Origin of the sequence: Variovorax paradoxus (genome assembly GCA_016806145.1) — a bacterium.
Lineage (GTDB): Bacteria > Pseudomonadota > Gammaproteobacteria > Burkholderiales > Burkholderiaceae_C > Variovorax.
In genome coordinates, this window is record CP063166.1 from 5020959 (window position 1) to 5133931 (window position 112973).

103 protein-coding genes and 1 pseudogene (2 of these 104 cut by a window edge) are annotated in these 112973 nt (G+C 70.1%); 41 read left to right on the forward strand and 63 right to left on the reverse strand.

What is annotated here, in order from left to right; genetic code table 11:
• The 3 genes from INQ48_23370 to INQ48_23380 form a co-directional block, all read right to left on the reverse strand.
• On the reverse strand, positions 1-77 hold the beginning of the coding sequence (locus INQ48_23370; GenBank protein QRF56275.1) for a dimethyl sulfoxide reductase anchor subunit. It extends 856 nt beyond the left edge of the window; the window shows 77 of its 933 coding nt (coding positions 1-77); its start codon is at positions 75-77; its stop codon lies beyond the left edge, outside the window.
• Between the two features lie 5 nt (positions 78-82).
• Positions 83-754, reverse strand: coding sequence for a 4Fe-4S dicluster domain-containing protein (locus INQ48_23375; protein ID QRF56276.1), 672 nt, complete (start codon positions 752-754; stop codon positions 83-85).
• A 103-nt stretch (positions 755-857) separates the two neighbouring features.
• On the reverse strand, positions 858-3770 hold the full coding sequence (locus tag INQ48_23380) for a molybdopterin oxidoreductase family protein (GenBank protein QRF60858.1): 2913 nt from the start codon (positions 3768-3770) through the stop codon (positions 858-860).
• Between the two features lie 108 nt (positions 3771-3878).
• On the opposite strand from INQ48_23380, the gene INQ48_23385 reads away from it, so the two are divergent.
• Positions 3879-4820 carry a LysR family transcriptional regulator gene (locus INQ48_23385; GenBank protein QRF56277.1) on the forward strand — a complete coding sequence of 314 codons (942 nt, stop codon included), beginning with the start codon at positions 3879-3881 and terminating at the stop codon, positions 4818-4820.
• On the opposite strand, the gene INQ48_23390 is transcribed toward INQ48_23385, so the two are convergent.
• Both INQ48_23390 and xsc read right to left on the reverse strand, forming a co-directional pair.
• A complete protein-coding gene (locus INQ48_23390) occupies positions 4817-6007 on the reverse strand; it encodes an acetate/propionate family kinase (protein ID QRF56278.1) in 1191 nt (396 codons plus the stop codon). The two genes, INQ48_23385 and INQ48_23390, sit on opposite strands and share 4 nt — an antisense overlap.
• Positions 6008-6023: 16 nt before the next feature.
• Positions 6024-7835, reverse strand: a complete 1812-nt coding sequence (gene xsc, locus INQ48_23395; GenBank protein ID QRF56279.1) for a sulfoacetaldehyde acetyltransferase — start codon at positions 7833-7835, stop codon at positions 6024-6026.
• A 183-nt stretch (positions 7836-8018) separates the two neighbouring features.
• Between xsc and INQ48_23400 the strand changes: the two genes are divergently transcribed.
• The 8 genes from INQ48_23400 (at position 8019) to INQ48_23435 (ending at position 17582) form a co-directional block, all read left to right on the forward strand.
• Positions 8019-8840: an IclR family transcriptional regulator gene (locus INQ48_23400; protein ID QRF56280.1), complete on the forward strand. Its 822-nt coding sequence runs from the start codon at positions 8019-8021 to the stop codon at positions 8838-8840.
• 174 nt (positions 8841-9014) lie between these two features.
• A complete protein-coding gene (locus INQ48_23405) occupies positions 9015-9989 on the forward strand; it encodes an AAA family ATPase (GenBank protein ID QRF56281.1) in 975 nt (324 codons plus the stop codon).
• A gap of 12 nt (positions 9990-10001) precedes the next feature.
• Positions 10002-11729 (forward strand): cobalt chelatase, encoded by a 1728-nt coding sequence (locus INQ48_23410; GenBank protein ID QRF56282.1) that lies wholly within the window; start codon positions 10002-10004, stop codon positions 11727-11729.
• A gap of 275 nt (positions 11730-12004) precedes the next feature.
• Positions 12005-12796: an IclR family transcriptional regulator gene (locus tag INQ48_23415; protein ID QRF56283.1), complete on the forward strand. Its 792-nt coding sequence runs from the start codon at positions 12005-12007 to the stop codon at positions 12794-12796.
• Positions 12793-13785, forward strand: a complete 993-nt coding sequence (locus INQ48_23420; GenBank protein ID QRF56284.1) for a tripartite tricarboxylate transporter substrate binding protein — start codon at positions 12793-12795, stop codon at positions 13783-13785. The genes INQ48_23415 and INQ48_23420 overlap by 4 nt, the downstream gene beginning before the upstream one ends.
• Positions 13786-13804: 19 nt before the next feature.
• Positions 13805-15253 carry an aldehyde dehydrogenase family protein gene (locus INQ48_23425; protein ID QRF56285.1) on the forward strand — a complete coding sequence of 483 codons (1449 nt, stop codon included), beginning with the start codon at positions 13805-13807 and terminating at the stop codon, positions 15251-15253.
• 2 nt (positions 15254-15255) lie between these two features.
• Positions 15256-16782, forward strand: a complete 1527-nt coding sequence (locus INQ48_23430) for an AMP-binding protein (protein ID QRF56286.1) — start codon at positions 15256-15258, stop codon at positions 16780-16782.
• Complete coding sequence (locus INQ48_23435; GenBank protein ID QRF56287.1) at positions 16779-17582, forward strand: sulfite exporter TauE/SafE family protein; 804 nt, start codon at positions 16779-16781, stop codon at positions 17580-17582. Before INQ48_23430 ends, INQ48_23435 begins: the two co-directional genes overlap by 4 nt.
• On the opposite strand, the gene INQ48_23440 is transcribed toward INQ48_23435, so the two are convergent.
• Complete coding sequence (locus INQ48_23440; GenBank protein ID QRF56288.1) at positions 17536-18783, reverse strand: DUF2252 domain-containing protein; 1248 nt, start codon at positions 18781-18783, stop codon at positions 17536-17538. The two genes, INQ48_23435 and INQ48_23440, sit on opposite strands and share 47 nt — an antisense overlap.
• Positions 18784-18856: 73 nt before the next feature.
• Complete coding sequence (locus tag INQ48_23445) at positions 18857-20104, reverse strand: acyl-CoA dehydrogenase family protein (GenBank protein QRF56289.1); 1248 nt, start codon at positions 20102-20104, stop codon at positions 18857-18859.
• A gap of 172 nt (positions 20105-20276) precedes the next feature.
• Here INQ48_23445 and INQ48_23450 point away from each other — a divergent pair, with 172 nt between their 5' ends.
• Entirely contained in the window at positions 20277-21278 is a 1002-nt protein-coding gene (locus INQ48_23450) for a helix-turn-helix domain-containing protein (GenBank protein ID QRF56290.1), read from the forward strand.
• A 6-nt stretch (positions 21279-21284) separates the two neighbouring features.
• Here the strand turns inward: INQ48_23450 and INQ48_23455 are convergent, their stop codons facing one another.
• Positions 21285-21875, reverse strand: coding sequence for an NAD(P)H-dependent oxidoreductase (locus tag INQ48_23455; protein ID QRF56291.1), 591 nt, complete (start codon positions 21873-21875; stop codon positions 21285-21287).
• A gap of 250 nt (positions 21876-22125) precedes the next feature.
• Here INQ48_23455 and INQ48_23460 point away from each other — a divergent pair, with 250 nt between their 5' ends.
• Complete coding sequence (locus tag INQ48_23460; protein QRF60859.1) at positions 22126-22992, forward strand: DUF2272 domain-containing protein; 867 nt, start codon at positions 22126-22128, stop codon at positions 22990-22992.
• Between the two features lie 10 nt (positions 22993-23002).
• Here INQ48_23460 and INQ48_23465 read toward each other — a convergent pair whose 3' ends face one another.
• Together INQ48_23465 and INQ48_23470 are read right to left on the reverse strand one after the other, a co-directional pair.
• On the reverse strand, positions 23003-23494 hold the full coding sequence (locus INQ48_23465; GenBank protein QRF56292.1) for a DUF4124 domain-containing protein: 492 nt from the start codon (positions 23492-23494) through the stop codon (positions 23003-23005).
• 108 nt (positions 23495-23602) lie between these two features.
• The gene (locus INQ48_23470; protein ID QRF56293.1) at positions 23603-24415 is read right to left on the reverse strand and encodes an IclR family transcriptional regulator; all 813 of its coding nucleotides are present in this window, start codon (positions 24413-24415) and stop codon (positions 23603-23605) included.
• 95 nt (positions 24416-24510) lie between these two features.
• Between INQ48_23470 and INQ48_23475 the strand changes: the two genes are divergently transcribed.
• Together INQ48_23475 and INQ48_23480 are read left to right on the forward strand one after the other, a co-directional pair.
• Positions 24511-26160: a choline dehydrogenase gene (locus INQ48_23475; protein ID QRF56294.1), complete on the forward strand. Its 1650-nt coding sequence runs from the start codon at positions 24511-24513 to the stop codon at positions 26158-26160.
• Positions 26161-26236: 76 nt separating this feature from the next.
• Positions 26237-27556 (forward strand): MHS family MFS transporter, encoded by a 1320-nt coding sequence (locus INQ48_23480; protein QRF56295.1) that lies wholly within the window; start codon positions 26237-26239, stop codon positions 27554-27556.
• A gap of 16 nt (positions 27557-27572) precedes the next feature.
• On the opposite strand, the gene INQ48_23485 is transcribed toward INQ48_23480, so the two are convergent.
• Both INQ48_23485 and INQ48_23490 read right to left on the reverse strand, forming a co-directional pair.
• Positions 27573-28475, reverse strand: coding sequence for a transporter substrate-binding domain-containing protein (locus tag INQ48_23485; GenBank protein ID QRF56296.1), 903 nt, complete (start codon positions 28473-28475; stop codon positions 27573-27575).
• A 16-nt stretch (positions 28476-28491) separates the two neighbouring features.
• Positions 28492-29826: an aspartate aminotransferase family protein gene (locus INQ48_23490; protein QRF56297.1), complete on the reverse strand. Its 1335-nt coding sequence runs from the start codon at positions 29824-29826 to the stop codon at positions 28492-28494.
• Between the two features lie 175 nt (positions 29827-30001).
• On the opposite strand from INQ48_23490, the gene INQ48_23495 reads away from it, so the two are divergent.
• Positions 30002-30901: a LysR family transcriptional regulator gene (locus INQ48_23495; protein QRF56298.1), complete on the forward strand. Its 900-nt coding sequence runs from the start codon at positions 30002-30004 to the stop codon at positions 30899-30901.
• On the opposite strand, the gene INQ48_23500 is transcribed toward INQ48_23495, so the two are convergent.
• Entirely contained in the window at positions 30898-31236 is a 339-nt protein-coding gene (locus INQ48_23500) for a hypothetical protein (protein QRF56299.1), read from the reverse strand. The genes INQ48_23495 and INQ48_23500 overlap by 4 nt on opposite strands.
• A gap of 103 nt (positions 31237-31339) precedes the next feature.
• Here INQ48_23500 and INQ48_23505 point away from each other — a divergent pair, with 103 nt between their 5' ends.
• Complete coding sequence (locus tag INQ48_23505; GenBank protein ID QRF56300.1) at positions 31340-31783, forward strand: hypothetical protein; 444 nt, start codon at positions 31340-31342, stop codon at positions 31781-31783.
• Here INQ48_23505 and INQ48_23510 read toward each other — a convergent pair.
• From INQ48_23510 to INQ48_23520, 3 genes are read right to left on the reverse strand one after another with little or no spacing between them, the layout of a single operon-like run.
• Entirely contained in the window at positions 31764-32399 is a 636-nt protein-coding gene (locus tag INQ48_23510; protein ID QRF60860.1) for a hypothetical protein, read from the reverse strand. The genes INQ48_23505 and INQ48_23510 overlap by 20 nt on opposite strands.
• Positions 32400-32422: 23 nt before the next feature.
• A complete protein-coding gene (locus INQ48_23515; GenBank protein ID QRF56301.1) occupies positions 32423-33229 on the reverse strand; it encodes a DUF1295 domain-containing protein in 807 nt (268 codons plus the stop codon).
• Positions 33230-33239: 10 nt separating this feature from the next.
• Positions 33240-34283 (reverse strand): class I SAM-dependent methyltransferase, encoded by a 1044-nt coding sequence (locus INQ48_23520; GenBank protein ID QRF56302.1) that lies wholly within the window; start codon positions 34281-34283, stop codon positions 33240-33242.
• 173 nt (positions 34284-34456) lie between these two features.
• Here INQ48_23520 and INQ48_23525 point away from each other — a divergent pair, with 173 nt between their 5' ends.
• A complete protein-coding gene (locus INQ48_23525; GenBank protein QRF56303.1) occupies positions 34457-35482 on the forward strand; it encodes a LysR family transcriptional regulator in 1026 nt (341 codons plus the stop codon).
• Here the strand turns inward: INQ48_23525 and INQ48_23530 are convergent.
• The 8 genes from INQ48_23530 to INQ48_23565 all read right to left on the reverse strand — a co-directional run bounded on the left by INQ48_23530 (position 35400) and on the right by INQ48_23565 (position 44658).
• Complete coding sequence (locus INQ48_23530; protein ID QRF56304.1) at positions 35400-36278, reverse strand: ABC transporter permease subunit; 879 nt, start codon at positions 36276-36278, stop codon at positions 35400-35402. The genes INQ48_23525 and INQ48_23530 overlap by 83 nt on opposite strands.
• Complete coding sequence (locus tag INQ48_23535) at positions 36271-37059, reverse strand: ATP-binding cassette domain-containing protein (GenBank protein ID QRF56305.1); 789 nt, start codon at positions 37057-37059, stop codon at positions 36271-36273. The genes INQ48_23530 and INQ48_23535 overlap by 8 nt, the downstream gene beginning before the upstream one ends.
• 27 nt (positions 37060-37086) lie before the next feature.
• Complete coding sequence (gene tauA, locus INQ48_23540) at positions 37087-38103, reverse strand: taurine ABC transporter substrate-binding protein (GenBank protein ID QRF56306.1); 1017 nt, start codon at positions 38101-38103, stop codon at positions 37087-37089.
• Between the two features lie 860 nt (positions 38104-38963).
• Entirely contained in the window at positions 38964-40034 is a 1071-nt protein-coding gene (locus INQ48_23545; GenBank protein ID QRF56307.1) for an IS30 family transposase, read from the reverse strand.
• Between the two features lie 136 nt (positions 40035-40170).
• Entirely contained in the window at positions 40171-41820 is a 1650-nt protein-coding gene (locus tag INQ48_23550) for a rhodanese-related sulfurtransferase (GenBank protein QRF56308.1), read from the reverse strand.
• Positions 41817-42449 (reverse strand): cysteine dioxygenase, encoded by a 633-nt coding sequence (locus INQ48_23555; protein ID QRF56309.1) that lies wholly within the window; start codon positions 42447-42449, stop codon positions 41817-41819. Before INQ48_23555 ends, INQ48_23550 begins: the two co-directional genes overlap by 4 nt.
• Positions 42446-43426 (reverse strand): ABC transporter substrate-binding protein, encoded by a 981-nt coding sequence (locus tag INQ48_23560; protein QRF56310.1) that lies wholly within the window; start codon positions 43424-43426, stop codon positions 42446-42448. Before INQ48_23560 ends, INQ48_23555 begins: the two co-directional genes overlap by 4 nt.
• A complete protein-coding gene (locus INQ48_23565; GenBank protein QRF56311.1) occupies positions 43423-44658 on the reverse strand; it encodes an acyl-CoA/acyl-ACP dehydrogenase in 1236 nt (411 codons plus the stop codon). Before INQ48_23565 ends, INQ48_23560 begins: the two co-directional genes overlap by 4 nt.
• Positions 44659-44837: 179 nt before the next feature.
• Here INQ48_23565 and INQ48_23570 point away from each other — a divergent pair, with 179 nt between their 5' ends.
• The 4 genes from INQ48_23570 to INQ48_23585 all read left to right on the forward strand — a co-directional run bounded on the left by INQ48_23570 (position 44838) and on the right by INQ48_23585 (position 49046).
• Positions 44838-45962, forward strand: coding sequence for an LLM class flavin-dependent oxidoreductase (locus INQ48_23570; protein QRF56312.1), 1125 nt, complete (start codon positions 44838-44840; stop codon positions 45960-45962).
• Between the two features lie 150 nt (positions 45963-46112).
• The gene (locus INQ48_23575) at positions 46113-46934 is read left to right on the forward strand and encodes a class II aldolase/adducin family protein (GenBank protein QRF56313.1); all 822 of its coding nucleotides are present in this window, start codon (positions 46113-46115) and stop codon (positions 46932-46934) included.
• Between the two features lie 116 nt (positions 46935-47050).
• Entirely contained in the window at positions 47051-48052 is a 1002-nt protein-coding gene (locus INQ48_23580; GenBank protein QRF56314.1) for an ABC transporter substrate-binding protein, read from the forward strand.
• 25 nt (positions 48053-48077) lie between these two features.
• Positions 48078-49046 carry an ABC transporter substrate-binding protein gene (locus INQ48_23585; GenBank protein ID QRF60861.1) on the forward strand — a complete coding sequence of 323 codons (969 nt, stop codon included), beginning with the start codon at positions 48078-48080 and terminating at the stop codon, positions 49044-49046.
• On the opposite strand, the pseudogene INQ48_23590 reads toward INQ48_23585, so the two are convergent.
• Positions 49047-50545: pseudogene (locus INQ48_23590) on the reverse strand (PLP-dependent aminotransferase family protein).
• 103 nt (positions 50546-50648) lie between these two features.
• On the opposite strand from INQ48_23590, the gene INQ48_23595 reads away from it, so the two are divergent.
• Positions 50649-51386: a GNAT family N-acetyltransferase gene (locus INQ48_23595; protein QRF60975.1), complete on the forward strand. Its 738-nt coding sequence runs from the start codon at positions 50649-50651 to the stop codon at positions 51384-51386.
• Between the two features lie 6 nt (positions 51387-51392).
• On the opposite strand, the gene INQ48_23600 is transcribed toward INQ48_23595, so the two are convergent.
• Entirely contained in the window at positions 51393-52310 is a 918-nt protein-coding gene (locus INQ48_23600) for a LysR family transcriptional regulator (GenBank protein QRF56315.1), read from the reverse strand.
• 142 nt (positions 52311-52452) lie between these two features.
• Between INQ48_23600 and INQ48_23605 the strand changes: the two genes are divergently transcribed.
• Positions 52453-54015 (forward strand): M20/M25/M40 family metallo-hydrolase, encoded by a 1563-nt coding sequence (locus tag INQ48_23605; protein ID QRF56316.1) that lies wholly within the window; start codon positions 52453-52455, stop codon positions 54013-54015.
• A 13-nt stretch (positions 54016-54028) separates the two neighbouring features.
• Here the strand turns inward: INQ48_23605 and INQ48_23610 are convergent, their stop codons facing one another.
• Complete coding sequence (locus tag INQ48_23610) at positions 54029-54892, reverse strand: symmetrical bis(5'-nucleosyl)-tetraphosphatase (GenBank protein QRF56317.1); 864 nt, start codon at positions 54890-54892, stop codon at positions 54029-54031.
• Positions 54893-54915: 23 nt separating this feature from the next.
• Between INQ48_23610 and INQ48_23615 the strand changes: the two genes are divergently transcribed.
• The 10 genes from INQ48_23615 (at position 54916) to INQ48_23660 (ending at position 64420) form a co-directional block, all read left to right on the forward strand.
• Entirely contained in the window at positions 54916-56232 is a 1317-nt protein-coding gene (locus tag INQ48_23615; protein QRF56318.1) for an HlyC/CorC family transporter, read from the forward strand.
• Positions 56233-56250: 18 nt separating this feature from the next.
• Positions 56251-57222, forward strand: a complete 972-nt coding sequence (locus tag INQ48_23620; GenBank protein ID QRF56319.1) for a protein kinase family protein — start codon at positions 56251-56253, stop codon at positions 57220-57222.
• A 39-nt stretch (positions 57223-57261) separates the two neighbouring features.
• Entirely contained in the window at positions 57262-58239 is a 978-nt protein-coding gene (locus tag INQ48_23625) for a VWA domain-containing protein (protein QRF56320.1), read from the forward strand.
• The gene (locus INQ48_23630; protein ID QRF60862.1) at positions 58142-59581 is read left to right on the forward strand and encodes an adenylosuccinate synthetase; all 1440 of its coding nucleotides are present in this window, start codon (positions 58142-58144) and stop codon (positions 59579-59581) included. The genes INQ48_23625 and INQ48_23630 overlap by 98 nt, the downstream gene beginning before the upstream one ends.
• A gap of 111 nt (positions 59582-59692) precedes the next feature.
• Positions 59693-60694, forward strand: coding sequence for a TRAP transporter substrate-binding protein DctP (gene dctP / locus INQ48_23635; GenBank protein ID QRF56321.1), 1002 nt, complete (start codon positions 59693-59695; stop codon positions 60692-60694).
• An 85-nt stretch (positions 60695-60779) separates the two neighbouring features.
• Positions 60780-61562 carry a TerC family protein gene (locus INQ48_23640; GenBank protein QRF56322.1) on the forward strand — a complete coding sequence of 261 codons (783 nt, stop codon included), beginning with the start codon at positions 60780-60782 and terminating at the stop codon, positions 61560-61562.
• Between the two features lie 76 nt (positions 61563-61638).
• Positions 61639-62199: a carbonate dehydratase gene (locus INQ48_23645; protein QRF56323.1), complete on the forward strand. Its 561-nt coding sequence runs from the start codon at positions 61639-61641 to the stop codon at positions 62197-62199.
• A gap of 168 nt (positions 62200-62367) precedes the next feature.
• Complete coding sequence (locus INQ48_23650; protein ID QRF56324.1) at positions 62368-62784, forward strand: sel1 repeat family protein; 417 nt, start codon at positions 62368-62370, stop codon at positions 62782-62784.
• The gene (locus tag INQ48_23655; GenBank protein ID QRF56325.1) at positions 62768-62974 is read left to right on the forward strand and encodes a hypothetical protein; all 207 of its coding nucleotides are present in this window, start codon (positions 62768-62770) and stop codon (positions 62972-62974) included. Before INQ48_23650 ends, INQ48_23655 begins: the two co-directional genes overlap by 17 nt.
• A gap of 57 nt (positions 62975-63031) precedes the next feature.
• The gene (locus INQ48_23660) at positions 63032-64420 is read left to right on the forward strand and encodes a hypothetical protein (protein QRF56326.1); all 1389 of its coding nucleotides are present in this window, start codon (positions 63032-63034) and stop codon (positions 64418-64420) included.
• A gap of 4 nt (positions 64421-64424) precedes the next feature.
• Here the strand turns inward: INQ48_23660 and INQ48_23665 are convergent, their stop codons facing one another.
• The 10 genes from INQ48_23665 to INQ48_23710 all read right to left on the reverse strand — a co-directional run bounded on the left by INQ48_23665 (position 64425) and on the right by INQ48_23710 (position 75532).
• Positions 64425-64886: a GNAT family N-acetyltransferase gene (locus INQ48_23665; protein ID QRF56327.1), complete on the reverse strand. Its 462-nt coding sequence runs from the start codon at positions 64884-64886 to the stop codon at positions 64425-64427.
• Between the two features lie 70 nt (positions 64887-64956).
• Positions 64957-65946, reverse strand: a complete 990-nt coding sequence (locus INQ48_23670; GenBank protein QRF56328.1) for a GTP-binding protein — start codon at positions 65944-65946, stop codon at positions 64957-64959.
• 7 nt (positions 65947-65953) lie between these two features.
• Positions 65954-67615 carry an amidohydrolase gene (locus tag INQ48_23675; protein ID QRF56329.1) on the reverse strand — a complete coding sequence of 554 codons (1662 nt, stop codon included), beginning with the start codon at positions 67613-67615 and terminating at the stop codon, positions 65954-65956.
• Between the two features lie 49 nt (positions 67616-67664).
• Positions 67665-68699, reverse strand: coding sequence for an ATP-binding cassette domain-containing protein (locus INQ48_23680; protein ID QRF56330.1), 1035 nt, complete (start codon positions 68697-68699; stop codon positions 67665-67667).
• Entirely contained in the window at positions 68696-69727 is a 1032-nt protein-coding gene (locus INQ48_23685; GenBank protein ID QRF56331.1) for an ABC transporter ATP-binding protein, read from the reverse strand. Before INQ48_23685 ends, INQ48_23680 begins: the two co-directional genes overlap by 4 nt.
• 201 nt (positions 69728-69928) lie before the next feature.
• Positions 69929-70849: an ABC transporter permease gene (locus INQ48_23690; protein QRF56332.1), complete on the reverse strand. Its 921-nt coding sequence runs from the start codon at positions 70847-70849 to the stop codon at positions 69929-69931.
• Between the two features lie 28 nt (positions 70850-70877).
• Positions 70878-71852, reverse strand: coding sequence for an ABC transporter permease (locus tag INQ48_23695; GenBank protein QRF56333.1), 975 nt, complete (start codon positions 71850-71852; stop codon positions 70878-70880).
• A gap of 8 nt (positions 71853-71860) precedes the next feature.
• Positions 71861-73462 (reverse strand): ABC transporter substrate-binding protein, encoded by a 1602-nt coding sequence (locus tag INQ48_23700; GenBank protein QRF56334.1) that lies wholly within the window; start codon positions 73460-73462, stop codon positions 71861-71863.
• 211 nt (positions 73463-73673) lie between these two features.
• The gene (locus INQ48_23705; protein ID QRF56335.1) at positions 73674-75122 is read right to left on the reverse strand and encodes an FAD-dependent oxidoreductase; all 1449 of its coding nucleotides are present in this window, start codon (positions 75120-75122) and stop codon (positions 73674-73676) included.
• Positions 75123-75130: 8 nt separating this feature from the next.
• Positions 75131-75532, reverse strand: coding sequence for a nuclear transport factor 2 family protein (locus INQ48_23710; protein ID QRF56336.1), 402 nt, complete (start codon positions 75530-75532; stop codon positions 75131-75133).
• Positions 75533-75680: 148 nt separating this feature from the next.
• On the opposite strand from INQ48_23710, the gene INQ48_23715 reads away from it, so the two are divergent.
• On the forward strand, positions 75681-77219 hold the full coding sequence (locus INQ48_23715; GenBank protein QRF56337.1) for a PLP-dependent aminotransferase family protein: 1539 nt from the start codon (positions 75681-75683) through the stop codon (positions 77217-77219).
• Between the two features lie 63 nt (positions 77220-77282).
• Here the strand turns inward: INQ48_23715 and INQ48_23720 are convergent, their stop codons facing one another.
• The 7 genes from INQ48_23720 to INQ48_23750 all read right to left on the reverse strand — a co-directional run bounded on the left by INQ48_23720 (position 77283) and on the right by INQ48_23750 (position 84393).
• Positions 77283-78752 carry a DEAD/DEAH box helicase gene (locus INQ48_23720; protein QRF56338.1) on the reverse strand — a complete coding sequence of 490 codons (1470 nt, stop codon included), beginning with the start codon at positions 78750-78752 and terminating at the stop codon, positions 77283-77285.
• A 153-nt stretch (positions 78753-78905) separates the two neighbouring features.
• Positions 78906-79790, reverse strand: coding sequence for a neutral zinc metallopeptidase (locus INQ48_23725; protein QRF56339.1), 885 nt, complete (start codon positions 79788-79790; stop codon positions 78906-78908).
• A gap of 135 nt (positions 79791-79925) precedes the next feature.
• On the reverse strand, positions 79926-80492 hold the full coding sequence (locus INQ48_23730; GenBank protein QRF56340.1) for a dCTP deaminase: 567 nt from the start codon (positions 80490-80492) through the stop codon (positions 79926-79928).
• A gap of 72 nt (positions 80493-80564) precedes the next feature.
• Positions 80565-81851: a guanine deaminase gene (gene guaD / locus INQ48_23735; GenBank protein QRF56341.1), complete on the reverse strand. Its 1287-nt coding sequence runs from the start codon at positions 81849-81851 to the stop codon at positions 80565-80567.
• Positions 81852-82016: 165 nt separating this feature from the next.
• Entirely contained in the window at positions 82017-82553 is a 537-nt protein-coding gene (locus INQ48_23740; protein QRF56342.1) for an Rrf2 family transcriptional regulator, read from the reverse strand.
• Positions 82554-82816: 263 nt separating this feature from the next.
• Positions 82817-83926 carry a BMP family ABC transporter substrate-binding protein gene (locus INQ48_23745; GenBank protein ID QRF56343.1) on the reverse strand — a complete coding sequence of 370 codons (1110 nt, stop codon included), beginning with the start codon at positions 83924-83926 and terminating at the stop codon, positions 82817-82819.
• Positions 83927-84000: 74 nt separating this feature from the next.
• Positions 84001-84393, reverse strand: a complete 393-nt coding sequence (locus INQ48_23750; protein QRF56344.1) for a carboxymuconolactone decarboxylase family protein — start codon at positions 84391-84393, stop codon at positions 84001-84003.
• Positions 84394-84627: 234 nt separating this feature from the next.
• Between INQ48_23750 and INQ48_23755 the strand changes: the two genes are divergently transcribed.
• Entirely contained in the window at positions 84628-85776 is a 1149-nt protein-coding gene (locus INQ48_23755; protein QRF60863.1) for an MFS transporter, read from the forward strand.
• Between the two features lie 157 nt (positions 85777-85933).
• On the opposite strand, the gene INQ48_23760 is transcribed toward INQ48_23755, so the two are convergent.
• The 3 genes from INQ48_23760 to INQ48_23770 form a co-directional block, all read right to left on the reverse strand.
• A complete protein-coding gene (locus INQ48_23760; protein ID QRF56345.1) occupies positions 85934-88483 on the reverse strand; it encodes a penicillin acylase family protein in 2550 nt (849 codons plus the stop codon).
• Positions 88484-88623: 140 nt separating this feature from the next.
• The gene (locus INQ48_23765; GenBank protein ID QRF56346.1) at positions 88624-89439 is read right to left on the reverse strand and encodes a helix-turn-helix domain-containing protein; all 816 of its coding nucleotides are present in this window, start codon (positions 89437-89439) and stop codon (positions 88624-88626) included.
• 104 nt (positions 89440-89543) lie between these two features.
• Positions 89544-90494 (reverse strand): LysR family transcriptional regulator, encoded by a 951-nt coding sequence (locus tag INQ48_23770; GenBank protein ID QRF56347.1) that lies wholly within the window; start codon positions 90492-90494, stop codon positions 89544-89546.
• Between the two features lie 83 nt (positions 90495-90577).
• Here INQ48_23770 and INQ48_23775 point away from each other — a divergent pair, with 83 nt between their 5' ends.
• Positions 90578-91897: an MFS transporter gene (locus INQ48_23775; protein QRF56348.1), complete on the forward strand. Its 1320-nt coding sequence runs from the start codon at positions 90578-90580 to the stop codon at positions 91895-91897.
• Here the strand turns inward: INQ48_23775 and INQ48_23780 are convergent.
• The gene (locus tag INQ48_23780; protein QRF56349.1) at positions 91852-92922 is read right to left on the reverse strand and encodes an adenosine deaminase; all 1071 of its coding nucleotides are present in this window, start codon (positions 92920-92922) and stop codon (positions 91852-91854) included. The genes INQ48_23775 and INQ48_23780 overlap by 46 nt on opposite strands.
• 95 nt (positions 92923-93017) lie before the next feature.
• The gene (locus tag INQ48_23785) at positions 93018-93842 is read right to left on the reverse strand and encodes an IclR family transcriptional regulator (protein QRF56350.1); all 825 of its coding nucleotides are present in this window, start codon (positions 93840-93842) and stop codon (positions 93018-93020) included.
• Between the two features lie 170 nt (positions 93843-94012).
• On the opposite strand from INQ48_23785, the gene INQ48_23790 reads away from it, so the two are divergent.
• From INQ48_23790 to INQ48_23815, 6 genes are all read left to right on the forward strand, one after another.
• Positions 94013-94792, forward strand: a complete 780-nt coding sequence (locus tag INQ48_23790) for an amino acid ABC transporter substrate-binding protein (GenBank protein ID QRF56351.1) — start codon at positions 94013-94015, stop codon at positions 94790-94792.
• 14 nt (positions 94793-94806) lie between these two features.
• The gene (gene ehuD / locus INQ48_23795; protein ID QRF56352.1) at positions 94807-95475 is read left to right on the forward strand and encodes an ectoine/hydroxyectoine ABC transporter permease subunit EhuD; all 669 of its coding nucleotides are present in this window, start codon (positions 94807-94809) and stop codon (positions 95473-95475) included.
• Complete coding sequence (locus tag INQ48_23800; protein QRF56353.1) at positions 95472-96218, forward strand: amino acid ABC transporter ATP-binding protein; 747 nt, start codon at positions 95472-95474, stop codon at positions 96216-96218. The genes ehuD and INQ48_23800 overlap by 4 nt, the downstream gene beginning before the upstream one ends.
• 2 nt (positions 96219-96220) lie before the next feature.
• The gene (locus INQ48_23805) at positions 96221-97501 is read left to right on the forward strand and encodes an FAD-binding oxidoreductase (protein QRF60864.1); all 1281 of its coding nucleotides are present in this window, start codon (positions 96221-96223) and stop codon (positions 97499-97501) included.
• Between the two features lie 13 nt (positions 97502-97514).
• Positions 97515-97856 carry a hypothetical protein gene (locus INQ48_23810; GenBank protein QRF56354.1) on the forward strand — a complete coding sequence of 114 codons (342 nt, stop codon included), beginning with the start codon at positions 97515-97517 and terminating at the stop codon, positions 97854-97856.
• A 65-nt stretch (positions 97857-97921) separates the two neighbouring features.
• Positions 97922-98323: a nuclear transport factor 2 family protein gene (locus INQ48_23815; protein QRF56355.1), complete on the forward strand. Its 402-nt coding sequence runs from the start codon at positions 97922-97924 to the stop codon at positions 98321-98323.
• A 4-nt stretch (positions 98324-98327) separates the two neighbouring features.
• Here INQ48_23815 and INQ48_23820 read toward each other — a convergent pair whose 3' ends face one another.
• The 14 genes from INQ48_23820 to xdhB all read right to left on the reverse strand — a co-directional run.
• Positions 98328-99245, reverse strand: a complete 918-nt coding sequence (locus tag INQ48_23820; GenBank protein ID QRF56356.1) for a DUF3883 domain-containing protein — start codon at positions 99243-99245, stop codon at positions 98328-98330.
• Positions 99246-99333: 88 nt separating this feature from the next.
• A complete protein-coding gene (locus tag INQ48_23825; protein ID QRF56357.1) occupies positions 99334-100524 on the reverse strand; it encodes a glycoside hydrolase in 1191 nt (396 codons plus the stop codon).
• A gap of 37 nt (positions 100525-100561) precedes the next feature.
• Positions 100562-101083 carry an SMI1/KNR4 family protein gene (locus tag INQ48_23830; protein ID QRF56358.1) on the reverse strand — a complete coding sequence of 174 codons (522 nt, stop codon included), beginning with the start codon at positions 101081-101083 and terminating at the stop codon, positions 100562-100564.
• Positions 101084-101130: 47 nt separating this feature from the next.
• Positions 101131-101883, reverse strand: a complete 753-nt coding sequence (locus INQ48_23835) for a hypothetical protein (GenBank protein ID QRF56359.1) — start codon at positions 101881-101883, stop codon at positions 101131-101133.
• A 147-nt stretch (positions 101884-102030) separates the two neighbouring features.
• Positions 102031-102363 (reverse strand): hypothetical protein, encoded by a 333-nt coding sequence (locus INQ48_23840; protein QRF56360.1) that lies wholly within the window; start codon positions 102361-102363, stop codon positions 102031-102033.
• Between the two features lie 352 nt (positions 102364-102715).
• Positions 102716-103336, reverse strand: coding sequence for a DUF4145 domain-containing protein (locus INQ48_23845; GenBank protein QRF56361.1), 621 nt, complete (start codon positions 103334-103336; stop codon positions 102716-102718).
• 127 nt (positions 103337-103463) lie between these two features.
• Positions 103464-103856 carry a hypothetical protein gene (locus INQ48_23850; protein ID QRF56362.1) on the reverse strand — a complete coding sequence of 131 codons (393 nt, stop codon included), beginning with the start codon at positions 103854-103856 and terminating at the stop codon, positions 103464-103466.
• Positions 103857-103932: 76 nt separating this feature from the next.
• Positions 103933-105105, reverse strand: a complete 1173-nt coding sequence (locus tag INQ48_23855) for a BMP family ABC transporter substrate-binding protein (GenBank protein ID QRF56363.1) — start codon at positions 105103-105105, stop codon at positions 103933-103935.
• 50 nt (positions 105106-105155) lie between these two features.
• Positions 105156-106076 carry an ABC transporter permease gene (locus INQ48_23860; protein QRF56364.1) on the reverse strand — a complete coding sequence of 307 codons (921 nt, stop codon included), beginning with the start codon at positions 106074-106076 and terminating at the stop codon, positions 105156-105158.
• Positions 106077-106411: 335 nt separating this feature from the next.
• The gene (locus tag INQ48_23865) at positions 106412-107557 is read right to left on the reverse strand and encodes an ABC transporter permease (protein QRF56365.1); all 1146 of its coding nucleotides are present in this window, start codon (positions 107555-107557) and stop codon (positions 106412-106414) included.
• Entirely contained in the window at positions 107550-109091 is a 1542-nt protein-coding gene (locus INQ48_23870; protein ID QRF56366.1) for an ABC transporter ATP-binding protein, read from the reverse strand. The genes INQ48_23865 and INQ48_23870 overlap by 8 nt, the downstream gene beginning before the upstream one ends.
• Before the next feature lie 149 nt (positions 109092-109240).
• Positions 109241-110542 (reverse strand): NCS2 family permease, encoded by a 1302-nt coding sequence (locus INQ48_23875; GenBank protein ID QRF56367.1) that lies wholly within the window; start codon positions 110540-110542, stop codon positions 109241-109243.
• A 141-nt stretch (positions 110543-110683) separates the two neighbouring features.
• Positions 110684-111661, reverse strand: coding sequence for a LysR family transcriptional regulator (locus tag INQ48_23880; protein ID QRF56368.1), 978 nt, complete (start codon positions 111659-111661; stop codon positions 110684-110686).
• A 193-nt stretch (positions 111662-111854) separates the two neighbouring features.
• On the reverse strand, positions 111855-112973 hold the end of the coding sequence (gene xdhB / locus INQ48_23885) for a xanthine dehydrogenase molybdopterin binding subunit (protein ID QRF56369.1). Its footprint extends 1341 nt past the window's final position; the window shows 1119 of its 2460 coding nt (coding positions 1342-2460); its start codon lies off the right edge, out of view — the gene reads right to left on this strand; it ends in the stop codon at positions 111855-111857.

A 112973-nucleotide genomic window follows, 5' to 3' on the forward strand; every position in this document is an offset into this window, starting at 1 on the left:
AGCGCGAGCGCGGCCACCAGGCCCTGCGCGGCGCCGGCCAGCGTGGTGAAGAAGAGGATCGAGAAGGCGGGATGCATGCGCGCTACTCCGGCGTGCCCTGCGCGGGCGCGGCCATGTTGCGGCGCGGCAGGTAGCGGTTGGCGGGGTTGGTCTCCCACTCGGGCATCAGCGCATAGCCGCCGCGCTCGCGGATCGCGCGCGAGACCTCGGAGTCGGGGTCCTTCACGTCGCCGAACAGGCGCGCGCCGGTGGGGCAGGCCTTCACGCAGGCGGGCTTGCGGTCTTCCTTGGGCAACTGCTCGTCGTAGATGCGGTCGACGCACAGCGTGCACTTGGTCATGACCTGGCGTTCCTCGTCGAGCTCGCGCGCGCCGTAGGGACAGGCCCAGGCGCAGTACTTGCAGCCGATGCACTTGTCGTAGTCGACCAGCACGATGCCGTCCTCCTTGCGCTTGTAGCTCGCGCCGGTCGGACAGACGGGCACGCAGGGCGGGTCCTCGCAGTGCAGGCAGCTCTTGGGGAAGTGCACGGTGTCGGTATTCGGGAACGAACCGGCCTCGTAGGTCTGCACGCGATTGAAGAAGGTGCCCGTGGGGTTGGCGCCATAGGGCTCGAAATCCGCGAGCGGGCCCGCGCTGCCCGAGGTGTTCCACTGCTTGCACGAGGTCACGCAGGCATGGCAGCCGACGCAGACGTTGAGGTCGATGACGAGGGCGAGCTGCTTGGCGAGGGTTTCGCCGGGCTCGGCGCGCACGGTATGTCCCCCTCCCCCAGAGGGGGAGGGAGAAAGGCACCGGCAGCTTCCGCCACGGGCTGGGGCTGCGATGCGCTCGCCAGCAAGTCCTTCAACCACTGCATCATTTCCGCCCCCTCCCCGCAAAGTACGTCAACACCTGCGCCGCCTTGCCCAGCACCCCGGGCGCGCTCGGCATGCTCGCGAACTGCGGATAGCTCTCCTCGGGTTCGCCGGGCTCCGCCGGCCGGATGCGCACGCGCACGTCGTACCAGCCGGCCTGCCCCGTGATCGGATCCGAATTGCTGATGCGCCCGCTGGCCGTGCCCGCGCACGGCAGCTCCTCGCTGATCAGGTGGTTGAGCAGGAAGCCCTTGCGCGCCTCGTCGGCGCCCGGCGCGAGCTGCCATGCGCCATCGGCCTTGCCGATCGCATTCCAGGTCCACACGGTGCCGGGCTCGACCGCCTCGCTGTAGCGCAGCATGCAGCGCACCTTGCCCCACTGGCTCTCGACCCAGCACCAGCCGCCATCGGCAATGCCCGCCGCTTCGGCCGTCACGGGATTCACGTGCAGGTAGTTGTGGCTGTGGATCTGCCGCAGCCACGCGTTCTGCGAATCCCACGAGTGGTACATCGCCATCGGCCGCTGCGTGAGCGCATTGAGCGGATAGGCCGCGGTGTCGGTCGCGGCCTCCTCGAGCGGCGCATACCAGAAGGGCAGCGGATCGAAGTAGGTGGCGATGCGCTCGCGCAGGCCCTCGGGCGGCTGGCGGCCCGCGCTCTTGCCCTGCGCGGCGAGGCGGAAGCTCTGCAGCGTGTCGGAGTACAGCGCGAGCTGCACCGGGTCGTTGCGCTGGCGCCAGCCCTTGTCCTTCGCGAAGTCGAGGTACTCGCGATTCCAGTTGCGCATGTAGTGCATGGTCTCGGGCATGTGGTACTGGAACACGCAGTTGTTCTGCGCATAGGCCTCCCACTGCTTGGGATTGGGCTCGCCGCGCAGGTGCTCGGTGCCGTCCTTGCCGCGCCAGCCCATCAGAAAGCCGATGCCCGGCTGCGGCTGGAAGTTGACGACGAAGTCGGGATAGTCGGCGTACTTGCGGCCACCCTCGGCCGTGGTGAAGGCCGGAAACTTCAGCCGCGAGGCCAGCTCGATCAGCACCTCCTGGAAGGGCTTGCATTGCCCCGTGGGCGGCACCACCGGGATGCGCACCGAATCGACCGGCCCGTCGAACTCCGAGATCGGCCGGTCGAGCATGCTCATCGCATCGTGGCGCTCGAGGTAGGTGGTGTCGGGCAGCACCAGGTCGGCGAAGGCCACGGTCTCGCTCTGGAAGGCATCGCACACCACCAGGAACGGGATCATGTACTCGCCCTGCTCGTCCTTGCGATTGAGCATCTCGCGCACGGCCATCGTGTTCATGCTCGAGTTCCACGCCATGTTGGCCATGAAGATCAGCAAGGTGTCGATGCGGTAGGGATCGCCCTTCACCGCGTTGGTGATGACGTTGTGCATCAGCCCGTGGGCCGACAGCGGATGCTCCCACGAGAAGGCATGGTCGATGCGGATCGGCGAGCCGTCGGGGTTGATCGCGAGCTCGTCGGGGCTGGCCGGGAAGCCCAGCGGCGCCGCATTGAGCGGCGTGTTGGGCTGGATCATGCCGGGGTCGTTGAAGGCCCGGTAGTTGGGCACGATGTGGCGCGGATACGGCGCCTTGTGGCGAAAGCCACCGGGCGCGTCGATGGTGCCGAGCACGCTCATCAGGATCGCGAGCGCGCGCACGGTCTGGAAGCCGTTCGAATGCGCGGCCAGCCCGCGCATCGCATGAAAGGCCACGGGCCGCGCCTGTGTCGTCTCGTGCCGCTTGCCCCAGGCATCGGTCCAGGCGATCGGCAGTTCGAAGGCCTGGCGCAGCGCGGTCTCGCCCATCTCGCGCGCCAGTTGGCGGATGCGCGCGGCATCGATGCCGGTGATGGCCTGCGCCCATTCGGGTGTGCAGCTGGCCACGCGCTCGCGCAGCAGCTGGAACGAGGGCGCGACGCGCGTGCCGTCGGCCAGCGTGTAGTGGCCCTCGAGCGCGGGATCGCAGCCATCGGCGATGCCTTCGGGATACGCGGGCTTCACCGTGCCGCTGGCCTTGTCCCACACCAGCTTGTTGTGCGGGTGGCGGCCATCGCCCGGCGGACCGCGCTCGGGGTCGAAGGCGAACAGGCCCTCGCGCTCGCCCTCGTCGAGCACCACCAGCTGCGGCGCGTTGGTGAAGCGCTGGAGGAAGGCATGGTCGATCAGCTCGCTCGCGATCAGCTCGTGCAGCAGCGCCATCAGCAGCGCGCCGTCGGTGCCGGGCTTGATCGGGATCCATTCGTCGGCGATCGCCGAATAGCCGGTGCGCACCGGGTTGATCGAGATGAAGCGCCCGCCATCGCGCTTGAACTTGCTGATGGCGATCTTCATCGGGTTGCTGTGGTGGTCCTCGGCGGTGCCGATCATCACGAACAGCTTGGCGCGCTCGAGGTCGGGGCCGCCGAACTCCCAGAAGCTGCCGCCGATGGTGTAGATCATGCCCGCGGCCATGTTGACCGAGCAGAAGCCACCATGCGCCGCGTAGTTGGGCGTGCCGAACTGGCGCGCGAACAGGCCGGTGAGCGCCTGCATCTGGTCGCGGCCGGTGAACAGCGCGAACTTCTTCGGATCGGTGGCGCGGATCTTCGCGAGCCGCTCGGTCAGGATCTCGAAGGCGCGGTCCCAGCCGATCGGCTCGAACTCGCCGGCGCCGCGTTCGCTGCCGGGCTTGCGCAGCAGCGGCTGCGTGAGCCGCGCGGGCGACACCTGCTTCATGATCCCCGAGGAACCCTTGGCGCAGATCACGCCCTTGTTGAGCGGGTGGTCGGGGTTGCCGTCGATGTAGCGCACCTCGGGCCCGTGCTCGCCCTCGCGCAGGTGCACGCGGATGCCGCAGCGGCAGGCGCACATGTAGCAGGTGGTGGTCTTGACCTCGGTCCGGTCGGTGGGCGTGGGCGCCGCCAGCGGATCGTGCACGGGCTCGCGGGACAGGAAACTGAACACTGGCGGTCCTTTGTTTTCAAGCGTGGCCGGCCGATGGTAGGCAGCATCGATCGAACGGAAAAGCGCAGAATATTGCTCACGATGACCGGAAAATCAGATCAGCAGAATTCGACCCGCCTGCGCCTCAACCTGCGCCAGCTCGAGGTCTTCGTGGCCACCGCGCGCGGCGGCAGCACGCGTGCCGCGGCCGACCGCATCGCGCGTTCGCAGTCGGCCGCCAGCAGCGCGCTGGCCGACCTCGAGGGCTCGGTCGGCGCGCTGCTGTTCGACCGCATCGGCCGCCGGCTGGTGCTCAACGAGAACGGCCGCGCGCTGCTGCCCAAGGCCCAGGCGCTGCTCGACCAGGCCGCGGAGGTGCAGGCCCTGTTCAGCGGCGAGCATGCGGCGCCGCTGCGCGTGGCAGCCAGCTTCACCATCGGCGAATACCTGCTGCCCGAGCGCGTGTCGGCCTGGACCGCGCTGCATCCGCAGAGCCAGGTGCACCTGCACATCGCCAACACGCGCGACGTGATCGACGCGGTGGCGGGCTTCGACGTCGACGTCGGCTTCATCGAGGGCCCGCAGACACACCCCGACCTCGTGGTGCGCGCCTGGCGCACCGACGAACTCGTGATCGTGGCCGCGCCCGGCCATGCGCTGGCCGACCGGGTCGCCACGCACCGGCAGCTGTCGCAGGCCACCTGGGTGCTGCGCGAGCATGGCTCGGGCACGCGCCAGGTCACCGACGCCTGGCTGATCCAGAACCTCGAGCAGGTGCAGGTGGGTTTCGAGCTCGGCAGCACCGAGGCCATCAAGCGCGTGGTGGCCTCGGGCACGGGGCTGGCGTGCCTTTCGCGCTACACGGTGGCGCAGGCGCTGGAAGACGGGCACCTGATCGAGCTGCGCACGAAGCTGCCCGCGGGCACGCGGCGGCTCGCGACCGTGATGCACCGCGACAAGCTGCTGGGCCGCGCGACCGCGGACTTCCTGCGCCATTGCGGCGCGAGCGTGCCGCGCGGGGCGGTGGCGCCGCTGCCGGGTTAGGCGAGCACGCGCGCCGTGTGGCGCGCGATCACCGCTTCCTCGTCGGTGCGCAGCACCCACGCACTGATGCGACTGCTGCCGGTCGAGATCCGCGCCTGCCCACCGCCATTGGCAGCGGCATCGAGTTCCACGCCCATCCACGCGCAGTCCTCGAGCACCCGCGCGCGCAGGCCGGCACCGTTCTCGCCGATGCCGCCCGTGAACACGATCGCATCGACGCCGCGCAGGGCCGCAGCGAGGCTGCCCATGTGCTGCACCACCTGCTCGACGAAATGGTCGATGGCCTCGGCGGCCGCGGGTTCGTCCGATGCTTCGAGCGCGCGCATGTCGCTCGACACGCCCGAAAGCCCGAGCAGCCCCGATTCGCGGAACAACAGCTTCTCGACCGCATCGGCCGACATGCCGCGCGAGCGCATCAGGTAGAGCACCACGGCCGCATCGAGCCGGCCGCAGCGCGTGCCCATCGTGAGGCCGTCGAGCGGCGAGAAGCTCATGGTGGTGGCGACCGAGCGCCCCTGCGCGATGGCGCACATGGAGGCGCCGTTGCCCAGGTGCGCGACGATCACGCGGCCGTTCGCGACCTCGGGCGCCTGCCGCGCGAGCTGGTGCGCGATCGATTCGTACGAGAGCCCGTGGAAGCCGTAGCGTCGCACGCCCGCGTCGTGCAGGTCGCGCGGCAGCGCGAAGCGGCGGTTGAGTTCGGGCTGCACCGCGTGGAAGGCGGTGTCGAAGCAGGCCACCTGCGGCACGCCGGCGAAGGCCTGCATCGCGGCGCGTACGCCCGCGAGGTTGTGCGACTGGTGCAGCGGCGCGAGCGGCTCGAGCGCGGCCAGGTCATGGAGCACGGCGTCGTCGATGCGCACCGGCGCCACGAAGTCCATGCCGCCATGCACGATGCGGTGGCCCACGCCCGCGATGCGGCCGGCGCCACCCTGTTGCGCATGCCAGTCGAGCAGCGCGGCCAGCGCGCCGCGGTGCGAGCGCGCATCGCCCTCGAGCTTCGCGTCGTGCAGGGTGCGGCCCTGCGCATCGCGGATGCGCAGCCGTGCATCGAGGCCCGCGCCCAGGCCATCGGCCTGGCCCGACCAGTGCGCGGCGGGCAGGTCGCCGTCGGCACCGGCCGCGTCGAACAACGCGACCTTGATCGACGACGAGCCCGCGTTGAGCGTGAGCAGCTGGTCGGTCATGCGCGGCGCCGTCCGATCAGACGTAGTCCTTGTACTTGTCGAGGAAGCGCACGGGCTTCGCGAGCGCATCGCGGCGGAACGGATCGCCGAGTTCGCGCGTGCACATGATCTCGATCACGCAGGTCTTGCGCTGGTTCATCTGCAGGTCGATGGCCTTCTTGAGCGCCGGGCCCACGTCCTCGAGCCGGTCGACCACGATGCCCTCGGCGCCCATGGCCTTGGCGATGCCCGCGAAGCTCTCGCTCTCGAGCTCGCCGGCAACGAAGCGGCGGTTGTAGAAGTCGACCTGGTTCTTCTTCTCGGCGCCCCACTGGCGGTTGTGGAACACGACCGCGGTCACGGGAATGTCGTGCCGCACGGCGGTCATGATCTCGACCATGCTCATGCCCCAGGCGCCGTCGCCCGCATAGGCCACGGCCGGACGGTCGGGCGCGGCGCACTTGGCGCCGATCATGGTGGGCAGCGAGTAGCCGCAGTTGCCGAAGCTCATCGGCGCGAAGAAGGAGCGCGGCTCCTCGAAACGCAGGTAGCTGTTCGACACGGCATTGATGTTGCCGATGTCGGTCGAGACCATCACGCGCGGCGGCATCGCCTTCTCGAGTTCGCGCAGCACCTGGCGCGGATGCAGGTAGGTGCCGCCGGTGGGCGTCTTCTCGCCCTTGGCTTCCTCGATCACGTCGAGGCTGAACTGGTCGCGCTCGTGGGTCCAGGCGTCGAGCTCCTTCTCCCAGGCTTCCTTCTCGGCCTTGATCTTCGCGGCGCGCTCGGCCTTGGTGGCGTCGCAGGCCAGGGTCTTGGCCGCGAGGCGCTCGAGCAGAGCCTTGGCCGTGGCCTTGGCATCGCCGTGGATGCCGACGGTGATCTTCTTCACCAGGCCCAGGTTGGTGTGGTCGGCCTCGACCTGGATGATCTTCGCGTCCTTGGGCCAGTAGTCCATGCCGTGCTGCGGCAGGGTGCCGAAGGGGCCCATGCGCGAGCCGAGCGCGAGCACCACGTCGGCCTGCGCGATCAGCTTCATCGCGGCCTTGCTGCCCTGGTAGCCCAGCGGGCCGGCCCACAGCGGATGGCTCGCGGGGAAGGAGTCGTTGCGCAGGTAGCCGTTGGCCACCGGCGCGCCCAGGCGCTCGGCGAGCGCCTTGCACTCTTCCACGGCATCGCCCATGACCACCCCGCCGCCCGAGAGGATGACGGGAAATTTCGCGGTGGCCAGCAGCTCGACCGCGGCATTGAGGCTGTTCTCGCCGCCGGCGCCGCGCTCCACGCGCATCGGCTTCGGGATCTCGGTCGTGATCTCGCCGTAGAAGTAGTCGCGCGGGATGTTGAGCTGGGTCGGGCCCATCTCGGAGATGGCGCGGTCGAAGCAGCGCGCGGTGTACTCGGCCATGCGCTTGGGGTTGTTCACGTGGCCCTGGTACTTGGTGAACTCCTGGAACATCGGCAGCTGGTTGGCTTCCTGGAAGCCGCCCAGGCCCATGCCCATGGTGCCGGTCTCGGGCGTGATCATCACGACCGGGCTGTGCGCCCAGTAGGCGGCCGCGATGGCGGTCACGCAGTTGCTGATGCCGGGGCCGTTCTGGCCGATCACCACGCCGTGGCGGCCCGACACGCGGGCATAGCCGTCGGCCATGTGGGCCGCGCCCTGCTCGTGCACCACGGGCACGAGGCGGATGCCGGCGGGCGCGAAGATGTCCATCGCGTCCATGAAGGCCGAGCCCATGATGCCGAAGATGTCGGTCACGCCATTGGCGACCATGGTCTCGACGAAGGCCTCGGAGGGCGTCATCTTCTGCACGCCGGTGACGGCTTCGCGGGTGGGTTGCTTGCTCATGGGTCGGTGTCTCCTGCGGATGAAGGGCTGGACGGCGGACTGCAAAAGACGGAACGGGAAGTTCCGTATTTCGGGGTTGGCGAATCGGGCGGACTATAGGACGGGTGCAGTGCCGCGTCAAACAAATTCCAAAAAACGGTACGGAATGTTCTATTTTTTGCAAAAGGACTATGATCCGCCGCCATGAAGATCGTCCAGTCGCTCCCGCCTTCCGCCGAGGCCCCGGGCGCCGACACCCCGGCGATGCGGCTGTTCGCGCTGCTCGAGGTGATCGCTGCCAAGGACCAGCGCTACTCGCTGCAGGGCCTGGTGGAGGAGACCGGCCTGCCCAAGCCCACGCTGCACCGCATGCTGCAGCAGATGGAGGGCGCGGGCCTGCTGCAGCGCGAGGGCGACGGACGCCACTACGGCATGGGCACGCGGCTGCGCCGGCTGGCCGAGAACCTGCTGTTCAACGACAGCCTGCACGGCGCGCGCCACACGGTGCTGCGCCAGCTGGTCGAGGAGATCGGCGAGAGCTGCAACCTCACGGCCCTCTCGGGCAGCGAGGTGGTCTACCTCGACCGCGTGGAGACCGCCGCGCCGCTGCGCTTCTACCTGCACCCAGGCTCGCGCGTGCCGGTGCACTGCTCGGCCAGCGGCAAGATGTTCCTCGCGCAGATGGGCCAGGCGCAGCGCCGCCGGCTGCTGGCGAATGCCTCGCTCGAGGCGTATACGGCGAGCACGCTGACCGATGCCGCGGCGCTCGAGGCCGAGATCCAGCGCGTGCGAAAGAACGGCTTCGCGATCGACAACGAGGAGTTCCTGCCCGGCCTGCTGTGCATCGCTGCGCTGGTGCCGGCCACGGGCGACAGTCCGTCCAACCTCTGCATCGCGGTGCAGGCGCCCGTGATGCGGCTCGACATCGCGAAGGCCAAGACGCTGCTGCCCGCGCTGCAGCGCGCGGCGCTCGCGCTGAGCCGCATCGATGCCGATGCGGGGCCGGCGCGCCGTGCACAGGCCTAGGATGAAACACGAACAGCCGTACGCAGAGGACGCGAAGATTTCGCGAAGAACGCGAAAGGGAAGTACCAAATTTTTCTTGGATTCCTTTTGCGTCTTTCGCGCAACCTTCGCGTCCTCTGCGTATGGAAGCCCGCATTCTTCTTCGCATCCACGCGGAGCCACCGCCACCACCCCATGAACGACATCGCCGCCCTCCACCCCACGCGCCTCGTCGGCGTGCGCGAGACCTTCGGCATCGACGCCGACCTGCAGGTGCCGGCCTTCGCCGAGCGCGACGCGCACGTACCCGAGATCGACGCGGTCTACCGCTTCAATCCCGACGTGACGCTCGCGATCCTCGCGGGCTTCATGCGCGACCGGCGCGTGATGGTGCAGGGGCTGCACGGCACCGGCAAATCGACCCACATCGAGCAGGTGGCGGCGCGGCTGAACTGGCCCTGCGTGCGGCTCAACCTCGACGGCCACATCAGCCGGCTCGACCTGGTCGGCAAGGACGCGGTGGTGCTGCGCGACGGCAAGCAGGTCACCGAGTTCCAGGAAGGCATGGTGCCCTGGGCGCTGCAGCGGCCGGTGGCGCTGATCTTCGACGAGTACGACGCGGGCCGGCCCGACGTGATGTTCGTGATCCAGCGCATCCTCGAGCGCGACGGCCAGTTCACGCTGCTCGACCAGAACAAGGTGCTGCGCCCGCACCCCTTCTTCCGGCTGTTCGCCACCGCCAACACGGTCGGCCTGGGCAACCTCAACGGCCTGTATCACGGCGCGCAGCGGCTCAACCATGCGCAGATCGACCGCTGGAACATCGTCGCCTCGCTCGACTACTTGCCCACGGCCGAGGAGATCGCGATCGTGCAGGCGCGCGTGCCCTCGCTGGCCGACGCGGCGGGCCGCGCCACGGTCGCGGCGATGGTGGCGGTGGCCGACCTCACGCGCAAGGGCTTCGCGGCCGGCGACCTGTCGACGCTGATGTCGCCGCGCACCGTGATCACCTGGGCCGAGAACCTCGAGATCTTCCAGGACGTGGCGCTGGCCTTCCGCCTCTCGTTCGTCAACAAGTGCGACGAGGCCGAGCGGCCGCTGGTGGCCGAGTACTTCCAGCGCTGCTTCGACCGCGAGCTCGCGGAGTCGCACCGCCTCGCCAACGGCTGAGCGCGGCGCGCCATGACGCAGCAGGACATCCGCAAGGTTCGGCAGGAGGAGCGCGTCGCCGAGCTCTGCGCGGGCGTGGTGCGCGCCTTCAGCGGCGAGCGCGACCTGCACTTCTGCGGCCGGCGCCTGCACCGCGGCCGCGTGCCGCTGCCGTGGTTCGCGCCGCACCTGCATCCCTCGCCCGAGACCGACGACTTCGAATCGTTTCGCGGCGTGGCCGATGGCCTCGCGCTGCGCATCGCCGGCTCCGACGCCGCGCTGCACCGCACGGTGCAGCCCGAGGAACCGGTGGAGCGCATGCTGTTCGAGATGCTCGAGCAGTTCCGCGCCGAGGCGCTGGTGCCCGAGGCCATGGCCGGCATGCGGCGCAACCTGCGCCATCGCCACGAACAGTGGTCGCTGGCCTTCCACCACTCGGGCCTGACCGAGACCGCGCGCGGCCTGCTGCTGTACGCGGTGGCGCAGATCTGCCGTGCGCGCGTGAGCGGCGAGCAGGTGGTCGAGGAAACCGAGGACATGCTCGAGGCCACGCGCTTCGCGCTCGCGCCGCGCATCGGCCATGCGCTGGGCGGGCTGCGGCGCGATCGCTTCGACCAGGCCGCGTATGCCGTGCATGCGCTGGCGATCGCGCGCACGGTCGCCACGATGCTGCACGAGGCCGGCGGCGATGACGAGGCGCCCGACACGCGCCAGAACGACACCGACGACAAGCGCAGCGTGTTCAGCCTGGTCGCCGAGATGGACCGCGAGATCGTCGAGCAGCACGTCAGCGCGCAGTCCGGACGCAGCCGGCTGCTCGAGGAGGCCGGCGCCGCCTACCGCGTGTTCACCACCGAGCACGACCGCGAGCACGAGGCCGCCACGCTGGTGCGCCGCGAGCTGCTGGCCGAACTGCGCGAGCGGCTCGACCGCCGCATCGCGGCGCAGGGCGTGAACCTGGCGCGGCTCGCGCGCGAGCTGCGCGCGCTGCTGGCCGTGCCCGAGCGCGACGGCTGGGACGGCGGCCAGGAGGAAGGCCGCATCGACGGCCGCCGGCTCGCCCAGCTCGTGGCCTCGCCGGCCGAGCGGCGGCTGTTCCGCATCGAGCGCGAGGAGCCGCTGGCCGATTGCGTGGTCAGCTTCCTCATCGATTGCTCGGGCTCGATGAAGGAGCATGCCGAATCGGTCACGATGCTGGTCGACGTGCTCGCGCGCGCCCTCGAGCAGGCCGGCGTGGCCAGCGAGGTGCTGGGCTTCACCACCGGCGCCTGGAACGGCGGCCGCGCGCAGCGCGACTGGCTGCGCGCGGGCCGGCCCGCGCACCCGGGCCGGCTCAACGAGCGCTGCCACCTGGTGTTCAAGGCCGCGGGCACGCCGTGGCGCCGCGCGCGCGCGCCGATGGCCGCGCTGCTGCGGCCCGAGCTGTTCCGCGAAGGCATCGACGGCGAGGCCGTGGACTGGGCCTGCACGCGGCTGCGCGCGCGCAGCGAGGAACGCAAGCTGCTGCTGGTGATCTCCGACGGCTCGCCGATGGACAGCGCGACCCATCTCGCCAACGATCCGCACTACCTCGACCACCACCTGCGCGAGGTGCTGGCGCGCCAGGAGCAGCAGCGCGACATCGCGATCGCGGGCATAGGCGTGGGGCTGGACCTGAGCCCCTACTACAGCCACAGCCACGTGCTGGACCTCGCGGCCTCGACGGGCAACGCGATCTTCCGCGAGGTGATCGGGTTGATGGCGGGGCGGCACCGGCACTGAATGCGGGAGCGGACTTCCGCACGCAGAGGACGCGAAGGTTTCGCAAAGGACGCGAAAGGGAAAACCAAATTTCTTCTTGAGTTCCTTTTGCGTCTTTCGCGAAACCTTTGCGTCCTCTGCGTCCGGCTACCCGCATTCGACAGCCTCCCAGAGCCCATGTCAGCCGAAAGTGTCGCGTTGACAAGCGCAGGCCGCGTTTGTACATTGAGTTTCAATTATCCGAACGCTGTTCCAATATTTGGAATTCATCGAAAGCGTCGGAACAACGGAGACGCATGGATTCCACGCTCGCCAAAGGCCTCGCCGTCATGGAATGGATGGCACGCCAGGCACGCGCCTGCCGCGTGATCGACGTCGCCAATGCCTTCGGCATGGCGCGCAGCAATGCCCATCGCACGCTGCAGACGCTGGTGGAATGCGGCTGGGCGGTGCAGGACGCCGACACCAGCGCCTACCGGCCGAGCCTGCGGCTGTTCGAGCTCGGCGCCATGGTCTCCGAGGCGGCCGACATGGGCGCGCTGCTGCGCCCGCATCTCGCGGCACTGGCGCGGGCCAGCGGCGAGACCATCCACCTCGCGGTGCTCGAAGGCGCCGAGATCGTCTACCTCGACAAGTTCGACAGCCCGCTGCCCGTGGCCGCCTATTCGCGCATCGGCGGCCGCGCGCCGGCCTGCTGCGTGGCCTCGGGCAAGGCGATGCTGGCGGCCGCGCGGCTCGACGCCGCCGCGCTGCGTGCGCTGTTCGGCACGCTGCAACCCCACACGCCGCACAGCATCGTCGACTTCGATGCGCTGCAGGCCGAGCTCGAGCGCAGCCGCGCGCGCGGCTATGCCGAGAACCGCGAGGAATGGCGCCTGGGCGTCTGCGGACTCGGCGTGCCGGTGTTCGATGCGCGCGGCACGGCCGTGGCCGCCGTCGGCATGAGCGTGCCCTCCATCCGCTTCGCGCGCACCCAGGCGCGCGAACTCTCCGAACGCATCATGGCCTGCGCGCGCGACGCCAGCGCCACGCTGGGCTACCGCCCCGCCACCGCCCCCGCCACCACAACGAGAAGGAGACCCGTATGAGACTGTCCTTGTCCGCCCCCTGGTTGCGCGCGGGGCTGCTGGCCGCCGCGGCACTGGCATCGCCGCTGGCCGCGTTCGCACAGACCGGGAGCGACTACCCCAGCAAGCCGATCAAGCTGATCGTGCCCTACCCGCCCGGCGGCGGCACCGACGTGATCGCGCGCATCGTGCAGGAACGCTTCCAGACGCTGCTGGGCCAGCCGGTCGTCATCGACAACCGCGGCGGCGCGGCCGGCTCGATCGGCACCGAACTCGTCGCCAAGTCGGCGGCCGACGGCTACACGGTACTGTTCACGCTGTCCTCGCACACCATCAACCCCGCCATCTACACCAAGCTCTCGTTCGACACCGCGAAGGACTTCGCGCCCGTGGGCCTGGTGGCTTCGCTGCCGCAGCTCCTGGTGGCGAACCCGCAGTTCCCGGCCAGCACGGTGGCCGAACTGGTCGCGATGGCCAAGGCCAAGCCCGACAGCATCTCCTTCGCCTCGGTGGGCAACGGCTCGCCCGGCCACCTCGCGGGCGAACTGCTGAAGCTGCGCACCGGCACGCAGATGACGCACGTGCCCTACCGCGGCGGCGGCCCGGCGGTCACCGACGTGATGGGCGGGCAGGTGCCGCTGCTGTGGGTGTCGATTCCCGCCGCCGCACAGTTCGTGAAGGCCGGCAAGCTCAAGGCGCTGGCCGTGTCGACCACCAAGCGCAGCGCCGCCTTCCCCGAGGTGCCGACGATGCAGGAGGCCGGCATCCCCGACTTCGACGTCGACTCCTGGTACGCGGTGTTCGTGCCCGCGAAGACGCCGCAACCCGCGATCGACCGGCTCAACCGCGTGATCAACACGGTCGTGAAGGAACCCGACATCCGCGACAAGCTGCTGGCCCAGGGCAGCGAAGGCGTGGGCGGCACGCCCGAGCAGCTCGGCAAGGTGGTCTCCACCGAACTCGTGCGCTGGAGCAAGCTCGCCAAGGAAGCGAACATCCACGTCGACTAGTTTTTTCTCTCTTCATGCCATGAATCCCTCCGCATCCTCCTCTGAAGCCCACGGCCCCATCGCCGACCTCGTGGCACGCGCGCGCGCGGCGCAGCGCATCTACGAGACCTGGTCGCAGGCCCAGGTCGACATGGCGGTCACGGCCGCCGGCTGGGCCATCATCGAACCCGCGCGCAACCGCGAGCTGGCCGAACTGGCGGTGGCCGACACGGGCGTGGGCAACGTCGAGGACAAGGTGCGCAAGAACCACCGCAAGACCTTCGGCCTGCTGCGCGACCTGCAGGGCGCGCGCTCGGTCGGCGTGATCGCCGAGGACCCGGCGCGCGGCATCGTCGAGATCGCGCGGCCGGTCGGCGTGGTGTGCGCGATCACGCCCTCGACCAACCCGGGCGCGACGCCGGCCAACAAGATCATCAACGCGCTCAAGGGCCGCAACGCGGTGATCGTCGCGCCCTCGCCCAAGGGCTGGAGCACGGCGGCGCGGCTGATCGAATTCATCCACCAGCAGTTCGACCGCATCGGCGCGCCGCGCGACCTGGTGCAGTTGCTGCCCGCGCCGGTCAACAAGCAGTCGACGGCCGAACTGATGCGGCTGTGCGACCTGGTGGTGGCCACCGGCTCGCAGGCCAACGTGCGCGCCGCCTATGCGAGCGGCACGCCGGCCTTCGGCGTGGGCGCCGGCAATGTCGCGGGCATCGTCGACGAGACGGCCGACACCGAGGCCGCGGCCGATCGCATCGTGCGCTCGAAGACCTTCGACAACGCGACCAGCTGCTCGTCGGAGAACAGCCTGGTGGTGGTCGACGCGGTGCGCGCGCGCCTGCTCGCCGCGCTCAAGGACCGCGGCGCCGTGATGCTCGGCGAGGCGCAGAAGGCCACCCTGCAGCAGCTGATGTGGCCCGGGGGCAAGCTCTCGCCCGCGGTCATCGGCCAGTCGGCGCGCGCCATCGCCGAGCGCGCGGCGGAGGTCGATGGCGCCAACCGCGCGGCCTGGCAGGCGATCGCCGAGGCCGACCCGCGCATCCTGATGGTGGCCGAGGACGGCGTGGGCCACGACCATCCGTTCTCGGGCGAGAAGCTCAGCCCGGTGCTCGCGGTCTATGCGGCGCGCGACTTCGCGCAGGCGGCCTCGATCGTCGAGCGCATCTACGGCTACGAGGGCGCGGGCCATTCGGTGGGGCTGCATTCCGCCGTGCCAGAGCGCGCGCTCGAGCTCGGCCTGTCGCTGCCGGTGTCGCGCGTGATCGTCGACCAGGCGCACTGCATCGCCACCGGCGGCAGCTTCGACAACGGCCTGCCGTTCTCGCTCTCGATGGGCTGCGGCACCTGGGGCCGCAACAACTTCTCCGACAACATGAACTACCGGCACTACCTGAACATCACGCGCGTGTCGCGGCCGATCGCCGAGCAGGTGCCGAGCGAGGAACAGATCTTCGGCGCCTTCTTCGCGCGGCATGGAGCGCACTGAGCATGGCGGCGGGCGACGGCGACACCGTCCATGGCCTGATCGAGCAGGTGGCCGCGCGCCAGCCGGGCGCCGTGTATGCGCTGTCCACCGAGGGCGAGGCGCGCATCGACTGCGCCGCGCTCGTGCAGGGCTGCCGCCGCGTGGCCGGTGCGCTGCAGGCGGCCGGCGCGCGGCCCGGCGACACGGTCTCGGTCGTGATGCCCAACGGCCTGCAGACGCTGCGGTTGCTGCTGGGCGCGATGCATGCGGGCATGGTCGTGAACCCGGTCAACCTGCTGTCGCAGCCCGAGCAGATGCGCTACGTGCTCGCGCACTCCGACTGCCGCGTGGTCTGCGTGGCGCCCGAGTGGGAAGAGCGCGTGCGCGCGATGCTGGCGGACATCGGCCGGCCGGTGTCGGTGCTGGTGGCCGATCCCGACGGGCTCGCGCTGCCGGGGGAAGGCGAAGCGAACGCGCTTCGCGCGCTTCCCGCACCTTCGCCCGACGCGGTCGCGCTGCTGATGTACACCTCGGGCACCACGGGCCAGCCCAAGGGCGTGATGCTCACGCAGCGCAACCTCGCGGCCAACGCGCAGGCGATCAGCGCCGAGCATGAACTGGGAAGCGCCGACCGCGTGCTCGCGGTGCTGCCGCTCTATCACATCAACGCCTTCTGCGTGACCATGCTGGCGCCGCTCGCGCATGGCGGCAGCCTCGCGATGCCGCCGAAGTTCTCGGCCGGCCGCTTCTGGGAGCAGGCGGCGCAGACGGGTTGCAGCTGGATCAACGTGGTGCCGACCATGATCTCGTACCTGCTCGAGGGCGAGGCGCCGGCGCGCGAACGCACGGCCGCGATCCACTTCTGCCGCTCGGCCTCGGCCGCGCTGCCGCCCGAGCACCACCGCGCCTTCGAGCGCCTGTTCGGCATCGGCATCGTCGAGACCATGGGCCTCACCGAGACCGCCGCGCCCTCGTTCTCGAACCCGCTCGATCCGGCGCGGCGCAAGCTGGGCTCGGTCGGCCGCGCCTCGGGCTGCGAGGCGCGCGTGATCGACGCGGCCCTCGCCGAAGTGCCCGACGGCAGCACCGGCGAACTCGCGATCCGCGGGCCCAACGTGATGCGCGGCTACTACAAGAACGAGGAGGCCACGCGCGCCAGCTTCACGCCCGACGGCTGGCTGCGCACCGGCGACCTCGGCCACCGCGATGCCGACGGCTTCTTCTTCGTCACCGGCCGCATCAAGGAATTGATCATCAAGGGCGGCGAGAACATCGCGCCGCGCGAGATCGACGAGGCCCTGCTGCGGCATCCCGCCGTGCTCGAGGCCGCGGCCGTCGGCGTGCCCGACCGCCACTACGGCCAGGAGGTCGGCGTGTGCATCGTGCTGCGCGAGGGCTGTGCGTGCGGCGAGGACGAGCTGCGCGCCTTCAGTGCCGAGGCGCTCGGGCGCTACAAGGCGCCGGGCCACTATCGCTTCGTGACCGACCTGCCGCGCGGGCCCTCGGGCAAGGTGCAGCGGCTCAAGCTGCTGCCGCTGTTCGCGGCATGAACCCGGCCGACCTGCTGACGCCGCCGCTGGCGCCGCTGCTGCTCGCCTACAGCCTCTGCGTGGTGTTCGCGGCCGGCGTGGTGCGCGGCTTCGCGGGCTTCGGCTTCTCGGCCATCACCGTGGCCGGCATGTCGCTCGTGGTCTCGCCCGCGCTGGTGGTGCCCGCGATCTTCATGCTCGAGATCCTCGCGAGCCTGAGCCAGTTGCGCGGCATCGCGCGCGATGTCGACATGCCCTGGCTGGGATGGCTGATGCTCGGCAACCTGCTGTTCATTCCGCTCGGCGTGGCGCTGCTGGCCTGGCTGCCCGAGACGCCGCTGCGCCTCCTGATCGGCGCGCTGCTGATGGCCGCCGCGCTGCTGCTGCGCAGCGGCGCGCGCGCCACGCTGGTGCCCACGCGCGCGGTGCGCTTCGGCGCCGGCCTGGCCTCGGGCTTCATCAATGGCGTGGCGGCCATCGGCGGCATCGCCATCGCCGTGCTGCTGAGCACCACCGCGATGGCACCGGCCGCGCTGCGCGCCACGCTGATCGCACTGCTGCTGTTCAGCGACGTGGTGTCGCTCGCGAGCGCCGCGCTGATGCCGGCCGCGCACGCCACCGGCAAGCTGCTCGGGCCCGACACCTTCAAGTGGGCGCTGTGGCTCGCGCCCGCGATGCTGGCCGGCATCTGGTGGGGGCAGCGCTCGTTCAAGGGGGTGTCGCCCGAGCAGTTCAGGCGGCATGTGCTGAACCTGCTGATCGTGCTGGCGGCGGTCAGCGTGCTGCGCTCGGCGGTCGGGCTGATCGGGCTGGCCGGGTGACCATCGCGCCCGCGTCGTAGGCCTCGCAGTACGCTGCCCAGTCCTGCGCCACCTGCGCGGCGCACTGGTGCGCGGCGTCGAGCAGGTCCCCCCGCCACGACTTCACCGAAGCGCCGAAGTCGACCAGCGCGTCCGCGATGGCCGAGCCCTGCCGGCCTGCGCTGCGCAACTGCGCCCAGGCCATGAGCTGCCCCATGTCGGAAAGCACGGCTCGGATGTCGGCGGGCCGCGTGCGGTGCACGTCGAGGCTCACGCGATCCTCGCTGGGCTGCAGGCCGCGCAGCACATACGAGCGCTTGCGCGTCACGATCGGATGCAGGAAGGCCATCGACACGGCCTGCATGCGGCGCTGCAGCGCGACCACGCGGTGCGCCTCCGATTCCCAGGCGGGCTGCGCCGTCTTCTTCAGGTGCGGCGCGAGCGAGGACGGCAGCGCCTGCTTGAGATCGAGCAGGTAGTTGGCATCGGGCGAGCCCTTGCCCTCGACCAGCACGATGTAGCGCTCCACGCCGAGGCTGCCGGTGCCGGCGATGCGCCGCGCCACGTCGAGCACCTCGAAGAAGCCCGGGTCGGGCTGCGAGGCCGCGAAGCGGTCGACCAGCTTGACGACGCGCTCGCGCTGCGCCTCGCTCGCCGGCAGCGCATGCTTGCCGTCGCAGCGGATCAGGCGCCGGCGGCCCTTGCGCTCGGTGCGCCGGTCGAGGAAGGCGGGGCGGCTGCGCGCCTTGAGGGTGTCGAGCAGTTCGCGCACCAGGCCGGTCGCGGTGTCGCGCTCGACCCAGCGGGCCTTGCCGAGCGCGAGCGCGCCCGCGTAGGCGTCGAGGAAGACCCTGCACAGCGCGGCGAACTCGGCGGCGCCGCGGCTCGGGCCATCGCCGGCGACGAGGACGCTCGTGAGGAAGCGCACCAGTTCCCAGGTCACGGGCGCGAGCGCGGCCTCGTCGAAATCGTTGAGGTCGAAATAGACCAGCCGGTTGTCGCCCTTGTAGCTGCCGAAGTTCTCGAGGTGCGCGTCGCCGCACAGCCACGCCAGCGGCGCCTTGGCGAACAGCGCGCCCGACGGCAGGCGGTCGTGGAACAGGTGGCAGGTGCCGCGCAGGAAGACGAAGGGGCTCGAACGCAGGTTGGCGTATTTCATCGCCAGGCGTTCGGGGTCGCGGTCGGCGTTGAAGGCGCGGATGGTCTTGACGGCATTGGGCATGGTGCTTTTGCTTCCCGCTTTCTGGGTGGCGGGATTCTGCGGCTCGGCACCCAGCCGAAGCTGACCAGCGTGCTCAGGCGATGCCGGCGGCCGTGAGCGGGTCGTAGTCGGCCGCGCGCAGCAGCGCATGCAATTGCCGCCGGCGCACGCCCATGTTGCCGCCGTCGAACAGCGGCAGCGCGATCGCGTCCTGCAGCAGGCCCGCGAGCGGCAGCTCGTGGTCATAGCTCTCGATGCCCACCACGCGCATCAGCTCGGTGATGACGCGCACGGCGGCTTCGGAGCCGAAGATCTTCGACTGCAGCGCGAGTTCGAGCGCGCCGGGCAGTTGCCGATCGATCGCATCGCAGGCCTTCCAGCCGAGGTAGCGCGCGGCCTCGATGGTGGTCTTGGCGTCGGCCAGCGCATAGCCCACGGCCTGGTGCTCGATGATCGGCAGCGCGCCGCCGCGGCATTCGGTCTTCGCGAAGCGCAGCGCCACGTCGAAGGCCGCGCGCATCAGGCCCACGCCCATGATGCCGACCAGCGCCGCCGTGCCCGAGAAGCTGGCCTCGACGATGTCGCGCGCGCCGCCCACCGGGCCGACCACGTCGGCATCGGGCACGGCCACGCCCTCGAGCCGGAAGCGCGGCACGAGGTGCGCGCGGTGGCCCATGGCATCGATGTCGTGCAGCGGCACCAGGCCCGGCGCGCCGCGCCGCACCACGAGGATCGAGAGCGCGGCCTCGGGCGGTGCCTCGGGGTCGGTGCGGCAGACCACGCTGAGCAGGTCGGCGCCCTCGCCGTCCCAGCCGGTGGCGGCCGACACCCACTGCTTGGTGCCGTGGATGCGCCAGCCGCCCTCGCTTCGTTCGGCCGTGGTGCGCACGCCCTCGCCGGGCCGCGGCGCGGCGAAGTTCGCGCTGCCGCCGGGCTCGCTGTTGGCCAGCGCGGCCAGCGGCGCGCCCTCGCAGGCGAGGAAGGGCGCGAGCAGACGCCGGTGCTGCTCGGGCGTGCCCGCGATGAACAGCGGCGCCAGGCCCAGCAGGTTGGCGAACAGCGTCAGCGAGACATTGCAGTCGACCGCATGGAACTCCTCGGCCACGATCGCGAGGTCGACCATGCCCGTGCCCTCGCCGCCGAAGGGCTGCGGCATGAGCCGGCGCAGGAAGCCGCGGCGGATGATCTCCTCGTACATCGGCCGCGTGGCGCGAAAGCGCTCGCCGGGCGTGTGCAGCGCGTGCGTGGCGGCTCGCACCTGCGAGAGCACTTCGCTGGCGGCACGCCGCGCATCGAGCTGGAGGGCGTGGCGCGCGGGGTCGAGGGTGAAGTCGATGGTCATGGGAAATCCGGTCGAGTGATGGGTGGCCGCAGTCTGGCCGCGCCACCCCCGGTCGGCCTTGTCGTTTCGTGCACGGCGCCTTGCCGGATCGCGCAGCACGGGCGCGCGGCTTGCAAGGCCCGCGTGCCGTCGCGATGATGCGTATCCCAACCGCCCGCCCACAGGTGCGCACATGAAGTCCTGGTCCACCGAAGCCGTCGCCGCGCCCGAGCAGTTCGCCTACTGGCGCGAGGTGGTGTGCGAGGCCTTCGCGGCGCTCGATCCGCGCTCGGCCGAGCGCGGCGCGGGCTTCGCGAGCCGCGTCGACATGGAAGGCATTGGCGCCATCAACGTGGCGCGCATCCGTGCCGAGGCCCACACCGTGGTGCGCGACTTCTCGCAGATCCGGCGCGATCCGCAGGACCGGCTGTTCGTCAACCTGCAGGTCGCGGGCCAGGGCATCGTGCGCCAGGGCCACCGCGAGACGCGCGTGACGCCCGGCGCCTTCAGCATCGTCGACACGGCGCGGCCCTACACGCTGCATTTCGAGCAGCGCTTCGAAGTGCTGTCGCTGCGCGTGCCGCGCGAGCTGCTGCTGCCGCGCGTCAGCGAGCCACGCGCCCTGTTCGCGCGCGCGCTCGGCGGGCCGGCCGGCATCGGGCGCGCGGCCTCGGGCTTCATGCAGTCGCTGATGGAGGGCGGCGGGCTGCCCGCGGGGCCGGCGGCCGAGCGGCTGGCGGTGCTGCTGTGCGAGCTGGTGGCCGAGTCGGCGCGCGCGGCGGATGCCGGCGTGGCGCCCTCGCCGCCGATGCGCGATGCGCACCGGCAGCTGCTGGTGCGCCGGGTCAAGGCCCACGTGCTCGAGGCGCTCGATTCACCCGAACTCGACGTGCCCTCGATCGCGCGGCACTTCGGTGTCTCGGTGCGCTACCTGCACCTGGCCTTCGCGCACGAGGGCAGCACGCCGGCCGCGTGGATCCGCGCGCAGCGCATGACGCGTTGCGCGCAGGACCTCGCGAATCCCGCGGACCGGCGGCCGGTCTCGGCCATCGCGCTGCGCTGGGGCTTCCAGGACATTCCGCATTTCACGCGCGCATTCGGCGCGGCCTTCGGCTGCACGCCCTCGGCCTATCGCCTGCGGCACGGGGGCAGCGGGCCCGGCGACGAAAGCACACGCCGAAGCCGGTCTGCTTGAAGGAGATCAATAGGGCGGCGCCTTGCGCGCGCGCTGTTCGCGCGCGGCTTCGGTCCACCACGCGAGGTCGTCGGCGAAGCGGCCGAAGGCGCGGTCGAGCGAGGCGCCGGCCGTGCCGGTGGGCTGGCCCTGCGCATCGAGCGTCTGCGAGATCGGGCCGACCGACAGCGTGCTCGACACCACGATCATGCCCATCTCGGAGAGGATCGAATGCCACACCGTGCCCGAGCGCACGCCCGAGAAGCGGCCGGCCGAGTAGCTCGCGATCGCCGCGGGCCGCCAGAACCACTCCTCGAGGAAATGGTCGGTGAGGTTCTTGAGGCCGGGCTGCGGGCCCCAGTTGTATTCGCCGGTCACGAAGACGAAGGCATCGGCCGCGCGGATCTTGCGCGCCAGCGTCTCCATCGCCTCGGGCGCCGTGCCCGCCGGGTACTCCTTGTACATGCGGTCGAGCATCGGCAGGTCGACCGCCTTGGCATCGATCAGCTCCACCTCGGCGCCGCGCGCGGCCAGCCGCTCGACCAGATAGTCCGCGAGCCGCACGCCCATGCGGTCGGCACGGTAGGAACCGTAGAACACCAGGATCTTGTCTGCCATCGTCGCTCCGTTTCGCAGGGCCGCCGGGGTGCGGCCCTTGCGCGAAGGGTAACGCGCCCGCGCGGCACCCCGCTGCTTCGCCCATCCGCATGCCGGGCTATGCTTGCCCGGCATGCCGCTGCTTCGCCGCCCTTCTCCTTCGATGCGCTCCTGGCTCATGGCCGCGTGCCTTTTCATCGGCACGCCCGCCTTCGCCGCGACGTCCTGCCTGGCCACGGCCGAGGCCCCTTCGCCGCCACGCGCCCTCGCGATGGCCGCCGCCGCGCAGCGCGAGCACGAAGCCTTCGGCGCGCAGACCCTCGATGCCGAAGGCCGCATGGTCGATGCGGGCAGTTCCGAGGCCGAGGACGGACGCGTCTCGCGCTTCGCGCCCGCGCCGTGGCAGCGCGTGCTCGGCTACTGGGACGCGGTCGACCAGCCGCGCGTGAAGCTGCCTTCGCTGGTGCGCTTCGGTGCCTTGCGCCCGGCCGATCGCACGCTGCTGCTGGAGGCGCTGAACCAGGCCAGCGCTTCGCGCCTGATGGGGCTGGGCGTCGGACCCGACCAGGGCCTCGACGCGGCCGAGCTGCATGCGATGGCGACCGCGGTGAACCGCGTCGCGGTGATCGACACGCCGTGGTCGGCCGCCTTCATCAGCTGGCTCGCGCGGCAGGCGGGCCTGGGCGCGGACGAGTTCGTGTTCTCCGAGGCGCACGTGGACTACGCGGGCGCGGCCTGGAAGGCCGGCGTCGACGAAGCGGCGGGCCGTGCCACGCGCTTCGCGCTGCGGGCCTGCGATCTCGCGCTCACGCCGCCGCGCGTGGGCGACCTCGTGTGCCAGACGCGCGGCGCGCGTTCGGCGCTCGACAGCTTCGCGAAGATCGGCACGGTGCTCGCGACGCGGCCCACGGGCGGCGCGGCGCTGCCGATGCATTGCGACGTGGTGACGGCCGTCGACGCACGCGGCTTCGACGCGGTCGGCGGCAATGTGCTGCAGTCGGTCACCTTGCGCCGGCTGGACTTCGCGCCGGGCACGCGGACGCTCGACCCGAGCTACCTGCCCGAAGGCTGCGCGACGGGATGCATCGACCGGCACATGAGCCGGCAGCCCTGGTCGCTGCTGCTGCAGTGGCGTTGAAGCGGTCGCTTCAGCAGTTGTTGCGCCGCAGCCCCGCCATGTGGGCGCAGGGCCGGCGGCCCGGACCGGGGTCGTGCACATGCGGCGGCGGGGGCTGCACGCGACGCCGCGGCGGTGGCGGATAGGCGTAGGGATCGGGCCCCCAGAGATAGACCGGCTCGGGATCGGCCTGCGCCGCGCGCCCTTCGTCGGGATAGCGCGGAATGATCGACAGCCCCGGGTTCGAGGGCGGCGCCGGCGCGGCGGCAGCGGGCGGCGGCGCGTAGTCGGGCGCACGCGCGGGCGGGGCCGGCTGCAGGGCCGAAGGCGGCGGCGGCTCGGCGATCTGCACCGGGCGCGACGAACGCGTGCCGCTCGGGCAGGCGCCGTCGGTGTAGACGGTGGCGCCATTGGCATCGAGGCAGCGCACCACCTCGGCCGAGCTCACCGATGCGCCCAGCACGAAGACCGCCGAGACGATCAGCGTGCGCAACGAGGTGGCGGTGAGCAGAGGGGTTGGCATGAAGATGAGAAGAGGGCCGTGCCGGAACGACGCACGGGCAGCTTCATTCTGTGCGCTTTGTCACGACCCGCCAAGCACCGCGGGCCCGCGGCGCGCACCGTCCGTCGCTCACAGCAGCCCGCCCATGCGCAGCGCCGCGGCCTTCAACGCATCGATGCGCCGCTCGGCATCGGCCATCGACATGCGCGCGGTCGGCGCATGCACCGCGAGCGCGGCGCGCACCTCGCCGGACGCGTCGCGCACCGGCACCGCCACGGCCACCAGGCCGGCCATGAACTCCTCGCGGTCGCGCGAGAAGCCGTCCTGCGCGATCGCGTCGCACTCGGCGCGCAGCGCGGCGGGGTCGGTGAGGGTGCTGGCCGTCATGCGCGGCAGCGGCAGGCCGTCGATCATCGCGTCGCGCGCCTTCTTCGGCATTTGCGCGAGAAAGAGCTTGCCGCTCGCGGTGCAGTGCAGCGGCACGTGGGAGCCCACGTCGAGCGTGAGGCGCAACGGCCACTGGGCCTCGACGCGGTCGAGGTAGAGCACGCGCGCGCCGTCGAGCGTGGTGAGGTTGCAGGTCTCGCCGACCTCCTGCACCAGCGCCGCCAGCACCTCGTGGCGCAGGCCGCGCACGCTGCCGTGGTTCAGCGTGTCGAAGGCGAGCTGGCGCAGCGCGGGGCCGACGACGAACGAGCGCTCGTCGAGGTCGCGCGCGAGAAAACCGGTGGCCAGCAGCTGGGTGCAGATGCGGTGCGCGGTGCCCTTGGGCAGGCCCAGCTGCGCCGCGAGATCGGCCAGCGACAGCGCGCGGCCCTCGTGCGCCAGCAGCGCGAGCAGGCGCAGGCTGCGCTCGGCCGAGGAACCGGAAACGGGCTCCTCGACAGGGGCAACCACGGGTGCGGCAACAGGGGCGGCAGCGGAGCGCGCGGGACGGGGCATGCGGGTAAACCTCTAAAGTGGAACATTGCGTTCCGAAAATCAATAACCTAGGATGCAGCGGATCGAGGCCATTGTTCCATCGCCGGACCGCACGCATGCCTGACTCTCTCAGTGAAGAAGCCTTCGACTACATCGTGGTGGGCGCCGGCTCGGCCGGCTGCGTGCTGGCGGCGCGCCTGAGCGAGGACCCGGCCACGCGCGTGCTGCTGCTCGAGGCCGGGCCGCGCGACAGCTCGCCGTGGATCCACCTGCCGATCGGCTACGGCAAGACCATGTGGAGCCCGGTCTACAACTGGCGCTTCGAGACCGATCCCGACCCCAACATGAACGGCCGCCGCATCTACTGGCCGCGCGGCAAGACGCTGGGCGGCTCGAGTTCGATCAACGGTCTGATCTACATCCGCGGCCAGCGCGAGGACTACGACCACTGGGCCGCGCTCGGCAACCCCGGTTGGGGCTACGAAGAAGTGCTGCCCTACTTCGTGCGCTCCGAGGGCAACCAGCGCGGCGCGAGCCAGTTCCACGGCGGCGACGGGCCGCTCAAGGTGTCGGACATCGGCGCGCGCCACGAGCTGATCGAGGCCTTCATCGAAGGCGCGCGCCAGACCGGCGTGCCGCGCACCGAGGACTTCAACGGCGCCGTGCAGGAAGGCGCGGGCTACTACCAGCTCACCACGCACCGCGGCCTGCGCTGCAGCACCGCCAAGGCCTACCTCGCGCCGGCGCGCCATCGCCCCAACCTTCGCATCGAGACCGAGGCGCTGGCCACCGGCCTCGTGTTCGAGGGCCGGCGCGCGGCCGGCGTGCGCTATCGGCAAGGTGGCGTGGAGAAGACCGCGCGCTGCCGCGCCGAAGTGCTGCTTTCGGCCGGCTCGATCCAGTCGCCGCAGCTGCTGCAGCTCTCGGGCGTGGGCCCGCGCGCGCTGCTCGATCGCTTCGGCATCGCGCCGGTGCACGAACTGCCGGGCGTGGGCGAGAACCTGCAGGACCACCTGCAGATCCGCCTCGGCTACGAGTGCACCAAACCGATCACCACCAACGACCAGCTCAACTCCTGGGCCGGCCAGCTCGGCCTGGGCCTCGAATGGCTGCTGCATCGCAGCGGCGCGCTCGCGATCGGCATCAACCAGGGCGGCTGCTTCATGCGTGCGCTCAAGGACGACGCGGGCCGCCCCGTGGCCGCCACGCCCGACATCCAGTTCCACGTGGCCACGCTCTCGGCCGACATGGCCGGCGGCAAGGTGCATCCCTACTCGGGCTTCACCTTCTCGGTGTGCCAGCTGCGGCCCGAGTCGCGCGGCCACATCCGCATCCGCTCCACCGACGCGGCCGAGCCGCCCGAGATGCAGCCCAACTACCTCGCGACCGAACTCGACCGCGCGACCGCGGTGGCCGGCGTGAAGGCCGCGCGCGCCATCGCCGAGGCGCCCGCGATGCGGCCCTACGTCAAGCGCGAGGTGAAGCCCGGCGCGCAGGCCGCGAGCGATGCCGAGCTGCTCGAGTTCTGCCGCAACAACGGCGCCACCATCTTCCATCCCACCGGCACCTGCCGCATGGGGCACGACCCGCTCGCGGTGGTCGATGCGCGGCTGCGCGTGCACGGCATCGGCGGCCTGCGCGTGGTCGACTGCTCGGCCATGCCCACGCTGGTGTCGGGCAACACCAACGCCCCCGCGGTGATGATGGCCGAGAAGGCCGTCGACATGATCAGAGAGGACCACAGGGCGGCTTCGGCCGCGCACTAGCAGCAACGCATCCCGCACGGCCCGCCGAGAGCGAAGACCAAGAGGCCGCCACGACAACACTCATCGGAGACAACACATGAGCAGTGCACGCGACGACGAGAAAACGATTCGCAGGGTGGTGATTTCGGCGCTGGTGGGCGCCACCATCGAGTGGTACGACTTCTTCCTCTACGGGGTGGTGGCCGGCATCGTGTTCAACAAGCTCTACTTCCCGGGCAGCGACCCGGTGGTGGCGACCTTGCTGGCCTACACCACCTTCGCCGTGGGCTTCGTCACGCGGCCGCTGGGCGGCGTGATCTTCGGCCACTTCGGCGACAAGATCGGGCGCAAGAGCATGCTGATCATCACGCTGATGATCATGGGCGTGGCCACCTTCCTGATCGGCCTGGTGCCCACCTACGCGCAGATCGGCATCGCGGCACCGCTGCTGCTGCTGGTGCTGCGCGTGGCGCAGGGCATCGGCCTGGGCGGCGAATGGGGTGGCGCGGTGCTCATGGCCTACGAGTACGCGCCGAAGGAGAAGCGCGGCTTCTATGCCTCGCTGCCGCAGATCGGGCTGGCCATCGGCCTGTGCCTGGCCTCGGGCGTGGTCGCGCTGCTGTCATGGCTCCTGACGGACGAGCAGTTCATGGCCTGGGGCTGGCGCATCGCCTTCCTGATCTCGGGGCTGATGGTGGCGGTGGGCATGTACATCCGGCTGCACGTGAAGGAGACGCCCGAGTTCGCCGCGGTGAAGGCGCGCAACGCCGAGCTGCGCATCCCGTTCATGGACATGCTGCGCCGCTATCCGGGCAACGTGTTGAAGGGCATGGGCGCGCGCTACATCGACGGCGTGTTCTTCAACATCTTCGGCGTGTTCTCCATCGCCTACCTCACGGGCACGCTCAAGCTCAGCCGCACCGACGCGCTGCTGGGCGTGATGGCCGCGGCCATCGTGATGTGCTTCGCCATCCCCTTCTTCGGCCGGCTGTCGGACCGGATGGGCCGGCCCCGGGTCTACATGTGGGGCTCGCTGATCACCGCGGTGTCGGCCTTCCCGGGCTTCTGGCTGATGACGCACAGCGGCGGCAACGTGCTGCTGGTGTGGCTGTCGATCGTGATCCCGTTCGGCATCCTCTATGCCTCGGTCTACGGTCCCGAGGCCGCGCTGTTCTGCGACCTGTTCGACGCCAAGGTGCGCTACACCGGCATCTCCTTCGTCTACCAGTTCTCGGGCATCTTCGCCTCGGGCATCACGCCGATCATCGCCACCGCGCTGCTCAAGTCGGGCGGCGGCGAGCCGTGGCAGATCTGCCTGTACGTGCTGTTCGCGGGCGTGGTGTCGGCGTTGTGTGCCTGGCTGATCGGGCGCAGCCCCTCGCCGGCCGACGCGCCGGTGGTGGCACCGGCGCGCTGAGGCGGCCGCGCACGTCTCAGGGCAGCCGCTCCTCGTAGGCCTCGGCCGGCCGGTCGTTGGGCGACTGGAAGGCCGCCTTGAGCGAATCGCTCAGCGGAATGTTGATGACGGCGTTGCGCGGCGGGATCGGCGCCATGAACCAGCGCGCATAGAGCTTCTCGAGCGCGCCCGAGGCCATCGCGGTCGCGAGGTAGCCGTCGACCGCGCGCTTGAAGGCCGGGTCGTCCTTGCGGATCATGATCGCGATCGGCTCGATGCCCAGCGGCTTGCCGACGATGCGGAAGTCCGCCGGGTTGCGTGCGTTCGAGATGTTTCCTGCGAGCGTGTTGTCGTCCATCGCGAAGGCATCGGCGCGGCCGCTCTCGAGCAGCAGGAAGCTCTCGGCATGGTCCTTGGCCAGCACGATGTTCAGCGCCATGCCCTTGTTGTCCTGCTCGAGCCTGCGCAGCCGCTGCACGAGCGTGGTGCCCACGGTCGTGACCACGGTCTTGCCCTTGAGCTGCTCCGCCGACTCGATGCCGCTGGCCGCGCGCACCGCGAAGCGCGCCTCGGTGATGTAGGTGGTGCTGCCGAAGGCCACCTGCTGCTGGCGCGCGGCATTGTTGGTGGTCGAGCCGCACTCGATGTCGACGGTGCCGTTCTGCAGCAGCGGCACGCGGTTCTGCGAGGTCACGACCATCGGCCGCACCGCCACGCCGGGCAGCAGCTTCGCGAGCATCTGCTCGCACAGCTCGACGTGGTAGCCGACGTAGCCGCCGCCCACCGCGTACGACAGCGGCGGCGAGGCCTCGCGCACGCCCATCACGAGGGTGCCGGCGGCCTTGGCCTTGGCGAGCGTGCCGCCGGGTTCCTGCGCGAAAGCGGCCACAGCGACAGCCGCGAGCAGCGCGCCCGCGAGCATTCGATTCGGGGTCTTCATGGCGTCCTCCGGCGCGTCAGGCCGCGAGCGCCACCGGCGCGGGATGGGCGATCTCGTCCAGGCTCTCGCGCAGCGCGCGGTCGAGGATCTCGATGGCGCGGTCGATCTGCTCGTGCGCCACGTTGAGCGGCGGCGCGATGCGCCACACCGAGCCGCGCTCGGGCCGGCGCCGGATGTTCATGCTCAGGCCGAGCTCGAAGCACTTCTTCGTGGTGCGCGCGCCGAGCTCGTGATGAGGCAGCCGCGACTCGCGGTCCTGCACCAGCTCCACGCCCAGCAGCAGGCCCTCGCCGCGCACGTCGCCGATCGCCTCGTAACGCCGCTGCAGCTCGAGCAGTTGCCCGCGCAGGTAGGCGCCGGTGGTGCGCGCGCGCTCGATCAGGCCTTCGCTGCGGATGGTGTCGAGCACCGCGAGGCCGACGGTGGCGGGCAGCGGGTCGGAGACATGGCTGGTGTAGAAGGTGAAGCCCTTCTCGTGCACGTCCTGCTCGATGCGCGGGCTGGTCGCCACGGCCGCCAGCGGCAGGCCGCCGCCCATGGTCTTCGACACCGACATGATGTCGGGCACCACGCCGTAGAAGTCGGAAGCCGTGCGGTGGCCGATGCGGCCGAACGCGGTCTGGGCCTCGTCGAAGATCAAGAGCATGCCGCGCTCGTCGGCGGCGCGGCGCAGCGCCTGCATGTACGACCGGGGCGGCACCAGCACGCCGCCCGCGCTGATGATCGGCTCGATGATGATCGCGGCGCGCCGGCCGGTCGAGGCCATGTCGTACATCTTGAGGCCGAGCTCGAGGCAGGCCAGCGCCGATTCCTCGCCCGACATGCCGCGGATGTAGGGCCGGTAGGCGTTGGGCTCGGGCATCAGGTAGACGCCGGGCACGTGCACGCCGTAGCCCTTGCGGTCGCTCGCGAACGACACCGCGCTGGTGCCGCCGGTCACGCCGTGCCAGGAGCCGCCCACGGCCAGGATCTCGAAGCCGCCGGTGTACATCTTCGCCATGCGCAGCGCGACCTCGTTGCTCTCGGAACCGGTGTTCACGAACAGCGACTTGCTCAGCGGCGCGGGCATCCAGTCGGTGGCCATCTTCTGCGCCAGCTCGGCCACCACCTCGGGGATCATGCCGCTGAACAGGTGGAAGGCCTTCTCGCCGGCCTCGTGCACCGCGCGCACGATCGCCGGATGGTTGTGGCCGATGGTGGCGCACATCTGGCCCGAGGTGAAGTCGAGGATCTCGCGGCCCGTGTCGTCGACCACCACCGCGCCGCGGGCGCTGCGGAACAGGTTGGGGAAGGTGTCGCCGCCGTAGCGCACCATGTATTCCTTCGCGGCCGCGCGCAGTTGTTCGCTCATGTCCGAATCCTTTGCTGAAGTGGTGAGTGGATTCGCCAATGGTCGCGAGGCCCGCGCACGCGGTCCAATGTCGAGTTTGCATCCGGGCGCGATGCGCGGCACGCATCGCCCATGCACGCAAGCGATGGGCACGCGGCTTGCAGAATGCGCCGCACGCAAAGCAACAGAGGTCGCGATGGACACACGCTGGTTTCAGGATTTCGTCACCTTGGCCGAGGTGCAGAACTTCACGCGCGCGGCCGAGATGCGCAACGTCTCGCAGGCCGCGTTCAGCCGCCGCATCCAGGCGCTCGAGCAATGGCTGGGCGCCAAACTGATCGATCGCGCGGCCTATCCCACGCGGCTCACGCCCGCGGGCGAGCGCTTCCGCAAGGTGGCCGCGGGCCTGCTCGACCAGATCGCCGACGCGCGCGCCGAGATCGGCGACGCGCCCGCGCGCAACCACGTGCGCATCGCCTCGACCTATGCGCTCGCGAGCACGCGGCTGCCGGGCTGGTGGGCGCGCTGGTCGGGCGCGGGCGACCTCAGCTGCAGCCTCGAGGTCGGCAACGTGCACGACACGCTGACGGCCTTCAGCGCGGGCTCGGCCGACGTGCTGATCGGCTTCCACCAGGCCGCGCATCCGCTGCAGCTCGATGCCGCGCGCTTCGAGCGCCGCGAGCTCGGCCTCGAGCGCGTGCGGCCCTACGTCTCGCGCGCGCTCGCCGCCTCCGAACGCTTCGCGCTGCCGGGCAGCGCAACCCATCCGCTGCCCTTGCTGATGTACTCGCCCGGCGGCTACTTCGCGCGCGTGGTCGCGACCGCGATCGAGCAGTCGGCGCAGCCGCTGGCCGGCTACCGGGCCTTCGAGTCCGAGATGACCGACGTGCTTGGCGACCTCGCGCAGCAGGGCATGGGCATGGCCTGGCTGCCCGACAGCTCCTTCGTCGCGGGCCGGCTCGGCGAGCTGGTGCCGGTGGGCGACGGTGCCTGGGACGTGGAGGTCGCGATCGTGGCCTGGCGCGCGCGGCTCAATGCGCGGCCCGCGGTCGCGCGGCTGTGGGAGCGCATCGGCGCCGACGCACTGCCTGCCTAGGACTCGGCCGGCATGCGCTCGGCGATGACCTCGCGCAGCAACGACAGCGCCGGCGCCTCGCTGCGGCCGGCCAGGGTCACGAGGCCGAAGCGCGCGCGGCCCAGCGGCGGGTGCACCGGCAGCGCCACCAGGTCGGGCGCCACCGCGCGCACCGCGAGCAGGATCGCGTCGCTGTCGCGCGCGAGCTCGACCAGGTTCGACAGCTCCGAGCAGCGCAGGGTCACGCACCGGTCGGGATGCGCATCGGGGCCGTAGGCATCGACCATCGCGCGCACCACGTCGCGCCCTAGCCCGGTGGAAGCGAGCGGATAGTCCTTGAGGCTCTGGAACGTCATCGGCCCGCGCTTGCGCGTTAGGGCCTGTTAACCCTATTCAAGCGGCAACATCATTTCCGACTCGGCGCTGCTGCGCGGCACCATCCGCAGCTACAAGCCGCAGGTGCGCAAGCAGCTGATCGACGGCGTGCGCCGCACCGCGCTGGCCTCGGCCGCGATGGCGGGCGCGCCCGAACCCGCCATCGGCCTCGACCCGGCGCGCGGCAACGGCGCGGTGATCAACGACCAGGCGCTGGCGCAGCGCACCGTGGCCGCGCTCAAGGCGCAGCTCGGCGACGCGAACGTGGTGCAGGTGCCGCCGATCACCGCCAGCGAGGACTTCTCGGAGTTCGCGGTGGAGGGCGTGCCCACCTTTTTCTTCTTCATCGGCGTGAACGATCCGAAGGAGGTCGCCGACTCGCAGAAGGAAGGCGGCAAGCCCCTGCCCTTCAACCACTCGCCCTTCTTCGCGCCGGTGCCCGAGCCCTCGATCACGACCGGCGTGCAGGCGATGACGGCCGCCGTGCTGAGCGCGCTGGCCGCGAAGCCTACTTCAGCCGGTAGCTGAGCTTCTTGCCGCCGCGCACCTGGGCATCGAGGCCCAGCCATTCGCCGTCGGCCACGGCGTACCAGAGGTCGATCGGCTGCTCGGGCCCGCTGACGCGCCAGCGCCGGGCCGCCACGCCGCGGCCGCGCACCTCGACGCGGCCCTCGTCGAGCGCGGCGATGCGCACCGGCTCGAGCTTGCCGGTCTGCGCATTGAGCAGCTGCTGCTGCGCGCGCATCGCGGGGTTCCAGTAGGCGAAGCTCATCACGCAGCCCGGCATCGCGCTGCGGCCGCGTTGCGTGACGACCATCAGCGCGGGGCCGTCGCCCTCCGAGTCGCGCTCGGCGCGCACCTCGGAGCGGTCGCCGCCGTCGTTGGTGTCGGCATCGAGCCGGCGCAGGCAGTCGCCGCGCCAGTGCTCGACCGCCGAATGCCGGTAGCGGTAGACCGTGACGCCCAGCAGCTTGACCGCGAACGCGGCCTCGCTGCTCAGCCGGCGCTCGTCGCCCGCGACCGTGAGCACGAAGCGGTGCTCGCCGATCGGCGCGTCGTCGAGCAGCACGCGGAAGTTCCATTCGCCCGTGGCGGGCGAGGCCACCGGCTGCGCGCCCGCCGCGAAGGCCAGCGCGCACGCCAGCGCCGTGCCGGCATGGCGCACCCTCATTCCGGCGGCCGGCGCACCGGCCCCGGCACGAAGGCGTTGGTGCGCGCGATGTAGTCGCGATAGGCCGGCCGGCGCTCGCCGATGTCGGCCTCGAGCAGGCGCACGCCCGACACGCGCAGCAGCAGCCAGGTCATGAGCAGCGGCGAGACCACGCTCCAGGCGCCGCCGAGGCCGGCCGCGCCCAGCGCCATCAGCCACATTCCCCACCAGACGCAGGCCTCGCCGAAGTAGTTGGGATGGCGGCTGTAGCGCCACAGGCCGCGGTCCATCACCCGGCCGCGGTGCGAGGGGTCGGCCTTGAAGCGCGACATCTGGGCATCGGCGATGGCCTCGAAGCCGATGCCGAAGGCCACCAGCGCGCCGCCCGCGATGTCGAGCCAGCCCAGCGGCCGCGCGCCCGCCATGCCGACGAACAGCGGCGCCGAGACGATCCAGGCCAGCACCGCCTGCAGGCCGAACACCAGGTAGAGGCTCTTCCAGCCGAAGCCCGGCTGGTTGCGCGCGCGGATCGCCTGGTAGCGCCGGTCCTCGCCGTGGCCCCAGTTGCGCGCCGCCACATAGAGCGCCAGCCGCAGCCCCCACAGCAGCGCGAGCACGGCCATGGCCAGGCCGCGCGGGTCGTGCAGCGGCGCATTCGGCAGCAGCACCAGGTAGACCAGGCCCGCGCCCGCGATCAGCAGCGGCCAGAAGCGGTCGATCAGGCTCGCGTCGCGCCGCGCCAGGCTCTCGAGCCAGACCACCAGCGCGACCGCGGCGGTGAAGGCGAGGCCGGCGAAGGCGGCTTCGAGCGGGCTGAAGTTCATCGGGACGGCCTCAGGCGCGCCGCTCGAACAGGTAGTGGCTGACCCACCAGCGCTGCCCGTGCTCGTAGCCGAACAGCTCGGCCACCGACATGAAGAACAGGCGCCAGCGCGTCCACCAGACATGGGCATCGTCGCCGTAGGTGGCCTGGAACAGCGGGCGCAGCGCCTCGCGCCGCTGGTCCATGTTGCGCAGCCAGGCCTCGGCGGTGCGCTGGTAGTGGCGGCCTTCCCAGCGCCAGCGGCGCAGCAGCCGCAGGTCGTCCTGGCAGTGCAGCGCGAGGTCGTCGCTGGGCATCATGCCGCCCGAGAAGAAGTGCTCGCTCATCCAGTCGCTGGCGTCGCGCACCTCGAAGGGATAGGGCGCCTCGCGGTGCACGAACACGTGCATGAAGAAGCGCCCGCCGGGCCGCAGCCAGCGCGCCACGTTGGCGAAGGCCTGCGGCCAGTTGCGCAGGTGCTCGAACATCTCGACCGAGACCACGCGGTCGAAGCGCTCCTCGGTATCGAACACGTTGATGTCGCGCGTGAGCACCCGCACATTGGCCAGCCCGCGCCGCGCGGCCTCGGCCTCGATGTATTCGCGCTGCGAGCCGGAGTTCGACAGCGCCGTGATCCGGCTGCCCGGGTAGTGCGCGGCCATCCACAGCGTGAGCGAGCCCCAGCCGCAGCCCAGCTCGAGGATGTCCTGCCCGTTCTCGAGCCCGGCGCGCTCGCAGGTGCTGGCCAGCGCGGCCGATTCGGCCTCCTCGAGCGTGTGCGTGCCCTCGGGCCAGTAGCAGCTGCTGTACTTGCGGTGGTTGCCGAGCACCTGGCCGAAGAAGGCGGCCGGCACCTCGTAGTGCTGGGCATTGGCCTTCTCGGGCAGCGGCGCCAGGCTGGCCGAGCGCATGCGCCCGACGAAATCCTGCGTCAGCTCGGCCACGGCCGGGGTGTTGCCGGCATACAACTCCGACAGCCGGTCCTTGAGCAGTCGCCGGATGCCGCGGCGCACCACGGTATCGGGCACCAGGCCCTTCTCGACCCAGCGGATGGCGAACGCGATGTCCTGCGGCATGGCTTCTTCTTCCTTCTCGTGCGTGTTGGCGGGCCCCGCCGTCCGGGGCCGATCTTCCCCCTGTACGCAGCCGGCGGCCATCCGGATGCATCCGGCGCGCGCGAACCGAAGCGGCGCCATGCCCCTGCGCCGGCGCGGGCCTCTGGCCGAACTGGAACAATGCGCCCACTCTCATGGACGGACTCGACCTCATCAAGACATTTCGCGAAGTCGCGTTCCGGCGCAGCTTCTCGCGCGCGGCCCTGTCGCTGGGCATGTCGAAGGCCACCGTCAGCCGCTACGTGGCCGAGCTCGAGGAGCGCAGCGGCGTGCGGCTGCTCAACCGCTCCACCCGCTCGCTGAGCCTGACCGACGCCGGCGAGGTGCTGCTCGAGCGCAGCACCCAGCTGGTCGACATGGCCGAGAACACCCTCAACGACCTGCAGGCCCACGGCGCCCATCCGCGCGGCCGGCTGCGCATGAGCGCGCCGCACGGGCTGATCGCCGGCTGGCTCTCGGACGTGATCGCCGAGTTCATCAAGCGCTATCCCGACGTCTACGTGAGCCTGGTCTTCACCAACAGCGCGGTCGACCTGATCGGCGAGGGCATCGACATCCACCTGACGGGCGGGCGCATCGACGACATGAACCTGATCGTGCGGCGGCTGGTGCAGTTCGACATGGTGGTCTGCGCCACCCCGGCCTACTGGGCGCTGCGCGGCATGCCGCGCGTGCCGGCCGACCTGAGCCGGCACGACGTGCTCGGCTATTCGGCGGCCTCGACCACCCACCTGCCCTTCGAGACCGAAGGCGAGGCCTACGAGGTGCCGGTGCACAGCCGCATGGAGGCCAACGACGCGGTCGCGCTGATCGAGCTGGCGCTGCGCAGCGTGGGCGTGGCCTACGTGCCCGAGCCGCTGGCCCAGTCGCACCTGGAGCGCGGCGCGCTGGTGCCGGTGCTGCGCGAGCACATGCCGCACGACCACTGGCTCTATGCCGCCTATTCGCAGCGGCGCCACAACAGCGCGGCGATGCGCGCGATGCTCGATTTCCTCGAGCAGTCGATGGGGCCGGGCGGCGCCCTGCCCTCGCCCATGCCGCCGGCGGTGCCGGTCTCGCCGCCCGCCGCCCCTTCCGCTACATGCGCCCTTTCCAGGGAACCAGACGCCGCTCGAGCCAGCGCATCAGCAGGTCGAACAGGTACGCCACCACCCCGATGACCACGATCCCCATGATCACGATGTCGGTGCGCAGGAAGTTCGACGCGTTCAGCACCATCTGACCCAGCCCCATGTTGGCCGCCACCATCTCGGCGGCCACCAGCGTGGTCCAGCCGAAGCCGATCGCGATGCGCATGCCGACCAGGATGTCGGGCAGCGCCGAGGGCAGGATCACGTGGCGGATCACCTGCAGGTAGCTCGCGCCCATCGAGTAGGCCGCGTTGATCTGCTCCTGCGAGGCGCTGCGCATGCCCGAGCGCGCGGCCAGCGCCAGCGGCGCGAAGCAGCTCAGGAAGATCAGCAGCACCTTGGGCAGCTCGTCGATGCCGAACCAGATGATGATCAGCGGCAGGTAGGCCAGCGGCGGCAGCGGCCGGTAGAACTCCAGCGGCGGATCGAAGATGCCGCGCCAGAAGCGGCTCATGCCCATCGCGATGCCCACCGGGATGGCCGTGACGCAGGCCAGCAGGAAGGCCGAGAACACGCGGAACATGCTCGCGAGGAAGTGCTGCCACAGCGGCTTGTCGTTGGCCTGGCCGGTCAGGTATTCGTAGAACTGCTGGAACACCGCCTGCGGCGTCGGCAGGAACAGCGGCTTGACCCAGCCCATGTTGGTGACCAGGAACCACAGCGCGAGCAGCGTCAGCACCGTGACCACGCTGATCGTGAAGCTCGAGCCCTCGCCCGGCACCTTGAAGGCGCTGGTCTTGAGCTTGGCGCCGGGCGCGGGCGGCGGGACGGCGGTGGGCTTGGTGGGAGGCGTCATGGCGACCGATGCGATGCTGGCCTCAGGCATGAGCGGCCTCGCGGTGGTGGATGATGGAAAGCACTTCCTCGCGCATGCGGATGAATTCGGGCTCGGACTTCACCTTGCGCGAATCGCCGTGCGAGAGGTACTGGCGCGAGAACGGCACCTCGTCGTAGACGTGCGAGATGCGCCCCGGGCTCGGGCTCATCACGATCAGCCGGGTGGCGAGGAACAGCGCTTCCTCCACCGAGTGGGTGATGAAGAACACCATCTTGTTCGAGGTCGACCAGGCCTGCAGCAGGATCTCCTGCACCTGCTCGCGCGTGAAGGCGTCGAGCGCGCCCATCGGCTCGTCCATCAGCAGCACGGCCGGATCGCTGGCCAGCGCGCGCGCGATGCCCACGCGCTGCTGCATGCCGCCCGAGAGCTCGTACACCGCGCGGTCGGCGTATTTCTGCAGCCCGACCAGCGCGAGTTTCTCTTCCGCCACGCGGTCGCGCGTGGCGCGGTCGACGCCCGCGAGCCGCAAGCCCAGCGCCACGTTGTCGCGCACGTTGAGCCAGGGCATGAGCGCGTGCTTCTGGAACACCACGCCGCGGTCGGCACCGGGGCCGGCCACGGGTTGGCCGTCGAGCAGGATCTCGCCGGTGGACGGCGGCAGGAAGCCCGCGATGCAGTTCAAGAGCGTGGTCTTGCCGCAGCCCGAGGCGCCGAGCGCGACCACGAAGTCACCGTCGTGCATGCGCAGGTTGACCGGCGCCAGCGCCTGCAGGGTGCCGCCCTTGACGGCGTAGTTGACCGTGAGGTCGCGGATGTCGAGCGTGGGCATGGGCTTTTTTTGTTTACCGCGCCGCGCTCACTTGGCCGCCAGGGCCTTCTCGACGTACGTGGTGGTCACGTAGGCCGAGTAGTCGGGCTTGACTTCCTGCACCCGGCCCTGCTCCTTGAGGAAGGCCGCCGTGTTCGCCATCGCCTTGGCCGCGCCGCCGCCGAGCCAGGTCGGCGAGAGCTGCTCGGACAGGGTCGGGAAGCTGTAGAGCGCCATCGCCGCGCCGACGTCCTTCGGATCGGCCTTGGTCCACTTGGCCATCGCCTTGGTCTGCGGCGAGTCGGGCGTCCAGCTCTTGCCCGAGGCCTTGTACTCGTCGTTGGCACGGTTGAGCGCCTTCACGAACGCCACCATGAAGGCCTCGTTCTCGGCCGCCCACTTGGCGTTGACCACGATGCCCTCGAAGGTCGGCGCGCCGCGCTTGCCGATGCTGCCCGAGGTGGCGATCACCTTGCCGCTGGAGCGGATCTTGGAGAGCACCGGGTCCCAGATGAAGGTGGCGTCGATGTCGCCACGCTCCCAGGCCGCCGCGATCTCGGGCGGGCGCATGTTCATCACGTTGACCTTCTTCGCGTCGACGCCTTCCATCTTCATCGCGGCCATGAGCTGGTAGTGGGCGGTGGAGACGAAGGGCGTGGCCACCTTCTTGCCCGCGAGGTCCTTGAGGCTCGCGACGCCCGAGGCATTGCGCGCCACCAGCGCCTCGGCGTCGGCGATGTCGGCCGAGATCCAGAACAGCTTGATGTCCTGCCCCTGGCTGGCCGCGGCCGTGAGCGGGCTCGAGCCGGTCTCGCCCATCTGCACGTCGCCCGAGGCCATGGCACGGATCACGTCGCCGCCGCCCGAGAACATGCGCCAGTTGATCTTGTAGCCGGTGGCCTTCTCGACCTCGCCCGACTCCATGACCAGGCGCAGGGGGACGAGCATGTCCTGATGGGCGAAGGTGAGTTCCTTGGCCTTCTGGGCGAAGGCGGTGCCGGTGGTGGCCAGCACGAGCAGCGCTGTGGCTGCGATTGCACGGTGCAGGGATCGACGCGTGTTCATCCGGGTTCTCCTTGTCTGTTGCGGGCGGCGCTGGCCGAGGCTTCGGGGCGAGGGGTACTGTGCATGGTTGGGGGTGGGGTGCAAAGTGCCAGGGGTGGGGGGTGGGGGGTGCCAGTGGACTGGGACTTACCCTTGTTTGGTGCTTGGGGGCACGGGGGAGGTGCGTTTTTTGTTTTTTGGGTTGTGGTTTGTTTGGGAGTTGGTTTCTTTGGTGAGGCTGTTGGCCGGGTCTCGCCCCGGCGGCCGACTCACTTTTCTTGTCTCGCCAAGAAAAGTAAGCAAAAGAAGGCGACCCCACTGTCTGCGTCCCTCCGCTTCGCTACGGGCAACCTGCGGTGCTCGCGTTTCGCGGGGTCTCGCAGAACTCGCTTCGCTCAAACAGCTGCGAGCCCTGATCCGCGAAACGCTGCGCTCCTCGGCGCAGCCAGAGGGGGTGGATCGGGCCGTCGCTTCGCTCGGCCTTGGATACCCAACGGGCCATCGCTTTGCTCGGCCTCCTGTCCCCTCTCCCTCTGGGAGAGGGTTAGGGTGAGGGCACCGGGCCTCACCAAGGGTCTGACGGTATCCACCGCCCAGAGCCCTCACCCCAGCCCTCTCCCAGAGGGAGAGGGAGCAATACCGAAGCCAAGCGAAGCGATGGCCCGTTGGGTATGCCAGGCCGAGCGAAGCGACGGCCCGACCGCTCCCCTCTGGCTGTGCCGAGGAGCGCAGGCGTAGGCGGGATAAGGGCCGCAGCTGTCTGAGCGGAACGAAGTGCAGCGAGTTCTGCGGACCCCCGCCGTAGCCGAGCACCGCAGGTTGCCCGTAGCGAAGCGAAGGGACACAGACAGCGGGGTCGCCTTTTCTTTGCCTAGGCGGTTTCAAAGACCAAGTGCAACGGTCGGGACAAGGCCTGCTTTGTCCATATAAACGTTGTCGAAGAACACCTCGGCAGGACTGCGCCAGCCGAGTGTCTTGCGAGGCCTCATGTTGAGTTCCCAAGCCATGCCGTCGAGCTCCCGCTGGGAGTACACGCTCAAGTCGGTGCCCTTGGGCAGGTATTGCCGCAGCAAACCGCTGGTGTGTTCGTTGATGCCTCGCTGCCATGGACTGTGCGGGTCGCAGAAGTAGATCTTCAAGCCCGTGTTTTCGGCGAGCTTCTTGTGCAGCGCCATTTCCTTGCCTTGGTCGTAGGTCAGCGTCTGGCGTATTTCCGGGGGCAATGCCGAGAAGGCCAGCGTGAAGCCATTGAGCGCGTCCAGTGCGGTGCTGCCATCGAGTTTGACCAGCATGGCGAACAACGATCTGCGGCATACCAGCGTGCCCACGGCCGAGGCATTTGCCTTGCCCTTGATGAGGTCGCCTTCCCAATGCCCCGGCAGAAGGCGGTCGTTGGCTTCGGGCGGGCGCACGTGGATGCTCACAATGTCCTGCAACGATCCGCGCCTGTCCTCGCCCCGGGTTCTCGGTTTGCGGGCCCCTCGTCCCTGGCGCAGCAATACCACCAGTTCGCGACGCAGGTCGCCTTTGGGCATCGCATAGATGGCGGTGTAGATGGTCTCGTGAGAGGCTTGCAATTCTGGCTGTCCGGGATGGCGTTGCCTGAGTTTGGCAGCGATCTGCTCGGGCGAAAGCTTGAGCTCCAGCAGGGTCCTGACTTCGGACCACAAGACACCATCGCGGTGCAGCTTGCGTACTGGCCAGGCCGCACGACGCACCCGCCGCGCTCGCTGGCCAGCTCGGCTCGCGTCGTAGCCTCCAGCGACTCGCGGCCGGCCCATCACACACTGCTCGGACTCGTTTTGGTAACCATTGCGGCGCAGCTCTCGAGTGATGGTGCTCGGCGACCTGCCCAGCACTGCGGCAATGGATCGAGCGCTGTAGCCCTGCACTTTCATGGCCATCACCACTCCACGCTCTTCCGCACTCAACTGCTGATAGGTATTCGCCATGCAACTCCTCTGAATTTGAAGTGTTGCACTTGGTCTTTGAAACCGCCCTACTTTCTTTTGGCGAAGCAAAAGAAAGTAGGTCCGCCGCCGGGCGGAATTCCCGGCCGACAGCCTCCGAAAAAAACAAACCGCAGATTCAGACCACAAAAAACCGATGCGTCCCATCCCGCCCCAACTGCTCCACAAGCCCAAACTCCCAATCCAGATACCCCTGCATAGCCTCCACAGAAGCCGAAGTCCCTTCATAAGGCCTCCGATACCGATCCGTCCTCTCACTACCCAGACGAGTCTCACCAGCCTCAGCAGGCAACCCAGCAGCAAACCAGGCCGCATTCCCCCCACGCAGCACCAGCACTTCCACATCCGCTTGCCCACGCGAATCAAGCCACTCCCGCAGATCCGAAGCCGCATACCGAGCCAGCAAACTGCTCCCACAGGTCAGCACATAGCGCCGAGCCGGCGGAATGACGCCAGCAACCGCCTCCAAGAGCTGCGCCCGAATCGCAAACCAGGCCCCCGGCACATGCCGCTTCACGTAATTCGCACTGGCCGTCACATCGATCACCGCAGTCGACGAAGCATCCTCGTTGAGCAACCGAGCCAACCCCAGCGGCTCGATCTCTCCAACGGCCCGAGCCACCTCCGGATACACAGCGACCGGAGCACCCCATTCGCTCAATGCATCAGCTGCAGGCGCAGGCTCCACCACATAGACCTCCCACCCCATCTGCGCCAGCCAGGAGCCAGACATCGAAGCCCGCACCCCATCGTCATCCGCCAGCACGATCCGCGCATGCCGCACCGGCACCTGGTGATCCGTCTCCTGCACGAGCTGCCCACCGGGCGCTCCGGCAAACCCGGGCAGATGACCCGCCGCGTATTCCTCGGGCGTGCGCACATCGAAGCGATAGACCGTGCGCCCCGCCTCCTCGAGCGAGTCCACGGCATCGACCGCCACCCACCGCACCCCCGCCTTCTGCGCCACGCGTCGCGCATCGACACGCGCCTGCGAACGATGCGCATCGCTCACCGCCTCCGGCGCCCGCCGCACCGCCCCATGGTCGAGCACCTGTCCGGCCAGCTTCCACCCGATCGTCCCGTTGCGCAACGCAGCCACGGGATTGGGAATGCCGGCGTTCACCAGCGACTGCGTACCGATGATGCTGCGCGTGCGCCCCGCGCAATTGACGATCACGCGCGTGGCCGGATCGGGCGCGAGCTCGCGCACGCGCAGCACGAGTTCGGCACCCGGCACGCTGGTGGCGCCCGGAATGCTCATGGTCTGGTATTCGTCGAAGCGGCGCGCATCGAGCACGACCACGTTGGCGCGCTCGTCGATCAGCGCCTTCACCTCGGGGGCCGTCAGCGAGGGCGTGTGCCGCTCGTGCTCGACCAGTTCGCCGAACGACTTGCTCGGCACGTTGACGTCGCGGAACAGCTCGCCGCCGGCCGCGCGCCAGCCGTCGAGGCCGCCCTCGAGCAGGTGCACCTGTGTGTAGCCGAGGCCGACGAGCCGCTTCGCGGCCAGCGGCGCGAGGTCGGTGCCGCGGTGCTCGCCGAACAGCACGATCAAGGTGTCGCGGCGCGGGATGCGGCGCCAGGCCTCGATCTCGATGCGCGACAGCGGCAGGTTCGCGGCCCACAGCGGATGGGCCTGGGCGAAGGGGTCTTCCTCGCGCACGTCGAGCAGCGCGATCTCGGCGCCGGGCGTGAGCAGGCGTTCGCGCACGGCGGCGAACGAGAGGACGGGGAAGGCGGAGGTGGCTTGGAGCGTGGCGTCGGTCATGGCGTGGTGGCGGGCGGGACCGCCCGGAGTTCGGCGGACCGGTCCCAGAGATTGGGCAGCAGCGTGTTGGTGTAGCCCGAGACGAAGGGCTTGCGCCCGCCCTCGGCCGGGTAAGTATGCCGCCGCACCGCGCCGATGTTGGCGCCATAGACATGGATGCTGATCGACACGCGGTCCGCATGCGCGTTGTGCACGCGGTGCAGGTCGCCGACGGTGGGCGACACGGCCTCGACATCGCCTTCGTCGAGCCGCACCGCTTCGCCCACGGGCCGCGCCTGGCCGTCGTCGCCGAAGGCATGGGGCTGGCTGTACTCGGCGCCGCGCAGCATGCCGATCAGGCCCCACACGGTGTGGTCGTGCACCGGCGTGGCCTGGCCCGGTCCCCAGACGAAGCTCACGACCGAGAAGCGCTCGGTGCTGTCGGCATGCAGCAGGAACTGCTGGTAGCGCGCGGGGTCGGGCTGCGCGAAGGCCTCGGGCAGCCAGTCGTCGCGCGCCACCAGCCGGCGCAGCAGCGCGCCGCCCTCGGCGAGGATGGCGCGCTCGTCGGGCCGGCCGTCGAGCAGGCGGCCGAAGTCGACCACGAACTCGCGCAGCGGCGCGATCGATGCGGGAACGGCCGCGCTCACGCCGGGCGCTTCCAGAGCTGGGTGTCGGAGATCGCGCGCACGTCGACGCGCACCGGCAGGATGCCGTCGCGCGCGGAGCGGTCGGCCACGGCCTGCAACGCCACGATGTCGGCCTCGCTCACGGGCCGCGCGGCCACCGAGGCGCGCGCGGTGATGAGCCGGGCCGATTCGATCGGCAGCCGCGTGAGCTGGCCGTAGGCCTGCGCATAGGCCTCGGGATTGGCCAGCGCCCACTCGCCCGCGCGGCCCAGCCGGTCGAGGAACTGCACGATGGCGGCGCGCTTGGCGGGGTCGGCCAGCGAGGGCTCGCTGGCGGTGATGAAGCCCAGCGCGGTGTTGATGCCGCGGCCGTCGCGCAGGATGCGTCCGCCCTGCTGCAGCGCGATCGTGTAGTAGGGATCGAAGATGGCCCAGGCGTCGATCTGGCGCGAGGCGAAGGCGGCTGCCGCATCGGTCGGCAGCACGAACTTCACCGTGACCTCGTCGCGCCGCACGCCGGCCTCCTCGAGGGCGCCATAGAGCTGGTACTGCGAGATGCTGCCGCGCGCCGACGACACGACCACGGTCTGGCCGCGCAAGTCGGCCACGCTGCGCAGCTTCGAATCCGGCTGCACCACGATGCCGAGCGAGTCGGCCTTGCCGACGCGCGTGGCGACGATCTTCAGCGGCGTCCTGCCGACGGCCGCGGCGAGCACCGGCAGGTCGCCGGCCATCGCGGTGTCGACCGCCGCGCTGCGCTGCGCTTCGAACAGCGGCGCGGCGCCCTGGAAGTTGGCCCAGCGGTAGGCGAAGGGCGCGCCCTCGAGCGCCTTCGAGGCCTCGAACAGCGAGCGCAGTCCCCCGGCCTGGTCGCCGAGCACGAGCGAGGTCTGTGGCTGCGCCCAGCCGCGCAGCGAGGCCGTGGCCGCGATGGAGAGCGCCGCGCCCTGCTGGAGCCAGCGGCGGCGCGATGCCTTCGAGTACAGCAGGTCGGTCATGCGAGGGCTCCCGCCGACAGCAGCGCGCGCTTGCCCGCGCCGACCAGGATCGCATCGTTCTGCGGCGTGTGGATGCGGCTGCACAGCACGTCTCGGTAGTGGCGCTCGAGCGGGTTCTGGCGCGCGAGGCCATGGTTGCCCGTGAGTTGCAGCGCGAGCTCGACGGCGCGCACCGCGTTGCCGGTGACGGTGTGCTTGAGCAGCCCGCTGTCGACCGCCGACGGCGTGCGGCCGCCGTCGACCGCCTCGCTGGCCGCATCGAGCAGCACGCGGTTGGTGCGCAGCAGCGCCTCGATCTCGCCCACCGTCTCCTGCACGCGCGGCAGGCTCGCGAGCGGCGCGCCCAGGCTGCCGGGCGCGCGCTGGTTGAGGAAGCCCACGAGCCAGTCGCGTGCCGAACGCGCGACCGCGTCGTAGAGGCTGCCGAGCAGCACCACCATCCAGGCCTGCTGCGAGGCCTGGGCATCGATGTCGGTCTGGCTGCCTGCATCGGGTGCCCAGTCGGCCGGCGCGCGCAGGTCCACCGCATGGTCGAGCGGGATCGCGACGTTCTCGAACACCACCTCGTGGCTGCCCGAGGCGCGCAGGCCCAGGTGGTCCCAGCTCGCGATCACGCGCACGCCCCCGGCATGGCGCGGCACCAGGAACACGCCGGTGCGCGGCGCGGGCTCGTCGGTGCGGGCCCACACGGCGAGCCAGCCCAGGCCCTCGATGCCGGTGGTGTAGAGCTTGTGGCCGTCGATGCGCCAGCCCTCGCCGTCGCGGCGTGCCACGGTGGCGGGCAGGCCGCCGCGCGCGGGCGAACCGAGCGCGGGCTCGACGCGCAGCGCATTGATCAGCGCGCCGTGCTCGACCGCGTCGCGCAGCACGCGCTCGCGCAGATGCGGCGGCCAGCGGCTGTCGCCGCGCGCCAGTCCATGGTGCTGCAGGTAGGTCATGGTGAGGATCAGCGCCGTGGCGGGCTCGCCGCGCGCCACCGCGGCGATCACCTGCCGCGCCGCATCCAGCGTGGCGCCACCGCCGCCGAAGGCGCTCGGCGCGACCAGTCCGATGAGGCCGTGCGAATGCAGCGCCTCGAAGTTCTGCGCGGGAAAGGCGCCGCTGCGGTCGTGGTCGGCGGCGGTGCTCGCGAAGCGCGCCGTGAGGCTGGCCAGCAGCGCGGCGTCGGGCAGGCCGGAGGAATCGCGGGAATTCAGGCCGGCCGCGGGCCGGCGCAGGGGGATGGCGCTCATGGTCCCGGCACGTTAGCGAGCCACCGTGCGCGCGAAAACGACGCATCGCGCATATCCAAACTCGTTTTTCTGCGTTCGCATCGACGGCGCGGCTGGTTACGTTCGCCGTTTCGCCGGTTCCCGCCGACGGGAATCCCGCATCCGCGAACCGTGGACCGCAGCCACCGAGAGGACACACCATGAGCCAGCACAGCAACGACCACAGCGGCGTCGAATTCATCGGCATGATCCAGGGCCAGAAGGTCTCGGAGATCCATGCCGCCCAGGGCCCGGCGATCGACCGCGACTACGTGCGCGCCTTCGCCCAGGCGCACGAGCAGGCCGGCTTCGACCGCGTGCTGGTGCCGCATCACTCGACCGGCCCCGATGCCACGCTGACCGTGGCCTACGCGGCCTCGGTCACCGAGCGCATCCACTTCATGCTCGCGCACCGCCCGGGCTTCGTGGCGCCCACGCTGGCGGCACGCCAGTTCGCCTCGCTCGACCAGTTCAGCGGCGGGCGGCTCGCGGTGCACTACATCTCGGGCGGCTCCGACGACGAGCAGAAGCGCGACGGCGACTGGCTCGACCACGACCAGCGCTATGCGCGCACCGACGAATACCTCGAGGTGCTGCACAAGGTCTGGCAGGCCGACAAGCCCTTCGACCACGAGGGCGCGCACTACCGCGCGCTCAACGCCTTCTCCGAGGTCAAGCCGCTGCAGACGCGCAACGGCCGCCCGCACGTGCCGGTGTATTTCGGCGGGGCCTCGGAAGCCGCGATCCCCGTGGCCGGCAAGTACGCCGACGTCTACGCGCTGTGGGGCGAGTCGCTCGAGCAGGCACGCGAACTCACGACCCGCGTGCGCGCCGAGGCCGCGAAGCATGGGCGCAGCGTGCGCTTCTCGGTCTCGTTCCGCCCGATCCTGGCCGAGACCGAGGAGAAGGCCTGGGAGCGCGCCGACCACATCCTGGCCGAGACGAAGCGGCTGCGCGTGGTGCAGGGCTACAACCGCGGCGGCCCGCAGCAGAGCGAGGGCGCCAAGCGCCTGCTGGCCGCGGCCGGACAGGGCACGCGGCTCGACAAGCGGCTGTGGACCGCGGTCGCGCAGGAGATCGGCGGGCGCTCCAACAGCACCGCGCTGGTCGGCACGCCCGAGCAGGTCGCCGATGCGCTGCTCGACTACTACGACCTCGGCGTCACCACCTTCCTGATCCGCGGCTTCGATCCGCTGGAGGACGCGGCCGACTACGGGCGCGAACTGATCCCGCGCACGCGCGAACTGGTGGCGCAGCGCGCGGCCTCGATCCGCAAGGCGGCCTGACCATCCTGCCTTCCTCCCTCCCCCCCTGGGGGAGGGCCGGGGTGGGGGCACGCGGCGCATCCACCGCCCCACCCCGACGCCACCGCCGCGTGCCCCCATCCCGACCTTCCCCCAGAGGGGGAAGGAGCCCATACCCAAGAGGACATCCCCATGAGCGCCGTTCTTTCCATCGACCGCAACGCCTCGGCCCTGAAGCTCAACCCGGTACCGAAGCAGAAGTACTGGTTCGACCCGATCCCGCCGCGCACCAGCGTGCAGGCCGAGCGCCGCCACCGCCAGGAGCGCCTGGCCGGCGCCTTCCGCCTGTTCGCGCGCTTCGGCTTCGCGCAGGGCCTGGCCGGCCACATCACCGCGCGCGATCCCGAATTGGCCGACCACTTCTGGGTCAACCCGCTGGGCATCCACTTCTCGCGCATCAAGGTCTCCGACCTGCTGCTGGTCAACGCCAGGGGCGAGACCGTGATCGGCGACCGTCCGCTCAACAAGGCGGCCTTCGCGATCCACGCGGCGATCCACGAGCACAACCCGAGGATCGTCGCGGCCGCCCACACCCACTCGACCTATGGCAAGGCCTGGTCGACGCTGGGCCGCAAGCTCGACACGCTGACGCAGGACAGTTGCGTGTTCCACGACGACGTGGCGCTGTTCGATGACTTCACCGGCATGGTGGTCGACACCAGCGAGGGCGAGCGCATCGCGCAGGCGCTGGGCGACAGGAAGGGCGCGATCCTCAAGAACCACGGCATCCTGACCGCCGGCCCGACGGTGGAGGCCGCGGCCTGGTGGTACATCGCGCTCGACAACGCCTGCCACACGCAGCTGCTGGCCGAGGCCGCCGGCACGCCGCAACCGATCGACGAAGCCACGGCGCGCCACACGCACGGCCAGATCGGCGGGCCCGAGGGCGCGATCCATTCCTTCGACAGCCTCTACCAGGGGCTGGTCGAGGCCGAGCCCGAGCTGCTGGACTGACACCGCGGCCGGTTGAAAAAACCGTTCACGCCGAGCTTGTCGAAGCGCCGCGCAAGGCTTCGACAGGCTCAGCCCGAACGGTTCTCGCATTGCATGACAACTCCTGGAATTCGCCGATGAACGCATCCCTCTCCCGCCGCCGCCTCCTGCGTGCCGGCGGCGCCGCCGCCGTGGTCGCCTCGGGCGGCCTGATCGCCTCGCAGGCCTTCTCGCAGTCGACGCGCAAGCTGACCTTCGCCTGGAACGCCGCGGCCTTCTGCCTCTCGCCGGTGGTGGTGGCGCAGGAGCGCGGCTACTTCGAGCGCAACGGCCTGCAGGTCGATCTGATCAACTACACCGGCTCGACCGACCAGCTGCTCGAATCGCTGGCCACGGCCAAGGCCGACGCGGCGGTGGGCATGATCCACCGCTGGCTCAAGCCGCTGGAGTCGGGCTTCGACGTGAAGATCGTCGGCAGCTCGCACGGCGGCTGCGTGCGCCTGGTGGGCGCGAAGGCCGCGGGCGCCACCAGCCTCGCGAGCCTCAAGGGCAAGATCATCGGCGTGTCGGACATCACGAGCCCGGGCAAGAACTTCTTCTCGATCCTGCTCGCCAAGAACGGCATCGACGCCGAGCGCGACGTGACCTGGCGCCAGTACCCGGCCGACCTGCTCGACCTCGCGGTGCAGAAGGGCGAGATCCACGCCATCGCCGACGGCGACCCGAACGTCTACCTGATCGAGAAGCGCAACAAGGGGGCGTTCGTCGAGATCGCGAGCAACCTCACGGGCGAGTACAAGGACAAGGTCTGCTGCATCGTCGGCGCGCGCGGCGAGCTGGTGCGCAAGGACAAGGCCACCGTGGCGGGCCTGGTGCGCGCCATCGCGCAGGCCTCCGACTACGTGGCCGAGAACCCCAACGAATCGGCCAAGCTGTTCGCCAAGTACTCGCCCAAGGTGCCGGTGGAGGACCTGCGCGCGCTGCTGGGCACGCTCACGCATGCGCACCATCCGCTGGGCCGGAGCCTGCGCGACGAGGTCGCGTTCTACGCAGCCGACTTCCGCAACGTGGGCGTGCTCAAGAAGAGCACCGACCCGGCGCGCTTCGCGGACCACGTGTCGTACGACCCGCTGGCCTGAGGCCCTGCCGCAGATGACGAACCGCATGCCGTCCGCCAGCCGCCGCCGCTTCATCGCCCAGGGCGGCGCCGCCGCGACCATTGCCGCCCTGCCCGCCTTCGCGCTGCAGGCCCGTGCCCAGGCGCGCCCGCTGCTCAAGGCCGGCGACCAGAAGGGCGGCCTGCGCGCGCTGCTCGAGGCCGCGGGCGGGCTCGAGGGCCTCTCGTACGACATCCAGTGGTCGGAATTCCCGGCCGCCGCGCCGCTGGCCGAGGCCTTGAACGCGGGCGCCGTCGATTCGGGTCCGATCGGCGATGCGCCGCTGATCTTCGCGCTCGCGGCCGGCACGCGCGTGAAGGCGATCGGCGCCAACCGCTCCGACTCCTACGGCACGGCCGTGCTGGTGCGGCCCGATTCGCCGCTCAAGAGCGCGGCCGAGCTCAAGGGCAAGAGCGTGGCCACCAACCGCGGCTCCATCGGCCACTACGTGACGCTCAAAGCCATCGTCGCGGCCGGGCTGAAGCCCGAGGACATCAACCTGCGCTTCCTCGCGCCGGCCGACGCCAAGCTCGCGCTCACGCAGGGCTCGGTCGATGCCTGGGCCACCTGGGAACCCTACACCGCGCTGGCCGAGACCAGCGGCCATGCACGCGTGCTCGCCAGCGGCCGCGGCCTGCTGCCGGGCCTGAGCTACCTCGCGGCCACCGACGCCGCGATCGCCGCCAAGCGGCCGGTGCTGCAGGACTTCCTGCAGCGCGTGGTGCGCGCGCAGCAATGGTCCTATCGCAACGTCGATGCATTCTCGGCCACGCTCGCGCGCATCATCGGCATCCCGCCCGAGGCCGCCAGGCTGCAGTTCGAGCGGCGCCAGCAGAAGTGGGTGCCGATCGACGCGCAGGTGGTCGCCGACCAGCAGGGCACGGCGGACTTCTATCGGCAGGTGGGGCTGATCAAGCAGGCGCTCGATGTGAAGACCACCTTCGATACCGGCTTCGGGATCGGCATCGCGGCCTAGCTAACCGGCATCCACCGATCGCGCCAGCTGCGCCAGCCGCTTCGCCATCGGCTCGAACAGCTCGGCCGAGGTGTTGCCGTAGCCCAGCACCAGCCCGTTGCAGTCCGGCCCGGGCCGGATCGCGGCGGCCGACAGCGGCATCGGCGCCATGCGGTGGCGCCGCGCCTCGGCGGCGATGCGGCGGTCGTCGAAGCGCGCGGGCAGGCGCACGGTGAGATGCATGCCGCAGTGGCCGCCGTCGATGGTGTGCGGCAGCCTGAAGTGGCGCTCGAGCGCGGCGCGCAGGGCCTGCTGGCGCTCGCGGTACAGGCGCCGCATGCGGCCCAGGTGGCGGCTGAACTGGCCGCTCTCGATGAAATCGGCCAGCGCGAGCTGCTCGTGGCGATGGCCGCCGCGCAGCATCTCCTCGAGCGGGGTGCGCACGGTGGCCAGCAGGTCCTCGGGCAGCACCAGGAAGCCCAGCCGCAGCGAGGGGAACATGGTCTTGCTGAAGGTGCCCACGTAGAGCACCGGCGCCTGCGGCACCAGCCCCTGCATGGCGGCGATGGGATCGCCGGTGTGGCGGAACTCGCTGTCGTAGTCGTCCTCGATGATCCAGGCGCCATGGGCGCGCGCCTGCGCGATCAGCGCGAGCCGCCGCGCGATGCCGAGCACCACGCCCGAGGGGTACTGGTGCGAGGGCGTGGCATAGACCAGCCGCGGCGGATGCAGCCGCCAGTCCTCATCGCTCGCGCGCAGGCCGCCGGCATCGACCGGCATCGGCACGATGCGCAGGTCGCCCGCGTGCATCGCGGACTTGGCGCCGCGGTAGCCGGGGTCCTCGACCCAGGCGGTATCGCCCGGGTCGGTGAGCAGGCGCACGCACAGCGCGATGGCTTCCTGCGCGCCCTCGGCGATCACCACCTGCTCGGCCGTGCAGCGCACGCCGCGCGCCAGGCCCAGGTGCTGCGCGATGGCGGCGCGCAACGCAGGCTCGCCGAAGGGATTGCCATAGCCGAGCGCGGCATGGCCGCCAGCGCGCAGCGCGCGGTCGAGCGCGCCGCGCCAGGCCGCGATCGGGAAGTGCGACAGCGCGGGCACACGCCGGGGCGCAGCGCGAGTTCGGGCTCGGCGCGGCTGCCCATGGGATGGATGCGCGCGAGCCGCCCCGCGGTGGCGGGCACGGCCGGCGCGCGCGAGCCGCGCCGCGGCGGCGTGGGCGCGGCCAGTTCCATCACGCGCGTGCCCTGGCGGTCGGGCCGCAGGTAGCCCTCGGCCGCGAGATGCTCGTAGGTGGCCGTGACGGTGTTGCGCGACACCGCGAGCGCCTCGGCCAGCGCGCGCGAACCGGGCAGCCGCGTGCCGGGCGCGAGGCGGCCGTCGAGGATGGCGCGCTTCAGGCGCTCGTGGAGCTGGCGCTGCATCGAGCCGGCCTCGCGCTCGCGCGCGAGCGGTGCCTCGAGCAGCGCGCGGCGCACGGGGTCGGACAGGGCGGCGGAAGGGTCGGCGGCATCGGTCATCGGGCGTTTCTCGTGGCACCATGAAATTCGCATCGCGTGGCGCTTTTCGTGGCGCCACGGCGGGCGTACTGTAGCGCCTGTCGTCATCGAAAGAGAGTTCCCCATGCCCGCCTCCCACCCCCCGCTCGCGCCGCGCACCAACCAGTTCGGCCAGACCATCGGCGCCGCCCTGCCCGGCTGGTCGCCGCGCCCGAAGCCGCCGCGCACGCCCATCGAAGGCCGCCTGTGCCGGCTCGAACCCTTGTCCGCCGAGCGCCACGCGGCCGACCTGCATGCCGCCCACGCGCTGGCACCCGACGGTCGCGACTGGACCTACCTCGCGGTGGAGCGCGCGCCCGACGCCGCGAGCGCGCGCGCCTACGTCGAGCTGATCGCGCAGAGCGTGGACCCGATGCACTTCGCGGTGATCGACAAGGCCACGGGCCGCGCCGTGGGCAGCCTCGCGCTGATGCGCATCGAGCCGGCTCATGGCGTGATGGAGGTCGGCCACGTCACTTTCTCGCCGCTGCTCAAGCGCACGCCGCTGTCGACCGAGGCCCAGTATCTGCTGATGCAGCTGGCCTTCGACGAGCTCGGCTACCGGCGCTACGAATGGAAGTGCGACAACTTCAACGCGCCCTCGAAGAAAGCGGCGCAGCGCCTGGGCTTCCAGTTCGAGGGCGTGTTCCGCCAGCCGCTGGTCTACAAGGGCCGCACGCGCGACACGGCCTGGTTCTCGGTCATCGACAGCGAATGGCCGGCGCTGCGCGCGGGCTTCGAGCAATGGCTCTCGCCCGCCAACTTCGATGCCGACGGCAAGCAGCGCCGGTCGCTGGAAGAGGTGCGCACGGCCGCGGCCTGAAGCGCCTCAGGCGGCGGCGGGCGCGGGCAGCTGCTCGCCGAGGAAGGCCAGGAAGGTCTTCACCACCTCGGGCAGCGTGCGGCCCGCCAGGGTCTGCAGCTCGACCGTGCGGCCGCGCATGCCGCGCTCGCGGATCTCCGCCGCGTGCAGCTCGCCGCGCCGCACGCGGTCGCGCACCGTGATCTCGCCCGCGATCGTGAGGCCGCCGCCGTGCAGCACGAAGCTGGCCAGCGACTCGAAGCGGTTGCTGACGAGCACCGGCTCGAACACCAGCCCGCGCTGGCTGCAGCCCACGTCGAACAGCTGGCGCACGGTGTTGTCGGCGCCCGAGAGCGCGATCGGGTACGGATGCATCTGCGCCAGGGTCACGGTGCGCAGCTTCGCGAGCGGATGGTCGGGCCGCATCACGGCGAACACCGAGGCCGGCTGGCGCCGCTCGACGCGGATGCCGTCGACCGCGGCGCGGCTGTAGGTCAGGCCGATGTCGGCCTCGCCGAGCAGCACCGCCTCGGTCACCTCGGCCGGCCGCGCGGCGCGCAGCTGGAACTGGATGCCCGGGTGCGCGGCGCGAAAGTCCGCGATGGCGCGCGGCAAAAACTCGTTGGCGAAACCCGAGGAGCAGGCGAGGCGCACCCGCCCACGCTTCAAGCCCTGCAGCCCGCGGATGTCGGACACCACGCGCTCGGCCTCGAGCGCGCCATGCAGCGCATGCGCGGCCAGCAGCTCGCCCGCGGGACTCGCGACCATGCCGCGCGGATGGCGCTCGAACAGCGGCACGCCGAGCAGGTCCTCGAGCATCGCCACCTGTCGGCTGATGGCCGAGGGGCTGACGCTGAGCCGCTCCGCCGCCACCGTGAGCGAGCCGCTGCGGGCCACCTCGAGGAAGTAGCGCAGCGCGGTGTCCTGCAGGCGGTGGGCGGTCATGGCGGGCTTTCGCTTTGCGTAAAACGCAAAGATATCGCCAAAAAACGGCAATTGTTCAAAAGCGGCGGCTTGCCTAAGCTGCACGGTGGCCGCCCCGGCCAGCCCCTTCCCCCTTTCCTCCCCCCCACCGAACGATCCGCGCATGCACCTCCAGCTCCTCCACCGTCCCGCGCCCCGCCCACGGACCCTGCTCGCCCTGCTGGCCGCCGCCCTGGTCGCCGGCACAGGCCTCGCCCAGGCGGCCGACCTGCCGCAGGCGGAGGCCGAACGCCACGCGCAGGCCAGCTACCGCGAGTACTTCGAGCTGCTCTCGCTGCCCAACGACGCGATCGTTCCCGAGGACATCCGCAAGAACGTGGACTGGCTCGCCAAGGCCTTCGAGAAGCGCGGCTTCTCGACGCGCCAGCTCGACAACGACGGCAAGCCGATGCTCTATGCCGAGCTGCCGGGGCACGACCCGGCGCGCAAGACCGTGCTGTTCTACATGCACCTCGACGGACAGCCGGTGATCCCCGCGCAGTGGGCGCAGAAGAGCCCGTGGACGCCGGTGCTCAAGCGCCGCGCGGCCGATGGCGGCTGGGAGGAGATCGATGCCGCGCCGCTGTTCGACGGCCCGGTCGATCCCGAATGGCGCGTGTTCGGCCGCGCCTCGGCCGACGACAAGGGCCCGATCATGATGATGCTGGCCGCGATCGACGCGCTCAAGGCGGCCGGCGGCACGCCCGCGGTCAACGTCAAGGTGATCCTCGACAGCGAGGAGGAGAAGGGCTCGCCCTCGATCGCCAAGGTGATGCAGGCACACCGCGAGCTGCTGGCCTGCGACGCCATCGTGATACACGATGGCCCGATGCACGCCACCAACCGGCCCACGCTGGTGTTCGGCAACCGCGGCGCGGCCGAGGCCCGGCTCACGGTCTATGGCGCCAAGGTACCGCTGCACAGCGGCCACTACGGCAACTACGCGCCCAACCCGGCCCAGCGCCTCGCAAGCCTGCTGGCCTCAATGAAGAACGAACAGGGCCGCGTGACGGTGGCCGGCTACTACGACCGGGTGCGCATCAGCGCGGCCGACCGCCAGGTGATGGCGGCGGTGCCCGACGACGAGACCGCGTTGCGCCGCCGGCTGGGCATCGCGCGCACCGACAAGGTGGGCGCCAACTACCAGGAGGCGATGCAGTACCCCTCGCTCAACGTGCGCGGCATGGCCTCGGCGGCGGTCGGCGACAAGGTCGCGAACATCGTGCCCGACCGCGCGGTGGCCGAGCTCGACCTGCGCACCACGCCCGATTCCGACGCGGCCTACCTGGGCGCGCAGATCGAGAAGCACATCCTCAAGCAGGGCTACCACCTGGTGAAGGGCGCGCCCAGCGACGAGGACCGCGCGCGCTACGACAAGCTCGCGACCTTCAGCTACCAGAGCGAGGGCGCCGACGCGGCCGGCGCGCCGATCGATTCGGCGATCGGGCGCTGGGCCTACAAGTCGCTGACCGACAGCTTCGGCGCCACGCCGGCGCCGGTGCGCATCCGCATGATGGGCGGCACGGTGCCGACCGCGGAGATCGTCAAGGTGCTGCAGGTGCCGTTCGCGATCATCCCGCTGGTGAATGCCGACAACAACCAGCACGCGGCCAACGAGAACCTGCGGCTGGGCAACTACGTGAGCGGCGTGCGCACCATCTACAGCCTGATGACGCACCCGCTCTGAGCGAACGGCAGGCTCAGCCTCCCTTGCCGGGCTTCTGCGCCTGCTCGCACTTCACCTGGATCCGCTCGCGCTCGTCGAGCGTGGCGCCGATGCGCACCGCGCTGAGGCAGCCGCCCCAGACGCAGCCGGTGTCGGTCGACAGCAGGTCGGGCCGCGACACCCAGCCCAGCGTGGACCAGTGGCCGAAGGCGACCGTGGCTTCGGCCGTGCGGCGGCCCGGCACGTCGAACCAGGGCATGTAGCCCGCGGGCGCGTCGGCCGCGCCGTCGGTGGTCTCGAACTCCATCGTGCCGTCGGCGGTGCACAGCCGCAGCCGCGTGAGCGCGTTGACGATCACGCGCAGCCGCTCGCTGCCCTCGAGCGTGTCGCTCCAGCGATCGGGCTGGTTGCCGTACATGGTGGCGAGGAAGGCGCCGAGGTTGGGGCCGCGCAGCACCGACTCGAGCTCGCCCGCGTGGGCGCGCACGTCGGCCACGCTCCATTGCGGCAGCACGCCCGCGTGCACCATCAGCAGGTCGCGCGCGGCCTCGCCCGAACCGATGCGCCGGTGCAGCGCCATGTGCTGGTGGCGCAGCCAGTCAAGCATGGCCTCGCGGTCGGGCGCGGCCAGCAGCTCGGCCACCGTGTCCTTGCGGCCGGACTTGCGCACGCCATGCGCCACGCCCAGCAGGTGCAGGTCGTGGTTGCCCAGCACGCTGAGCGCCGCGCCGCCCAGGCGCTGCGCGCGCCGCAGCACCTGGGCCGATTCGGGGCCGCGGTTGACCAGGTCGCCGAGCAGCACCACGGTGTCGCGGCTGGGGGAAAAATCGATCTCGTCGAGGAGCCGGCCGAGGGCGCTGTCGCAGCCCTGGATGTCGCCAATCAAGTAAAGTGCCATCTCCTCATTCTCTCCCCCCGTACATGGATGTCTTCCTGCTGGCCTTGCTGACCACGCTCAACGCGTTGTTCGCAATGTCCGAAATGGCCCTTTCCACCAGCCGCCGCGCCCGCCTCGCGGCATTGGTCGAAACCGGGGACACGGGCGCCGCCGCGGCGCTCAAGCTGATGGAGTCGCCGACCCAGTTCCTCTCGACGGTGCAGATCGGGATCACCTCGATCGGCATGTTGAGCGGCATCGTGGGCGAGGCCGCCTTCGCGGCGCCGCTGGCGGTATGGATGGAGAACGCGGGCATGGGCGCGGGCACCGCCAGCGTGGTCTCGACCGCGGTGGTCGTCACCTGCATCACCTTCTTCACGATCATCTTCGGCGAGCTGGTGCCCAAGCGCATCGGCCAGCTCTATCCCGAGCCGGTGGCGCGCTGGGTCTCGCGCCCGATGCACGGCCTGGCCAAGGCCGCCAAGCCCTTCGTCTGGCTGCTCGCGGGCGCCACCGCCACCATGCTGAAGCTGCTGCGCATCGACGCCAACGCGGCCCGCTCGGTGACCGAGGAAGAGATTTCCGCCAGCCTCGAGGAAGGCGTGGACGCCGGCGTGATCGAGCAGCACGAGCACCAGATGGTGCGCAACGTGTTCCACCTCGACGACCGGCGCCTGTCCTCGCTGATGATCCCGCGCGCCGACATCGAATGGCTCGAAGCCTCGTTCAGCGTGGCCGAGGCGCTGCAGAAGGTGGCGGCCGCGGGCGCGCTCAACCTGGTGCATTCCTGGTATCCGGTGTGCCGCAACTCGCTCGACGACGTGGTCGGCGTGATCAGCGTGGCGCACCTGCTGCGCCTGGGCCCGGACCACGTGGGCTCGCTGGGCCAGGAGGCCACGGCCGCGGTGTTCGTGCCCGAGACGCTGACCGGCATGGAACTGCTCGAGCAGTTCCGCGCGCGCGCCGGCCGGCTGGTGTTCGTGGTCGACGAGTACGGCGTGGTGCAGGGCCTGATGACCCCGCGCGACCTGCTCGAGGCCATCACCGGCGAACTGCAGCCCGGCATGCAGACCGACGCCTGGGCCCACGAACAGCCCGACGGCACCTGGGAGCTCGACGGCCTGATGCCGGTGTCGGAATTGCGCGCCCGCCTGGGCATCCGCGAGCTGCCCGACGAGGAGCGCGGCCGCTACAACACGGTGGCCGGCCTGCTGATGTCGGTGTCGGGCCACCTGCCCTCGGTGGGCGAGCACATCGATTGCGCCGGCTGGAGCTTCGAGGTGACCGCGCTCGAGGGCCGGCGCATCGACCGCGTGCGCGCCTCGCGCGATCCCTCGCTGCCGAACGGCAGCGACGACTGAGGCCGCGAGGGCGCGCCGATGTTGTCGCTGCTCGCGCTCAGTTGCCCCCAGTGCTCGGCACCGCTGCCGCGCGCCGCGCGCTGGCGTACCGTCACCTGCAGCTATTGCGGCGCGACCATCTCGCGCGGCGAGGAAACGGTCGAGCGCGCGAGCTTCCGCGCCGCGTTGCAACGCGCGAATGCACAAGGCGCCGAGGGCGCGCGCGTGCTGCGCTGGCGTGACGCGCGCTATCGCGTGCTGGCACCGCTGGCCACCGGCGAGCACGCCGAGGTGCTGCTGGCCGAGCGACTCGGCGCCCTGCCCGAGCGCGTGACCTTCAAGCTCGCGCGCGACAGCAACGGCGCCGAGGCGCTGGCGCGCGAGCATGCCGCGCTGCAGGCCCTGCAGTCGCTCGCCATGCCGGGCGCCGCCTATTTCACGCGCCGGCTGCCGCAGCCCGTGGGCCTGGGCACGACCGGTGCCGAGGACGGATCGGAAGGCGGCCGCCACGCGCTGGTGCTGCGCCATCCGACCGGCTACTGGGGCAGCCTGCTCGACGTGCAGCGCGCCAACCCGCGGGGCATCGACGCGCCCCATGCGGTCTGGCTCTGGCGCCGCATGCTCGAGGTGCTGGCCTTCGTGCACGACGCGGGCTGGACGCACGGCGATCTCTCTCCTGCGCATGCGCTGGTGCATCCGCGCGACCATGGCGTGCTGCTGATCGGCTGGTCGCGCGCGCGACACGACCTGGCACGCGCCGCGGACGATCTCGCGCAGAGCGCCTGGGCGGTGCGCGCCGTGCTGCATGGCCACGAGGGCCTCGGCGAACCCGGCACCGGTGCCGCCACGCCCGCGCCGCTGGCCGCGCTGCTGCGCCGCTGCAGCGAGGACCCCGGCGAATGCCGCCGCCTCGGCGCGCGCGGCATCGAGCAGGCGCTGTCGGCGGCCTCGCGCGAGGCCTTCGGCGCGCCCCGGTTCATTGCTTTCGATCCCGCGCCGTACGGCGGCTGACGGTCCTTTCTTCTTCTCTCTTCACGACGGGGAACATCCATGGGTTACGGAAACTATTCGCACGCCGCCCACGCGGCCCTGGTCGCGGACCGCGCCACCAAATCGGGCGCCGAGGTCTTCACCCAGACCGCCACCCATCCGCTGATGGACCCGCGCGGCCTCAAGGTGCGCGAGGCGCGCGACAACGCCGACCATCCCAACTCGCTGGGTATCGTGTTCGCGCTCGACGTCACGGGCTCCATGGGCGACATCCCGCAGACGCTGGCGCGCCGCGAGCTGCCGACTTTCATGAAGCTCTTGACCGACTGCGGCGTGGCCGATCCGCAGCTGATGTTCATGGCGATCGGCGACGCCACCTCCGACCGCGCGCCGCTGCAGGTGGGCCAATTCGAATCGACCGCCAACCTGATGGACCAGTGGCTCACCTGGAGCTACCTCGAGGGCGGCGGCGGCGGCACCGGCGAGGAGAGCTACGAGCTGGCCTTCTACGTGATCGCGCAGCACACCGACATGGACTGCTGGGTCAAGCGCAAGAAGCGCGGCTACCTGTTCGTGACCGGCGACGAGCTGCCCTATCCCGCCGTCTCGCGCCACCAGATCGAGGGCCTGGTCGGCGAGAAGCTCGACGAGGACATCCCGATCGAGGAGGCCATCGCGGCCGCGGCCGAGACCTGCCACCTGTTCTTCCTGATCCCCGACGCGCAGCGCCGGCGCCGTTGCGAGCCGCGCTGGCGCGAGCTGCTCGGCGACCACGTGATCTGCATGGACTCGCCCGACGACGCCTGCGCGGTGGCCGCGGGCATCGTCGCGCTGACCGAGAAGGCCGTGCCCAGCCTCGACGAGCTCGGTCGCGTGATGGCCGCCACCGGCAGCGTCGACAAGGCGCGCATCAACGGCGTGCTGCATGCGCTCGACGGCTATGCGGCGCTGCTCGACCCGAACAAGCCGCGCCACGCGCCGCCGAGCGCCGCCGCGTCGGCACCGCGCTCGTCGTGGTGGAAGCGCCTGTTCGGCTGACCCCGCCGCGCGCGCCGTGAGCACCGGCGCCACGCGCTATCTCTCGCTGCTGGGCCTGGGCTTCGGCGACTGCGGCAAGGGCCTCTACACCGATCACTTCTGCGCCGCGCTGCGCGCCCACACCGTGGTGCGCTTCAACGGCGGCGCGCAGGCCGGCCACAACGTGGTGCGGGCCGACGGACGCCATCACACCTTCTCGCAGTTCGGCGCCGGCAGCTTCGAGCCCGACGTCGTCACGCTGCTCGCGAGCGCGGTGGTGGTGCATCCCACGGCACTGCTCGTCGAGGCCGCCGTGCTGCGCGACAAGGGCGTGCCCGATGCGCTCGCGCGCCTGCGCATCGATGCGCGCTGCCGCGTGACCACGCCCTTCCACCAGGCCGCGGGCCGGCTGCGCGAATGGGCGCGCGGCGACGCGGCCCATGGCAGCTGCGGCGTGGGCGTGGGCGAGACCGTGCGCCAGGCACTGGCCGCGCCCGAGCTCGCGCTGCGCTACGGCGACCTGCTGCGGCCGGCGCTCGCGTTCGAGAAGCTCGAGGCGCTGCGCCTCGCGTTGCTGCGTGAGTTCGAATCGCGGCCCGATCCGGATTGGCAGCGCGAGCAGGCGCTGCTGGCCGACACCAGCCTGTCGCAACGCTGGCTCGCGGCCATCGAACCCTGTTTGCGCGCCGCGCCGCCCGCGGGCGTCGATGCCATCGCCGGGCAACTGGCGCGGCCCGGTGCCGTGGTGTTCGAGGGCGCGCAGGGCGTGCTGCTCGACGAATGGCGCGGCTTCCATCCGCACACGAGCTGGAGCACCGTCTCCACTGCTGCGGTCGAGGCCGTGCTGCGCGACGCCGGCCTGGGCACGCCGCCCGTGCGGCACCTGGGCGTGCTGCGCAGCTACCTCACGCGCCATGGCGCCGGGCCGCTGCCCACGCACGACCCAGCGCTCGCCACGCGGCTGCCCGAGCCGCACAACGCCGACGCCGGTTGGCAGGGCGCGTTCCGCCGCGGACATCCCGATGCGGTGCTGCTGCGCTATGCGATCGCCGCGGCCGGGCCGCTCGACGGACTGGTCGCGAGCCATCTCGATGCGATCGGGCATGCGGGCCTGCGCTGGTGCGAAGGCTATCGCGATACGGATGGCGAGACCGTCGCGCAGCTGGCCCTGGGGCCCGAGGCGGACCTCGACCATCAGCAGCGCCTGACGCGCCTGCTCGAGCGCGTGCGGCCGGTCTATGCGGAGGCCGGCATCGCGAACGAACGCGACTGGCTCGAGCGCGTGGAGGCCGCGAGCGGCCTGCGCGTGCAATGGGGTTCGCGCGGCCCCACGCGCCAGGACGTCGCGGACTGCGCAAGCTAGCCCTCGGCCGCGGCGAAGCGCGCGATAGGCCGGACAAATCCCTATCGCGCCCGCGCGCGCGATGCCTACCATGCGGCACCGGGCCGATGCCCCGCACCGCTGGGAGACACCATGACGATTTCGACGCCGCGGCAGCGCGCCCGCGGCTGGCTGTTGGCACTCGCTTGCGCCGCGTTCGGCGCGGGCGTGGCGCCTTCCCATGCGCAGGTGCTGCAGCTCAAGTGGGGCCATGTCTACGAGGCCTCGAGCATCTTCCACCAGCAGGCCGAGCTCGCAGCGCGCAAGATCGCCGAGCAGTCCGAGGGAAAGATCAGGATCGAGGTGGTGCCCGCCTCCAAGCTCGGCCAGGAGGGCGACTACCCGCTGATGCTGGCCAACGACTCGGTGCAGATCGCCTACGTCACGGCCGCCACGCTGGCCGAGGGCTATGCGCCGCTGCGCCTGGGCAGCTATCCCTTCGCGTTCAAGGACCTCGACCACGTGCGCAAGTACCTCGCGAGTCCGCTGCTGGGCCAGCTCATGAAGGGCTACGACGAGCGCAGCGGCAACCACCTCGTGGCCTCGGTCTACTACGGCGCGCGCCAGGTCACCTCGAACCGGCCGCTCGCGCGGCCCGAGGACTTCCGCGACCTGCGGCTGCACGTGCCCGATGCCTCGGCCTACCAGCTGTTCGCCACCGCGCTCGACGCCAAACCCGTGACCCTGCCCTACGTCGGCCTGTATGACGCGCTGAAGAAGAACGAGGTCGAGGCGCAGGAATACCCGCTGAGCACGGTGAAGGCCAAGAAGCTCTACGAGGTGCAGAAGTACGTGCAGCTCACCGCCCACGTCTACGACACGCTGGGCATCGTGATCGGCAAGGCCGCCTGGGCGAAGCTCTCGGCGCCGCAGCAGGCGATCGTCGAGAAGGTGCTGGTCGACGGCGCGAAGTGGACCAACGTGGGCGTGATCGCGGGCGAACTGGAAGACGAGCAGTTCCTGCGCGGCAAGGGCATGACGGTGTCGCAGGTCAACCGGCAGCCTTTTCTCGAGCGCATCGCGCGGCGTTCCACGCCCGAGCAGCTCGGCGCGCGGCCAGGCGACTGGGCGAAGCTGCAGGCGCTCGCCAACTGATCCTTCGTTTCCTGTTGGCGAACCGGCCGCGCTGCTGCACACTGGCGAGCGGCATGCGCCCTGATCGCATTGCCGGGAGCACACCGTGGAATTCCTCCTGGACCCCAATGTCTGGATCGCCTTCGCGATGCTGACCGCCCTCGAGATCGTCCTGGGCATCGACAACATCATCTTCATCTCGATCCTGGTCGGCCGGCTGCCGCCCGAGCAGCGCGACAAGGCGCGCCGGCTCGGGCTGGGCTTCGCGATGATCTCGCGGCTGCTGCTGCTGCTCTCGCTAAGCTGGGTGATGGGCCTCACGGCCGACCTGTTCCATGTCTTCGGCCAGGGCATCAGCGGGCGCGACATCGTGCTGCTGCTGGGCGGCCTGTTCCTGCTCTACAAGGCGTCGCACGAGATCTTCCTCGAGGTCGAGGCCGGCGAGGAACACGGCCCCGATGCCGACGAGGACGGCGGCGCGCGCAAGGCCGCGTTCTGGAGCGTGATCGGCCAGATCGGCATCATCGACATCGTGTTCTCGCTCGACTCGGTCATCACCGCCGTCGGCATGGTCGATCAGATCGCCGTGATGATGGCCGCGGTGATCGCCTCGGTCGGCGTGATGCTGGTGGCGGCCAAGCCGATCGGCGACTTCGTCGACAAGCATCCCTCGGTCAAGGTGCTGGCGCTGGCCTTCCTCGTGATGGTGGGCATGGTGCTCACGGCCGAGGCCTTCGACAAGCACGTGCCCAAGGGCTACATCTACGCGGCGATGGCCTTCTCGCTCGCGGTCGAGGCGCTGAACATCCGCGCGCGCGGCAAGCGCACCGCGGCGCGGGCGCTCAAGGCGCAGGCCAAAGCGAATGCGAAGGCGGGCGAGGCGCCCTGAGCGTCGGCCGCCACTAACGCATCACTGTGGCATTATCTGGTCGACACCAGTTCATCGACCAGCGACGAGATTCCCCATGATCCGCAAGAACCCGCGCGGCGACCTGCCGCAGATCCACCCGAGCGCCTTCGTCGACCCGACCGCGATCCTCTGCGGCCTGGTCGTGGTGGAGGAGAACGTGTTCATCGGCCCCTATGCCGTGATCCGCGCCGACGAGACCGACGCGAACGGCCACATAGCCCCGATCGTCATCGGCGCGCACTCGAACATCCAGGACGGCGTCGTGATCCATTCCAAGTCGGGCGCGCCGGTCACGATCGGCGAGCGCACCTCGATCGCCCACCGCGCCATCGTCCACGGGCCGTGCCGGGTGGGTCAGGGCGTGTTCATCGGCTTCAACAGCGTGCTGTTCAACTGCGTCGTCGGCGACGGCAGCGGGGTGCGCTACAACGCGGTGGTCGATGGCTGCGAGCTGCCGCCGAACTTCTACGTGCGCTCCACCGAACGCATCGGCCCCGAGACCGACCTTGCCGGGCGCCCGAGCGTCTCGGTCGACGCGAGCGAATTCTCGGAAGACGTGGTGCGCACCAACAACGCGCTGGTGCAGGGTTACAAGAACATCCAGAACGAGTTCTAGGCCAGGGCCTGTTCACACTATGCAAGGGGTCGCGTTGCCCCTTGCATAGTGTGAACAGGCCCTGGTGCCCTCAGCCTGCGCCATAGGCCGGCTGCGGAAACTCCAGTTCGACGCGCCGGCACGCGCGCGGGAAGATCGTGGCCACCGAACGCTGCGACGGAGCCCGCGATGCACCTCTTACCGCAACTCAACCACCGCGCCCTGCGCGCGCTCCTGCTTGCGGCCGCGTGCGCCGCGGCCGCCGGCGCCTCGGCGCGCGACACGCGCGTGGCGATCACGCCCGAGCAGCGCTTCCAGCTCGCGCTCGAGGCCCAGTCCGCGCGCGACTACCGCTCGATGATGTCGCTGCTGCGCGAGGCCGGCGCATCGGGCCACCGCGAGGCGCAGGAGATGCTCGGCGTGGTGCTGCTGGCCGGACCGCTGCTGTACGGCAACGGCGTGCCCGCCGACCGCTGCGAGGCCCGGCACTGGGCGCGCGAGGCGGCGCGCCAGGGCAGCGAGGTCGGCATGCACCAACTGCACCTGCTCAACCGCGCGCGCAATGCGCCCATGGGCAAGGAGGCCTGCGATGCGCAGCGTTCCTGAGTTCGCGCGCGCCCTGCTCGAGCGCCACGGCGCGCTGGGCCTGCTGCAGGCCTGGCGCATGCTGCTCGCGGCGGTCGCGGTGGCGGCCTTCGCGGCATCGGTCGATGCGGGCAGCGACGAGGCACCGGCCGCGGCCTGCAAGACCGGCGACTGCGTTCGGGCCACGGCCTGCGAGCATCCGTCGCGCTAGCGATCCGCGTCGAGGCACGGGGACGACAATGGGGCACGCCCCACTCGCCGCCCCCGCATGCCCTCCCCCACCACGATCCTCTCCGTCTTCGCCCATCGGCCGATCGACGGCCTGCTCGAGAACCACGCGTCCTATGCGGCGCGCTGGGGCTACGCGCACGAGGCCAGGGACAGCCTGCACGTGTTCGGCGACCGGCAGGCCGAGCTCTACAAGTACCACGCGATCTACGGCGCCTTGCTCGCGCTGGCCGAAGGCGGGCTGCTGCTGGTGCTCGACGAGTTCTCGGTGGTCTACGGCCGGCAGAAGCTCGAGGACGTGGCACAGGGCCATGACTTCGTGGTCGTGTCGCAGGAGCCCGGCGCCAGCCTGCCCACAGCGAGCGGGATGATCCTGCGCAACACCGCCGAGGTCCGCGAGCGGCTGCGGCTGCTGGTGTTCCATCTGTCGGTGAGCGTGGCCGGCGATCCAGACACGCTGGGCAAGTCCGCCGGCGAACACCTGGGCGAGGCCTTTGCCGTGCATCCGCTCGAGAACCGCCTGGCCAACGGCTACTACAGCAGCATCCAGGCCGTCTGGGACGGCGGCGGCCGCGTCGCCATCGACCAGCTGCCGAAGGTGGTGCCGCTGGTCGCGCATGCGGCGCCGCGCTGGGAACGCCAGCATGGCGTGTGGCTGCCGACCTATGGCTACGACTTCCGCTACGTCAGCGTGCTGCTCGAGCAGGCGCGCGCCTTCGAGGAGGAACGGCCGCTCGACCTGCCGGCGCAGTGGGAGCAGGCCGCGCAGGAGGCACGGGGAGGCGAGCTGCACCTGAACCCGCAGGCGAAGATCGCCTTCGTCTCGTTCTACGACGCCAAGGTGGCGGGCTACGGCCGCATTCACGAAGACAACCTCGCACGCTACTGCGAGCGCCACGGCTATGGCCATCACCTCTATCGCGAGCTGCCGGCCTTCGTGCCGGCGGGCGTGCAGGCCAACTGGGCCAAGATGCACTTGGTTCGCGAGCATCTGGCGCGGCACGAGCAGCTGTTCTGGATCGATGCCGACATCCTCGCGATCAACCAGCGCCTGGGCGTGGAAGAGGTGCTCGGCGCGCGCGACTTCGTGATCGGCATGGACCACAGCGCCTGGCCCGCGAACTCGGGGCTGATGGGCTTTAGGCCCGGGCCGCGCATGCGGCAGTTCGTCGACCATGTCTGCGCGGCGATCGAGGCCGTGCCCGACAAGTCGAACGTCTACGCGGGCGGTGGCGACCAGGCCAGCGTGCTCGCGGGCATGCGCCGGTTCGGGTTGGAGAACGCCGAGCACGTGGTCGACGCGATCTCGCTCGCGCCGGCGCCGATCTATGCGACCCGCGACAGCCGCTTCGTGCACTTTCCGTCGCAGATCAATGCCTACCGGGCCGAGGCGATGCGGGCCTGGGACCGGTGGAGCCACGAACAGTGAAGCGTCAGACGTTCTTCGCGAAGATGATGAAGCCCGTGCGATCCGCCACCTTGTCGTAGAGCCGCTGCCCCGCGAGGTTGGTCTCGTGGGTCTGCCAGTAGACGCGCTTCGCGCCGGCCTGCGCGGCACGCTCGTACACGCCCTCGATCAGCCGCCGGCCCACGCCCTGCCCGCGCAGCGAAGGCAGCGTGAACAGGTCCTGCAGATAGCAGGTCGGCTCGATGCGCGTGGTGCTGCGGTGGAACAGGTAGTGCGTGAGGCCGACCAGCCGGCCCTCGTGCTCGGCCACGAGCGCATGCACGGGCTCGTAGGCATCGAAGAAGCGCTGCCAGGTGGCCTGCGTGATCGCGTCGGGCAAGGCGGTCGGGCCCTCGCGCTCGTAGAAGGCGTTGTAGCCGTCCCAGAGCGGCTTCCAGTCGGCAAAGTCGTCGCGCGTGGGCGGGCGGATCACGAGGGTGGAGTTCATGGCGTGTGCAATGGCGCGGATGCGCGTCGGGCGAAAAGCCCGCATTGCAACATGAACCGACGCGGCCCGGCTATGGATTCGCCAAAGGCGCCGTGGCGCCGAAGAAGGCTTCGAGCGCCGGTGTCGGCAGTTGGCCGCGCAAGCCGATCGCGACCACCGCGGCGCCTTCGGCATCGAGCGGCGCGGCGGCCCGCCGCAGCATGCCGTGGCGGCCCGCGTACTGGACTTCGGACCAAGCCGCGCCGCCGCACGCGGCCTCGACCTTCAGCAGGCCCTTGAGCCGCAGCACGCCGGGCGGCATCGCGCGCATCCAGGCGCGCAAGGCCTCGGGTTCGAACACGGCCGCGGGCCGCGCGCTCCAGGTCGCGAACTGGGCACCGTGATCGACGTGGCCGGCGTGGTGCGCATGGTCGTGATCGTGATCGCAGCCCGGCACATCGCAATGCGCATGCGGCCTTGCCCGCCCCTGCAGCCCGGAGGCCAGCGCGAGCGGCAGGTCCGATTGCGTGGTCGCGATCCGCGGCGTGCCCGGCACGGTCGCGTCGAGCCAGGCCGTGGCGGCGGCCAGCGCGGCATCGTCCGCGATGTCGGTCTTGTTGAGCACCACGAGGTCGGCCGACTTCGCCTGCCGCGCCAGCGTGTCGGCCAGCAGCGGGTCGCGCGACTGCGCGGCGACCGCGCTCGCATCGACCAGCACCAGCACGGCCTGCAGGCTCAGCTCGGGCGCGGCCATGCCGATCTGCGCGATGCGCCAGGGATCGGACACGCCGCTGGCCTCGATCACCACCGCGTCGAACGGCGGCTGGGCGTCGATCGTTCCCTGCAGCGCGCGGCCGAGGTCGTCGCCGATCTGGCAGCAGACGCAGCCGTTGGTGAGCGCGACGGTGTCGCCATGGCGCGCGGCGATCAGGCCGGCATCGATGTTGAGCGCGCCGAAGTCGTTGACCAGCACCGCCATGCGCAGGCCCTCGGCCTCGGCCAGCCAGCGGTTGAGCAGCGTGGTCTTGCCGGCGCCGAGGAAGCCGCCGACGACCGTGAGCGGCAGGCGCCGCGCCGTCATCGCGCCCTCATGCCTCGAACACGCGGCCCGACAGCACCGTGCCCCACACGCGCAGGTCCTTGAGCCGCATCGGGTCGATGGCCAGCGGGTCCTCCTCGAGCACGCAGAAGTCGGCGCGCTTGCCGCATTCGATGCTGCCGATCTCGCCATCGAGCTTGAGGGTCCAGGCCGCGCCCAGCGTGATGGCGCGCAGCGCCTGTTCGACCGTGATGCGCTCGGCCGCGCCGAGCACGCGGCCCTTGGGCGTGACGCGGTTGACCGCGCACCAGGCGGTGAACAGCGGGCCCAGCGGCGTGACCGGCGCATCGGAATGAATCGCCAGCGGCACGCCCGCGGCGAGCGCGCTGCCGCAGGCATCGAGCCGGTTGGCGCGGTCGGGGCCCATGGTCATCTCGTAGTGCTGGTCGCCCCAGTACCAGATGTGGTTGGCGAACAGGTTGGCGCACAGGCCCAGCGCGGCCATGCGGCGGAACAGCGGCGCGTCGATCATCTGGCCGTGCTGCAGCGTGTGGCGGTGGTCGGGGCGCGGCGCGCGCGCGAGCACGCGGCCGATGGCGTCGATCGCGACCTCGCTGGCCTCGTCGCCGTTGGTGTGGGTGTGGATGGTGAGGCCGGCGCGGTGGTAGGTCTCGAAGTCGGCCTCGTACTGCGCGGGCGCGGTCACCCAGATGCCGTTGGGCGCGCCGTTGAAATGGCCGGGCCAGCGCAGCCGCGCGGAGAAGCCCTGGATCGAGCCGTCGAGCATCATCTTCACCAGGCCGTAGCGCAGCCGGTCCGTGTTGCGCGGCATCAGCGAGCGCACATGCTCCGCGCCCTGCGCCGCGCCGTGCGTGCCGTGGAAGGCCTGGAACGCGGGCAGGATGCGCACCGCGAAATCCTCGGCGCCGGTGGCGCGCTCGAGCACGCCGCAGTCCTCCTCGGTGAGCTTGTTGACCAGGTCGGTGGCGGTGGTCACGCCCTGCATGCAGGCCAGCCGCGCGAAGGAGCGCACGCCGGCCTCGGTCATCGGTGCCAGCAGGCCGGCATTGCCGATCCTGCGCAGCACCAGGAACATCGCGGCCGGCTCCTGCAGCTCGCCCGTGGGCTCGCCCGCGGCCGGCCCGGCGGGGAACTTGACCACGCCCTCGACCTCGTTGTCGCGCGTGATGTCGGCGATGCGCAGCATCGCGCTGTTGACGTTCATCAGGTGGCCGTTGGCATGGCCGATGACGATCGGCCGCGTGGCGCTCGCGCGGTCGACGTGTTCCACCGTCATGCGCTCGCCGCCGAAGTAGATCGGATCGAAGCCCCAGGCCACCAGCGGCTCGGACTCGGGCCGGCCCTCGGCCTGCATGCGCGCGGCGATCTCGGCCAGCCGCGCGACCACGGCCTCCATCGAGCGCAGGCCGCTCCAGACCTTGCCCTGCGGATCGCGCCGGTCGAACCAGCCGAGGTACGCCCAGTCCCACATGCTGCCTTCCTTGAGGTGGCAGTGGCCCTCGACCAGCCCCGGCATCAGCACCTTGGACGCGAAGCGCTCGTCGAGCGCGAAGTCGCCCCAGGCGCGCATGTCGTCGAGCGAGCCGACCGCGAGCACGCGTCCGTCGCGCACCGCGACATGCGTGGCCTCGGGCTGCATCGGGTTCATCGTGAGGATCTTGCGGGCGCTGTAGACGATGGGGGCGGTCATGGATTCGGGAAGGAGGATGGACGGGGCGCGACGCGATGTTCGCGCGGATTCAATCGGCCTGCAGGCGCAGGGGCGGCAGCGGCAGGCCGTCGGCCAACCCGACGCGGCGGCAGCGCACCCAGTGGCCGGGCACCACCTCGCGCAGCGGCGGCGGCTCGGCCGCGCAGGCCGGCTCGGCCACCGGGCAGCGGCCGGCGAAGCGGCAGCCATGCGGCGGATCGATCGGGCTCGGCGGATCGCCCGTGAGCTTGATGCGGCCCGCGGCGCGGCGCCGGCCGCCGCCCACGGTGGGCACGGCCGACATCAACGCCACGCTGTAGGGATGCAGCGGCTGCGCGAAGAAGGCGCGCCGCGGCGCGCGCTCCACGATCTGGCCCAGGTACATCACGGCGATGTCGTCGCAGATGTGCTCGACCACCGCCATGTCGTGCGAGATGAACAGGTAGGTCAGGCCCAGCTCGCGCTGCAGCCGCGCGAGCAGGTTGAGGATCTGGGCGCGGATCGCGATGTCGAGCGCCGACACCGGTTCGTCGCAGACCACGAGCTCGGGGTTGGTGGCGAGCGCGCGCGCGATGTTGATGCGCTGGCGCTGGCCGCCCGAAAACTGGTGCGGAAACAGCTGCTGCTGCTCGGGCCGCAGGCCCACGGCCTCGAACAGCTCGGCCACGCGGCGCGTGCGCTGCTCGGGCGTGCCCACCTGCATCAGGTCGAGCGGCGCGCGCACCGCCGCACCGGCGCGCTCGCGCGGGTTGAGCGAGGAGAACGGGTCCTGGAAGATGATCTGCATGCGCGTGCGCGAACGGCGCAGCGCCTCGCCCTCGAGCGCACCGAGGTCGGTGTCGCCGAGCCGGATGCGCCCACCCGTCAGCGGCGACAGCCGCATCACCGCGAGCGCGGTGGTGGTCTTGCCCGAACCCGATTCGCCGACCACCGCGAGCGTGCGGCCGCGGCGGATCTCGAAGGACACGCCGTCCACCGCCTTCACCACCTCGGGCTTGCGGCCCCAGCCCGCCCTGGCGCGCGGGAAGTGCACCTGCAGGTCGTCGACCGCGAGCAGCGTGTCGGTCGGTTCGATCAGGCTCATGCGACCTCCTCCGCCAGCACCTCGGCATGCAGCCAGCAGGCCGCACCGTGAGAGGCCGTGCCATCGCCGTCGTCGGCCAGCGCGAACATCGGCGGCACCTCCTGCGCGCAGCGAGGCATGGCATGCCGGCAGCGCTCGCGGAAGGCGCAGCCGCTGCCCAGTTCCCAGATCGAAGGCACGACGCCCGGGATCTCGGCCAGGTCCTCGCGCGTGTCGTCGTCGAAGGCCGCGCTGCTGCCGAGCTCGGGCAGGCAGTCGATGAGGCCGCGCGTGTAGGGATGGCCGGGCGCGGACAGCACCTGGTCGGCGCTGCCCTGCTCGATCACGCGACCCGCATACATCACCATCACGCGGTCGGCCATCTCGGCCACCGCGCCCATGTCGTGCGTGATCAGCAGGATCGCCGTGCCCTTCTCGCGCTGCAGTTCGCGCAGCAGGTCGAAGATCTGCGCCTGCACCGTCACGTCGAGCGCGGTGGTGGGTTCGTCGGCGATCAGGATGTCGGGCCGGCAGGCCAGCGCCATCGCGATCATCACGCGCTGGCGCATGCCGCCCGAGAGCTGATGCGGATACTCGTCCACGCGCCGCTCGGGCGCCGGGATGCCGACCTGGCGCAGCATCTCGATCGCGCGTTCGCGCGCGGCCTGCGCATCGAGGCCCGCATGCAGCCGCAGCGATTCGCCGATCTGGTCGCCCACGCTGAACACCGGGTTCAGCGAGGTCATCGGTTCCTGGAAGATCATCGAGATGCGGTTGCCGCGCACCTCGCGCATGCGCGCGTCGGTGGCGCGCACCAGGTCCTCGCCCTGGAACAGCACGCGTCCGTCGCGGATGCGCCCCGGCGGCGAAGGAATGAGCCGCAGCAGCGCGAGCGCGGTCATGCTCTTGCCGCAGCCCGACTCGCCGACCACGCACAGCGTCTCGCCGGCACGCAGCTCGAAGTCCACGCCGTTGAGCACCAGCGCCTGGCCGCGGCGGGTCCTGAATTCGACGTGCAGGTCCTGCACGCGCAGCAGTGCCTCGCTCATTGGGGTTGCCCGTCGTACTGGATGCCATGCGCGCCGAACGAGACGATGGCTGGGTAAGAAGAAGGGAGCGGACTTCCGGACGCAGAGGACGCGAAGGTTCCGCGAAGGTCGCGAAAAGATTTCATCAAAACTTTTGGTTTTCTTTTTTGCGTCCTTCGCGAGTCCTTCGCGTCCTCTGCGTCCGGCTGTTGGTTGTTCATCTCAACGTTCCCTCAGCTTCGGATTGAGCGCATCGTTGAGCCCGTCGCCGATCAGGCTGACCGCGAGCACGGTGACGAAGATCGCGGCGCCCGGGAAGGCCACGGCCCACCAGCACGACAGCACGTACTGGCGGCTCGAGCCGATCATCAGGCCCCAGCTCATCTGGTTGGGGTCGCCCAGGCCGAGGAAGGACAGGCCGGCCTCGAACAGGATCGCCGCGCCGATCGCCAGGGTGGCCGACACCACCAGCGGCGGCAGCGCATTGGGCAGGATCACCTTCCAGATGATGCGCGCGTCGCGCGCGCCGATGGCACGCTCGGCGCGCACGAACTCCAGCCCGCGGTACTTGAGGAACTCGGCGCGCGTGAGCCGCGCGGTGCCGGTCCAGCTCACGACGCCGATGGCCAGCGTGACCGTCACCAGCGTGGGCGAGAACAGCGTCACCACCACCATCGCGAACAGCAGCGCGGGCAGCACCTGGAAGAACTCGGTGATCTTCATCAGCACCGCGTCGACCTTGCCGCCGTAGTAGCCGGCGAAGGCGCCGAGCGTGATGCCGATCAGCACCGACAGCAGCGCCGCCACCGCACCGACCAGCAAGGTGGCGCGGCCGCCGTAGATCAGCGCGGTGAGCACGTCGCGCCCGAGGTAATCGCTGCCGAGCCAGGCCTCCTCGCTGAACGGCGGCGTGAGCGGCGCGGCCTTGATCTCGAAGGGATCGGCCGGATAGAGCCAGGGGCCGGCGATCGCGACCGCGAGCACGATCAGCAGCAGCACCATGCCGGCGATGGCCGCGGGGTTGCGCAGGAACATGCGCGCGGCCTCGATGCCGGGGTGTTCGGCGCGCGGGCCGGCGGTGGCGCTCGTGCGCGCGGGCGCCGCCGGCTTCGCGGCCGGTGCCGGGTCTGGGTCGAGAGTCATCGTGGAGGTCGCATTCATCGGGGAGGCGTCACGCGGTCTTGATGCGCGGATCGATCAGGCGGTAGCAGAGGTCCGTGAGCTGGTTCATCACCACCACCACGATGGAGGAGAACAGCAGCACGCCGAGGATGGTCGGGTAGTCGCGCCGCAGCACCGAGTCGAAGGCCAGGCGGCCGAGCCCCGGCCAGTTGAAGACGGTCTCGACCAGGATCGCGCCCGCGAGCACGTTGCCGAACTGCAGCCCCAGCACCGTCACCACCGGCAGCAGCGCGTTGCGCAGCGCATGCTTGTAGAGCACCACGCGCTCGGCCAGGCCCTTGGCGCGCGCGGTGCGGATGAAGTCGGAGCCGAGCACGTCGAGCATCGACGAACGCGCGAGCCGGCTGTACTGCGCGAGATAGACCAGGCTCAGCGTGATCGTGGGCAGCACCAGGTGGTGCGCGACGTCGAGCACGTCGGCCAGGCCGCCGCCGGTGGAGTCGATGGAGCGCATGCCGGCCACCGGCAGGATCGGGAACACCGAGGCCAGCAGGATCACCAGCATGATGCCGATCCAGAACACCGGCGCCGCGAAACCCACCAGCGACAGCACGGTGATGAACTGCGACAGCAGCCCGTTGGGCCGGCGCGAGGACAGCACGCCGAGCGCCGTGCCGACGATGAAGGCCAGCAGCACCGAACTCAGCACCAGCAGCAAGGTCGCGGGCACGCGCTCGGCGATCATCTGCGTGACCGGCAGGTTGAAGAAGTACGAATAGCCGAGGTCGCCGCGCAGCACCTTGCCGAGGTAGACGCCGAGTTGCACCGGCAGCGGCCGGTCGAGGCCGTACTGCGTGCGCAGCTCGGCCATGAGTTCGCTCGACATGCCGCCGCTGGCGCCCGCGATGGTCTCGACCGGATCGCCGGGCGCCGCGTGCACCAGCACGAAGTTCAGCACCACCACCGCGAGCACCAGGGCGAGGCCCTGCAGCAGGCGCGAGGCGGCGTAGCGAAGCATGCTCATGTGCGGCCTTACTTGATGTAGACCTCGTCGAGCGGCGACAGCGGCCCCCAGATCGTGGTCGGCACGTTGCCGACCTTCTTGCTGGTGATCGTGTGATAGGGCACCTGGTTGATGAACTCGATCGGCAGCTCGTCGGTCACGATCTTCTGGAAGGTGGCGTAGTAGGCCTTGCGCTGCGTCGGGTCGGTCAGCCCCCCCGCGGTGTTGAGCAGTTCGTCGACCTTCGGGTTGGCATAGGACTGGGTGTTGGTCCAGACGATGGGCTTGATGTTGGTCGACAGGTAGGTGCGGTGCACGCCGATGATCGGATCGCCCCAGTTGAAGACCGCATCCATCGACATGTCGAAGTCGTGCGTGGCCAGGCGCTTGGCCCAGGCCGGGAAGTCGGCCGAGGCGCGCACCTCCACCGTGATGCCCACCTTCTTGAGCTGGCCGCGCACGTACTCGGCCACGTTCTTCTGCTGGTCGTCGCCGCCGGGCAGGTAGTCGATGGTGAGCTTGAAGCGCTCGCCGTTGGCGCCGGCCTTGTAGCCCGCGGCATCGAGCATCTCGCCGGCCTTCTTGAGGTCGAGCGGATTGCGCACCAGGTCGTTGACCGCGAACGGGCTGCTGGCCACCAGCGGGCCGTCGGACACCGTGGCGAAGCCGCCCATCAGCGCCTTGGTGATGAAGTTCTTGTCGATCGAGTGCGCGATGGCCTTGCGCACCTGCAGGTCGGACAGCGGCTTCTTCGCGGTGTTGAAGGCCAGCCAGTTGAGCGGGCCGATGCCGTCGTAGCCCTTGGGCGTGAGCGACACGCGCGGGTCGTTGGCGAAGCGCTTGAGGTCGGTAGGCAGGGTCGCGAAGGGCAGCATCTGGATGTCGCCGCGCTCCACGCCGAGCACCAGGCTCGCCATGTCGGGCGTGATGCTCACGATGACCTTGTCGAGATAGGGCTTGTTGGGCAGGAAGAACTTGTCGAAGCGCTCCATCACGATGCGCTGCGAGGGCTTGAACTCGGTGACGCGGAACGGGCCCGAGCCGACCACGTCGGTGCTGTTGCGCGGATGGTTCTTGAGGTCGGTGCCGTCGCCGTAGATGTGCTTGGGCAGGATCGGGCACAGCGCGGGCGACATCGCGAGCACGATCGCCGGATGCGGCGCGCTCATGCGGATGATGGCGGTGTAGGGATCGGGCGTGTCGACCTTCTCGACCGGCCCCAGCATGGTGGTGAAGGGATGGTTGGCCTTGATGGCCATGATCGAGAACGCGACGTCGGCCGAGGTGATGGGCTTGCCGTCGTGGAACACGGCGTTCTTGCGCAGGTTGAGCGTGAGCGACTTCGCGTCGTCGGCGAGCTTCCACGATTCGGCCAGGTAGGGCTGCGGGTTCCACTTGTCGTCGAAGCGCAGCGGGCTCGCGAAGATCTGCGCCGAGGGCAATGCGGTGGCGATGCCCGACTGCACGGCGCCGTTGAGGTGGCGCGGCGTCTGCGTGCTGCCGATCACCAGCGTGCCGCCACGCTTGGGTTCTTGCGCCGCGGCGGGCAGGGAGCACAGCGCGAGCGCGGCCAGCGAGGCCGCCGACAACAGGGTGACACGGCGCGTGAAGCGGGAAAGCGGAAACGGCATGCGGGACCTCTGGATGGCTACTCGAAGAAGAAGCGGCGCGCGGTGCGGCGCCGACGAGATCGACGATAGGCCCCCGAGCAGGTGCCACGAAGAGCCACGTGGCACCGATCCGCAGGGCCAGACGCTGCGGGTTTGCCCCGTTGTGCGGCGTGGGATGCGCCGTTTGCGGGAAGGCGCACCGGATGCGGGAGCGCGATGGTGCCGGCGCGCGCTACTTCTCGTCCTTGAGCCAGTACCACTTGTAGAGCATGCGCTGGCCCATGCGGCGGAACGGCGCGAAGGCCTGCGACTCGACCAGGCCCATCACGTTCGGGAAGGGCAGCGGCGAGTCGTAGATCGGCAGCTCGAACACCTCGCGGCCCGCATCGCGGCCCGCGATGCGCTCGGCCAGGCGCTTGCCGGCCCAGGTCGAGAACGAGACGCCGTTGCCGCCATAGCCCACGGCGTACCAGATCTTCTTCGCGGCATCGGGCTGCGTGATGCGCGGCATCATGTCGTGGCTCATGTCGACCCAGCCCCACCACGAGTGGTCGATGCGGATGTTGGCGAGCGGCGGGAACTTGCGCGCGATCGCGTCGGTGAGCAGCTTCAGGTGCACCGGTGCCTCGGCATCGGCGCCGCTGACCGAGCTGCGGCTGCCGATCTGCAGCCGGTTGCCCTCGAGCAGCCGGTAGTAGAAGCGCAGCGTGCGCGTGTCGGTGAGGAAGGTCTTGGAGCGGAAGTTGGTGGCCTTGAGCTCGGCCTCGGTGAGCTCGCGCGTGACCACCGAGTTCGAGAGGATTGGCATCACGCGGTTCTTCAGCAGCGGGCTCAGCGCCTGGCCCGTGTAGCCGCCGGTGCACACCGCCACGCGGCGCGCGCGCACCGTGCCGCCGGGCGTGCGCAGGTGGTGCACGCCGTCGATGGTCTGCCAGCCCTGCACCGGGCTCGAGGTGTGGACCTTCACGCCGAGCGCGCGTGCGCGCCGCAGCAGCCCGAAGGTGAACTTCAGCGGATGGATGCCCACGCCCTCGGCCTCGAACATCGCGCCCACGGTCTCGCGCTCGTCGCAGTAGTCGCTGCGCACCTCCTCGGCGCTCATCATGCGCGTGGCATAGCCGAAGGTGTCGCGCATCAGCGCGGCCTCGGCGGCGAGCACCGGCAGCTTCTCGCGGCGGTGCGCGAGGTAGAGATGGCCGCCGTCGAAGGCATCGCAGTCGATCTGCTTGGTGAGCCCCTTGAAGTTCTCGAAGCCCGCGCGGATCTCGGCGTCGAGCTTCTTCGCGGTATCGAGGCCCCAGCGCGCGATCCACTGCGAGCGCTTGAGGCGGCCGCTGGCGTTCTGGCCCTGGCCGCCGCTGCGGCTCGAGCAGCCCCAGGCGGCCTGGTTGGCCTCGAGCACGGTGGCGCGGATGCCATGCTCCTGCGCGAGATAGAGCGCGGTCGACATGCCGGTGGCGCCCGAGCCCACGATCGCCACGTCGACGTCGATGTCCTGCACCAGCGGGCCGTCGTCCTCGGGCGGCGTGCCCGCGCTCGCGACCCACCAGGTGGGCGCGTAGGCGCGGCCGGCACCGGGGTCGGGCGCGAGCAGCGGGTCGTAGCGCGGGTCGTAGGGCCGCGAGGGCGTGGCGGGCACGGGCTCGGCGGACGCGAAGTGCGTGGCGGTACCGGTCGTCATGGCCTTGTCTACTTGGCCGCGGGCAGGTTCGGGCGTGCCTTGCGGAACACGTTCTTGAGCTGGATCTTCCCGTCCTTGAAGGTGAAGACGTCGATGCCGTCGGTCTCGATGCGGCTGCCGTCGGCGGCGGTGCCGGTGAAGGTCCACTGCGAGGTGCCGAAGTCGCCGTGCACGAAATGCACGCCGTCGATCCACTGCGCGTCGGGCACGGCCTGCCAGGCGGCCGCGAAGGCCTTGCGCACGGCCTCGGTGCCCGTGTGGCGGGTGCCGCAGGCATCGGGGCCGGCGGCGGTCTGGAACACGCAGTCGTCGCTCATGAAGCTCATCAGCGCATCGATGTCGTGGCGGTTCCAGGCCGCGCTGAAGGCGGCGAGGGTGTCGGTGGTCACGGGCGGGAAGGAAGAGGACATGGCGCTCGGATGAAGTCTTTGGGGAATGGATGGAGCCGAGGGTAGGCAGCGGGCCAGGCGCGCGATAGGGCCAGATGCCGGGTTTCGACCGAGCCAGAGCGCACCGGCCTGCGCGCTCGCGAAAGGCCTGCCCTAAACTGCGGCGACCATGGCAAGCCATCCCCGAGCCACCCAGTGGGCGCAGCTCTTCGCGCTGCCCGACCAACCCGCGCTGCCGCTGCAGGCACGGCTGCGCGCCGCGGTGGTGCAGGCCATCCTCGAGGACCACCTGAGCCCGGGCGCGTCGCTGCCCTCCTCGCGCGAGCTCGCGGTGCTGCTGGGCCTGAGCCGCAACACCGTGACCTCGGCCTACCTGCAGCTGATCGACGAGGGCTTTCTCGAGGCGCGTCCGCGCAGCGGCGTGTTCGTGGCGCGCAATGCGCGCCCGCCCGCGGCGGCGCCGGCCCAACCGCTGGTGGGGCGCAGCGGGCAATCGGGCCAGCCGCCCGACTGGTCGCAGCGCGTGCTGCGCTCGCTGGTGGACCAGCCCACGCTGTCCAAGCCCGAGCGCTGGCGCGACTATCCCTATCCCTTCGTCTACGGCCAGCACGACCCGCTGCTGTTTCCGACCGAGGACTTCCGCGAGTGCTGCGCGCGCAGCCTGGCGCGCTCGCAGCTGCAGCACTGGACGCCCGACTTCGAGACCGACGACGTGCCCGACCTGATCGAGCAGATCCGCACGCGCCTGCTGCCCAAGCGCGGCGTGTTCGCGCTCAAGGAGGAGATCATCGTCACGCTCGGCGCGCAGCACGCCTACTACCTGCTGGCCGACACGCTGTTCGACACCCACACGCGCGTCGGCCTCGAGGAGCCCGGCCATCCGCATGCGCGCAACAGCTTCTCGCTGCGCCAGCCCAAGTGGGTGGAGGTGGCGGTCGATGAAGACGGCCTGGTGGTCGATGCCTTGCCCGCGGCCGACTACCTGTTCGTCACGCCCTCGCACCAGAGCCCGACCACCGCCACGCTGAGCCTGGAGCGCCGCCAGTGGCTGCTGCGCAAGGCCGAGCTGCAGGACTTCGTGATCATCGAGGACGACTACGAAGCCGAGAACCTCTACGAGGGCACGCCGATGCCGGCGCTCAAGAGCCTGGACAAGACCGGGCGCGTGATCTACGTGGGCTCGGTATCGAAGAGCCTGTCGCCCGCGCTGCGGCTGGGCTTCATCGTGGCGCCGCGCGCGCTGATCAAGGAGCTGCGCGCCATCCGCCATGCGATGGTGCGGCATCCGAGCGCCTTCCTGCAGCATGCCTATGCGCTGTTCCTCTCGCTGGGCCACCACGAGTCGCATGCGCGGCGCGTGAACCACGCGATGCAGGAACGGCTCGCGCTGGCGGCGCAGGCGCTGCGCGATCACCTGCCCGATTTCGAGTTCAGGCTGCCGCAGGGCGGCGCGTCGCTGTGGGTGCGCGCGCCGGCCTGGGTCGACGCGGGCGAGCTGTCGCTGATGGCGCGCAGCCACGGCGTGCTGATCGAGGCCGGCGACGTGTTCTTCGCGAAGCCGCCCTATCCGTGTCCGTTCTTCAGGCTGCGGCTGTCGTCGATCCCGGCGGCGCAGATCTCGGCCGGCATCCGCGCGCTGGGGCTGGCGGTGGAAGAGCTCGCGGCCGCGCGCGGCGAGCGGCGCCCCGCGGGCGGGCGCACGCACTGACGCAGAGCCCATGAAAAAGGCCGCGACATGCGCGGCCTCGTTGCTCGGCGATCGGCGAACCGATCAGCTCGGCTCGGGCGTCTTGAACAGCGCCGCGATCTTGCGCTTGCTCTTGATGTTGCTCGACACGCCGGTGCGCGCGGGCGCCTTGGCAGCAGCTTCCCAGGCCGGTGCGGCCTCGGTGTTGCTGTTGCCGGGCTCGTAGGGCTTGTCGAAGAAGGGATCCCGCGGCGCCGAGGGCGCGCGGTGCGGGCGTCCACCGCCGCGACGCGCATCGCTGCCGTAGCCGCGTTCGCGCGGCTGGTCGAGCACGTCGCGCGCGTCGCCGGCCTCGCCCTCTTCGCGCCAGTGGCGGCGGCCGTCGTTGATGCGGCCGCGCGGGCGGTCTTCCTCGAACTCGACCGGCTCGAGCTCGATCTTCTTCTTGATCAGCTTCTCGATGTCGGCCACCAGGCGCGCGTCGTTGCCGCCGCTCGCGAAGCTCACGGCCAGACCCGAGGCGCCGGCACGGCCCGTGCGGCCGATGCGGTGCACGTAGTCCTCGGCGTTGAACGGGATGTCGAAGTTGAAGACCGCGGGCACGTCCTTGATGTCGAGGCCGCGGGCCGCGACGTCGGTGCACACCAGCAGGTCGACCTCGCCGGCCTTGAAGGCGGCGAGCGCCTTCAGGCGTTCGTCCTGGCTCTTGTCGCCATGCAGCGCCGAGGTGCGCAGGCCGTCGCGCTCGAGCGTGCGCGCGAGCCGGGCACAGCCCAGCTTGCTGTTGACGAACACGAAGGCTTGGGTGATGCCGCGCTGGCGCACGATCTGTTTGAGCGCGCGGCGCTTGTCGTCGTCGGACACGCTGTAGAAGTGCTGCTCGACGGTGGAGGCGGTCTCGTTGGGACGCGCCACCTCGATGGTCACCGGGTTCTGCAGGTAGCTGCCGGCCAGGCGCTTGATCTCGGGCGAGAAGGTGGCCGAGAACAGCAGCGTGGTGCGCTGCTTGGGCAGGTAGCTGAGGATGCGCTGCAGGTCGGGCAGGAAGCCGATGTCGAGCATGCGGTCGGCCTCGTCGAGCACCACGTACTCGACCTGGTTGAGCACCGCGTTCTTGGCCTCGATGTGATCGAGCAGCCGGCCCGGCGTGGCCACCAGCACCTCGACGCCCTTCTTCAACTCCAGCGTCTGCGGCTTCATGTCGATGCCGCCGAACACCACCGTGCTGCGCAGGTTGGTGTACTTGGCATAGAGCTTGATCTGCTGCGCCACCTGGTCGGCGAGTTCGCGCGTGGGCAGCAGCACGAGGGCCCGCACCGGGTGCCGCGCGGGCGAGGTGGAGGCGTTCTCGTGCTTGAGCATGCGCTGCAGCAGGGGCAGCGAGAACGCCGCGGTCTTGCCGGTGCCGGTCTGCGCTGCGCCCATCACGTCCTGGCCCGAAAGCACGACCGGAATGGCCTGCTCCTGGATCGGCGTCATGGTCTCGTAGCCCATTTCGGCCACGGCACGCGCCAGCGGAGCCGCCAGCGATAGGTTGGAGAAGGAACTTGTCATTGAGCCCGCTATTGTCGCACTGCCGCAAAAAACGGCAGTGACCGCGCGATGACAACGCCCGCTTTCGCGGCATTGCTATTTATTCAATAGCAAACAATGAAGCACTGGCGCGCGATCCAAGACCTCGCGCTGTCAGGCAATAGTGTGCAACCGTCAGAGGTTGCGCGCGTTGAAGGTGTCGCAGGCCTGCACGCTGCCCGTTTGATAGCCGGTTCCGAACCAGCGCTGGCGCTGCGCGCTGGTGCCGTGGGTGAAGCTGTCGGGCACCACCGCGCGCCCCGCGGAGCGCTGCAAGGCGTCGTCGCCGATCTTCTGCGCGGCATTCATCGCGGCCTCGATGTCGCCCGGGTCGAGCCACTTCTTCGACTCCTGCGAGTGGTGCGCCCAGATGCCCGCGAAGCAGTCGGCCTGCAGCTCGACGCGCACGCTCATCGCGTTGTTCTGGCTCTGGCTCAGACGGCGGCGCATGCCGTCGACCTTGGCCGTGATGCCGAGCTCGTCCTGCACGTGGTGGCCGACCTCGTGCGCGATCACGTAGGCCTGCGCGAACTCGCCCGGCGCGCCGAGCTGGTTCTTGAGCGTGTCGTAGAAGCCGAGGTCGATGTAGACCTTCTTGTCGCCCGGGCAGTAGAACGGCCCCATGGCCGATTCGCCGGTGCCGCAGGCCGTGGGCGTGGCGCCGCGGAACAGCACGAGGCGCGGCGCATGGTAGGTGCCGCCGTTCTTCTGGAAGATGTCGCTCCAGACCACCTCGGTGTTGCGCAGCACGGTGCTGACGAAGGCGGCCTCGCGGTCGTTGGCCGGCGGCTTGGGCGCCGGGCCCTGTTGCTGCTGCACCGGTGCCGGGCCGCCGCCACCGCTGAGCAGGCTCAACACGGTGAGCGGATTGATGCCGAAGACCCAGCCCGCGATCAGCGCGACGGCGATGGTGCCGATGCCGATCCCGCGGCCGCCGATGAAGCCGCCGCCACCACCGCCACCGCCCTCGCCGCGGCGGTCTTCCACGTTGTCGGATTGCTCGTTGCCTTCCCATCTCATCGCATGCTCCTTGCCGGCCTCTTGCTGGGGTTTTGGCCGGTGATCGCCGGATGGTAGCGGCCCCGAAGCGCGCCGGGGTAACCGGGCGTCAGCGCAGGCCGCGCGCGTTCGAGGGAGACGCGCTCGACAACGCGATCAGGTCTTGGGCAGCGTCACGCCGCGCTGGCCCTGGTACTTGCCGCCGCGGTCCTTGTAGCTGGTCTCGCAGACCTCGTCGCTCTCGAAGAACAGCACCTGGGCGCAGCCCTCGCCCGCGTAGATCTTGGCCGGCAGCGGCGTGGTGTTGCTGAACTCCAGCGTCACGTAGCCTTCCCATTCGGGCTCGAAGGGCGTGACGTTGACGATGATGCCGCAGCGCGCATAGGTGCTCTTGCCCAGGCAGATGGTCAGCACGTTGCGCGGGATGCGGAAGTACTCGACGGTGCGCGCCAGCGCGAAGCTGTTGGGCGGGATGATGCAGTAGTCGCCGTGCATGTCGACGAAGCTCTTCTCGTCGAAGTTCTTCGGGTCGACCACCGTGCTGTGGATGTTGGTGAAGACCTTGAATTCGGGCGCGCAGCGGATGTCGTAGCCGTAGCTCGAGGTGCCGTAGCTGATGATCTTGTGGCCGTCGGACTCGCGCACCTGGCCGGGCTCGAAGGGCTCGATCATGCCGTGCTGCTCGGCCATGCGCCGGATCCATTTGTCGCTCTTGATGCTCATATGCGGTCGCTGCTGCGGGGGGAACGGGCGCGAATTGTGGCATGGCCGCCGGTGCGGCCCGCCCGTCCCGCCCTACCCCGCCTGCGAGATCACCGTGCGCTCGACCAGCCGGTCGTCGCCCAGCACGATCAGCGCGAACAGCAGCTCCTCGAGGCCGTTCGCGCGCGCGGTCTTGCGTTCCAGCAGCGGCGTGGCCTTGGGGTTCAGCACCAGGAAGTCGGCCTCGCAGCCCGGCTGCAGGTTGCCGACCACGCCGTCGAGCCCCAGCGCGCGCGCCGCGCCGCCGGTGTGGCGCCACCAGAGCTCCGAAGGCGCGATGCTCAGGCCGGCCTTGGTCTGGCCCTCGCGGCCCACGTAGTAGGCGGCCATCATGGTGTGGAAGGGGCTGAAGCTGGTGCCGCCGCCGACGTCGCTGGCCAGGCCATAGGGGTGGCCGACCTGGTCGGCCTTGCCGAAGTCGAAGAAGCCGCTGCCCAGGAACAGGTTGCTGGTCGGGCTCACGGCCGCGGCGGTCTTCGTCTCGCGCAGCAGCGCGCGGTCGGTGTCGTCGAGGTAGATGCAGTGCGCGTAGACGGCGCGCTCGCGCATCAGGCCGAAGCCGGCGTAGACGTCGAGGTAGGAACGCGCCTGCGGATACAGCTCGCGCACCCAGGCCACCTCGTCGCGGTTCTCGGCCACGTGCGACTGGATCCAGGTGTCGGCGTACTTCGCGGCCAGCTCGCCGGCGCCGCGCATCTGCGCATCGGTGCTCGCGGGCGCGAAGCGCGGCGTGATCGCATAGCCGAGCCGGTCGACGCCGTGCCACTTGCGGATCAGCGCCTCGGAATCGATCAGGCTCTGCTCGGTCCGGTCGCGCACGCCGTCAGGCGAGTTGCGGTCCTGCAGCACCTTGCCGGTGATCATGCGCAGGCCGCGGCGCCGGGCGTCCTCGAAGAAGGCATCGACCGAGGCCACGTGCGAGGTCGCGAAGGTCAGCGAGGTGGTGACGCCGTTGCGCAGCAGCTCGTCGAGGAAGAAGCCGGCCACTTCCTTCGAATGGGCCGGGTCGGCGAAGCGGCTCTCGGCCGGGAAGGTGTAGTTCTCGAGCCAGGGCAAGAGGCCCGGCGAGGGCGAACCGATGATGTCGGTCTGCGGGAAATGGATGTGCATGTCCACGAAGCCCGGCGCGAGGATGCGCCCCGGCAGGTGCGTGGTGTGGACCTCGGGATGGCGCGGTGCCACGGCGGCATGGCTGCCCGCATCGAGCACGCGCTGGCGGCCGGCGGCATCGGGGCCGACGACCAGCAGGCCGTCTTCGTCGAACTGGGGGAGACCGGCGGCGTCGAAGCGCAGCAGGGAGGCGCGGTAGGCTTTTTTCATCGTGGAGGCGGAGCGTAATGCAGCCTCGCGCTGCCGCAATTTCCATGCGCGTATGAGCGCTATATGGCGCGCGGCCTGCGGGTTATCCCGAGGGCAGGGCCGGAAACGGCAACGCCGGACCGTCGCGGCCCGGCGGGAATCTCAGACGCTCGAGACCTCGGAAGCTCAGGGCTTCGCGAGCATCTTGCCCAGCGCGAACACCGAGTTCGGCACGTTCGTCGGGCGGGCCACGCTGGGCGCGGCCTGGCGCGAGGTGGCGTGGCGGACCACCGCCGGCGCCTTGGCCTGGGTCGCGTTGCGCGCGATCTGCTCGTCCATCAGGTGCTGCAGCGTGACCGAGTCGAGGAACTCCACCATGCGGCTGTTGAGCGATGCCCAGAGCTCGTGCGCGGTGCAGCGCACGCCTTCTTCCTCGCTCGCGGAGGCCGAGGACGGCGCCGCTTCGGCGGCATCGACCGCGAACACGATGTCGGCCACCGTGATGCGCGCGGCCTTGCGGCCCAGCGAGTAGCCGCCGCCCGGGCCGCGCGTGGAGGCGACCAGTTCGTGCCGGCGCAGCTTGCTGAACATCTGCTCCAGATAGGACATCGAAATCTTCTGCCGCAGGCTGATGGCAGCCAGCGTGACCGGACCGGTGGTCTGGTGCAGGGCCAGATCGATCATGGCGGTGACCGCAAAGCGGCCCTTGGTGGTGAGACGCATCTCATCTCTCCTTCGTGCTTCTTGTAGACGTGAGGCCATTGCGGCCCCGTGGCGAAGCTTCCTTTGTTGTTATACGTTCTTCCAGAAACTCGACGCCGGAGTATCGGACCTCGCGGACCGACTGCCGGCAGATCCCGCCATTGTCGGCGAAAGATCTGCCTTTTTGGCACCGGAAAAGCACTGAAGCCTTCCCGAAAACCGGCATAGACCTATCCGACACGAAAAACCGCATTCGGTTCCCGAACCGTCGTCGGGCGTCCCGCTCAGCGCGCGATCCGCCCCTGCACGCCCTCGGCCAGCCAGTTCATCCGCAGGATCTGCTCGTCGGACAGCTGGCTGCCCTTGGCGATCGCGACATGGCCCTCGTTGTCGCGCACCTCGGCCGCCACGGCGCGGAACGGCTGCAGCCGGCCGGCCGCGATGTCCTGCTGGCGCGCCAGCACCTCCTGCTGCACGGCCTGCGGCACCCTGGTGCCGAAATCGCCGACCCGGATCATTCCTTCCTTCACGCCGCCCCAGAGGTTGGCGCTCTTCCAGCTGCCGTCGAGCACCGCGCGGGCGCGCTGCGTGTAGTAGCCGCCCCACTGGTGCGTGACCGCGACCACCTGGGCGTCGGGCGCGATCCTGCGCATGTCCGAGTGGTAGGCGATCGCCAGCTTGCCGCGCTCCTGCGCCGCCGCCATCACCGCGGTCGAGCCGGTGTGGAAGGCGATCACGTCCACCGACTGGTTGAACAGGGTCATGGCCGCGTCGCGCTCCTTCGGCGGATCGAACCACTCGTTGAGCCAGACCACGCGCACGGTCGCCTTCGGGTTCACCGAGCGCATGCCCAGCGTGAAGGCGTTGATGCCCTGCAGCACCTCGGGGATCGGGAAGCCCGCCACGTAGCCCGCGACGTTGCTCTTCGTCATGCGCCCGGCCGCCACGCCGGCCAGGTAGCGGCCCTCGTAGTAGCGCGCGTTGGCGGTCGCCACGTTGGGCGCGGTCTTGTAGCCGGTGATCGACTCGAACTTCACCTCGGGAAAGTCGCGCGCCACCTTGAGCGTGGGCTCCATGTAGCCGAAGCTCGGCGTGAAGATCAGCCGGTGGCCCTGCTGCGCGAGGTCGCGGATCACGCGTTCGGCATCCGCACCCTCGGCCACGTTCTCGACATAGGTGGTCTTGACGCGGGCGCCGAGCGCCGCTTCCACGGCCTTGCGGCCCTCGTCGTGCTGGCGCACCCAGCCGGCCTCGGTCAGCGGCGTGACGTAGACGAAGCCGATCTTCAGCGGCGGCGCGGGTTGGGGCTGGGCGTGGGCCCGGGAGTGGGCGGACAACAGAAAACAGGCGGTCAGCCACGCCACCAAGGCGCGGCCCGCGAGGTTTTTGTACATGGTGTTCCTCTACATGGCCCCGGTCAAAAGAAATCCCTGCACCGGCCGGGACGCCCGGTGCAGGGGCGGGCATTTTACTTGTCGAAGGCCGGGTCGACCGGCACCCGGTAGCCGTTGACCAGCCGGTTGGTCTCGTTGGCCATGCCGACCACGGCCATCAGCTCGGCGAACATCGCCGGCGTCATGCCGGCCTTCTCGGCACCCGCGTGGTGGCTCGCGATGCAGTAGTTGCAGCCGTTGCTGACGCTCACGGCCAGGTAGACCATCTCCTTGACCACCGGGTCGAGCGCGCCGGGCGCCATCACCTCCTTGAGGCTGGACCAGGTGCGCCGCAAGGTGGCGGGATCGTTCGCGAGGTACTTCCAGAAGTTGTTGACGTCGGGCACGTTGCGCGTGGCCTTGATGTCGTCGAACACGGCGCGGACCTCGTCCGGGGCGTTCGCGTACTCGATGGGCTGGGGTTTCATGCTTTGGTTCTCCTGGGTGTCTGTGTGTCTATGGCCGGACGCCCATTAGAGCGAAAGCCGCGCGGCCGCGCCGCCACCCGTGCACAGCCGCGATGGCCGCCGCCGCCAATCGGCAGGCGCCGGCGCGCGCGGGCGGCGGGACAATCCCCGCACCCCATGACGACCGACGCCCAGCCCTCCTCCACCGCCGCGTTCACGCATTCCACCCACTGGCGACGCAACCTGGTCGTCTGCATGTTCGGCTCCTTCACCACCATCGTGGCGATGACGCTGCTGCTGCCCTTCCTGCCGCTGTACGTGGAGCAGCTCGGCGTGAAGGACCATGCGGCGATCGTGCAGTGGTCGGGCGCGGCCTATGGCGCGACCTTCCTCAGCGCGGCGCTGGTGGCGCCGCTGTGGGGCTGGCTGGCCGACCGCTACGGGCGCAAGCCGATGCTGATCCGCGCCAGCCTCGGCATGGCGGTGGCGATGGCGCTGATCGGCGTGGCCGGCAACGTCTGGCAGCTGGTCGGGCTGCGGCTGCTCGCGGGCCTGCTCGGCGGCTATGCCTCGGGCTCGATGGTGCTGGTCGCCACGCAGACGCCCAAGGACCGCACCGGCTGGGCGTTGGGCACGATGTCCTCGGCGATCATGGCCGGCAACCTCGTGGGGCCGCTGGTCGGCGGCGCGCTGCCGCCGCTGATCGGCATCCGCGCCACCTTCTTCGCGGCCGGCGCGATCATCTTCGTGGCCTTCCTCGCCACGGCCTTCCTGATCCGCGAGGAGAAGAAGCCGCGCACCGCCGCGGCCAGGGGCGGCGATGCCGGCGCCGGCTGGGCCGCCGTGCCCGACAAGGGGCCGCTGATCGCGATGCTGTTCACCGGCATGCTGCTGATGCTCGCCAACATGTCGATCGAGCCGATCATCACGGTCTACGTGGCGACGCTGGTCGAGGACCCGGCGCGCGTGACCATGATGGCCGGCTTCGTGATGTCGGCCGCCGCGCTCGGCAGCATCCTGTCGGCCTCGCGGCTGGGCAAGCTGGCCGACCGCGTGGGCCACTGGAACGTGATCGTGGGCTGCCTCGCGGTGTCGGCGCTGCTGCTGATCCCGCAGGCCTTCGTGACCTCGGGCTGGCAGCTCGTGGTGCTGCGCTTCCTGATGGGACTGTCGCTCGGCGGGCTCCTGCCGTGCATCGCGAGCGTGATCCGCCACAACGTGCCCGAGCGCGTGGCCGGCAACATGCTCGGCTATTCGACCTCGGCGCAGTACACGGGCCAGGTCGCGGGGCCGCTGCTCGGCGGCTTCGTGGGCGGCCACATCGGCATGCGCGCGGTGTTCCTCGGCACCTGCGTGCTGATGGCGGCCGGCGCGGCCTGGAACTGGGCGGCCAAGCGGCGCTGAGCGGGGACGGTCGAGCGCCCATAAAAAAACCGAGGCGGGGCTTTGGAGCCCGCACCTCGGCAACGCAGTGAACGATGGGAGCGGGCCCGTGCGACGAAGTTCAACCTTTCTTGGCTGTTCCGACGAACGGCGCTCCGCGCCTCACTCGCTCATTCGCTCATTCGCTGATCGAACTGGTCTTCAGCGCCGCATCGCCCTGGATCTCGGCTTCGGAGAACGGCACCTTGAGCCACTGCCCGGCGCTGTAGGCGCGGGTGTAGTCGGCGTTGTGCGCCGAGGCCGGGTCGTCCGACAGCGAGAAGGTCAGGAAGGTATGGGCCTCCACGCCGCCGGCCGGGAAACGCACGATCTGCATGTAGCTGTTGCCGTTCGGGTCGTTGTCCATGGTGTAGCCGCCCTTGTCGAGCCGGTTGTCCGAGCAGGCAATGGTGAAGTAGCCCGGGCCGCCGCAGCCGCCGTACAGCGGGATCTTCTCGCCGCTGCGCGTTGCGAACAGCACCTCGCCGCGCGTTGCGTCGACCGCGAAGCCGCTGGCCTGCACCTTCGCGACGGCGGCGCCGAAGGCCGTCGACAGCGCCGCGGCGGCACCGGGCTTGAGGTCGCGCGGCGTGTGGATGGGGTCGGCCGGGTCGAAGGGCACGGCGTAGAGCGAGGCCGCAGGCAGGCGCTCGGCGCGATCCCAGAACTCGTCCCACACGTGGGCGCCGCGCGCATCGCGCGTGCCGGCGTTGTTCCAGGCGCGCAGCGTGGCGCAGGCGCCGCTCACGTCGATGTCGCGCCCGATGGTCGCGTTGTCCAGCGGGTCGGCCGCGACGTTGATGGTTGCCTTCGCGCACACCATCGCCAGCGCCTGGTCCTTGAACAGCTCGGCCGTCAGCGCGCGGCTGTTGAGCACCATGCGCTTGACCGTGTCGGCGGTCGCGCCCTTGGCGCCGTAGCTGTCGCTGCCGTCGATGCGCCCCTGCGCCAGCAGGTTGCCCATGCGGGTGCGGAAACTCACCTCCTGCGTGCCGGCCGGGCCCATGATGGGCGGGTAGCCCGTCATCGGCGCCTTCGGGTTGGCGAGCCAGTAGCTGTCGTTCATGTTGGCCACGTAGTCGTCTCGCTGCAGGCTGGGCAGGCGAGAGGCGCCGATGATGCCCTTCTGCGGCGAGTCGGCATCGCTTTGCCAGTCGCAGGCGCTGCGCGAACCGTCGAACACGGGCACGCCCGGCAGCGCGTCCGCGAGCGCCAGGCCGACCGGCGTGGTGCACTGCGCCGTCTGCTCGGCCGACACGTTGGGAATCGCGCCGATGTCGGCATACCAGGCCTTCGCGGCACCTCGGCCCACGGCCACGGTGTTGACCCACGGGATCGCGACCTCCTCCTTCTGGATCGCGATGAACTCGTCGAGCGACTTGGCCTGGTTCCAGCGCTGCCAGTTGCGGAACAGGCGGAAGTTGTCGGCGTTGACGTCGCGGATCGCGAAGGCGCTGGTCTGGCTCCAGCCCAGCGCCGCGCTCATGCTCGCGAGGTTCGCGATCGGGCCGTACTCCGACTTGTACAGCGTGCGCGTCACCGGCACCACGCCGCCGCCCGACTGCTTGACCTGCACCGTGATGCTCGCGGCCTGCATCTTCACCGCCGCGCCGTCGCGCATGTAGCTGGTCGGGTCGCCCGAGGCGAGCGTGAGCTGGTAGAGGCCGAAGCGGTTCGCGGTCGACACCGTGTGGCTCCAGGCGATGTTGTCGTTGAAGCCGATCAGGATCACCGGGATGCCGAGGAACGAGGTGCCGCTGATGTTGAGCTGGCCCGGGATGGTGAGCTGCGCCTGGTAGAAGCGGTCCGGGCCGCGCCAGTACCAGTGCGGGTTGCCGAACAGCAGCGGGCTCGCATCGCCGGTGGCGCTGGTGCCGAAGCCGATCATGTTGCTGCCCACGCCCTCGTGGCCGCCGACCTGGAAGTCGGGTCGGCGCAGCTCCGCCGCGGCCAGTTGCGTGATGCCGCCGCTGGCGCTGCCGCGCCCGCCGGCCTTCGCCATCTTCGCTGCGGCCGGCGCGGTGGCGTTCGCGATCGCCGGCAGGAAGTTGCTGAGGCCGGCCGCGAGGTTGGCCGAGTACATGCGGCGGAAGATGTCCTCGCGCGTCACGCTCTGCACCCAGGGCTCGTTGCGGCAGGCCGCGTTGGCACCCGCGCTGCCACCGCCCTTGATCTCGCGCACGTAGCGGTTGTAGCCCGCGGCGAAGCCGTCCACCAGCTTGAGCAGCGTGTCGGGCTGCTGCTTGAGCATGGCCGCCACCACGTCGTCCGAGATCACGTGCTTGTGGAAGAAGTCGGAGTCGATGTTCTTCGGCCGGCCGATGGTGCTGCTGAACGGGATCTGCGCGTCGGCGCCGAAGTAGCGCGAGCGCTCGCCGCGGTAGGTGAGGAAGGAGTTGGCCATGGTGCACAGGTCGTCCTGTGCCTGCGCATAGCCGTAGCCGTAGCCCGCGCCGGCCCAGTTGTCGGCCTTGATGTGCGGCACGCCCATGGCGGTGCGGCGGATCTCGGCCTTGTAGGTGGCGTTCTCGGCCGGCGGCGGGTTGATTGGTCCGATCGGGAAGAAGCCGCTGCCTCCTCCTCCACCGCCGCCACAGGCGACCAGCAGCGTGGCTGCCGCGGCCAGCGAGGTGGCCGTGAATGCGAGGGCGAGCGGCCGCCTCCGGCCGCGCGGATTGTCTTGTCTCATGTCGGATGTCTCCTGTGAATGCTCGGTCATGCTCTCTTGATGGAGCCTCGCCAGCTTAGGCAGCGCGCGGGGGGCTGGCTTGAACGAAGCCGCTGTATTGCGACCGCGCGACCACGCGCGCTCGCCGCTTCAGCAGGCGCTCAGGAATGAATCGGGGCCGCGCCGTGGCCCCAGGCCTGCGAGGCCTGCGCGTCGGCCCTGACCTCGACCTTGCCCGCGAGGAACGAGGGCGCGAGGCCGAAGTAGCTCTTGAAGGTGCGGCTCATGTGGGCCGCGTCGGTGAAGCCGCTGGTCAGCGCGACGTCGGTCAGCGGGCGCTGGCCGGTGAACTGCTGCACCGTGCGCCGCACCTTGGTCCACAGCGCATAGCGCTTGATCGACACGCCCACCTGCTGCGCGAACAGGTGCGTGAGCCGGTCGGGCGAGAGGCAGGCCACGGCCGACAGCTCGCGCAGCGACACCGCGCCCGCGCGATGGCGGATCGCGTCGAGCACGCGCTCGATGCGCGGATCGTTGGGCATGCGGCGCTCGGGGCTGCCGGTGATGGTCTCCACCAGGCCGCGGCTCAGCGCCTGCAGCGCGGCATCGTCGAGCGCGCCGGCCTGCGCGGGCTCGAAGCCCTCGCGCAGGCGGCCGAAGCGGCGCGCGTCGAGCACCTGGATGCCGTGCCCGCCGAGCTGGCGCGAGAGCATGCGGTAGGCGACCGAGGCCGGATCGATGTTGAGCGACAGCAGCCCGCAGCCCTCGACCGCGAGCCGGCGCGCCACGTGCGGCGCCACCACGGCGGCGGTGCAATACGTGCGCGTACCGTCGGCCGCCTCGAGCATGAACGGATGCCCGCTCACCGAGGCCAGCACCGTGGCCGAGGAGCGCGCGGTCAGGCCCGACTGGATCGCCGGCGTGATGTAGAGGAACCTGTCGTCCCACAGGTGCAGGAAGTTCTTCGGGGTGGCCATGGACGCTTGTCGTGTCTGCAGCGCCCCATTTTGGGGCGATCTGGAACATGACGGTATGAGGCATTGCCCTCACTGCGCCGAAGAACCGCGGGCCGGGACCGGGCTCAGTGCATCACGCTCCCCTCCCCCTGCACATGCTCGCGCACCGCCTCCAGCAGCAAGGTGCCCAGCCGCGCGGCCGGCGCTTCCGCCTGCGCCTGCGCGCGGTAGAGCGACAGCGACATCTGCGGCAGCGCGGGCAGGCCGAGCAAGGTGCGGTCGATGGCCCGCACCTGGCGCGGCAGGCGGAAGGGCGTGCGCACCGAGAGGCCCAGGCCGGCCGAGCTCGCGGCCCACAGCGCGGCCAGGCTGCTGCTCGCGAAGGCATGGCGCCAGGGCACGCCCGCGCGGTCGAGGGCGTCGGTGACGATGGCGCGCAGCGGACAGGGCGCGTCGAGCAGCACCAGCGGCAGCGGCTCCTGCGTCTTGCGCGCGCCCGCCGCGCCGCGCTCGCGCTCCTTCCACCAGGGGGCATCGCACATCGCCGGATCGACCGGGCCGATCCACTGCAGCGGCAGCCGTGCCACGCGCTGCGCATGCGCGGAGATCGGCTGCTCGCCCGCGTCCCAGGCCAGCGCGAGGTCGAGCTTGCCGAGCTCGAGCCGCTCGCGCAGGTCGCCGCTGCGCGCCACGCAGGCCTCGATGCGCACCTTGGGATGGGCGCGCGCGAAGCGGCCCAACACCGCGGGCAGCAGCGTCTCGCCGAAGTCCTCCTGCAGCCCGAGCCGCACCCAGCCCTCGAGGTCGACGCCGCGCATCGCGGCGCCCGCCTCCTCGTTGAGCGCCAGCAGCCGGTGCGCGTAGGCCAGCAGGGTCTCGCCCGCGTCGGTCAGCTCCAGCCCGCGGCCGGCCTTGCGGAACAGCACCGTGCCGGCCTGGGACTCGAGCTTCTTGAGCTGGGCGCTGACCGCCGAGGTCGAGCGGCCGAGCCGGTCGGCCGCGCGCGCATAGCTGCCGAGCGCCACGCCGGTCGAGAAGCTGCGCAGCACGTCGAGATCGAACATCACCTGGGACATCTCAACCATCCTGTTTTTTCGAACGATACGACGATTATTTTCTGATTTTCAAAACCTTCGCAAGCGCGGAGACTGGGTCGCCTATGACCCATCCCGCCCCTTCCCCCACCCCGCTCCCGCCGCGCCACCGCTGGAAAGTGCTGAGCGCGGGTGTCGCGGCCAACGCCGCCTTCTCGGTCGCCTTCAGCGGCATCCCGATGACCGCCGTGCTGATGCGCTCGGGCTACCAGCTCGACAACGCCACGCTCGGCCTGGTGCTCGGCCTCATGGGCCTGGGCATCGCGGTCAGCGAGCTGCCCTGGGGCCTGCTGACCGACCGCTGGGGCGACCGCCCGGTGCTGCTGCTGGGCCTGGGCGCCACCGCGCTGGCCCTGGGGGCGATGGCGCTGTGGGCCGCGCCCGCGGCCGGCCACGTCCCGGGCCTGGGCCTGCTCGGCGGCGGGCTGCTGCTGGTCGGGCTGCTCGGCGGCAGCGTCAACGGCGCCAGCGGCCGCGCGGTGATGACCTGGTTCGCCGCCGGCGAGCGCGGCCTCGCGATGAGCATCCGCCAGACCGCCGTGCCGCTGGGCGGCGCCGTCGGCGCGCTGGTGCTGCCGTGGCTGGCGCTGCACCTCGGCTTCGCGGCGCTCTACGGCGTGCTCGCGCTGCTGTGCGCGCTCAGCGCCTGGATGGCCTGGGCCTGGGTGCACGAGCCGCCGCCCGAGCGCGCCGCACGGCCCTCGGCCGCGCCGGCCGCTCCAGGAACCGGCCCGCTGCGCGATGCGCGCGTGTGGCGCATCGTCGCGGGCATCGGCATCCTCTGCGCGCCGCAGTTCGCGGTGCTGTCCTTCGGCACGGTGTTCCTGCACGACTTCGGCCATGCGGGCCTGGCGACCATCACCACCGCCATGGTCACGCTGCAGGCCGGCGCGATGGCGATGCGCGTGTGGAGCGGGCGCTGGACCGACCGGCGCGGCAACCGGCCGGCCTACCTGCGCGCCTGCGCCAGCCTCAGCGTGGCGCTGTTCGCGCTGCTCGCGCTGCTGGTGTTCTGCACCGGCGCGCAGGTGGCGGCCGAATCGCAGGCGCTGCGCATCGCGCTGGTGGTGCTGCTGGGCGTGAGCGGCATCTGCGTCTCGGCCTGGCACGGCGTGGCCTACACCGAGCTCGCCACGCTGGCCGGCGCCGCGCGCGCCGGCACGGCGCTGGGCATGGCGAACACCAGCGTGTTCCTGGTCTGCTTCGTCACGCCGTTCTCGATCCCGCACCTGATGGCGGCGCAGGGCTGGCCGCTGGTGTGGCTGGCGGCGGCGGGCTGCGCGCTGGTCGCGGTGCCGCTGCTGGCGCCGCGCGCGCCTTCGACCTCGGCCGGTGCCTGTCAGGCGCCGAAGTCGGCGAAGACGGCGTTGAGCCGCTCCACGTAGGCGCGCTTGGCGGCCTCGTCGATGAAGCTGCCCTCGAAGCTGTTGGCCGCGAGCTGCCAGGCGTGGCGCGCGCCCAGGCCGGTGGCCTCGAAGGTCTGCGTGAAGTTCTGGTTCATGTAGCCGCCGAAGTAGGCCGGGTCGTCGGAGTTCACCGTGGCGACCAGGCCCGCGTCGAGCAGGGTGCCGAGGTTGTGCTGCGCGAGGTCGGGGAACACGCACAGCTTGAGGTTCGACAGCGGGCACACGGTCAGCGGGATGCGGTCCTGCGCCAGCCGCTGCATCAGCGCCGGGTCCTTCGCGCTCTGCACGCCATGGTCGACGCGCTCCACCTTCAGCACGTCGAGCGCGCTCCACACGTATTCGGGCGGGCCTTCCTCGCCCGCATGGGCCACGAGGTGCAGGCCCAGCTCGCGGCAGCGCGCGAACACGCGCGCGAACTTCTCGGGCGGATGGCCGACCTCGCTCGAGTCGAGCCCCACGCCGATGAACTTGTCGCGATGGGGCAGCGCCTGCTCCAGGGTCTCGAAGGCCTCCTCCTCGCTCAGGTGGCGCAGGAAGCACAGGATCAGCGAGGCGCTCACGCCCAGCTTGTCCTTCGCCTCTACGCAGGCGCGGTGCAGGCCGTCGACCACGGTCTGCATCGCCACGCCGCGCGCGGTGTGGGTCTGCGGGTCGAAGAACATCTCGGTGTGGACCACGTGGTCGGCCGCGGCGCGCTCGAGGTAGGCCCAGGCCATGTCGAAGAAGTCCTGCTCCTTCAGCAGCACGCTCGCGCCCGCGTAGTAGATGTCGAGGAAGCTCTGCAGGTTGGTGAAGGCGTAGGCCTGGCGCAGTTCCTCGACGCTGGCGTAGGGAATGGCCACGCCGTTGCGCTGCGCGAGCGCGAAGATCAGCTCGGGCTCGAGCGAGCCCTCGATGTGCATGTGCAGCTCGGCCTTGGGCATGGCGCGCAGCAGCTCGGGCAGGCGCTCGGCGGGAATGGCGTCGAAGCGCAGGTGGTCGGCGGCGGGGCGGAAGTCGGTCATGGTGGGGTCTGGCGCATGGGGGGCGCCGTGGGGCGTTGCGTTCGCGCGAGCATAAAGGCTGCCCGCGGCCGCGCAATGCGCGAAACCGTATGGCCTCAATCGAGGCTGCGCGCCGAGCTCGTGAGCGAGCGCGCGCACAGCAGCAGGGTGGGCGCCAGCTTGCGCACCGCCTCCTCCAGCGTCCAGCGGCTGGTGGGCGCGACCACGTGCACCGAGGCCACGGGCCGGCCCTGGCTGCCGAGCACCGGCGCGGCGATGGTCATGTCGCCGAGGAACAGCTCCTCGGCATTGGTCGCGAAGCCCTGCAGCCGCGCCTGGCGCAAGGTGGCCAGGATCGCCTCGACCTCGGTCAGCGTGTGGGTGGTGTGGGCCACCCGGTCCGAGGCCTCGATCAGCGCGCGCGCCTCGTCCTCGGGCAGCGCACTCAGGAAGGCACGGCCCGAGGCGGTGCAGTACATCGGGATGCGGCTGCCGATCGGCATGTGCACCGGCACGAACTGCGCGCTCACGAAGCGCGCCACGTAGACCATGTCCAGCCCGTCGGGCTCGGTGAGGCAGGAGGTCTCGGTCGTCACCTTGGTGAGCTCCGACAGGTAGGGATTCGCCACGTCGATCAGCGCATTGGCCGCGAGGTAGTTGAAGCCGATCTCCATCACGCGCGGCGTGAGCTGGTAGCGCCGCGTCTTCGGATGCTTGCGCAGGTAGCCGAGCTTCTCGAGCGTGAAGACCATGCGCTGGGCCGAGCTCTTGGTGATGTCGGTGGCCACGGCCACGTCGGCCAGCGTCATGGTGCGCCGCCGCGCGCTGAAGGCGCGCAGCACGGCCAGGCCCTTCTCGAGCGACTGGTTGAAGAGAAGGCTCTGGCTGTCCTCGGGCGCCGCGTCGTCGGCGGTCCCGGTGGGGGCGGTCGTGGGGTCCATGGCGTCAAAGTATAGCGAGCGTCCGATGAAATATCGAATATCGATACGATCAATTCGACTAGTGGTTTTCATTTATTGATTAAAGAGTCGATCGAATCGATTATTGGCACGCATGTTGCGTTGACCCCGCTTCCTTCCTTTCCCTGTCTCTTGTCCTGAGGAGTGCTTCCATGAATCGCATCGTTCGCCACCTCCGCCCGCTGCGCCGCCTCGCGCTCGGCCTCTGCATCGCCGGCGCCGCCTCGCTCGCGGCGGCCCAGGGCGCGGCCCCGGCCAGCTTCAACGTGGGCGCCACCGCCACCGGCGTGCCCTTCACCTTCCTCGACGTGAAGAGCAACAGCATCCAGGGAATGATGGTCGACACCGTCACCGCGGTCGGCAAGGCGGGCGGCTTCACGGTCAACGTGCAGCAGACCGTGTTCTCGGCGCTGATCCCCTCGCTCACGGCGCGCAAGATCGACATCGTCTCGGCCGCCATGCTCAAGACGCCCGCGCGCCAGGAGGTGGTCGACTTCAGCGACCCGGTCTATTCGTACGGCGAGGGCCTGATCGTCAAGGCCGACGACACCCGTGCCTACGCCACGCTCGACGAGCTCAAGGGCGAGGTGGTGGGCGCGCAGGTCGGCACCGTGTTCCTCGACATGCTCACCAAGAAGGGCATCTTCAAGGAGGTGCGCAGCTACGACTCGGTGGCCGACATGACGCGCGACCTCTCGCTGGGCCGCATCAAGGCCGGCCTCGGCGACCAGCCCATCATGGCCTACCAGATCCGGCAGAACACCTTCCCGGGCGTGAAGCTGGTCGACAGCTACAAGCCGGTGAACGTGGGCGACGTCTGCCTGGTGGTGCGCAAGGGCGACACCGAGACGCTGGCGCGGCTGAACAAGGCCATCGCCGCGATCAAGGCCGACGGCACGCTGGCGAAGATCGTCCAGAAATGGGGCATCTGAGCGCGCGCTGAGCCATGGCCTCCTCGTTCCTCCAACACGCGCAGGACTTCCTGCCGATCCTGCTGCAGGGCGCGGTGGTCACGGTGCAGGTCACCGTGCTGTCGTTCCTGCTGAGCAGCGTGCTCGGCCTCGCGCTGGCGCTGATGAAGCTCTCGCCGGTGCGCGCCGTCTCGTGGACCGGCGCGGTGATCGTCAACGTGATCCGCGGGCTGCCGATCATCGTGCAGCTGTTCTACATCTACTTCGTGCTGCCCGAGTTCGGCGTGCAGCTCACGGCCTTCCAGGCCGGCGTGATCGGCCTGGGCATCGCCTACTCGGCCTACCAGGCCGAGAACTTCCGCGCCGGCATCGAGGCCGTCGATCCGGGCCAGCGCGAGGCCGCGCAGGCCATGGGCATGCGCTCGGCGCTGATCATGCGGCGCGTGATCCTGCCGCAGGCCTTCCGCATCGCGCTGCCGCCCTACGGCAACACGCTGGTGATGATGCTCAAGGACTCCTCGCTGGTCTCGACCATCACGGTGGCCGAGATGACGCGCGCCGGCCAGCTGATCGCCTCCTCCACCTTCCAGAACATGACGGTCTACACGCTGGTCGCGCTGCTCTACCTGTTGATGAGCCTGCCGCTGGTCTGGGGCCTGCGCCGGCTCGAGGCGCGCTTTGGCGCCGGAAGGAGAAAGCCATGATCCACGTCGAAGGCCTGGAGAAGCGCTTCGGCGCGCACCGCGTGCTGCAGGGCGTGAGCCTGCGCGTGGACAAGGGCGAGGTGGTGTGCCTGATCGGCCCCTCGGGCTCGGGCAAGTCGACGGTGCTGCGCTGCATCAACGGCCTCGAGTCTTACGAGGGCGGCGAGGTGCGCGCCTTCGGCGAGCGCGTGGACCGCAACGCGCCCGCCATCCACCGGCTGCGCAGCCGCATGGGCATGGTGTTCCAGCGCTTCAACCTGTTCCCGCACCGCACCGTGATCGAGAACGTGATGGAGGGCCCGGTGCACGTGCTGCGCCAGAACCCGGCGCAGGCGCGCGAAGAGGCGCTCGCGTTGCTCGCCAAGGTCGGGCTGGCCGAGAAGGCGCAGGCCTGGCCGGCGCAGCTCTCGGGCGGCCAGCAGCAGCGCGTGGCGATCGCGCGCGCGCTCGCGATGAAGCCCGAGGCCATGCTGTTCGACGAACCCACCTCGGCGCTCGACCCCGAGCTGGTCGGCGACGTGCTCGGCGTGATGCGCGCGCTGGCCGACGAGGGCATGACCATGATCGTGGTCACGCACGAGATGGGCTTCGCGCGCGAGGTGGCCGACCGCGTGTGCTTCCTGCACAGCGGCAGCATCGTCGAGGAAGGCCCGGCCGCGCAGGTGCTGGGCGCGCCGCGCCAGGCGCGCACACAGGACTTCCTGCGCCGCGTGCTGCATCCGTCGGCGGAGGTGCGCGCGTGAGCATCGCGACATCGACACTGCCTCCTTCGCTGTGGGCCGCCACCGCGCCAGCGGCACCGCCGACGCCGCCGCTGGCGGGTTCGCAGCGCGCCGACGTGCTGATCGTGGGCGCCGGCTTCACGGGCCTGTCGGCCGCGCTGCACCTGGCCGAGGCCGGCACCAAGGTCTGCGTGCTCGAGGCGCACGAGCCGGGCTGGGGCGCCTCGGGGCGCAACGGCGGCCAGGTCAATCCCACGCTCAAGCAGGACCCCGACGAACTGGTGCGGACCTACGGCGCCGCGCGCGCCGAGCCGCTGATCGACGCGGTTTCGCGCTCGGCCGACCTGGTGTTCAAGCTGATCGAGCGCCACGGCATCGACTGCCAGCCGGTGCGCAAGGGCTGGCTGCAGGTGGCCTATTCGCCCAGGCACCTCGCCGCCATGCATGCGCGCGCCGAGCAATGGGCGCGGCGCGGCGCCGCCACGCAGATGCTCGACCGCGCCGATGTGGCGGCGCGCCTGGGCACCCAAGCCTTCGCGGGCGGCTGGCTCGACGGCCGCGCCGGCGGCATCCAGCCGCTGGCCTACACGCGCGGGCTGGTGCGCGCCGCGCAGGCGGCGGGCGCATCGGTGCACGGCGGCAGCGCGGTCAGCTCGCTCGAGCGCCGCGGTACGCAGTGGCACGCGACCACGGCCAGCGGCGCGAGCGTGGTCGCCGACCAGGTGCTGATCGCCACCAACGGCTACACCGGCGGCCTGTGGCCCGGCCTCTCGCGCACCGTGCTCGCGGCCAACAGCTTCATCGTGGCCACCGAGCCGCTGCAGGGCGCGGCCGCGCACGCCATCCTGCCGGGCGGCGAGACCGCGTCGACCTCGCAGCGCCTGCTGCTGTACTTCCGCAAGGACGCGCAGGGCCGGCTGCTGATGGGCGGGCGCGGCCACTTCGCCGATCCGGCGGGACCGGCCGACTTCGCGCACCTCGAGCGCTCGCTCGCCCTGCTGTATCCGCAACTCGGGCCGCTGCGCTACCAGTACCGCTGGGCCGGCCGCATCGCCGTCACGCGCGACTTCATGCCGCATGTGCACACGCCCGCGCCGGGCCTCACGATCGCGCTGGGCTACAACGGGCGCGGCATCGCGCTGGCCACCAGCATGGGCCGGCACGTGGCGGCGCGGCTGATGCAGCCCGGGGCGGATTTCCCGTACCCGGTGACGCCGCTCCAGCCGATTCCGCTGCATCGACTGCAGCGCTTCTACATCGCGGCCGGCGTGGCCTGGTACAGCCTGCTCGATCGATTCGCTTGATAAGCTGGGCCGCATGCACACCCTGATCGGCATCGCGGCGTATCTCCTGATCGGCATCGCCGTGGCGCCGCTGCTGCTGCTCGGGCTCTACGTGCTGGCCGACCGGCTCGGACTGAAGGTGGCCGATCGCATGCTGTCGCTGACGGCGCGGCTGCTCCAGGTGCAGTGGCTCGGCGGCGGCGTGGTGAACATCGTCGGCGGCCTGCTGATCGCCGCGCTCGGGATCTGGGCCGCGCTGTCGCTGGCGCCGCCGCTGCATCGGCTGGCCGGCGCGCTGCTGCTGGTGCCCTTCGGGCTCTGGCGGACCTTCAGGGGCGTGGCCGTGCTCAAGGCGCTTTCGCGCATCGACGAATAGCACGCCCGGGGCCGCCAGCCGATACCATGGCGCGCCCCCTCTACCCACTGCATCGGAGACACGACATGGCGATCGACACGCTTTCCACCTGGCACCAGCTCGTGCAGACGCGCGACGCGGCAGGGCTCGACATCCTGCTCGACGAGGGCGCCGTCTTCCATTCGCCGGTGGTGCACAAGCCGCAGATCGGCAAGGAGATCACGCGCCGCTACCTGGCCGCGGCCTTCGAGGTCTTCTTCAACCCGAGCTTCCGCTACGTGCGCGAAGTGAAGGCCGAGCGCGACGCGGTGCTCGAGTTCGAGGTGGAGCTCGACGGCATCGTGGTCAACGGCGTCGACATGATCCGCTGGAACGACGCGGGCAAGATCACCGAGTTCAAGGTGATGCTGCGCCCGCTGAAGGCCGTGAACCTGATCCACCAGAAGATGGCGGCGCAGCTGCAGGCCGCGCAGCCACCTCAGGCCTGACGGATCAGAGCGGCTCGAAGCCCGGCGCCTGCGTCATCTCGGTGGGCTTGTAGATCTTGTGCGCGGCCGTGGGGGTCGCCACGTCGGACACCACCAGCAGGCGCCACAGCGGCTCGCCGACCGAGCTCAGCTGCTCCTCGCGCGTGAGGCGGAAGGTCGGGAAGCCCGAGGCCGTGCCCTTGACCGTGACCTTGAGCAGGGTCGCGCCCTTCGAGTTCGACACCACGATGTCGTAGCCGGTCTTCTGGCTGCGCACGTCCTCGGCGTTGTAGCCGTAGCCCTTGAAGTGGCGCATCACGTAGTCCATGGCGGCCTCCTGCACGGCCTCGGCCGAGCCCAGCTTCGCCGCGCCGTCGGCACCGACCGCGACCTCGTCGGGCACGTTGCCCTTGGCGCGCGCGGCCTGGATCGCGGCCTCGTCGGGCACCCAGCCGCGCGGGCCGCGCACCAGCACCGCGAACTTGCGCTCGGGCTCCCAGCTCGCGACATGCCATTCGGCGTCGTCGCGCACGCGCGTCGAGACCTTGGCGCTGCGGTTGGTCTCGATCTCGCCGATGGCGATGCGGTTGGTCTGCACCACGGCGCGGAAATCCTGGCCGGCGTCGAAGGTGCGCTTGAGCAGCGCGAGGCGGTCGGCGGCGCGCTGCGACTGGAACGCGGAGCGCGGGCCGCCGCCGGGGCGGAACTGCACGTCGAGCGACTCGAGGCAGAACCAGCGCCCGCCCTCGCCGAGGTTGACGTACTCGCCCCAGATGGTGGCGATCACGTTGTCGCCGGTGGCGAGCCAGGCGTGGTCCGAGGCCTTCTCGCGCGCGTCGAACACACCCATCTTGGCGACGATGTCGACCGGCGTGAGCCGGGGGCCGGAGAGGCGCATCTCATCGATGACGGCGAGTACTTTGGGGTCGACTTCCTTGTCCATGCGGGGGTCTTGTGCGAGAGGCAGATTGGAGATTGCGGGGGGTGGCGAGTATGCCGCAACCGGAAACCGGCCGCCCTCGCGCGCGCCCTCACCAGGCCGTGGCGTCGCCCTCGAGCGCACGCCGCGCCAGCACGAAGGTGGCGGCATTCCAGCTCTGGCCCGCCATGCCCATCGGCGCCAGCGTGCGGCCATGGAACCACTCGGTGAAGCGCCAGCCGTCGAGCTCGTTGGCGCGCGCCAGCTTCGCGAGCTCGGCCCAGCCCTCGGCCTCGAGCCCCAGCTTCGCGAGCGCCATCGCCCAGAAGCCGCCCACGAAGGGCCAGATGCCGCCGTTGTGGTACTGGTGCACCAGGTTCTGCCGGTGCCGGCCCATGTAGGCGCGCCACAGCTCGTGCTGCGGCGACAGCGGATGCAGCACCACGCGCACCGGGTAGGGATCGCTCGCGCGCGCGCCCTCGATGGTGTTGACGATGCTGTGCGCCATCGCCTCGTCGGCCAGCCCGGCCTGAATCGCCAGCACGTTGCCGAACACGTCGCCCTCGTCGCCCACCACCGCGAGGTTGACGAAGCTCAGGTACAGGCCCGGATCGCGCCGGCCGCGCCGCGCGTAGTGCTGCAGCAGCCGCGCGCGGTGGTATTCGGGCAGGTCGCGCTGGAACGGGTTGAACAGGTGGTTGAAGTGGTGCCGGGTCTCGTCGGCCTGCGCGATCGCGAAGCGGCGCTTGACGTCGAACCACAGCGCGTTGGTGTAGAGCACGTAGCCCGAGCGCGGCATGATGTCGGCCCAGTCGCTGGCCTCGTTCTGCTGCAGCAGCCGGAAGTGCTGGTGCTCCTGCGCCAGCAGCCAGCCGATCGCGCGCTGCACGCCGTCGGCCCAGTGCGTGGCGCCCACCTGGCCATGGCGGCGCACATGGTCCACCGCGATCAGCCACCAGAGCGTGGCGTCGATGCAGCCCAGATACCAGAAGTCGGCGTCCTGGCCCTCGGGGTCGACGTACTTCGGGATCTGCCCATTGGCCGCCTGCTGCGCCGCGAGCGCGTCGAGGCTCGCGACCGCGCCCTGCTCGAGCGCCGGCACGCCGCTGCCGCACATCGCCATCACGCAGATCGCGGCGTCGCGCCCGAAGATGCGCGTGTAGCGCCGCGCCACCGCGGCCTCGGTGCGGCTCGCGGCCAGGATGCCGTGCGGCGTGAGGTTGGCTTCGAGCAGCGCGAGCGAGGCCTGGCTGCAGGCATCGACGAGCGCGAGCGAAGGGGCGTCGAGGGAATCGTGGGTCATGGGCGTCGGCGCGGTGAGCGAATCAGGGGATCCTCGTTCATTCATCGTCTTCGTCGGCGAATTCCTCGTAGCGCAGGAAGGCTTCCATGAACGCGGCGAACGAAGGCGCGAGCACGCGCACCGAGGCCGGCGACGCGGCATGCGCGTAATAGACGACCGGGTACTCGCCATCGACCAGCCCCTGGCTCACGTCGAACAGCACCTGGTCGCCGTCGGCCTCCATGAAGAACTCCGCGAAGCACAGCATGCCGTTCGACGGCGGCGGCCAGTTGCCGCCGCGGCGCTGGACCACGGCGCGTTGCGCCTCGCCGAGCCGATCGAGCGGCTCGAACTCGTGGAAGAAAGGATGCTGGTCGCCGAACTGCACGACACCGCCCATCAGCATGAAGCCGCGGCTGCAGCGCAGCAGTTGCTTGTAGGACTCCGGCAACGGCACGCCCAGCGATTGCTCGAGTGCGGCGATCTCGGCGTCGGAGGCCGGCGGCTGCACGTCCTCGAGATCGAAGTCGGGTGCGAGGCGGGAGAACTGGGGGAAGTGGGCTGCGCTGCGTTCGAGCATGGGAATGACTGTGGACGTGGGAGGTGTCTGTTCGATGGCGGCGCGCTTCAGGGATCGGTCTCGCGCGGCAGGCCGAGCGACGCGGGCAGCGCTTCGGCCTCGGACGCGCCATGGTGCAGGCCCACGCCGGCTCCGAGGCCCGCGCCCATGCCGGCGCCCATGCCACCGCCGCCCATGCCGCCGCCTCCGCCCTTGCCACCGGCACCACCGCCGGCATTGCCACCGCCACCGCCCGCGCGCTCGCCGCGCGTGGCCGTGCCCTTGAGCCGCAGCGGCCCCTGCTTCGGAATGCCGAGCGTCGGCGGCACCGGATCGAGGTCGAGCACCGCGCGGATGAAGGTGCGCAGCGAGACCACGAGCTCGGCCGTCTCCACGCTGCGGCCCGCGACCATGTCGGCCGCGGCCTTCGCGGCCAGCCGCACCTGCTCCTCGGTGCCGAGCAGGATCACGTCGGACAGCGCGGTCTCGACCGCGTCGCGGATGCGGCGGCGCCGGTCCGAGGCGGGCAGGCCGGCATCGGCGCCGCCTTCGGCCTCGGCCTGCAGGCCGCGCGTGCGCAGTTCGCGCAGATGGCTGGGGTCGACCGCGAGCTCGCCGGTGAACGAGCCGCCGAGCACCTTGTAGGCCGCGATCAGGGTCTTGAGCCGTTCGTTGATCTGCCGGTTCTGCCGCTCGCGCCGCTGCTGCACGCTGAGCATCACGACGATGCGGATGCCGACCGCGACCAGCGACACGAGCACCAGGCCGAGCAGGGTCGAGAGCAGGCCTTGCCAGGATGTGAAGTCGAGTGAGTTGCGCATCAGAGGGCTCTGAGGTCAGGCCGAGCAGCTCCTCTGCGGAGCCACCTCGTCTGCAAGAGTATCCACGTGCACCAGCTCCGTGGTTGTAGGCCTTGGCGCAGGATGCGGCACCCGATCGATCGTGCGGCGATGGGACGCCTCGCCCTCTCAGTCGTCGAGACGCGTCTTCTTCTCTTCCCGGCCGATCGCGTTCAAAGCCTCATGCAGTTGGTGCGTGGCGCCATCGGCCGCATCGATGCGGCGCCGCAGTTCCGAATTGGCCAGGCGCAGCATCGAGCTCAACTCGCTTCGCATGGGAACGAGCTCTTCGGTGTCGCCTGGATTCAAAGGCGCGATGAGCTTTTCGAGCCCGATATAGAAGCGCAGGACTTCGCGCAGGTTGTCGACGTCATCGCAGGCTTGAAGGGCAAGCATGTCGAAGCTCGCCGTGGAGGTGTCAGTCGCGGACGACTGCGAAAAGGAGCCGGGAGGCAGAGTCATGTGAGGACCCCAGGAGGTGCGGTTTCAAAAACCACCGCACCTGCTTCCAAACAAGGCGGCAGCTCGAACGGGTTGGAAGACCGGGCACCTCTCTCGAGAACCGGCAGGACTCGCGCCCTCCCATCCGAGCCGCCAAAAAGCGGACGAACGAAAAGGCCGCAGACCATGTGCGGTAGCTGCGGCTTTCGTCGCAGAGGTGCAGCGGGCTTCCAAACCCGATCGCGCTTTTTTTGCGCGATGCCGAAGTATATCGACGCTATTGCAGGGTGAATCGAGCACTAGAACAGGTTCGTAACCGATGGCCGACTCTGAGAACGTGGCGGCGGTCTCGAGAAGGCACCACATCCAACAACTAGATCTCGAGCATGTTTCGGTAGGTATGAAGAAAAGAGGGGCCGCGGTACAAGTTATCTACAAGCTCATAAAGCAACTCGTCTATGAGATCGACATGATGCTCGTTGAACTCCGCAAAGCCGTCATGTGCCGCAGCATTTCCGATTTTTCGAACCACTTCTGCCGCCTCCGAAAGCCACGGAGATAACTTTCCCGTCAATGCCAACTGATTAAGCGCTTCGGCCAAGTTACTGACCGAACATCCCTGATCCTTGGCAATCTCCTCAACCACTCGCCGCCCCATAAGCGAAAAGGCAATCTTCGACACACGCTTGACTTTCAGCGCCTCCTTGTACGCTTGGGCAACCCTACGGGGCAGGCCCTCATAGATTTCGCGATTCTTCGGATAGACCAGTTCTCCGTATTTGGAATCGGCTCCAACGACATGGAGGCTTGAGTGAATATAGATCGCAAGATCCGTGCAGGTGGTACACGAAAGCCCGGAATAGACCGCCGGCTCCCACATTACAAAACCTTCTGCATCCAGATATCGAAAAGCAAAATCATGGGAGAACACAAATTGGTGATTTGTGTTCTCCTCGCACCGATAGCAGTACAGCAAACTGGAGGTTTCTGACATCGCTGCTCCCACGCTTGTGATCTGAGGAGACTTGACACGCGGCATCGTCACATGCAGCTGCACTTGTATTCAAGTCAAAGCAAATACGGCTGTCAGGGTCAAGGAACACTGAAGACTGCGTCTTATCTCAGGGACACACCAGCTCCGTCTTCGCCACCGCGCACAGCCGCGCCTTCTCGGCCTCGGTCAGCGCCGGCCCCTTGACCATTCCGTCGAGCATCAGCACCGCGGGATAGAGCCGCCGGTCGCGCGGGTTCCTGCGGTAGGCCTGCATCACGCGCTGCTGGCTCTCGTCCTTGCAGACCTTGGCCATCTCCCGCTTCACCTCGCGGTCGCGCGCCGAGCCATCGCCGCCGAATTCACCGGCGAAGTGGAAGCACATCGCGGCATCCTCGACGGCCTGGCGCAGCGGCTGTTCGTCCTTCGAGAAACGCGGCGGCGCCTCGCCGGCCGCGGCGGCGGGCAGCGCGACCAGCGCCGCGAGGGCCGCGGCAACGAAGGGGCGAAAACAGCACTTCATCGAACGGATCCTCCAAGAAAAAAGGCCGCCCCGAAGGCGGCCTTGCCTGCATCGCGACGCGAAGCAGCCTGCTTGTTTACTTCTTGTCGCCGCCCGGCACCTTGCCTTCGACGCCCTTGACGTAGAAGTTGATGCCGGTCAGGAACTTGTCGTCGGCGACCGCGTCCTTGGCGACCACTTCCTTGCCGTCCTGGCCGAGGATCGGGCCCTTCCAGATCGAGAAGCTGCCGTCCTTCAGGCCCTTCTTGACCTCGTCGACCTTGGCCTTGGCTTCGGCCGGCACGTCCTCGGCGATCGACACGAGGTCGATGGCGCCTTCCTTGACGCCCCACCAGGCCTGGCCGGTGGCCCACTTGCCGTCGAGCGCGTCCTGCGTGGCCTTGATGTAGTACGGCGCCCAGTTGATGGTGGCCGAGCCCAGGTGGGCCTTGGGACCGTAGGCGGTCATGTCGGAGTCCCAGCCGAAGGCGCGCTTGCCCTTTTCCTGCGCGGTCTTGAGCACGGCCGGCGAGTCGGTGTTCTGGAACAGGATGTCGGCGCCGCCGTTGATGAGGGCGGTAGCGGCCTCGGTTTCCTTCGGCGGGCTGAACCACTCGTTGACCCACACGACCTTGGTCGTGATCTTCGGGTTGACCGACTGGGCGCCTAGCGTGAAGCTGTTGATGTTGCGCAGCACCTCGGGGATCGGCACCGAGCCGACGACGCCGAGCGTGTTCGACTTGGTCATGGCGCCCGCGATGATGCCGGCCATGTACGCGCCTTCGTAGGTGCGGCTGTCGTAGGTGCGCATGTTCTCGGCGGTCTTGTAGCCGGTGGCATGCTCGAACTTGACGTCCTTGCTGTCGTTGGCCACCTTGAGCATAGGCTCCATGTAGCCGAAGGTGGTGCCGAAGATCAGCTTGTTGCCCTGGCCGACCATGTCGCGGAACACGCGCTCGGCGTCGGCGCCCTCGGGCACGCTTTCCACGAAGGTGGTCTTGATCTTGTCGCCGAACTCCTTCTCGAGCGCCTTGCGGCCGTTGTCGTGCGCGAAGGTCCAGCCGCCGTCGCCCACGGGTCCGATGTATGCGAATGCGATGTTGAGCGGCGCTGCCGGGGCCGGCGCGGCGGCGGCGGGTGCCGGAGCCGGTGCGGGCGCGGCGGCCGGTGCTGCCGCTTCTTCTTTCTTGCCGCAGCCGATCAAGGCTGCCGAAGCGACCGCCGTGAGGGCGGCGAGCTTGAGCAGGGAGCGCTTGTTCAGATCATTCATTGTCGGAAATCCTCAAAAAGGACGGGTTGGCGGAAAAACGAAAACCGCGATTATGAGCCGGGGTAGAACGGTTTCCCGATCGAAGCCGGCATGTTGACGCGAATGAATGCGGGGTTGCGCGAGATCAGGGCCAGCACCACGATGGGCGCGATGTACTGCAGCATGCTGAGGAACTGCGAGGGCACGTCGACGCCGCTGCTCTGCAGGTGGAAGCCCAGCATCGAGACGCCACCGAACAGGTAGGCGCCGAGCAGCACGCGCATCGGCCGCCAGGTGGCGAAGGTGGTGAGCGCGAGCGCGATCCAGCCGCGGCCCGCGACCATGCCCTCGACCCACAGCGGGGTGTAGACGGTGGAAAGGTACGCGCCCGAGAGGCCGCACAGCGCCCCGCCCGCGATCACGGCCATGAGGCGGATGCGCCGCACCGGATAGCCCAGCGCATGCGCCGACTCGGGCGACTCGCCGACCGAGCGCAGCACGAGGCCGGCGCGCGTGCGGTAGAGAAACCAGATCAGGCCTACCGTCAGCAGCACGGCGACGTAGACCATCGGGTGATGGCGGAACAGCGCGGGGCCGAGCAGCGGAATGTCGGCCAGCACGGGGATCGCATAGCTGGCGCTCTCGGGCAGCTTGGCCTGCACGAAGTTGATGCCCGCGAAGGCCGAGAAGCCGACGCCGAACAAACTCAGCGCGAGGCCGGTGGCGTACTGGTTGGTGTTGAGCCAGATGACGAGCACGCCGAAGAAGGCGGCCAGCAAGGCGCCGGCGGCCATGCCGGCGAGCAGGCCGAGCCAGGGGTTGTGGGTGGTCACCACGGTCGCGAAACCGGCGATGGCGGCGCACAGCATCATGCCCTCGGCGCCCAGGTTGACGATGCCGGCCTTCTCGTTGATGAGAAGGCCTAGCGCGGCGATGGCGAGGACGGTGCCGGCGCTCAGGGTGGAGCCGAGCAGGAGTGCGTAGCTGTCCATTTTTTAGTGGCTCTCGGTGCTTGGGTTGCTCGGGGTGCAGAGGGGACGGTCGGGGTGCGTGCACAGGACAGTGGGTACTTCCCTCCGCGAATGTCCCCCGCCCTTCGGGCTCCTCCTTGATTTCGCTGCGGGAAGCACCCACTGCCCTGTGCACGTGGGCGCAGTCGTTGTGCAGCCGGTTCTACGGCCGCGTCCAGGCTCACGCCGATGGGGTACTCCCCGCAGCGAGATAAAGGAGGAGGCCGCAGGCCGGGGGACATTCGCGGAGGGGAGTACCCCGTCGGCGTGAGCCCACCCCGATCGGTCGATCTGCACAAACAACGAACAGGAGGTCATCACAGCGCCCCCTCGGTCGTGCGCGCAACAGGCGCAGTCAACGGCGTACTCGCCTGCAGAGAACTCGTCGTGAGCACAGCGGCCTTCGCAGCCGCCTTGCGACGAACCCGATAGGCAATCAAGGTATCGCAAGCCAGCAGCGTGAACAGCAGCAGCCCCTGGAACACGCCCGTCAGCGACTTCGGCAACCCGAGCCGCGACTGCGCGAGTTCGCCGCCGATGTAGAACATGCTCATCAGGATGGCCGAGAACACCATCCCCACCGGATGCAGGCGGCCGACGAAGGCCACGATGATGGCCGCGAAGCCGTAGCCGGCCGGCACGTAGGGCGTGAGCTGGCCGAGCGGGCCCGCCACCTCGAGCGCACCGGCCAGGCCGGCCGCGCCGCCCGAGGTCAGCAGCGCGATCCACACCGCGCGGCGCGCCGAAAAGCCCGCATAGCGCGCCGCCGCGGGCGCCAGGCCGCCGACCTGCTGCGCGAAACCCGCGCGCGTGCGGAACAGGAACACCCACAGCGCCCCCACCCCCACCAGCGCGATGATCACCCCGATCGTCACGCGCGAGCCCTTGAACAGGCGCGGGATCTGCGTCACCGCCTCGAAGGTCTTCGACTGCGGGAAGTTGTAGCCGTTGGGGTCCTTCCAGGGGCCGAACACCATGTAGCTCAGCAGCAGCGTCGCCACGTACACCAGCATCAGGCTCACCAGGATCTCGTTCGCGTTGAAGCGGTCGCGCAGCCAGGCCACGATGCCGGCCCAGACCATGCCGCCCAGCGTGCCCGCCACCAGGATCGCCAGCACGATCCAGCCGCCCGTGGTCTTGTCGGCCATCAGCGCCACGCCGCCCGCGGCGATCGCGCCGAACACGAACTGGCCCTCGGCGCCGATGTTCCACACGTTGGAGCGGAAGCACACCGCCAGGCCCAGCGCGATGATCAGCAGCGGCGTGGCCTTCACCGTCAGCTCGCCCAGCGCATAGCCGTTCTTGATCGGCTCGTAGAAGAACACCAGCAGGCCCTTGACCGGGTCCTTGCCGAGCGCGGCGAACAGCGCCACGCCGATCAACACCGTGATCAGCAGCGCCAGGATCGGCGAGGCGAAGGTCCAGAAGCGCGAGAGCTCCGGACGGGGTTCGAGCTTAAGCATGGGCGGCCTCCTGGTTCTTGTTGCTCTTGCCGGATGGGCCCGGCCACAGCCCGCTCATCCATTCGCCGATCTGCGCCAGCGTGGCGGCCGCGCGGTCGATCGAGGGCGACAGCCGCCCCTTGGCAATCACATGCAGCCGGTCGCTGATGTTGAAGAGCTCGTCGAGCTCCTCGCTGATCACCAGCACCGCGCAGCCCGCGTCGCGCAGCGCGAGGATCTCGGCATGGATCAGCGCGGCCGCGCCCACGTCCACGCCCCAGGTCGGCTGCGAGACGATGAAGAGCTTCGGGTTGGCGTCGATCTCGCGGCCGACGATGAACTTCTGCAGGTTGCCGCCCGACAGCGAGCGCGCCGCCGCCTTCGGGCCGCCGGCCTTGACCTTGAAACGCTCGATGATGGACCTGGCCTGGCGCTCGAGCGCGCCGGTGCGGATCCAGCCGCCGCGGCCCACCGCGTCGCCGCGCGTCAGCAGCAGGTTGTGCGCGAGCCCCAGCGTGGGCACCGCGCCGCGGCCCAGCCGCTCCTCGGGCACGAAGTGCAGGCCCAGCGCACGGCGCGCGCGCGGGCGCAGCCGGCCGGCCGGCTGGTCGAAGACCCGCACCATCGCCGCCTCGGCGCGAACGTCCTCGCCCGACAGCGTGTAGAGCAGTTCCTTCTGGCCATTGCCCGACACGCCCGCAATGCCCACCACCTCGCCCGCGCGCACCTCGAAGGACACGCCCTCGAGGTCCACGCCGAACTGGTCCTCGCGCGCCAGCGTCAGGCCCTGCACGCGCAGCGCCACCGCGCCCGCATGCACCGGCCGGTGCTCGAGCGGCGGCGGCTCGCTGCCGATCATCAGCCGCGACAGCGACTCGTTGCTCTCGTTCTTCGGGTTGCACACCCCCGTGACCTTGCCGCCGCGCAGCACCGTGCAGGCGGTGCACAGCTCGCGGATCTCGTGTAGCTTGTGGCTGATGTAGAGGATGCTGCAGCCCTCGGAGGCCAGCTTGTTGAGCACCCCGAACAGCTTGACCACCGCCTGCGGCGTGAGCACCGAGGTCGGCTCGTCGAGGATCAGCAGCTTGGGGTCGGTCAGCAGCGCGCGGATGATCTCCACCCGCTGCATCTCGCCCACCGACAGCGTGTGGACCGGCCGCGCGGGATCGATGTCGAGGCCGTACTCGCTCGCCTTGGCCGTGATGCTGCGCGCCACGTCGGCCAGCGCCAGCGACTTGTCGAGGCCGAGCCAGACGTTCTCGGCCACCGTCAGGGTGTCGAACAGGCTGAAGTGCTGGAACACCATGCTGATGCCCAGCGCGCGCGCCTGCTGCGGGTTGCGCAGGTTCACCGGCTGGCCGTCGAAGGCGACGCTGCCCTCGTCGGGCTTGACCGAGCCGTAGATGATCTTCATCAGCGTCGACTTGCCGGCGCCGTTCTCGCCGAGCACGGCGTGGATCTCGCCCGGTTGCACCGCCAGCGAGATGTCGCTGTTGGCGACCACCGCCGGGTAGCGCTTCGTGATGTGCGCGAGCTGGAGTCTGGGTGTTGTCATGCCGGTTCCGTGGGTTGTCTCGTTCGGTACAGGAATGGGCCTCGTCTCGCGGGTTCCGATGTACGTCGATAGCTATAAGTTTAATAGCGTCACTACGGAATCCGGACGATGGAAGACCCCGACTCCGGGGCTTGCGTTCGGTTTCCGGCTCAGTGGCCGGTCACATAGACGAACTTGAACAGGAAGATGGCGGCGATGACCCACACCATGGCATGCACTTCCCGTGCCCGGCCGGTGAACAGCTTGAGCACGGCATAGGTGATGAAGCCGAAGGCCAGGCCGTTGGCGATCGAGTAGGTGAAGGGCATGGCCAGCGCGGTCACGGCCGCGGGGATGACCTCGGTGGTGTCCTCCCAGTCGAGCTCGACCAGGTCGCGCAGCATCAGGCAGCCCACGAACAGCAGCGCCGGCGCGGTGGCATAGGCCGGCACCGAGCCCGCGAGCGGCGAGATCATCAGGCAGGCCAGGAACAGCACCGCCACCACCACGGCCGTGAGGCCGGTGCGCCCGCCGGCCTGCACGCCGGCCGCGCTCTCCACGTAGGCCGTGGTGCTCGAGGTGCCGAGCAGCGAGCCCGCGAAGATCGCGCCGCTGTCGGCCAAGAGCGCCTTGTTCATGCGCTCCATCTTGCCGGGCACCAGCAGGCCGGCGCGCTTGGCCACGCCCATCAGCGTGCCGGTGGCGTCGAACATCTCGACCAGGAAGAACACCAGCACCACGTTGAGGATGCCGCCCTTGAGCGCGCTCAGGATGTCGAGCTGCATGAAGGTGGGCGCGATCGACGGTGGCGGCGCGAACACGCCGTGGAACTTGTTGCCGCCGAAGAAGAAGGACAGCACCGTGACCGTGACGATGCCGATCAGGATCGCGCCGCGCACCTTGAGCTTGTCGAGCACCACGATGATCAAAAAGCCCAGCGTGGCCAGCACCACCGGCGCCGAGTGCAGGTCGCCCAGCGTCACGAAGGTGGCCGGCGAGGCCGCGACCACGCCCGCGCTCTTGAGCGCGATCAGCGCGAGGAACATGCCGATGCCCACCGTGATCGCCGTCCGCAGCGACTGCGGTATGCCCTGGATGAACAGCTCGCGCAGCCCCGTGACCGTGACGATCAGGAACAGGCAGCCCGAGATGAAGACCGCGCCCAGCGCGGTCTGCCACGTGTAGCCCATGCCGAGCACCACCACGTAGGCGAAGTAGGCGTTCAGGCCCATGCCCGGCGCCATCGCGATCGGGTAGTTGGCGTACAGGCCCATGATCAGCGTGCCCAGCGCCGCGATCAGGCAGGTGGCGACGAAGACCGCGCCCTTGGGCATGCCGGCGTCGCCGAGGATCGATGGGTTGACGAAGATGATGTAGGCCATCGTCAGGAAGGTGGTGAGCCCCGCGATGACCTCGGTGCGCACGGTGGTGTTGTGTTCGTTGAGCTTGAACACCTTGTCGATCCAGTTCATGGGTTTCTTGTCTCCGGGATGTGTTGTCTCGTGTCGCGTCGTGCGGCGTTGTTCTGAAGAAAAAGCGGGCCGAGCCCGTCCCTGGCGCGAGCTCGCTCGCGCCTCGAGGTCCTTGGGGTTCTGGTGGGGAAGCCGGCGCCGTCAGGCGCCCAGGGGCGGCGGATCGCGCGCATCGCGCGCGGGCGGGGTGAGCGGGCGCAGCGAGGCCGCCACGTCCTTGATGCATTCGCGCAGCCAGCGCGCCGAACTCGACGAGTGGGTGCGCTCGTGCCAGAGCTGGTAGTACATGAGCCGCGGCAGCGCCACCGGGCAGTCGAGGATCTTCAGCGGCAGCCGCGCGGCGAAGCGCTCGCAGTACTGGCGGCCGGTGGTCAGCACCAGCAGGCTCGAGGCCACCATGTCGGGGATCAGCCCGAAGTGCGCGCAGCGTGCCGTGATGTTGCGCTGGCGCCCGAGCTCGTCGAGCATCTGGTCGATGATGCCGCGCCCGCCCGGGTGCATGGGCGTGGGCGCGATGTGCTCGGCCTGCAGCCAGGTCTCGAGGTCCCAGCCGCGGCGCACCGCGGGATGGTCCTGGTTCACCAGCGACACCACCTCGTCACCGAACAGGCGTGCCATGTGCAGGTCCTCGGGGGGCTTGAGCCAGTTGCCGATCACCACGTCGACCTGCCCCAGCGACAGGTGGCCGTGGTAGTCGGAGTCGGGCGACAGCGGATGGATCTCGATGTGGCACAGCGGCGCCTCGCGCTTGACCTGCGCCACCAGCATGGGCAGGAAGATCGGGTCCATGTAGTCGCTGGCCGCGATGCGGAAGGTGGTGCTGGCCGATTGCGGGTCGAAGCCGCGCGCATCGGAGAACAGCATCTCGGCCGCGCGCAGGATGCTCGCGGCCGGCTCGATCATGCGCAGCCCCGCATCGGTGGGCACCATGCCCGAGCCCGAGCGCACCAGCAGCGGATCGCCCGAGAGCTCGCGCAGCCGCTTGAGCGCGGCCGACACCGCCGGCTGGTACATCCCGAGCCGGATCGCGGCGCGCGAGACGCTGCGATCGGTCAGCACGGTGTGCAGCACCCGGATCAGGTGAAGGTCGATCTTGTCGAAAAGCGCCTGGTCTCTCATGGCCGCCCGCAAGGAAGTGGTCGATGCGAGGCGTTATACAGCCGGGGAGCGGGATCGGACAGCCGGACGCAGAGGACGCGAAGGATCCGCGAAGGACGCAAAAGGAAGACATGGCAATGTTCAATCTGGCTTCTTCTGCGTTCTTTGCGAAATCTTCGCGTCCTCTGCGTCCGGAAATCCGTGTTCTCGGCGCTCATTCCACCTGCGATGGCATCACGGCCGTCACGGCGCGCAGGATCGACTCGCTCGTGGCGGGCGCGCGCAGCGGCGGATCGACGCGGTGGCCGCCCGCGGCCGACACGGCGTCGCGGATCGCGAAGAAGACCGAGAACGGCAGCAGCAGCGGCGGCTCGCCCACGGCCTTGCTGCGGTGGATCGAGTCCTCGAAGTTCTGGCCCTCGAACAGCCGCACGTTGAACACCGGCGGGCAGTCGTTGGCGGTCGGGATCTTGTAGGTGCTGGGCGCGTGGGTCGTGAGCTTGCCGCTCTGCGGATGCCACACCAGCTCCTCGGTCGTGAGCCAGCCCATGCCCTGGATGAAGGCGCCCTCGACCTGGCCGATGTCGACCGCCGGGTTCAGCGACTTGCCCGCATCGTGCAGGATGTCGGCGCGCAGCAGCTTCCATTCGCCGGTCAGCGTGTCGACGATCACCTCGCTGACCGCCGCGCCGTAGGCGTAGTAGTAGAACGGGCGGCCCTGCATCTTGTCCTTGTCCCAGCTCAGGCCGGGCGTGGCGTAGAAGCCGTCGGACCACAGCTGCTTGCGGTCGAGGTAGGCCTCGCCCACCACCGTGCTGAAGGCCAGCGTGCGGCCGTTGACCTCGACCTTGTCGTTGGCGAAGCGCACCGCGCCGGGCTCGCCGCCATGGCGCTCGGCCGCGCTCTGCGCCAGCCGCTCGCGGATCTGGCGCGCGGCGTCCTGCGCGGCCTTGCCGTTGAGGTCGGCGCCGGTCGAGGCCGCCGTGGCCGAGGTGTTCGCGACCTTGGTCGTGTCGGTGGCCGTGACGCGCACGCGCTCGAAGCTCACGCCGAGCTCGTGCGCCACCACCTGCGCCACCTTGGTGTTCAGGCCCTGGCCCATCTCGGTGCCGCCGTGGTTCACGAGGATCGAGCCGTCGGTGTAGACGTGCACCAGCGCGCCGGCCTGGTTGAAGTGCTTGACGTTGAACGAGATGCCGAACTTCAGCGGCGCCAGCGCCAGCCCGCGCTTGAGCACCGGGCTCGCGGCATTGAAGCCGGCGATCTCCTCGCGCCGCGCGCGGTAGTCGCTCGTGGCCTCGAGCTCGGCCACCAGCTCGTGCACGATGTTGTC

Excerpts from the sequence above, each read along its gene's own strand:
- INQ48_23385 (QRF56277.1), top strand. The coding sequence starts at position 3,879 with ATGACCGGAAAATCAGATCAGCAGAATTCGACCCGCCTGCGCCTCAAC.
- INQ48_23390 (QRF56278.1), bottom strand. The coding sequence starts at position 6,007 with ATGACCGACCAGCTGCTCACGCTCAACGCGGGCTCGTCGTCGATCAAG.
- xsc (QRF56279.1), bottom strand. The coding sequence starts at position 7,835 with ATGAGCAAGCAACCCACCCGCGAAGCCGTCACCGGCGTGCAGAAGATG.
- INQ48_23400 (QRF56280.1), top strand. The coding sequence starts at position 8,019 with ATGAAGATCGTCCAGTCGCTCCCGCCTTCCGCCGAGGCCCCGGGCGCC.
- INQ48_23405 (QRF56281.1), top strand. The coding sequence starts at position 9,015 with ATGAACGACATCGCCGCCCTCCACCCCACGCGCCTCGTCGGCGTGCGC.
- INQ48_23410 (QRF56282.1), top strand. The coding sequence starts at position 10,002 with ATGACGCAGCAGGACATCCGCAAGGTTCGGCAGGAGGAGCGCGTCGCC.
- INQ48_23415 (QRF56283.1), top strand. The coding sequence starts at position 12,005 with ATGGATTCCACGCTCGCCAAAGGCCTCGCCGTCATGGAATGGATGGCA.
- INQ48_23420 (QRF56284.1), top strand. The coding sequence starts at position 12,793 with ATGAGACTGTCCTTGTCCGCCCCCTGGTTGCGCGCGGGGCTGCTGGCC.
- INQ48_23425 (QRF56285.1), top strand. The coding sequence starts at position 13,805 with ATGAATCCCTCCGCATCCTCCTCTGAAGCCCACGGCCCCATCGCCGAC.
- INQ48_23430 (QRF56286.1), top strand. The coding sequence starts at position 15,256 with ATGGCGGCGGGCGACGGCGACACCGTCCATGGCCTGATCGAGCAGGTG.
- INQ48_23435 (QRF56287.1), top strand. The coding sequence starts at position 16,779 with ATGAACCCGGCCGACCTGCTGACGCCGCCGCTGGCGCCGCTGCTGCTC.
- INQ48_23440 (QRF56288.1), bottom strand. The coding sequence starts at position 18,783 with ATGCCCAATGCCGTCAAGACCATCCGCGCCTTCAACGCCGACCGCGAC.
- INQ48_23445 (QRF56289.1), bottom strand. The coding sequence starts at position 20,104 with ATGACCATCGACTTCACCCTCGACCCCGCGCGCCACGCCCTCCAGCTC.
- INQ48_23450 (QRF56290.1), top strand. The coding sequence starts at position 20,277 with ATGAAGTCCTGGTCCACCGAAGCCGTCGCCGCGCCCGAGCAGTTCGCC.
- INQ48_23455 (QRF56291.1), bottom strand. The coding sequence starts at position 21,875 with ATGGCAGACAAGATCCTGGTGTTCTACGGTTCCTACCGTGCCGACCGC.
- INQ48_23460 (QRF60859.1), top strand. The coding sequence starts at position 22,126 with ATGGCCGCCGCCGCGCAGCGCGAGCACGAAGCCTTCGGCGCGCAGACC.
- INQ48_23465 (QRF56292.1), bottom strand. The coding sequence starts at position 23,494 with ATGCCAACCCCTCTGCTCACCGCCACCTCGTTGCGCACGCTGATCGTC.
- INQ48_23470 (QRF56293.1), bottom strand. The coding sequence starts at position 24,415 with ATGCCCCGTCCCGCGCGCTCCGCTGCCGCCCCTGTTGCCGCACCCGTG.
- INQ48_23475 (QRF56294.1), top strand. The coding sequence starts at position 24,511 with ATGCCTGACTCTCTCAGTGAAGAAGCCTTCGACTACATCGTGGTGGGC.
- INQ48_23480 (QRF56295.1), top strand. The coding sequence starts at position 26,237 with ATGAGCAGTGCACGCGACGACGAGAAAACGATTCGCAGGGTGGTGATT.
- INQ48_23485 (QRF56296.1), bottom strand. The coding sequence starts at position 28,475 with ATGAAGACCCCGAATCGAATGCTCGCGGGCGCGCTGCTCGCGGCTGTC.
- INQ48_23490 (QRF56297.1), bottom strand. The coding sequence starts at position 29,826 with ATGAGCGAACAACTGCGCGCGGCCGCGAAGGAATACATGGTGCGCTAC.
- INQ48_23495 (QRF56298.1), top strand. The coding sequence starts at position 30,002 with ATGGACACACGCTGGTTTCAGGATTTCGTCACCTTGGCCGAGGTGCAG.
- INQ48_23500 (QRF56299.1), bottom strand. The coding sequence starts at position 31,236 with ATGACGTTCCAGAGCCTCAAGGACTATCCGCTCGCTTCCACCGGGCTA.
- INQ48_23515 (QRF56301.1), bottom strand. The coding sequence starts at position 33,229 with ATGAACTTCAGCCCGCTCGAAGCCGCCTTCGCCGGCCTCGCCTTCACC.
- INQ48_23520 (QRF56302.1), bottom strand. The coding sequence starts at position 34,283 with ATGCCGCAGGACATCGCGTTCGCCATCCGCTGGGTCGAGAAGGGCCTG.
- INQ48_23525 (QRF56303.1), top strand. The coding sequence starts at position 34,457 with ATGGACGGACTCGACCTCATCAAGACATTTCGCGAAGTCGCGTTCCGG.
- INQ48_23530 (QRF56304.1), bottom strand. The coding sequence starts at position 36,278 with ATGCCTGAGGCCAGCATCGCATCGGTCGCCATGACGCCTCCCACCAAG.
- INQ48_23535 (QRF56305.1), bottom strand. The coding sequence starts at position 37,059 with ATGCCCACGCTCGACATCCGCGACCTCACGGTCAACTACGCCGTCAAG.
- tauA (QRF56306.1), bottom strand. The coding sequence starts at position 38,103 with ATGAACACGCGTCGATCCCTGCACCGTGCAATCGCAGCCACAGCGCTG.
- INQ48_23545 (QRF56307.1), bottom strand. The coding sequence starts at position 40,034 with ATGGCGAATACCTATCAGCAGTTGAGTGCGGAAGAGCGTGGAGTGGTG.
- INQ48_23550 (QRF56308.1), bottom strand. The coding sequence starts at position 41,820 with ATGACCGACGCCACGCTCCAAGCCACCTCCGCCTTCCCCGTCCTCTCG.
- INQ48_23560 (QRF56310.1), bottom strand. The coding sequence starts at position 43,426 with ATGACCGACCTGCTGTACTCGAAGGCATCGCGCCGCCGCTGGCTCCAG.
- INQ48_23565 (QRF56311.1), bottom strand. The coding sequence starts at position 44,658 with ATGAGCGCCATCCCCCTGCGCCGGCCCGCGGCCGGCCTGAATTCCCGC.
- INQ48_23570 (QRF56312.1), top strand. The coding sequence starts at position 44,838 with ATGAGCCAGCACAGCAACGACCACAGCGGCGTCGAATTCATCGGCATG.
- INQ48_23575 (QRF56313.1), top strand. The coding sequence starts at position 46,113 with ATGAGCGCCGTTCTTTCCATCGACCGCAACGCCTCGGCCCTGAAGCTC.
- INQ48_23580 (QRF56314.1), top strand. The coding sequence starts at position 47,051 with ATGAACGCATCCCTCTCCCGCCGCCGCCTCCTGCGTGCCGGCGGCGCC.
- INQ48_23585 (QRF60861.1), top strand. The coding sequence starts at position 48,078 with ATGCCGTCCGCCAGCCGCCGCCGCTTCATCGCCCAGGGCGGCGCCGCC.
- INQ48_23595 (QRF60975.1), top strand. The coding sequence starts at position 50,649 with ATGCCCGCCTCCCACCCCCCGCTCGCGCCGCGCACCAACCAGTTCGGC.
- INQ48_23600 (QRF56315.1), bottom strand. The coding sequence starts at position 52,310 with ATGACCGCCCACCGCCTGCAGGACACCGCGCTGCGCTACTTCCTCGAG.
- INQ48_23605 (QRF56316.1), top strand. The coding sequence starts at position 52,453 with ATGCACCTCCAGCTCCTCCACCGTCCCGCGCCCCGCCCACGGACCCTG.
- INQ48_23610 (QRF56317.1), bottom strand. The coding sequence starts at position 54,892 with ATGGCACTTTACTTGATTGGCGACATCCAGGGCTGCGACAGCGCCCTC.
- INQ48_23615 (QRF56318.1), top strand. The coding sequence starts at position 54,916 with ATGGATGTCTTCCTGCTGGCCTTGCTGACCACGCTCAACGCGTTGTTC.
- INQ48_23620 (QRF56319.1), top strand. The coding sequence starts at position 56,251 with ATGTTGTCGCTGCTCGCGCTCAGTTGCCCCCAGTGCTCGGCACCGCTG.
- INQ48_23625 (QRF56320.1), top strand. The coding sequence starts at position 57,262 with ATGGGTTACGGAAACTATTCGCACGCCGCCCACGCGGCCCTGGTCGCG.
- INQ48_23630 (QRF60862.1), top strand. The coding sequence starts at position 58,142 with ATGCGGCGCTGCTCGACCCGAACAAGCCGCGCCACGCGCCGCCGAGCG.
- dctP (QRF56321.1), top strand. The coding sequence starts at position 59,693 with ATGACGATTTCGACGCCGCGGCAGCGCGCCCGCGGCTGGCTGTTGGCA.
- INQ48_23645 (QRF56323.1), top strand. The coding sequence starts at position 61,639 with ATGATCCGCAAGAACCCGCGCGGCGACCTGCCGCAGATCCACCCGAGC.
- INQ48_23650 (QRF56324.1), top strand. The coding sequence starts at position 62,368 with ATGCACCTCTTACCGCAACTCAACCACCGCGCCCTGCGCGCGCTCCTG.
- INQ48_23655 (QRF56325.1), top strand. The coding sequence starts at position 62,768 with ATGCGCAGCGTTCCTGAGTTCGCGCGCGCCCTGCTCGAGCGCCACGGC.
- INQ48_23660 (QRF56326.1), top strand. The coding sequence starts at position 63,032 with ATGCCCTCCCCCACCACGATCCTCTCCGTCTTCGCCCATCGGCCGATC.
- INQ48_23665 (QRF56327.1), bottom strand. The coding sequence starts at position 64,886 with ATGAACTCCACCCTCGTGATCCGCCCGCCCACGCGCGACGACTTTGCC.
- INQ48_23670 (QRF56328.1), bottom strand. The coding sequence starts at position 65,946 with ATGACGGCGCGGCGCCTGCCGCTCACGGTCGTCGGCGGCTTCCTCGGC.
- INQ48_23675 (QRF56329.1), bottom strand. The coding sequence starts at position 67,615 with ATGACCGCCCCCATCGTCTACAGCGCCCGCAAGATCCTCACGATGAAC.
- INQ48_23680 (QRF56330.1), bottom strand. The coding sequence starts at position 68,699 with ATGAGCCTGATCGAACCGACCGACACGCTGCTCGCGGTCGACGACCTG.
- INQ48_23685 (QRF56331.1), bottom strand. The coding sequence starts at position 69,727 with ATGAGCGAGGCACTGCTGCGCGTGCAGGACCTGCACGTCGAATTCAGG.
- INQ48_23690 (QRF56332.1), bottom strand. The coding sequence starts at position 70,849 with ATGACTCTCGACCCAGACCCGGCACCGGCCGCGAAGCCGGCGGCGCCC.
- INQ48_23695 (QRF56333.1), bottom strand. The coding sequence starts at position 71,852 with ATGAGCATGCTTCGCTACGCCGCCTCGCGCCTGCTGCAGGGCCTCGCC.
- INQ48_23700 (QRF56334.1), bottom strand. The coding sequence starts at position 73,462 with ATGCCGTTTCCGCTTTCCCGCTTCACGCGCCGTGTCACCCTGTTGTCG.
- INQ48_23705 (QRF56335.1), bottom strand. The coding sequence starts at position 75,122 with ATGACGACCGGTACCGCCACGCACTTCGCGTCCGCCGAGCCCGTGCCC.
- INQ48_23710 (QRF56336.1), bottom strand. The coding sequence starts at position 75,532 with ATGTCCTCTTCCTTCCCGCCCGTGACCACCGACACCCTCGCCGCCTTC.
- INQ48_23715 (QRF56337.1), top strand. The coding sequence starts at position 75,681 with ATGGCAAGCCATCCCCGAGCCACCCAGTGGGCGCAGCTCTTCGCGCTG.
- INQ48_23720 (QRF56338.1), bottom strand. The coding sequence starts at position 78,752 with ATGACAAGTTCCTTCTCCAACCTATCGCTGGCGGCTCCGCTGGCGCGT.
- INQ48_23725 (QRF56339.1), bottom strand. The coding sequence starts at position 79,790 with ATGAGATGGGAAGGCAACGAGCAATCCGACAACGTGGAAGACCGCCGC.
- INQ48_23730 (QRF56340.1), bottom strand. The coding sequence starts at position 80,492 with ATGAGCATCAAGAGCGACAAATGGATCCGGCGCATGGCCGAGCAGCAC.
- guaD (QRF56341.1), bottom strand. The coding sequence starts at position 81,851 with ATGAAAAAAGCCTACCGCGCCTCCCTGCTGCGCTTCGACGCCGCCGGT.
- INQ48_23740 (QRF56342.1), bottom strand. The coding sequence starts at position 82,553 with ATGCGTCTCACCACCAAGGGCCGCTTTGCGGTCACCGCCATGATCGAT.
- INQ48_23745 (QRF56343.1), bottom strand. The coding sequence starts at position 83,926 with ATGTACAAAAACCTCGCGGGCCGCGCCTTGGTGGCGTGGCTGACCGCC.
- INQ48_23750 (QRF56344.1), bottom strand. The coding sequence starts at position 84,393 with ATGAAACCCCAGCCCATCGAGTACGCGAACGCCCCGGACGAGGTCCGC.
- INQ48_23755 (QRF60863.1), top strand. The coding sequence starts at position 84,628 with ATGTTCGGCTCCTTCACCACCATCGTGGCGATGACGCTGCTGCTGCCC.
- INQ48_23760 (QRF56345.1), bottom strand. The coding sequence starts at position 88,483 with ATGAGACAAGACAATCCGCGCGGCCGGAGGCGGCCGCTCGCCCTCGCA.
- INQ48_23765 (QRF56346.1), bottom strand. The coding sequence starts at position 89,439 with ATGGCCACCCCGAAGAACTTCCTGCACCTGTGGGACGACAGGTTCCTC.
- INQ48_23770 (QRF56347.1), bottom strand. The coding sequence starts at position 90,494 with ATGTCCCAGGTGATGTTCGATCTCGACGTGCTGCGCAGCTTCTCGACC.
- INQ48_23775 (QRF56348.1), top strand. The coding sequence starts at position 90,578 with ATGACCCATCCCGCCCCTTCCCCCACCCCGCTCCCGCCGCGCCACCGC.
- INQ48_23780 (QRF56349.1), bottom strand. The coding sequence starts at position 92,922 with ATGACCGACTTCCGCCCCGCCGCCGACCACCTGCGCTTCGACGCCATT.
- INQ48_23785 (QRF56350.1), bottom strand. The coding sequence starts at position 93,842 with ATGGACCCCACGACCGCCCCCACCGGGACCGCCGACGACGCGGCGCCC.
- INQ48_23790 (QRF56351.1), top strand. The coding sequence starts at position 94,013 with ATGAATCGCATCGTTCGCCACCTCCGCCCGCTGCGCCGCCTCGCGCTC.
- ehuD (QRF56352.1), top strand. The coding sequence starts at position 94,807 with ATGGCCTCCTCGTTCCTCCAACACGCGCAGGACTTCCTGCCGATCCTG.
- INQ48_23800 (QRF56353.1), top strand. The coding sequence starts at position 95,472 with ATGATCCACGTCGAAGGCCTGGAGAAGCGCTTCGGCGCGCACCGCGTG.
- INQ48_23810 (QRF56354.1), top strand. The coding sequence starts at position 97,515 with ATGCACACCCTGATCGGCATCGCGGCGTATCTCCTGATCGGCATCGCC.
- INQ48_23815 (QRF56355.1), top strand. The coding sequence starts at position 97,922 with ATGGCGATCGACACGCTTTCCACCTGGCACCAGCTCGTGCAGACGCGC.
- INQ48_23820 (QRF56356.1), bottom strand. The coding sequence starts at position 99,245 with ATGGACAAGGAAGTCGACCCCAAAGTACTCGCCGTCATCGATGAGATG.
- INQ48_23825 (QRF56357.1), bottom strand. The coding sequence starts at position 100,524 with ATGACCCACGATTCCCTCGACGCCCCTTCGCTCGCGCTCGTCGATGCC.
- INQ48_23830 (QRF56358.1), bottom strand. The coding sequence starts at position 101,083 with ATGCTCGAACGCAGCGCAGCCCACTTCCCCCAGTTCTCCCGCCTCGCA.
- INQ48_23835 (QRF56359.1), bottom strand. The coding sequence starts at position 101,883 with ATGCGCAACTCACTCGACTTCACATCCTGGCAAGGCCTGCTCTCGACC.
- INQ48_23840 (QRF56360.1), bottom strand. The coding sequence starts at position 102,363 with ATGACTCTGCCTCCCGGCTCCTTTTCGCAGTCGTCCGCGACTGACACC.
- INQ48_23845 (QRF56361.1), bottom strand. The coding sequence starts at position 103,336 with ATGTCAGAAACCTCCAGTTTGCTGTACTGCTATCGGTGCGAGGAGAAC.
- INQ48_23850 (QRF56362.1), bottom strand. The coding sequence starts at position 103,856 with ATGAAGTGCTGTTTTCGCCCCTTCGTTGCCGCGGCCCTCGCGGCGCTG.
- INQ48_23855 (QRF56363.1), bottom strand. The coding sequence starts at position 105,105 with ATGAATGATCTGAACAAGCGCTCCCTGCTCAAGCTCGCCGCCCTCACG.
- INQ48_23860 (QRF56364.1), bottom strand. The coding sequence starts at position 106,076 with ATGGACAGCTACGCACTCCTGCTCGGCTCCACCCTGAGCGCCGGCACC.
- INQ48_23865 (QRF56365.1), bottom strand. The coding sequence starts at position 107,557 with ATGCTTAAGCTCGAACCCCGTCCGGAGCTCTCGCGCTTCTGGACCTTC.
- INQ48_23870 (QRF56366.1), bottom strand. The coding sequence starts at position 109,091 with ATGACAACACCCAGACTCCAGCTCGCGCACATCACGAAGCGCTACCCG.
- INQ48_23875 (QRF56367.1), bottom strand. The coding sequence starts at position 110,542 with ATGAACTGGATCGACAAGGTGTTCAAGCTCAACGAACACAACACCACC.
- INQ48_23880 (QRF56368.1), bottom strand. The coding sequence starts at position 111,661 with ATGAGAGACCAGGCGCTTTTCGACAAGATCGACCTTCACCTGATCCGG.